Raw genomic sequence first — 92,299 nt, 5'->3', positions numbered from 1 at the left:
AGGATGCCTCCATTGCTGGCTGACTTCTCTCATGCCAGGGCCTGCAAACCATTTTGCGAAAAATACTTGACACTACCCAAATTGGAGGATATGATTCAGGTTTTAAAGACGGTCAGTTGTACTGTTACCTCGCCTTTGCAGGAAAAGCTCAAGGCCATGGAGCTACTTTACGGTCAATTCAGTGTTCACACCCTGTGTGACGCACTGGAGGTCTCACGTGGCACTTTCTACAACCACATTTTCCGAAATAAGAAAGGCGATACACTTGCGGCTAAGCGGCGGTCGGAATTGAAAACGCAGATTCAAAGCATTTATGACGATAGCGGACAAATCTATGGGTCGGGCAAGATCACTGCTATCCTTCAAAACCAAGGGGTAAAAACCAGCCAAAAGTATGTTTCTCAACTTATGAAGGAGTTGGGAATCAGCAGTGTCAGCACTACAGCAAAGAAAGAATACAAAAAATGGGAGAAAGGACAGAACAGAAATTTCCTGCAGCAGCAGTTCCAAACTGAACGGCCAAATCAAGTCTGGGTCAGTGATATCACTGTTTTTAAATTCCGTGACAAGTATTATTATCTCTGCATCATCATAGACCTGTTTTCACGGAAAGTGATTTCCTATCGAATCTCCCACAAAAGCAGCACCCAACTGCTTACAAAGACTTTTAAACAGGCCTACGCAGATAGGCACCCAAAGGCAGAGCTCATGTTCCATAGTGATCGTGGAACGCAGTATATGTCCCATGCGTTCGTTCACCTGTTGGAGGACTGGGGAGTAGAACAATCTTTTTCCCGAACAGCTCGCCCCCACGACAATGCGGTTGCGGAAGCGTTCTTCTCCATTTTCAAGAAGGAAGAGCTATACCGCAGGCACTATACGTCGGAAGCGGATCTGATGAGGGGAATCGCCCATTTTATCGCCTTCTACAATGCTGAACGCCCTCATTCCACCCTGCAGTATAAAACTCCGGAACAGGCAGAGCAGGATTACTGGATGAAAGAAAAGGAATCCTCAAGAACATGAGAATACCGGGTTCGGATTTAATCTTTTTTCATTTTTACATTTCGATTTTTCAATTTTTGCTTTTGTATGTCCCATTTCTACAGAAGAGGGCAACCACGAAAACGTGGCTTGAATCCTCGGTTTTGGGCATAGAAAAAAAGGCCGAAATTTGGATGTCTCATTTTTGAGTTCCAAATTTCGACCTCTGTCCAGATGGTGCCGGTGGCCGGACTCGAACCGGCACGGTGTCGCCACCGGTGGATTTTGAGTCCACTACGTCTGCCAATTCCATCACACCGGCATGTAACGGTAAAGATTATACAACAAAAGCGATGAAAAAGCAACTGTTTTTTTCATAATTTTTTTAAAAAGAAGCCCTATTTTTCCGTTCTCTTTTGTAAAGACACTAAAGATAGCGGAATTTTAGGGCTTCTTCTTTTCACCAATGGGAAAGTGGCATCAAAATTTACTCCAGCATCGCCAGGCAATGACGTGGGCATGCCTCCACACATTTTCCACATCCCACGCACTTTTCTGGATCTACAGTAGCGTGGAAGTTTTCCACTTTGATTGCTCCCACTTCACAGACTTTTTGGCATTTCATACATCCAATGCAGCCTACTTTACAGACCTTGTTGGTCGAAGCACCCTTGTCGCAATTGCTGCAGCGGACAATCGCCTGCCGCTTTAGGGGAACCAATGTGATAAGATGCTTTGGACATGCCTTCACACACATGGAACACCCCTTGCAGCGCGATGGATCGACACGGGCAACCCCATTACATACTTCGATCGCGCCATACGCGCAAGCTTGTACACAATCGCCCATCCCCATACAGCCATAGCGACAGCTGGAAACGCCTCCAGCTAGCTGTGCAGCAGCAGTACAACTCTGGATGCCTTCATACTCCATCTTATCGCTTGTATTGTCATAGCTGCCAAGACATTTGACCACTGCGACTTTTGCTTCAACAGCCACATCCGCCAAACCAAGATATTGGGAAACGGTCTTGGCCACCTCTGCCCCACCGGGGGCACAGAGGCCGGGCTTTGCTTCTCCGTGGGCCAAAGCCTTTGCATAACCGGAACATCCGGAAAACCCGCAGGCACCGCAATTGGCCCCTGGAAGCATTTCCTCAATGGCCTCCGCTTTTTCATCCTTTGGTACAGCCAACAGAATCGAGGCAATTGCCAAGCCCAGGCCAGCAATCAAACCGATCACCACCACAATGACAACAGGAACCCATAATTGACTCATCTCTATTCCTCCCCTCAGCCTAATAAGCCGTCGACAAGGCCCTGGAACCCAAGGAAGGACACCGCCACAAGCGATGCTGCGATCAGGGTGATGGGAAGGCCTTTGAGAAATTTTGGAATGTCGTTCGTCTCCATGCGCTCGCGGACACCAGCAAAGATCACCATAGCGACCATAAAGCCAATACCGGAGCCGAACGCATTGACCAAGGATTCCACATATCCGAAAGTCGGGTCCGCAGCGCCCTTTTCAAGCACCAGCATGGTAATGCCCAAAACCGCGCAGTTCGTGGTAATCAGCGGCAAATAGATGCCTAACGCATTATAAAGCGGCGGCATAAATTTGCGCAGGATGGTCTCAATCAACTGGACCAGCGCCGCAATAATCAAAATAAAGACGATGGTCTGTAGATACTCCAAATGATTGGGGACGAGCACATACATATAGATTGGCCAGGTCACTGCAGTGGAAATCACCATTACAAACGTAACTGCAATGCTCATGCCAACCGCTGTATTCAGCTTCTTCGATACGCCGAGGAACGGGCAGATACCGAGGAATTTATTCAAAATATAGTTTTCTGTCAGGATCGCCGCCAAAAAGATGGCTACAAGATTCTTAATCATTTCTTAGCAGCCTCCTTTTCTTGAAGCTTCGAGCAATTTGCCGCCAGCGGGCATCCCTGACAGCCAAGCTCTGCCGGACGCGAACCCTCGCCCGACAACCGGTTTGCTACCGCAATCAAAATACCAAACACAAAGAACCCTCCAGGCGGCAGAATGAAGATAATGATGGGGTCCACCACTCCGGCCGTAATCGGAATGCCAAACAAGCTACCCGAACCGAGGAACTCACGGATCATCCCCATCACCAACAGCGTAGTCGTAAAACCAATTCCCATCCCAAGGCCATCGACAATGGAGGGGAGAACCTTATTCTTGCTGGCGAACATCTCTGCACGCCCCAAGATAATACAGTTGACCACAATCAGAGGCAGATAGATGCCCAGGGCCTCGTCAAGTGCTGGAGAATATGCCTGAATAAACATCTGCACAACCGATACAAATCCTGCGATCACTGTGATGAACGCCGGAATGCGAACCTTATCCGGGATCACCTTACGCAGCAGGGAGATCGCTGCATTGGAACAGACCAGGACAAAGGTCGTCGCCAAACCCATTCCAATTGCGTTACTAGCAGAGGTGCTGACTGCAAGCGTTGCGCAGCATCCAAGCACCAAACGCAACACAGGATTTTCTTTGATAATACCCTTGGTAAATTCACTCCATAGGGATCTCTTTTTCTCCATCCTCAAGCGCCTCCTTTTACGGTTTCATACAGGGCCAATGCCTCGTTTACCGCGTCGGTTACGCCCTGTGTAGTGATGGTTGCACCGGTCATCGCCATAATCTGGCCGTCCTGTTTTTCCCCGGACTTGATGACTTCAAATGCTCCGGATTCCGGGATTGGCTGTTGGTACTGCGCACGGAATTCCTCTTTTTGCGCATTCATTCCAAGGCCCGGCGTATCGTCGATACTAAGCAATTGCACGCCGGATACTTCCCCATCCGCCCGTATGCCGGTCATCACCTGGACCGGTCCACCATACGAACTGGCGGAAGTGGTAAACACATAGCCAGCCACTTCCCCGCCTTCCTTTCCAACATAATAAACCACGCTCTCCCCATCGGCATCCGTGGCCTCCATCTCTTCAAACTCTTCAACGCCGGGAAGGACTAGTTCGCGCGCCTCGCTGGCAGCTTGCTCCTCCTGCTGTGCAATCTTATCCTTGGTCAAAAGGTTTGTCCCCGCCAAAAGCGCCGCGACTACAAAACAGATCACGGTCAATGTAATGGTGGGACGCAGGACTTCTTTTGCATCTATCTTCATTCGTGTGCAGCCTCCTTTTTGGCCTTCTCCTTTTTGACGCCAAAGGGACGCGGGCGGGTGATCCGCTCAATATGCGGCACCAAAATGTTCATCAGGATAATCGAGAAGGACACGCCCTCCGGCAACGAACCGAACATCCGGATCAGCATTGTCAAAATGCCGCAGCCGATCGCATATACAATCCGGCCATTCCGGTTGATGGGGGATGTTGTATAGTCCGTCGCCATAAAGATTGCACCGAGCAACAGGCCGCCGGAAAGCAATTCGAAAATTACGTCACGGCCGGCGATCAAGGAGATCACCGCTACAGTTCCAAGATAGCACAACGGGATTACTGGGCTGATAACCTTACGGGCCACCAGATAAATGCCTCCCAGGATCAATGCAATGGCACAGGTTTCCCCCAAACAGCCGGCACGCGCGCCAAGCAGCATGTCCAGATGGCTGGGAAGCTGATCCGATGCCCCTTGCTTGAGCAGGCCAAGCGGGGATGCTGTGGTAATCGCGTCGGGGTTCCCGCTGCGGTACCAGAAGGGCACCACCCAATTGCTCATCTTCGCCGGGAAGGACGACATCAGCACGATGCGCGCCGTCAGAGCTGGATTGACAAAGTTCTGCCCAATGCCGCCGAACATCTGCTTTACAACAACAATTGCCACTACGCTCCCAAAGACCGCAATCAGGGGGTTGATCGTCGCTGGTAGGTTGAAGGCCAGCAAAAGGCCAGTGACTACCGCGCTGAGGTCAAAAATGGTGTTGTCGCGTTTCATCACCTTACGGCTGAGATATTCGGCAAGCACACAGGAAATCACACAGGTCAGGATCAAGATTAGCGCCTGAATCCCAAATAAAATACAGGATGCAATTGCCGCCGGGATCAGGGCAATAATAACGTCCAGCATAATTTTTTGCGTAGTTGCTCCGCTCCCCAGATGGGGCGAAGACGATACAATCAATTTCTGCTCCATTTATTTCTTCCCTCCCGCATTTCTAACAAGAGCCTTTCCTAGCCGGATGGCCTGCACCAACGGCCGGTGGGCCGGGCAGCGATAAGCGCAGGTACCGCATTCCATACAGTCCATCACACAATATTCCTGCAATTCTTCCACACGTTTGGCTTCCGCATACTTTTCCAGCTTAGTCGGGACCAGATTCATTGGGCATCCGCTCACACAGCGGCCACAGCGGATACAGGCAGTTGGTTCATGCAGGCGCGCCTCTTCCTCTCCAAAGCAGAGGATACCATTGTTTTGCTTGATGACCGGCAGGCTGTCGTCTGTAAGGGCAATTCCCATCATGGGGCCGCCCATCAGGATCTTTTTCGGCGGAACCGCATACCCTCCGCAGAAGCGGATGATCTCTGCAATCGGCGTACCGATCGGAACAATAACGTTCTGCGGGGATTTTACGGCGGAGCCGTCGATGGTGACGCGCTTCTTCACCAGAGGCATCCCTGTCCTGAGATAATCGGCCAGGAAGGCAACGGACGTTATGTTCATCACAATACAACCCACATCTGCAGGCAGCTTCCCCATGGGGACCTCGCGTCCGGTGCAGGACTTGATGAGCACCTTTTCCGCTCCCTGCGGGTAGGAAGCGGAAAGCGCCAACACACAAACGTTTTTGTCCGGGCTGGCTTGTCCATCATTCTCCATCTTCCGCAGTGCTTCGATTACATCGGGCTTATTGTCTTCCACCGCTATGATCGCCCGCTCAATTCCCAACATCTTCCGGACCGTATTGATTCCGGAAAATACCGCCTTTGTGTTTTCCAGCGCTTCCCGATGGTCGGCCGTTATGTATGGTTCGCACTCCGCAGCGTTGATAATGAGCGTGTCAATGTTCTTATCGGGGGATACATTCAACTTGACATGTGTAGGAAAACCAGCGCCGCCCAATCCAACCAAGCCGGACTCCCGCACAGCACGGAGAAACTCCTCGCGGGTATCCACCTTTGGCGGATGTACCTCTGGAGAAACCTTCATCTCTCCATCGGAGTCGATCACAAGCGCATCCACATATTGGCCCCCAGAGAGCATCACCTGGTTGACCGCATGCACTTTGCCTGAAACGCTGGCATGAATGGGCGCGCTGACAACCGCATCGCTGTCGGCGATCTTTTGCCCTACAAGCACCTCGTCCCCCACTTGGACAAGAGGTTTGCACGGGGCCCCGGCATGCTGCTGCATGGGGATGATGACCTGCGCCGGAGGCGGCATTATTTTGGATTCCATCTGCGCCGTGTTCTTATAATGCGGCACATGCGCCCCGCCATGTGTTTTGAAAGGCTTTTCTGGAAATGCAAATTCCATTCTTTTCCCTCCATTTTCATTTTTTACTTTCTTCCTAAAAAGACCGTTGTTCAAAATATTGTATTGAGTAACGGCACAGCTGCCTGAGGCATTGGCCTCATATGCGTGCCGGCACTACCCCAATCAGAAGCAATCAAGAAATATACCATACAAACGCCTACATTGCAAGTACACTATATGGTATGGTACCATTCTATCCGAAAGGATGCCTTCAACAATCCATTCTATATAGAACCCCATGTGGCCTCTTCATCCCATCTTCAAAACAAGCCAAAACATTCCTACCTAAACGCAAGCAAACACACGGCCGATCATCCCGGCCGTGCCTAATTTCCTATTGAAATATCTAATTTCTTTGGAACACTGGGAGCGGGGAAAGACCTTCCCTTTATTTTTGCTATTTACAAGGATTGTCCCTGGCCCAACAGTTTCAACTTTGCCAGCAAGTGCGCCCACCCAATCCCCTCTTATGATACAAGGGTATACATATCTGAAGTGAGCTGGAAAGCGTCCTTCAAGGAGTCGGATACCAAAACACGGTTATCTTGCGAGATTAACACCCCACCCGCTCCATACTCTTCCAGCAAGGCCATGCCCTGTTCTTCTCCAAGCACGAACACGGCTGTCGCCAAGGCGTCGCTCAAAGCGCCGCTCTTCGCCACAACGGTGACGGATACAAGCCCGCTTTCCGCTGGATAACCAGTCTTTGGGTCTAAAAGATGATGGTAGGTCTTCCCATTTTCTGTGAAGGTTTTTTCATAGGAGCCAGACGTGGATACAAATCCAGACGCCAGATCCAGAAGCCCCATCGCTTCCGCCCTATCGTCGCCGCTATTTGGGTCGCGCACGCCTAGGCGCCACAAGCTGCCATCCGGCTTCTCCCCATATAGGCCAATGCTTCCGCCCACCGCGACAATGCCAGCCTCCGCACCGCTTTCCTGATACATCTGAACCGCAGCGTCACACGCTGCGCCTTTTCCAATTCCTCCGAGATCAATCGCCGCACCATGGATTTTCAAAGAAGCCTCCGAAGCCTGTTCATCTACACGCAAATTTTGATACCCAACATAGGAACGGTATTCTTCAATCTGTTCAGCTTCCGGCAAATGTTGGTTTTCCCCGCCAAAGTCCCAAAGGGAGCTGACCGGCAGGATCGTCGGATCGTACGCCCCATTTGAGCGCTCCGCCACATCCAACGCTTGTGCCAGCAGCTCTGCGGTCTGTGGATCAATAGCAATCCAATCCGTCCCTGCAGCTTCATTCAACCGTGCGATATCCGAACCCTCTATCCGCCACGAAATCTGGTTTTCTAAGCGTTGCACCGCGTTGGCTGCTTCCGATGCCGCTTCTTCCCTTCTATCGCCATAAACAGTTTGTTGGACATAACTTCCCATTGCAAATTCCGTGCTGGTAAACGGTTGTTGCTCTGCCTTCCACCGGTTCCACTGTACTACAACAGCCACTAAAACCAAAACCGCCGCCAGAACCGCCAGAGCCCATCCAACTTTCCGTTTTCTTTGCTCGTTCATTGGTTTCCTCCACCACTGGTTTCGTTGCTCATATGTGGTCTATAGTATAGCATACTCTTCGCAGCACAAGCAAATGGCTACCGCGTTTTTCCTTTGGATGATTTGTTAGAAAATTCATCGAAAAAAGCTAATTTTTTTCTTTCCCTTACACATTTCAAAAAACCGCAGCAAAAAGTCAAAAAAAGCCTATATTTTTTGTTTTATCTCACAAATTCTTTTTTAGACACTTTCCAATGTCTATTCTTATGCTATACTTTGTTAGAATTATGTTACTGAAAAAGCCGCAAAATCGATACAATCTGATAGCAGCATGGAGGGATTTATCATGTCTATTGAGGCAGTAAAAACGTATCTAGAACCCTATGGCGTGGCTGGCCGTGTGCAGGAATTCGATGTCTCCAGCGCAACAGTCGAATTGGCAGCGCAAGCGCTTGGTGTAGAGCCTGCGCGTATTGCCAAAACCATCTCCCTACAGTCGGACGGCGGTTGTATTCTTGTCGTGGCAGCCGGGGATGCCAAAATCGATAACAGCAAATTCAAAGCGGAATTCCACCGGAAAGCCAAAATGCTGAGTGCCGATGAAGTTTTACCGCTTACAGGCTATCCGGTGGGAGGCGTCTGCCCCTTTGCCAATCCGGACACGGCCGCTGTATATTGCGATATTTCTTTGAAGCGCTTTTCGACGGTATTCCCAGCCTGCGGTACTCCCAATTCCGCAATTGAACTGAGCTGCGAGGAACTGTTTCAATATTCCCACAGTCAAAAATGGGTTGACGTGTGCAAAAATTGGGATACGGAGGGAACGCCGCATGCGGATGCGCAATAAGCCTTGGGCAGCTCCAGAGCTGAATGCCTGTCCCTTTTTTGTGCGTGGTCCGGAACGGATGGCCGGAAAATGGCAGGATTGGTTTCCGAAAAAGCAACCCATCCATTTGGAGCTCGGCTGCGGGAAGGGCTGGTATATTGCAGGGCTGGCCCCAAAAAATCCACAGGTCAATTACCTCGGTGTAGATTTGAAGAACGTCGTATTAGCCCCCGCGAAGCGCATTGTGGAAGCGGCCTTCGCTGGGGCCGGGCGTCCAGTGGACAACGTTGGGTTGACCGCTTATAACGTGGAACAAATCTGCAACATGCTCCGGCCGGAGGACGGCGTCGCCCGCATCTGTATCAATTTTTGCAACCCGTGGCCCCGTGCCAAGCACAACAAACGCCGCCTGACACACCCGCGCCGTTTGAACGATTATAAGCAGTTCTTGCAGCCGGGCGGCGAACTCTGGTTTAAGACGGACGACGACGGCCTATTTGCCGATACCTTAGAATATATAAAGGAAAGCGGGTTCATGCTTCTGCGCCAAACCGCCGATCTCCATGCAAATCCAGGCTTTTTTGCGCAGGATGCCCCGACGGAGCACGAAAAGATGTTTACGGAAAAGGGAATCCCCATCAAAGCCCTGGCCGCCCGTTGGGAACCGCCTGTTGAATAAGGTAGAATCTGCGCACAATACTTGACACGCATGTCATTGTGCCGTATAATTCCTATTAAATCAGTAATGTTTTGAACGCTTTGCGGCATAGCGTTCAGCAGAAGAACATGGAAACGGAAAAGAGGGGTGTCATGTGGAAAGAAAACCGATCATTGAAATTCGCTCCCTCAGCAAAACCTTCCGGGGCAAAAACGCGGAGGTCCATGCGCTGCAGGACATCAACCTGAAAATCGAACAGGGGGATATCTTCGGCATTATCGGTATGAGCGGCGCAGGAAAGAGCACGCTTGTACGCTGTATGAATATGCTGGAAATCCCAACGGAGGGGACCGTCCTGTTCGACGGCATGGATCTTTCCAAGCTAAATCGAAAACAGCTTCGTGAAGCGCGGCGCTCCATGGGGATGATTTTCCAGCAATTCAACCTGCTGATGCAGCGGACTGCGGAAGCGAACATCTGCTTCCCCTTGGAAATCGCCGGGGTGGACAAGGCGACCGCCAAAAAGCGCGCAAAGGAGCTTTTGGAACTCGTCGGTTTGTCGGATAAAGCGAAGTCTTATCCCTCCCAGCTCTCCGGCGGGCAAAAGCAGCGTATTGCAATCGCCCGCGCGTTGGCCACCAATCCAAAGGTGCTCCTGTGTGACGAAGCGACGTCCGCCCTGGACCCCAATACGACGTCCTCGATTTTGGCTCTGCTGAAGGACATCAACCGCCGTCTGGGGATTACCATTGTAATCATCACCCACGAGATGCGCGTGATCGAAGAGATCTGCAACCGTGTGGCCATCATCAGTGAAAGCAAAATTGCCGAGTGCGGCGACGTTACCGAAATCTTTTCCCACCCCAAGACGCCGGCTGCGCAGCACCTGGTGTTCCCAGAAGGAAAGCATACCACTGAAACGTTTACTGGCAAACACGCCATCCGCATTGTCTTCAACGGGAGTTCCTCTTTTGAACCCGTAATCGCCAATATGGTGCTCGAATATAAATCGCCTGTAAATATTCTCTTTGCTGATACTAAAAACATGGACGGAAAAGCGTTTGGGCAGATTGTCATCCAACTGCCCGAAGACGAATCCCTCGCGGATAAGATGCAGCGGTATCTGCATATGCGGGGCCTGACCGTAGAGGAGGTGAGCGGAAATGTGGGATGAATCCACGCTGCAAATGTTGCTGCAAGGCGTCGGTGAAACCCTGTATATGACGTTGGGGTCCACCCTCTTCGCGTATATCATCGGATTGCCGTTGGGTGTGCTGCTCGTCATGTGGGCTGCGGACGGGATCCGCCCCCACCCTGTCCTATATAAAATATTGGACGTGATCGTCAACCTGACCCGTTCGTTCCCATTTATCATTTTATTGATCGCGGTCCTGCCGTTCACCCGCTGGCTTCTGGGCACAACCCTTGGCCCTACGGCCGTCATCGTGCCTCTGACCATCTCAGCTGCGCCCTTCGTCGCCCGGCTGGTCGAAGGTTCTCTCAAAGAAGTGGACGTCGGTGTGATCGAAGCATCCCAGTCCATGGGCGCTTCCGCTCTGCAAATCATTTGGAAAGTCCTTTTGCCGGAGGCTCGCCCCTCGTTGATCCTCAACTGCGCCATTGCCATCACGACGATCCTCGGCTATACCGCAATGGCCGGATTTGTCGGCGGCGGCGGTTTGGGCGATATCGCCATTCGCTTCGGCTATTACCGCCGTGAGGAGGACATCATGCTCGTCACCGTTGTCCTGCTCATTGTGGTGGTGCAGGTATTCCAGGGACTGGGCCTCTGGATTGCCCGGCGGTTGGACCGGCGCAAATAATGCTTTGAAAGAGGAGCATTCTCTGTTCTTTCAAAGCCCTTAACAAAAGGAGGAACTATCCTATGAAAAAGATTTTTGCACTCATTCTCGCGGTTGCACTTTCCGCCACCGTATTGGCCGGATGTCAGTCCGGCGGCGATGCGGCGTCCGGTGAAAATGCGGACAATTCCGAATCCAAGGTGATCAAGGTCGGGGCGTCTCCTGCTCCGCACGCAGAAATCCTGGAGGTTGCCAGCGATATCCTCAAGGAGCAGGGGTATGAGCTGGATGTGGTGGAGTTCTCCGACTATGTGCAGCCGAACCTGGCGCTCTCCGAAGGGGAACTGGACGCCAACTATTTCCAGCATCAGACCTATCTGGACAATTTTAACGAGGAGTACGGAACGGAGTTGGTCTCGATCGGCGCAATCCATTACGAGCCGCTCGGCATCTACGCGGGCCGGACGACCTCCCTGGACAGCCTGCCGGACAACGCGACCATCGCCGTTCCAAATGATACCACCAACGAGGCGCGCGCACTTCTACTTCTTCAGGATCAGGGACTGATCGAGGTGGATGAATCCGCGGGATTGAACGCCACCGTAAAGGATATCACCAGCAATCCGAAAAACATCCAGATTACCGAAATCGAAGCGGCACAGTTGTCCCGCATCCTGCCCGACGTCGATCTCGCCGTGATCAACGGTAACTATGCCATCGACGGCGGCTTGAAGATGAGCGATGCACTGGCCGTGGAAGAGAGCGGTTCCGTTGCAACAACGGCCTATCCCAATGTGATCGCTGTCCGCAAGGGCGATGAAAACCGCCCGGAACTGCAGGCGCTTGTGGAGGCACTCAAGAGCGACACAGTCAAGCAATATATCAATGAGACCTATGAGGGTTCCGTGGTCCCGATCGACTGAGGAAAATCCATCAATCAAAAAACGGTTATGCAGCGTATGCCGCATAACCGTTTTTTCATAGCCAAAAGGAACAAAAGGCTCTGTCTTGATAAATTCAAATCGTTCTATCTATGATTCACTCCTGTGTTTCTCGTCAACTCCCATATTTCTGCACCCAGCAGTCCGGGTAAACTGGGGAAGGATTGTATGCCGCCTTGTCCAAATCAACGGTCGCATTCTCGCCTTCCCGCACCCGGCGGGCTACCACGACAGTGCGAAACTCTTCAAATTCATAGGAGCAGGTGGACAACGTGAGCAATTGATCGTCCGCATTCACATCGACCGGCAGATTCAAAATGGACCGGCTGCGCATCTCTTCGATGAAAGCCGTGAACGCCTCATCGTCCTCGAAATCCGGCTGGGCGTAGTCGAAGATTTCCCCCTGTTCCGGGAGTGTATTGATCTTAAACACGGAGAACACTTTCCATTTGCCCTCCACCCCTTCCAGATCGAAGTCGATCACCGGGGCGCTCTTATAAAACTCCAGATCGGTGTATTGCAGGATCGCGGCAAACATCTGCCCATCGTTCATGTTGTGCCCATAGAGTGTCAAATTCTTCATTTCCTGAGCCGGGGTACAGTTGGCATCCAAAAAGATGCAGCCGTATTGGGTGTATTTCTTATCGTATCCATGACGGAGATATAGCTCCGGATTGTCCTTTGAGGACTGCATCACCGGATAGTCCACCACTGTATTGGGAATCTGAATCCAACCGATGGTGTCCGGGTTGCCCGCTTTCAATTGGGCAAAGGCGTCCCGCTTCCGCTGCACAGCCTCCTCGGACGTCTGTGAGGAAGGGGAACTGTCCTTCTCCTCCCCGTCTTCTTCAGCGTGATAAATCTGCTGTACCTGCTTGACCGCATGCCGGTTCTGCATGGGCTCATAGATCCCCTTATATCCGAGCACACTCATAGAACCTATAAAAACACAGAGCGATGCTATAAAAATCCCCTTGCGCAAACGTTTTTTCATAGGTTCTCCTTTCGTCGGATTCGGCTGCGGTTGTCAGTTCTGCGAATCCTCAGCACGCAGGCTAATCATCTGTTCTTTTAGATAAATCTCACCTTTCCGGCGGCATTTCGCCTCAAACGCATTCCGGATGCGGTTGGCTACCAATTGCCCGTTCTCTTCCTCGGCCACCAACAGGCCCAAGATGAACTGGGAAGGGCTATACCGCGCGACAATATCGTTCCGGCGCAGCGTTTCAGAGATTGCTTCTTTTAAGACAGTCATAATATTTTTTAGCTTTTCCAACGGCGGAATTTCCCCGTTCTTGTCTGTCGCTGTGAGCAGGATCAAAATCTCGCTCTGGTTATAACGCTCCCGGGCGCGCATCTGCACCCGGCAGATCTCACGGAACACCGTATACTCACAAAAAAACGGCGTCGAGCCGGATGTCTCCTCCGCAAGAATATCCTCCTTGATCTGATTCATATCAATTTCGACCATATTGAGCCCTTGGATAATCTCGCGGTGCAGATTGCGGATCGAATTCGAAAGCCCCATACCCAGCTCCCGGTTAAAGGATTCGGAAATGTGCTCGTAGTGTACCAACGCCTGGGCATACTGCCCCGTGCGCAGATAGGCCTTCAGTAAGATATGATGGATATCTTCCTGATAAGGGCAAAACCGCACCGCACGCTCGCAAACTGAAATAACATTCCCATATTGCTCCGACTGATTCAAAAGGCGGCATAAGGTCAACACACAGCTGACATAAAGGCTTTCATACTGTGCGCGCTTTGCAAAAATCCACTCGTCCTCCCCCAAATTCGGCAGGAATTCCCCGTTGTACAGCTCTACCGCCTGGGAGTAGCAGGCAATCCGGCTTTCAATTGCCTGGTCTTCATCCGAACCGCGCTTTGCCAGAAGGGTCATCACTTCCGTGTCGATTTCACACGGGATATCTTCGTTCCACATATATGCCCCTTCGGAAAAACGGATAAACTCCATTCCCTCTTCGCACACTTCATCTTCCAGCACCAAATCGTCCAAGAGCATCCGCGCGCGATAGACCAAATTTTTTAGGGAGTTGGCTGGGTCAATGCATTCATCCCCCTCACGCCATAGCAACTGGATCAATTTTTCCTGAGCCAGCCTTTGCCCTCGATTCGTCAAAAGGATGCCAATCAAGTGCCAAATCTTTTTGGAGCGGTTCCCTTTTTTCACCACTTCCCGGTCGCCACGCCGGATGGAAAAATCCCCCAGCATCTGCACATACAGCTTTTCGGTGGCCATCATTCCGATCTCCCCCACAATCCTTTTCAATTTTCCCCGCCCATCCGGGGCGGAAGCCCTTATGTAGCAAAAACAAACTGCACCAATACCATATACAACACGGTTCCCACGCCAATGCTCAACAGGGTGTTCTTCTTCCACACATGCAACGCCACAACAGCCGCCACCGCAATCAGCTCCGGCAAGCCGTATGGCCACGTCAGAAGGCTCGTTCCCTTTAAACAGTATACTACAAGCATGGCAATGATTGCAAAAGGCAAAACTTTCCCCAAATAACGCACATATGGCGGCGTTTCCTTTCCCTCCGGGAACAGGACAAAGGGAAGAAGTCTTGTGAAAAATGTAACAAGCGCAATTAACGCAATCACAAGCAGCGCACGAATTGCCCCAGTCATGTTGTAGCCTCCTCCTCCGGTCGATCCAACCGTTTCCGAACGACGGTCAGCAACACGACCATACTGATGAGCGCCGGCAGAATAAAATTATCCGCTCCAAAAAGGAGAAGGCAAACAACGGAGCATGCCAATCCCGCCAAGGCCGGCGCATGGCTTTTTGTTTCACGCCACTGGTTGACAAAAATCACCACGAAGAGCGCAGTCATCGCAAAATCAATGCCCTGTGTATTGAACGAAAAGGAGGAACCCAGCAGCCCTCCGACGACAGAACCGACAATCCAGTAAAGTTGGTCCAACAAGGCGATAAAAAAGAAAAACCAACTGCGGTCCACATTTTTGGGCGGCTCTGCACTACAGAGCAGAGAAAACGTCTCATCGGACAGGGAAAAAATCATATAGGGCTTTTTCGCGCCAAAATTTTGAAATTTCCCCAACAGGGAGAGGCCATAAAACACATGGCGGATATTGACCATCAAGGTCATCAACGCCACCTGCAAAAAGCCCGCTCCCGTCGCCAACAGATCGACCGCCACAAATTGCATCGAGCCCGCATAGACAATCACGCTCATCAAGGCGGCCCACCCGAAGCCATAGCCTTTGCTCTCCAGCAGAATGCCAAAAGCTGCCCCCAAGAACAGATAACCCACCATCACGGGGATGGTCATCGGGAACGCTGCGCGGAGAGCCAGCTTTACTTTCTGCGCTTTTGCAGACGTTTCCTTCTGCATCGTTTGGCCTCCCTTATGCCTTCTTCTTTCTGCGGATGCGGGAAACAATCAAAACCAAGGCAGCGCCGCCGATCAATACGACCGGGGCCGCAATGCGGATGATCTGGTCCTTCCGCGCCTCGCGCGCCGTATACGCCGGGTCCTGGTCGGGGTCGTTTTCCTCCTGCAAAATCTGCATATAGGCATCCTGGCCGGTCTTATAGGCGTCCGCGGCATCGGGGAACAAATACAGCGGCGCGGTCACGCGGATGTCTACCGCATGGTTGGCCGGGACCTCATTGACCGTCAGGCCCACCAGCTCGCCGCTTTCGATGACCAGCTCATAGTCCTCCTGGTCGTACGTCCAGGCTTTGACCTCATCGCGCTGCGCTCCATAGGGCAGAATCACGTAGCCGGTCAACAGCCCCGCTTCATAGGGGATGTCCTCCCCAATCAGCTCCCAATTGAATTCCATAATATCGTTGTGGAACTGCACGGCGCCCTTTACGGTATAGAGCACCTTGATCGTCGTGGTGGCATTCCAATTCTTCAAATATGCGTTGATCTCATAGCCCGTGTCGGTTTCATCCAGCGTGTACTTCCGCTCCGGGTATTTTTCCCCTTCGCTTTCCGTCGCCGCCTGAATCTCCTCGTAGCTGTTGAAGCGCTCCAGCTCCTCCGAGCCCATCACCACGCGGATATCCGAAATCTCATAGTCTTCGGATTTGGCGAGCGTGCGCTCAAACTTTGTCATCTTCTCAAAGTTCCGGCAGGAATACGTCCAATATTCCGTGACGTTCACCGTGCCGTCCGTGAGCAGTTCGGCTTCCACCTTTTCCGACTGGCAGGTATATCCCTCGACCGCCAGGTCAAACGCCTCGGCCTGGTGGTTCATGATATATTCACCGAGCTCCTTCATCTCCGGCGAAATCTCTTCTTCATCCTCTTCGGCCGCAAACGCCAGAGACGTACACGAGAGCGCCACCAGCAGCGCAAGCAACAGAGAAAGGTATTTTTTCATGGATGCTCTCTCCTTGAATTCACAAATTATTTTTTAAAGATCTGTTTGACAGAGCGGATCTCTTCCCCATTCGGAATCAGAAGGCGATAGAACGGGGTATGTGTAAACAGGCAGAAAATCACCATGGAGGTGAACCCCTGCGCGGTCAGCGAGGCGGAGGTCGCCAGCGCAATGCCGTTGACGCCCATCGGCGGAATCAGAACAAACGACAAGCTCAAATTGACTATAATCCCGATGATGGTCGGCAAAATGTTCAATTCCGGCTTGCCATAGGCGGCGATGGAATTGGCCAACACCTTTGCATAGCAGATAAAAATCGAACCGATAATCAAATACCGCAGAGGCGCAATGGCCTCCACGTACTTCGGGAACACAATCGGCACAAACACCTGCGCCACCAACACCAACAGCACCGCACAAACAATGGTGATATAGGTGACCACTTTACAGGACATCAAGGTCAAACGGACTTTATCGTCCTTTTCATGCATGGCTGCAATCCGGCTCATAATGACCTGGCTCACCGCGTCGGGCAGCAGCCACACCTGCTGCATCATGGTGACAGCCGCATTGTAAATGCCGAAGGTCGAAAGGGAATACACGGCGTTTACAATGTACGATCCCAAATACGAATTGATATAGGTCATCACATTGGAGACATGCGACTTTAAGCTATAGCGGAACATCGCGCCCGTCTGCACCGAGTGGTCGTCTTCCGGCGCGGGGTCCGGTTCCTTTCCATTCCAGCGCTTGATGCCATACAGGGCGAAGAGGATCATCAGCACCTGGATACCGATCATGGAGGTAACCAGCAGCATGGCACTGGGCCATACAAGCATGGAGAACATGAACGCGGTCAACAACACCTTTTGCAAAAGGTTGATCGTATTAAACATTTTAAACTTGTTTTCCCCGCGCAAAATCGCCAGGCAAACATTCATTAAAAAGGAGAACAAACCATACACGACCGCTGCCCAGCAATAGAAGGCCGTACTGCCGGAGAAAAAGATTTTCTTCATAAACAGCACGGCAACGGCGCCCGCCGCCAAAATCAGGGCAGACATCGCCACAGTCAACTTTGCAATCGCTTTTTTGGTGTTCTTGATCTTATAGCGGGAGACAAAATAGATCATCGCGGCATTGATGCTAAATCCAAACAGCGTAAACAGCCCGTTGCCGACCAGCTGTACCTGATTATATTGCCCCTTGACCGCCGGGTCCAACACACCCAGCACAAAAAAGGCCGAGATGATGGACAGCAGGGAACCGATGACGTTGGTGCCAAAGGTGTTAATGCTGTCCCGCACAATGTCGCTATGAAGTCTTTTAGGTTTTTTTTCTGTATCCTTCATCCTAGAAAGCTCCATTCCAGGGGAGATCCCCTTTTTTAAGGTCGAAATTCATAAAGATTATTATAGCATTCTGACAGGCAGTTCCACAAGGGATTTTCCGGATTTTCTGCGTATTCTGAGGATGGAACGCCACAAATGGTGAAAACGATAGAAAAAGCATGCTTCTGTACCTTAACATTTCCAGCAGCTCTACAAGATGTCAAGATTTTTCACACCCAACTTTTTCCATTTTCTTTGACTTACGTTGCTACGAAATTTATAATATGATTATGGTGCTACGAAAAGGAGGTGTATTTCTTCAAGTGCCAGGTAAAAAACTAGGCCGCCCTACGGATAGCCCAAAAACATTTATGCTGCGTGTCAAGATGGACAAAGAAACATTAACTGAATTGGACGAATGTTGTAAAGTAGAGCGTACAAACCGTTCTGAATTTGTCCGCAGGGCTATCCACGAAAAGTATTCCGGCCTCAAAAAATGAAAGGAAACGGCCTCCCCTCTCTAAGTCGAAGCCGCTTCCCCACAAACCAACAACCGCGAAAGCGGATTGCTGCGTAAATAGTATACCATGCGCGGTGATTCCTTTCAAGCGTTGTTGGAATTCACAGAGAAAGGAACCTGTACATGACGGAACAAGAAATCTTTGACGTTTTCCTGGATGAACTCCTGCAACGCGCCGTTGACGACTTCCACGCTACCGCACAATACGCGCTGTTGGCCGAAAAGCTGGAACGGATGCACCGCGACTGCGATTCCATGTTTGCCGCAGACGAAAAAGAGTTCGCCGAAGAATGCTTCTCCCTCCTGCTGGACGTCTCCGGACACCAGGAACGCCACCTCTATCAAAAGGGGCTGCGCGACGGCGTGACCATTTTAAAACGGCTGGGCGTTTTTGCCACATAACGCGCCCAGCCGCCTGAAAGCAACAACAGCCGGTTGTATGCACAAACGCAATACAACCGGCTGTTTGTCTATTCAAGATCGTTCAACATTTTATGCCCGGCGCGGACCGCCAACAGGCAAATGCGCCCGCTCCAAAGCTTTGCGGATGGCAAAGAAGAACGGCACCGCGATCACGTCCGCCACAATGGCATTGGTCAGCGTCGCTGCCAGCTTCGTCACCATGGCGATGGCCGCCGCCTCCGGCGCGGAACCCACCAGGATCAGCTTCAGGAACGAGTATCCCAAATACAGCACGCAGTAGCACAGGGAGCCGCTCACCGCACCCACAATCACGCGGGAGAGCTTTCTTGCGGTCCGGTCGCCGCCCCATGCGATCAAGCCGCACACAAACGCCATCATAAATTTGAAGATCAGGGTCGTCGGCGCGCTGTCCGCCCATCCGCCCATCAGGTCAAAAATGCAGGAACCGATCCCCGCTGCAAGGCCGCCGTAAACCGGGCCCAACAACAGGCCGGACAAAATACAAAATACATTTGCAAAGCCGATCATGGTCTTATCGGTTCCCACTGGGATCTCCACCTTGAAGAACATGGTCGCCACCAGGACCAACGCCGCCATCAGACCGGTGAGCGCCAGATTGACGCTGGTGTTGCGTTCGTTTAAATTGAGTTTCATGGTCTTCCCCTCCAGACATCTTCCGCAAAGCGTCTTGCATCTTTGCTCGTTTGTGGTATAATCATAGCGCAAAAGTGTTCATACTAAAATATACAGTTTATAAAAAATTGACCAGTACAGTTTGAAGAGGAATTTCCATGACATACGATTTTCTTATGCTCAATCCCGCATCCGATACTCCTTTGTACCAGCAACTCTATGAATCGCTGCGCAGATCCATCGAGCGGGGGCATCTCACAACGAACGAAAAGCTCCCCTCCATCCGCAAGCTCTCTGAGGACTTGCGCCTGAGCCGCACCACGGTGGAAATGGCCTATCAGCAGCTCTGCGTCGAAGGGTATGTACGCGCGCGTCCGCAGAGTGGCTTTTTCGTAGAGGCCGGGGCCATCCGGCCGGAGCGCTCCAGCCATTTGGAGCCTCCCCAGACGATCGTGCAAGCGGAACGTCCAGGCCCCAACATCCGCTACAATTTCGGCAGCGATTCGGTGGACAGCGGATGCATCGACATCAAAATCTGGCGCCGCCATATCCGCGACGTCCTCACCCAGCAGGAGGTGCTCACCTCCTACGGCGATCCCCAGGGGGAACCCGCCCTGCGGGAAGCGCTCTCCTCCTATTGCTACGGCGTCCGCGGTGTAAAAGCCAGCCCGGAGCAGATCGTGATCGGCGCGGGCACTCAGCCGCTCCTATACCTGCTGTGCGGCCTTCTTCCCGAAAAGACCGTCGCGATCGACGAGCGCGGATTCCCACAGGCAGAGCGTGTTTTTGCGGACTGCGGTTTTACGGTCTTGCGCCTTCCCACCGACCGGGACGGTATCCGGATGGACGCTCTGGAGGCGAGCGGCGTCCGGGCGGTATTGGTGCGCCCATCCCACAGTGTTTCAAGCGGCACCGCCATGCCGATGAGCCGCCGGTTTGCCCTGTTGGAATGGGCGAAAGCGCATCAATCCCTCGTGATTGAAGACGACTACAACGGGGAACTGCGTTACAATGCCCGGCCCATCCCTGCGATGCAGGGGATTGCGGACGGGGAACTGGTGGCCTACATCGGTTCTTTTTCCAAACTGCTGCTCCCCTCTGTGCGTATCGGCTATATGGCGCTGCCACCGGCACTGCTCGCGGATTACCGTTCCCGCGCCAAAAGCTACAACCAAACGGCTTCAAAAGTGGAACAGCTCGCCCTAAGCAACTATGTCAAAAGCGGCCAGTTGGAGCGCCATCTGCGCCGCTTGCGCAAGCTCTACGCCGCGAAAAGCGCGGAACTGAGCCGTTCCGTCCGAAGCGCCTTTGGACGGCGCTGCCGCCTCTTCTTGCAGGAAACAGCCCTCCGGCTGACCTTGTACCTGCCTTGCGATGCGCCCTCGGAGGAACTCTGCCGCCGGGCAATACAGCGTGGGGTCCGTGTGATTGCAGAAACCGAGCCGGGCAGCGTAACGTTGGGCTTTGCAGGTATCCCCTTGGAGGACATCGCCCCCGCCGTGGAACAGCTTCACGCAGCGTGGAGCGATTTGCTCGGGCCAAGCAAAAGCGCGGAACGCAAAACCGCGCCAGAACAGGGGGATACGCAGAGATGAAGGCCATAGAAATCCTCGCCCTGGACGCCACCGAACCGGATAACCAGCGGTGGAAAGCCCTCGTGGAACAGTATGCCAAAACCGCCGCTTCCTTTGAAATCCACTGCTGGAACGAAGAAACGGAGTGGATCGCCCTTGCGCTGCAATACGGCAATCACAAGCAAACCGATTGGGCGTTTGGCAAGATCGTTTCCGGGCCAGTCACGCCGGAATTTCTTCAAATGCTTCTCGGCCTGCCAAAGCCAACCGACACCGAAATTTACAACAAAATGACGCCCTTTTTCTCCATCTTCTTCGACAATGGTTTTTCCAGCGAGCATTACGGAACCGAGCTGCATGTTTGTGAGGGCGCTTCTTGTGAAAACCACATTGCACTTTAGAGAATTTTGGCGTATGATGAGGAAAAAGGATTTTTCACCGAAAGGGGATCTATAAAATGCGAGCTTACGAGCGATTGCTGCAATATGTACGTTACCATACCACCTCCGACGAAAATGCGCCGGAGGACAAATGCCCTACAACGGACCGTCAAAAAGTCCTGGGCGCTGCGCTTGCGGAGGAGCTGCGCGGCCTGGGGCTGGCCGACGCCCACATGGACGAATGCGGCTATGTCTACGGGACCTTACCGGCCAACTGTGAAACCGACCGCCCGATCCTGGGGCTGATCGCGCATATGGACACCGCTCCCGCTGCCAGCGGCGAGAATGTGCGTGCGCGCATCGTCGAGAACTACGACGGCGGGGATATCGTCCTCAACGCGGAAAAGAATATCGTCATGCGCCCTGCGGAATTTGAAAGCCTTCTGGATTACAAAGGCCAGGATCTGATCGTGACCGACGGCACGACGCTGCTCGGCTCGGACGATAAAGCGGGCATCGCGGAAATTTTTACCACATTGGAACGCCTGGTTGCGGAGAACATTCCTCACGGGACCATCAAAGTCGGCATCACGCCGGACGAGGAGACGGGCCGCGGCGCGGATCGCTTCGATGTCAAGGGCTTTGGGGCGCAGTACGCCTATACGGTGGACGGCGGCAAGCTCGGCGAGATCGAATATGAGAACTTCAACGCGGCGGACGCCAAGATTACCATCAACGGGGTGAGCGTCCATCCGGGCACGGCAAAGGGCAAAATGAAAAATGCCATCTTGATCGCAATGGAATTCCATTCCATGCTTCCGGTTTTTGAAAACCCGGCCTTTACCGAAGGGTATGAAGGGTTCAGCCACCTGGAGGGCATCCAGGGCCATGAAGAGCAGGCAAGCCTGCACTATATCATCCGCGACCACGATATGGAAAAATTTGAAGCCAAAAAAGCGCGCTTCCAAAAGATCGCGGACTATCTCAACGACAAATACGGTGCGGGGACGGTTGTCCTCAACCTGACAGACACCTATTACAACATGAAGCAGCAGATTGCGCCCCACATGTTCCTGATTGAAGACGCGGAGCAGGCGATGCGGGACGCCGGGGTAGAGCCCCTGGTCGTACCGATCCGCGGCGGCACGGACGGTGCGCGCCTCTCATTTATGGGGCTGCCCTGCCCCAACCTATCCACCGGCGGGCACAATTTCCACGGCCGGTTCGAGTATATCCCGGTCCAAAGCATGGACAAAATGGTGGAGGTCCTGCTCAACCTTGTGCGCGTGTAATATCTGCGATTTCATTTATAACGAAGGAAGGGCGGTTGCTAAATAGCCCATACTCCCCAATCATGCACAAAAATCGGCCCCGAACGAAGCCAAAACAGCTTCATTTGAGGGCCGATTCTTCTGAGTGCTGCCGCATTTTTGTGCGGATTGCTGCTGCGCTTTTCTTTTGCAACGGTTTCATTTTGTTTCGTTCTATGCTGTTAAACGGAAAACCGGCTTACCGCAAAAACCAACGCAGGAGCTGTTCCTTTCTCGCAGTGGCCGGAGGATACCGCACAGGCATATCCAGAAAGCTGGAATTCTTCAAAATGCTTTTATAATGGCTGAACGTATCGAAGCTCTTTTTGCCATGGTAGCTCCCCATCCCGCTTTTGCCGACGCCGCCAAATGCCATGTACGGCGTGGCGAGGTGCACCACCGTGTCGTTGACACAGCCGCCGCCAAACGAGACTTCCTGCAACACGCGCTTTTCCGTTGTGCGGTCCGTGGTAAAGAGATAGAGCGCCAGGGGCTTCTCGCGCGCTTTTACAAAGCGGATCGCTTCCTCTAACGTTGCATACGTCAAAATGGGAAGGATCGGGCCGAAGATTTCCTCCTGCATCACCGGCGCATCGGGGGAAACGGCGTCCAGCAGCGTCGGGGCGATCTTATCGGTCCCGTTGTCGTCGCCGCCCACCAGGATATGCTGGTTTTCCATGAGCCCTTTCAGGCGCAGGAAGTGCTTTTCATTGATAATCTTGGGATAATCGGGATTTTCCTGCGGTTTTTTCCCATAGAACAACTGAAGATACCTCCGCATATACGCGACCAGCGTATTTTTCACTTCCCGATGCACCAGCAGGTAATCCGGTGCAACACAGGTCTGGCCGGCATTGAGGAATTTCCCGAATACAATCCGCTTTGCCGCCAGCTTCACATTGGCTGTCCGGTCTACGATGCAGGGGCTTTTCCCGCCCAATTCCAATGTAACCGGCGTCAGATGCGCCGCAGCCCGCTCCATCACAAGCTTTCCCACCGCCACGCTTCCGGTAAAGAAGATATAGTCAAACCGCTGCTCCAAGAGTTCCGTGTTGGCCTCCCGGCCGCCCTGCACCACCGCCACATATTCCGGCGGGAAGCAAGCCCCAAGCAGCTCTTCTAGCTCTTTGGCCATATGGGGCGCATAGGCAGAAGGCTTGAGAACGACCGTATTCCCTGCGGCCAATGCGCCGATGAGCGGCTCCATGCTCAACAAAAACGGGTAATTCCAAGGCGCCATCACCAAAACCACCCCGTAGGGCTCTGCCTGGCAGAAGCTTCTGGACGGAAACTGGCTCAGAGGCGTCGGGACCCACTTTTTGGCCGCCCATCGGTGGATGTGCGCAGCGATATAGCGCAGCTCGCTGCATGTGAGGCCTATCTCGGTCATGTAGGCTTCCATATTGGATTTTCCCAGATCCTGCCGCAAAGCGCGCAATAGCCGATGTTCCCGCGCGCGAATTTGGCGCTCCAATCGCTCCAAGGCCACGGCGCGGAATGCAAGGTTCTTTGTCCTCCCATGGTCGAAAAAGGCGCGCTGCGCCTGAATCAAATCGGCTGTACTCATCACTTTTCCTCCCTGCTTGTCCTTTCTCCCATTCATTATATCCAGATACGGCGGCAATCCGCAAGCAAATTTTGTAAAACAAAATATTCCCTTCTGTATTTCAGAAAAACCTGCAAAGAATAATCGTGCGCTTTGATTCTCTGGGATTCGTCTGTGTAATACGTATGGATGCGAATCCCAGGAAAAAGCGGACAGACAGGAGGTGAATCAAATGCCGGAAGACAAGGCAAACGCCGCTTTGAACAATCCACAGATGAAGAAATTCTTCTCCGCACAGCCCTTCTTTGTGCAGGAGTGCATCATGCAGACCGGCGTGGGGGCAAGCACCGAAACCGAGCTGAAGCAGTGCGCAGAAAATCTCTCCAAAAAGCAGCCGGCTGAATAAACGAAGACATCCCGCGAAACGCCTCTTGGCCTTCCGCGGGATGTTTCCTATTGAATCAACACATCCAAATACGACCGAAAAATCTTTACATGTACCTTTTCATCCTCGACGATGCGCAGCAAAACCGCGGCGAGCGAGGCATCCTGTACCATTGCGGCTTGCCGCCGGTAGCGGTCGATTGTCTCCTGCTCCGCGAGCAGGTTGTTCTGCATCATATGGAAAAAGTTTTTGCATGGGGAAACCATCATTCCATCCCAGACCCGCCTGCGCCGCCGGAACGAAACGGCATAAACCGGATCCCCGCCCAACTGCTGGACGAGCTGCGCAAAAATATTCAGGTGATGCATCTCCACCATGGCGATCCGCTGTAAGTCCTGGGCTGCCTCCGCATGGTTTGCGTTCATCACCCAGCTTTGGTAAAGATATTGCATCAGTGCGGTCAGTTCACTATGTGCGGCACACATATTCATGTGCATCAATCCAGCGTATAACCGGTTTTTTCCAGCCACCACAATGGGCGGGTATGGTTCTGGAGAGACAAATGCCTTCACGGATTCTATGTGCTTGTCACGTTTTTCCACGAGAAATCCTCCATTACGAATGAATTCATCCATATATATGCGTCGCACGCCCCGGCTAGTACCGTGGCCTCTTTGGGCATTTGGGAATTGACATTCTTTCTTGAGGAGCGTATGATTCTTTCCAGAAAGAGGGATTTCACTATGGAACAAACAACCATCAAAATCATCTCGGGCTATTGCCCGTATTTACAAGCAGAGCATTCGATCCGCGCTACATACACGCTGATCCCCCACCGTGGACGGAAATTTTCCAGCAGCAGCTGCAAATATGCGCAGGAATGCGGGCGGCTGGAGCATTGCCCGCTGCGGCGTGAAGCGATGATGGAAGAAGACTGACGCATATTTCTCCCCTTCCGGCAAACGCTATGCGAGGGTGATTGAATTGCTGGAAACACCGCTCGGCTTTGGGATGCCAATGATCCAATGCCCGGAGGCTATGCAATATTTGGAGGTGGACCGGACGGTCGATACCCTCCTGGAAACACAGCCCAATCCAGAGCTGCGGGAAGTGCGCCGGACGCAGGAGCACCGTTTTGCCGCAAAATTTCAAGAAGCGCTCCGTTGGCGCGTCTAAAAATTCGTCTCATTTTACAAAAAGCCGCCGCCAATGTTAGAAGCATTGGCGGCGGCTTTTTTGTCTCTTGTTTATAATGCGGAACTCTCCGCAGACGATTCCTGCAATTGGATGCGCTTCACCATATCCGCCAGTGTGGTGGCATACAAGGTATTCTCCACTTCGCGGTCGATGACGTCCCACACATGCTGTTTGAGAAAGGCGCGAATGGGCGTCCCAACGTCGGCCTCCTCAAAAACGGACAGATCGCCCTCCAAAGCCTCCAAGATGGACTGCAACGAAATCTGATCCGCCGGGCGTGCCAAGGAATATCCACCTTGCGCACCAGCCGTCCCGATGACAAACCCAGCGCGCTTGAGCGCGGAAAAAATGCTCTCCAAATAATTGAGGGACAGGTCCTGCCTGGCGGCGATCCCCGCAAGCGTCACCCGCCCTTCATCTTCATGGAGGGCAAGATCGATCATTGCGCGCAGGCCGTAACGCCCCCGGGTCGATATTTTCATAGGGCTTGCCCCCCTCTCTGTTCCGCGAGCCATTCGTTCCGCAGCTGTTCCAGTGTCAGGCTGTCTGCTACCCGCGCAATCGCATCAGAGAGATCCACCCATACCTGGCGGCTGATGCAGGTTCCCCGCACCTTGCTGGTACATGCGGAGAGGGACTCCACGCATTTGACCGGCACAAGGCTTCCCTCCACCGCCCGGATAATCTGTCCGACGGTGATTTCCGAAAGCGGCTTCTCAAACAGGAAGCCTCCGCGCGCGCCCCGCACCGTCCGGATAATCCCAAACTGTTTCAGTTTAAAAAAGATCTGTTCCAAATAGGCGGGGGAAATCTGCGTTTCCGCTGCGATCTCTTTGATACTCGCCGCCCGGTCTAAGGTTGCAATTGCCATATAAAAAAGGCCCTCAAGCGCATAACGGCTCTTGGTTGAAAGTTTCATTGCGCTTCCCCTTTTTCTACTGCCATTTTATTGTTTACCATTATACTATGGTTTCGATTTCAATGCAATAAAAACCAGATTTTTCCTATTGACTTTGTCATATATATGGAATATAATAAGGAAAAATTAATCCTGACTATTTTAATAGGAATTTAAATTTCTTTGTCAAATCTGAATGGAATGGAGCGACCGCAAATGAAAATCGCAAAAAAATTAACCGATCTGATCGGCCACACCCCTCTGTTGGAACTCTCCAACTATGAAAAGAAGCATGCTTTGGAGGCCACGCTCATCGCGAAGGTGGAATCCTTCAACCCGCTTTCCTCCGTCAAGGACCGCGTCGGTTTTGCCCTGATCCAAGATGCCGAGGAACGCGGCCTTGTCAATCAGGATACGACGATCATCGAGCCCACCAGCGGAAACACGGGCGTTGGGCTTGCGTTTGTAGCCGCTTCACGGGGTTACCGGCTGATCCTGACCATGCCGGAGACCATGAGCCTGGAACGCCGCCGGTTGGTCTCCGCCCTTGGCGCGGAGCTGGTCCTCACCGAAGGCGCGGCAGGCATGAAGGGGGCCATTGCAAAGGCGGAAGAGCTGGCCAAGGAAATCCCGAATTCCTTTATCCCCGGCCAGTTTACCAACCCGGCAAACCCCGCTGCACATCGGGCGACCACCGCCCAGGAAATCTGGGAGGATACCGATGGGAAAATCGACCTCTTTGTTGCGGGCATTGGGACCGGCGGAACAATCACCGGCACAGGCGAAGGATTGAAAGCCCACAATCCCGGCATCCGGATCGTCGGGGTGGAACCCGCTTCTTCCCCGGTCATCAGCCAGGGAAAGGCCGGCCCGCATAAAATCCAGGGCATCGGCGCCGGATTTGTGCCGGATATTCTCAACACCGATATTCTGGATGAGGTTCTCACCGCAACAAATGAAGACGCCTACGCGACCGCCAAGGAACTGGCCCGCACGGAAGGGCTCCTGGTTGGGATTTCCGCAGGCGCGGCAGTCTTTGCTGCAACGCAACTGGCAAAGCGCCCGGAAAACAAGGGCAAACAGATCGTTGTCCTTCTGCCGGATACCGGAGAGCGTTACCTCTCCACCGGTGTGTTTGATGCGGATTAACAGGCATTGGAACTAACAAGCGCTCCGGATTGTTCATCCGGGGCGTATTTTTTCAGAAAAGATCGTTTGACAAACAAATAGAAGAGCAGTAAAATAAAGAAAATTCACAAAAAAACAAATTTTTAGCAAATTTTTAAAGGTCTCTGAAATCTGTTTTTGATTAGGAGGGGTCGAGCATATGCGTATTCACACGATTATTACCATTGCACGGCAGTACGGCAGCGGCGGAAGGGAAATCGGAGAAAGGGTTGCAAAGCATTTTGACATTCCTTTTTACAATAAGGACTTGATTACTCTGGCCGCAAAACAGAGCGGGATGAGTCCGGAAATTCTTGAGAAGGCGGATGAGAAGGCCACCAATAGCCTCCTGTATTCCCTGATGATGGGAAACTATACATTCGGTAGCCAGGTATCCCCCATAGACAACCTTCCCATCAATGATAAAGTATTTCTTGCACAGTCCCAAGTCATCCGGGAAGCGGCGGAAAAAGGGCCTTGCGTTATTGTGGGGCGCTGTGCCGATTATGTCTTACGTGAAAATAAGAATTGCCTGCATGTTTATGTCTATGCAAATCATTTTACACGCATGGACCGTATCATTAAACAGTATGGGGTCGATCCGGCCAAAGCCGCTGACACGCTTGTAAAGCAGGATAAACAGCGCGCCAACTACTATAATTTCTACTCCAACCAAAAGTGGGGAAACCCAGAAAACTATGATTTGTTGGTGGACTCCTCTGCCTTTGGCATTGAGAACTCCATCGACTTGATCTGTCAGGCGGTCGAAATGAAGGAAAAACTTTTATAATTTTCTTCTTCAATACTTGCGCTATTCATTTCGAGCCCTTTTGGAGCGCCGTTGACCGGCATCTCCGAAAGGGCTTTTCTATGCCCAACTTATAAAATAAAAGGAAGGATTGTTTGTGAAAAAGCTTCGTTCTAATGCCACGGATATGACAAGCGGCAGCCCCTACCGTCTGTTGTTCCTGTTTACGGCCCCCTTGCTCCTAGGCAATGTCTTTCAACAGCTCTATAACATGGTCGACAGCATCGTTGTGGGCAACTTCATCGGAGAAAAGGCGCTGGCCGCAGTGGGAACCGGTTTTCCCATCACCTTTATGATGAGTTCTTTATTCATGGGATTGAGCACCGGCGCAACCATCATGATCTCGCAATATTACGGGGCAAGGGACATTGAGCAAGTCCGCGCCACTGTGAACACCATCTATACCTCTATGATGATTGGCATTATCCCCCTCACCATTGTGGGCGTCCTATGCAGCAGGCCGCTTCTTCTCCTGATGAATGTGCCGGACGACGGCACGTTGGATATGGCGGATACCTACATGGTCGTCATTTTTGTCGGCATGATCGGCACGCTCGGATTCAATATCAACGCCGGCATCCTACAGGGGCTTGGGGACAGCCGTACCTCCCTATTGTTCCTCTCAATTGCAGCTGGCATCAACATCGTTTTAGATCTGGTCTTTACACTCTGTGGGATGGGGGTCTTTGGCGTCGCGTTCGCAACTATCATCGCCCAGATCGCCTCATGGCTGTTTGGCGTGTATTTTATCAACCGTCACTATACCTTCCTACATATTCAGCTCTTTAAAATCCAGTTTCAGCGCTCCCTATTTAAGAAAGCGATTCAGCTGGGAATTCCCTCCGGCATTCAGCAGGCGCTGTTTGCAGTCGGTATTATGGCGATGCAGGCGCTCGTGAACAGCTATGGCTCTACCTTTACCGCCGGATTCAACGGTGCCAATAAGATCGACACCTTCGTGTTTCTCCCCATCCAGAGCATGTCCAGCGCTGTCACCACCTACGTCGGGCAAAATGTCGGCGCGGCCCGCATGGAGCGTGTTCGCCGCGGTACCCGCGCCGGTCTGATCCTGTGCGTTGTAGCGAGCGTGGCGATCAGTGTGGTCGTCTACCCATTGAGCGATGTGCTGATGCGCATGTTCAGCCAAAGCCCCGGCGTGATTGAAGCAGGCGTCTACTATTTACATGCCCTGTTGCCCTTCTATTTCCTGTGTGCGATCCTATTCATCTTAAGCGCCGTACTGCGCGGCGCCGGCTCCATGATTGTTCCCATGGCGGCAAGCCTGCTTTCGCTGTGGCTGGCAAGAGTCCCCATCGCCTATTGGATCGCAGGCGCTTGGGGAAAGGAATTCATCTATTACTCCTACCCCATCAGCTGGGCCATCGGGATTCTGATCGTGTTGGTCGCCTATCTTCACGGCGGGTGGAAGAAGAAAGCCATCGTTGCCCCCACCAACCGGGAGGAACAACCGGCGGATCATCTGTCGCCATTTGCCAACTGAGGATAAGGGGGAGTTTTTATGCATGTCCGTGTGGTTCCCTATCGTCCGGAATGGCCGCTCCTGTTTGCTCAGGAGGCAGAAAAAATCGGCAAAGCCTTCGGTGCGGAGCTTCTTGCGGTTCATCACATTGGAAGCACCTCCGTGGAAGGTCTGGCTGCAAAGCCCATCATCGACATCCTGGCTGTGGTGCGGGATGTGAACGCAATCGATACGTTTGCCCCTGCGATGGAAGCACTGGGCTATGAGGCCATGGGGGAATTCGGCATCCCCGGCCGCCGCTATTACCGGAAAGGCGGTGAAAACCGCACCCACCAAATCCACGCCTTTTCGGAAGAGGACCATTGGAACATCGACCGCCACTTGGCGGTCCGGGATTACCTGCGGGTTCATCCAAAGGAGGCACAGCTCTATGGCAATCTAAAGCAGCATCTGGCGCAACAATTTCCGGAGGACATCGAACAGTACTGCGACGGGAAGGACGCCTTCGTAAAAGCGTTGGAAAAGCGCGCTTATGCATGGTACTTTACAAAATAGAGAAAAATCGATCAAAAGGCTTGACTGTTCCCCTGGGGAACGCGGTACACTTAGCGCGTGAGGTGAACCGTTATGCGTATCCACCAAGTTTGTCAGGCAACGGGCCTGACCAAGAAGGCCATCAACTGGTATGAAGAACAGGGGCTCATCGCCATCCCAACGGATGAAAATGGATACCGCGATTTTCAAGACGCGGACATCCAAAAGCTGAAAGAAATCGGCTTGCTGCGCAGTCTGGGTCTCAGTGCCAAGGAAATTGAAACCGTGCTGCGGGCCTCCGATAAGCCTGCCGCTTTAAAAACCATCCAAGCGCAGAAGCAGAGAGCGTTGGAAGCCCAGCAATTCCAGGTGGAATTGCTGGGAAAATTGTCGCAGAATTATACCCCCGATGCCATCGAGCAATTGCGCCAGGAATGGAACAGCGCTCCCATTGGCCAAAAACTGCAAAGCGCTTTTCCGGGGTTCTTTGGACGGGTCTTATTTCAACATTTTCTCCCCTACTTGCAGGAACCCATCCGTACCGAGGAACAGCAAAACGCCTACCAAACAATCCTCGCCTTTTTGGATGGGTTGGAACTTCAGATTCCTCTGGCCATTCGTATCGCCGACCGCCTATGGGGAGAAGCTTACGACCGGTTGGCCTTTGATCCAAACGCCGGGATCAACCGGCTTTTGAATGCCAGCGAAGCGGAACTGGAAGCCTTTAAAAAGACCGTTTTACAGGAGGCACGAAAGCGCAGGAAGTGGACCGCCCGGCTCAATCCATTCCTGCACGCCCATCAAACCCTCCGCAGGCGGCTGACCGAAGCGGGATATTATGATGTCTTTTTGCCAAACCTGCGCATCCTCAGCGCCACCTACGCGGAATACATGGACCGTCTCCAGGCGCTCAACTGCACCGTCTGTGAAGAACAGGGAATCCACATGGACGAACGCGGACGCATCACGATCGAAGAATAAAGGATGCATATAGAAACAGAGGACTTCTTTCCCAATCCAGGAAAGAAGTCCTCTGTTTCTAACGGGATCAGCCCCGCTTGTTCTTATTGTAGACGATCAACAAGCCCTTCAACATCAGGTTATCGTCGCAGATGATCTTCCTGCGGCAGTGCGGCACAATCACGCGGGCAAGGCCGCCGGTCGCAACCACAGTGGGCGCTTCACCCAGTTCCTCTGTCACGCGCTCCACGATGCCGTCCAGCATGGCGGCGTTCCCGTAAATTGCGCCGCTCTTCATGCAGTCGATGGTATTGGTCCCCACCAAACGCTTTGGCGCATCCAGGCCGATATGTGGCAACTGGGACGCGCGGTTGGAAATCGCTTCAACGCCCACAACGACGCCGGGCATAATCATACCGCCCAAATAATTGCCTTTTTTATCCACCACCGAAAGGGTCGTTGCGGTTCCTAGGTCAAAGATCACGATCGGCTTGGGATACTCCGCAATGGCCGCCACGGCGTCAACCACCAGGTCGCTGCCGAGCTGCGCCGGATTGTCAATCAGGATATTCAGGCCCGTCTTCAGGCCGCTGCCAACCACCATGCAGGGTTTCCCTGTGATCTTCTCCAAAGCAAGCCGCAGGGTCGTGGCCAGCGCGGGGACCACCGTGGAAATGATGCTCCCCTCCATATCGGCCGGGTCATATCCGTTTAGTTCAATCAAGTTCTTGATTAAAACCGCATATTCATCGTTCGACTTAAAGCGGTCGGTGGAAAGCCGCACGGTGAAATAGATTTTTTCATTGTCAATGCCACCCAAAACAATGTTGCTGTTTCCCACATCAATGGCAAGAATCATCGGTCGATCATCCTTTCTACCTTGCGTTTATACGCGCCCTTTTCTCTGCAACCCCAACAGGGCTTTGCCAATCGCCACTGTCAACACAATGGCAGCCACTGCCTCCGGCACGCCATTCGCGCCAACGACGGCAAGGATGGCCCCCATGACGGCATCTGCGGGGATGCCTTTGATGGCCGCATACGCATCTTTAAAAATGACAAAGATGCTCCCCATAACCAAAATGGTGTTTGTAAAAGACCCCACCAGTGCACCAAGCGCAAGGGACAAAAACTCGCCCTTTGTGCTTTTTTTCATCAGCTTTTGGCACAGCGCAAAGACATAGTACGCGAATACCCCCACCAAAATGCGCGGCACAAAGCAGATGAACAGGCTCCAAATGCTGCCGTTCGGCGTCCCTGGGAGCGGGATCGCCGGCGAAAATGCAAAGGAGAGCGCCGTGGGCATAAAGGTGTTGCTGATAAAGCTGGTCAGCCCGAACAGAACGCCTAAAATAGCGCCCTTTTTGGGGCCGAGTATAATCGCGCCGAGGATCACCGGCACATGGACGATGGTGGCCTTGATGATTGGAAGCTGGATATATCCAATCGGCGTAAAGGCCAACAACAGGATGATGGCCGCAAACAGGGCCAACAGCACAAAATCACGGTACTTTGCGGTTTGACGATTCACTTTTATTACCTCCTGCTGCTGCTCTTTTCCAAAAGATGCAGCGCAAATTTTCGCCTTTATTATACGCTAAGATCGTTAAAAAATCAACAATATATTTCCAACGTTGCGCGCGGGCAGAACACCTCCCGCTGTACGCTGGTGTAAAATCATGGTATACTATAAAAAAAGCAAGATTTCAAATACAAAGGAGGGAGTATCGTGCTGTATAATGTCTGCGGCTTATCCTGCGGAGGCTGCGCGCATCTTGGGAAGGAATGCGCCGGATGCCATTCCTTGAAAGGAAAGGTCTATTGGGCGCCCTACACAGGCGGGGACATCTGCCCTATCTACCATTGTTGTACGGTTCAAAACGGCTGGAAGCATTGCGGGGAATGCCCCCAGGTCCCATGTGAACGCTGGAAGACGCTGAAAGATCCCGATGAATCGGACGAACAGTTCCAGCAGTCCGTAAACGCGCGTTTTCGTGCGCTGCGTTTTGCCGGGGCCGAAAGCGACCTGCAAACGATCCCGGGCGTTGGAAAGAATATTGCGCAGGATCTCATCGATTTGGGATATCCAACTGTGGAGTCGTTAAGAGGGCAGGACCCCGAAGAGCTCTATCGGAAGGACTGCTTGCGCAAGGGACGCATCGAAGACCGCTGCCAGCTCTATGTGTTCCGGGAAGCGGTATATTTCGCCGGGCAGGAAGAGCACGATCCCGAAAAATTAAAATGGTGGAACTGGAAAGATTGAATTGCAAGAAATGGGGGAACAAAAATGTTACAGGGAAAGACCATTCTATTGGGCGTCACTGGAGGAATCGCCGCCTATAAAGCCGCCTATTTGGCCAGCGCGCTTCATAAGCAGGGCTGTATCGTCCATGTCTTGATGACACAGAACGCCACAAACTTTATCAATCCCATCACTTTTGAAAGCTTGACCGGAAATAAATGCCTGGTGGATACCTTTGACCGCAATTTTGAGTTTCAGGTGGAGCACGTCTCTCTCGCAAAGGCCGCAGATCTCTGCCTGATCGCACCGGCAACCGCCAACGTGATCGCGAAAATGGCGCATGGCCTGGCGGACGATATGCTCACCACAACCGTGTTGGCATGCCAGTGCAAAAAGCTGGTTTCCCCTGCCATGAACACCAGGATGTACGAAAATCCCATCACGCAGGACAACTTGGACATCCTGCGCAAATATGGGTTTACGATTATCGAGCCGAGTTCTGGCTATCTCGCCTGTGGGGACACGGGCGCAGGGAAATTCCCGGACCCGGAAGTCATTCTGGAATATGTCTACCAGGAACTGGCTTGCGAAAAGGATATGGCCGGCCTTCATGTGCTGGTCACGGCAGGCCCCACGCAGGAATCCATCGACCCCGTGCGCTATATTACCAATCATTCCACCGGGAAAATGGGATATGCGCTCGCGCAGAACGCCGCCCGGCGCGGTGCAGCCGTTACATTGGTCACAGGCCCGACCCCGCTCAAGCCGCCTGCCTTTGTAGACGTAGTCCCTGTGACCACGGCGCAGGAAATGTTTGAGGCGGTCACCTCCCGCAGCGATGCACAGGACATCATCGTTAAAGCAGCGGCGGTGGCCGATTACCGTCCCTCGTACGTATACGAGGATAAAATGAAAAAGCAGGATAGCGATAGCAGCCTGCCCCTCGAACGGACTGCGGACATTCTTCAATATCTGGGAGAACACCGCCATCCAGGACAGTTCCTCTGCGGTTTTTCCATGGAGACGCAAAACATGCTGGAAAATTCGCGCAAAAAGCTTGCCAAAAAGCATGTGGACATGATGGTCGCCAACAATTTGAAGGTGGCGGGCGCAGGCTTTGGAACCGATACCAATATTGTAACGCTCATCACCGCAAACTCCGAAGCGGAATTGCCCCAGCTCTCGAAGGAAGAGACGGCTGCCCGCATTTTTGATCAAATTTTGGAAATAAAATCGCAAGCGCATGCATAATTTCTTAGATTCGGCGAACAATAGATTTGCATCCTCTTCTGCCGGGCCGATTGGACAATCGCCCCGGCAGAATTCGGGTGTGATTCTATTGTACTGGAAGTGTGGATATGACGAATTTAAGATGTACCGTCACAAGCTGCGCGAACAATAGCCAGGATTGCTGCTGCCGCCCGGATATCAAGGTTGCAGGCGCCTGCGCTTGCGGATGCGAGCAGACCTGCTGTTCTGATTTTACAGGAAAGAGCGGTTCTGCAAGCAACGTCTCGTCTTGTGGCTGTTCCAACCCCAATCCGTCCCTGCATGTCCGCTGTGAAGCGCGCAATTGCATCTATAATGAAAATAACGAATGCATTGCAGAAAACATCCATGTGGCGGACGGCTCCTGCGGAAAAGCCGATTGCAAGAGCCAGACCGAATGCGCTACCTTTAAAATGAGATAAGCAAAAAATTGGCTGCGTAAAAGCGGAAATGCCGTTTTTACGCAGCTCTTTTCTTGTTTTGCCCTGCTATTATCGAACTTGAATCGCTCCAAGGACTTCCCCGATGCTGCCTTGAATCGCCAAATTCGCATTCTGATCCATCGGGGTTGTGGACTTATTGATGAGGACCAACCGGTCGCCGCGATAATAGTTGACCAGGCTAGCGGCCGGATATACGGCCAGCGACGTCCCGCCGATGATCAACATATCCGCATGTTCAATTGCGTCCAATGCCTTTGTCAGCGTGTGCTGATCCAGGCTTTCTTCATAGAGCACTACGTCCGGCTTCACCTTCCCGCCGCATGTACAGGTGGGAATCCCTGTGCTGTGCAGCATGAATTCGGCGTCGTACATCTTGTGGCAGCGCTGGCAGAAATTGCGGTGGACCGACCCGTGCAGTTCCAACACGTTTTTACTCCCGGCTTTTTGATGCAGGCCGTCGATATTTTGCGTGACCACCGCAGTAAGTTTTCCCGCTGTCTCCAATTCCGCCAGCTTTTTATGGGCCGCATTGGGCTGCGCATCCAGGTAAAGCATCTTTGTCCGGTAGAAATCGAAAAACTCCTCCGTGTGCGCTACATAAAAGCTGTGACTGAGCATGACCTCCGGCGGATATTTATAGCGCTGGTTGTAAAGGCCGTCCACACTGCGGAAGTCCGGAATCCCGCTCTCCGTCGAAACCCCTGCGCCGCCGAAAAAGACAATCCGCCTGCTCCGGTCCACCATTTCCTGCAATTGCTGCAATTGTTTGGGTTCCTGCATATTAACGCCTCCCTCTATTGTTAACCTTATTGTACGCCTCTGCAAGTCATGGAGCAAGCAATTTTGAATGTTTTTTGAACTCTTCTCTCCTTCCATTGCAAAGAGCCACTGGATTTTCTATAATAGACACAGTTAATTTTTATAAAAATTTCTGTAATATCTTTCAATTTGAAAATAGGAGAATGAGGAATGCAAAAAGCTTTAGAGATCATTGAGGAAGTGAAAAAAGCGGTCGTTGGAAAAAACGCTGTCGTTGGCAAGATGCTCATGGTCATTCTTGCCCAAGGGCATATCCTGTTGGAGGACATCCCCGGCGTTGGAAAAACCACCCTGGCCCTGGCCTTTTCCAAGGCGATGGCGTTGGATTACCGCCGCATGCAGTTCACCCCGGACGTCATGCCCACCGACGTGACCGGTTTTTCCGTATATAATAAGGCGACTGGACAGCTGGAATACAAACCCGGCGCAGCGCTGTGCAACCTCTTTTTGGCGGACGAAATCAACCGCACGTCCAGCAAAACGCAGGCCGCTCTGCTGGAAGTGATGGAAGAGGGCCGCATCACCGTGGACGGTGTGACGCGCGAAACGCCCAAACCGTACACTGTCATCGCCACACAGAATCCGGTCGGCTCCGCGGGGACCCAGCTGTTGCCGGAGTCCCAGATGGACCGCTTCATGGTCTGCCTGCGCATGGGATACCCCAAGCTGGAGGATGAGGTGGAGATTTTGCGCCGCAAGCAGGGTGGAGACCCATTGGAGCAGGTACAGAAGGTTGTGGACGCCCAGGGGATTCTTGCCATGCAGCATGAAGTGGAAAATGTCTATTTGGCTGACAGCCTTTATGATTACATTGCGCGCCTGACCTCTGCCACCCGGAAGGACCCGATGATCCGCCTGGGAGCAAGCCCCCGCGGTTCCATCGCCTTGACCCGCATGGCGCAGGCAGCCGCTTACCTGAGCGGGCGCGATTACGTAATCCCGCGCGACGTCCAGATCGTTTTCCACGACGTGATCGGCCACCGGATTGTCCTGAGCCCCCAGGCAAAAATGGGGGATGTCACGGCTGCCGCGCTTCTGGAAAAAATCCTCAACCGCGTCGATGCGCCCTCGGTTAAATGAGGTGGGCCTATGTTGCGATGCCGTATCGTTTACCTGATCGCCCTTGTGGGCGCTGTATTGTTTTTCATTTTTTTTAATGGATATTTATCCTTTTTTGTGCTGGTCTTTGCCCTGCTGCTGCCGCTCCTTTCCCTGCTGTTGAGCCTGCCGGGGATGTGCGGGGTCCGTGCGCATGTGGAGCTTCCCCTGGCCGCTGTCCCGCGGAACAACCCGTTCCCCATCCAGCTGGTCGTGGAGAACCGGACCTTCTTTCCCATGGCGCGCACCCGGCTGCGGCTGCGGTATTCCAATCCGTTCAGCGGGGATGAAACCACGGAAACCGTGTTTCTTCCAGCTCTCCATGGGAAACAGCGGGTAGACCGGGAAGGGATCTCCCAGCATTGCGGCAAACTGATCATTGTTTTAGAGGAAATCCGTTGTTATGATTTCCTCGGGCTGTTTACCTGCCGGCATAAGACGTCCAGCCCAAACGAGCTGTTTATCCTTCCCGATCTCGAACCCCTGGAGCTTCCATTGGAACCGTCCGCAGCGCCAGACCCGGAGAGCGACACCTTTTCTAAGGTGAAACCCGGGGACGATCCATCGGAAATCTTCGATGTCCGGCCCTATCGGGAGGGGGACCGCCTGCGCAGCATCCACTGGAAGCTTTCTTCCCGCACCGGCGAACTCATGGTAAAGGAATTTAGCCTGCCGGTGTGCAGTTCTGCGTTGGTCACAATGGACCTATTCGGGGATATTTATGCGTTGGATCTCGTTTTGGACAAGTTGGTTGCCCTCTGCCAGTTTCTTCTGGAAAACGGTTTAGAACATGATGTAGAGTGGTACGACCCGGACGCCGTCCAGCTCCGCCAGATTCATCTGTCCGGTATGGATGATTTGTATGTAGTTTTAAATCAATTGTTGGCGCACCCAGCCCCAAAGGAGGGCTTACCAATACCGGAATGCCGGGCCCGCTTGGGGGATACAAAGGAATATCCCTATCTCTTTTATATCACGCCGCAGCGCATTGAAGAGCTTGTCAGCGGCACGGTCTGGGAGGAAACGCTATGAAAGATGGAAATCAAGCAGGAATCCTCTTGAGCCAGCCAGCTTGGAAAGAGCCCATGCATGGGAATCTCTCTGCCCTACTTGCGGATACGCTCTTGGTGTTGCTTGGCCTGTTTGGAGTGGCGCAATGTACGGTGTCCGCTTTTTCCATACCGGTGAAACCGATCTTTTTGTCCATCTGTATCGCCCTGTTTGCCTTCCTGTTTCTCGCAATCTTTTCTTTAAAACGGTGGCGGATGCCCATCCTATTGATCTTATCTGCCGCCTACTGCGTAACCGCCTACCTGCTGCGCACATACTTTTTGCAGGGGTTTGTGATCTCCACCAATCAAGTTCTCTCTACAATCAGCGACAACTCCCGCTTTGATCTGCCGCAGTTCCGTGTAAACCTGCCCGTAGGAGAGTATACAAATGCCTGCTCGGTATTCTTGGCATTTGTGCTATTTTTCTTAGCGTGTTACGTATGCTGGGCGGTCCGGCGGCACAGTTTTTGGCTTGCCCTGCTGGGGACAGCGCCTTTTTTACTTGTCCCCCTCGGCTTTACCATTACACCCGCTTGGCCCTCCGTATTGATGCTGCTTGGCTTCTGGGCCACCCTTTTGCTCAGCCGCCTTTGCGCAAACAGCTCATTTGGGCGAACGGCCGCCGCGGGCCGCGTTGCTTTGCTCGTGTTGCCCGCCGTCGCCCTTTGCCTGATTGCTATGAGCATCTTGATGCCACAGGATACCTATACGCGCCCAGCTTCCATCGAGTCGCTCCGTCAAGAACTGGAAGGCGGCATTTACCGCTCTTCCTTGTTTTCCCAACAAAATGGAGCGCTGGGGCGCGTCAGTTTAGATTCTGCGGGCAACCGTCAATATACAGGGCAGACGGTACTGCGCGTACACAACCCAAGCAAAACGCCGCTGTATCTGCACGCTTTTTCCGGAAGCGTTTATACCGGTGTTAGCTGGGAATCCCTTCCCGACTCCACCTACGCCGAGTTGGAGAATTCGCTGTATTTTAATCCACAAAACATGGCGGGACAGCTGCTTTCGTTTTATTCGCTTCCAGAAGAACAGTCGCTGCTGATGGAGATCCAAGTTGAAAATGTCGCTGCTAACCGGAATTGCATCTATGCTCCCTATGGGTTGGCCTCCCGCCCGGAGGAGCTTTCTGGCACAGCCTTTGTACACGACGCCTACATCCGTGTCACCTCACCCTTTGGCATCTCGGACTACACCCTACAGGCATGGGACATTCCCCATTTTCCCCGGGCTGTAAATCTCAATTTGATCTCCGAGCCGTTCTATTCGGCGGAAGCGGCATACCGTTCCTTTGCCAATACCTACTACACGCAGCTTCCACAGAACCTGCGTGAAAAATTGCAATGGTACTGTACACAAGTGGGGATTCCCGATGCAGAAACCGCAGGACAGGAAGCTGTGATCTATGCGATCGCCAACCTGGTGCGCACCAGCGGGGAATATACCCTTTCCCCCGGCACAACGCCGGAGGGCCGCGACTTTGTAGACTATTTTCTTTTTGAAAACCAGAAGGGCTATTGCGTCCACTTCGCAAGCGCCGCCGTTGCGCTCCTGCGGTCGCAGGGGATTCCCGCCCGCTATGCAGAGGGATATGCGGTCACGGCAATGGATTACGACGAGGAGGGATGGGCTGACATCCCGGACCAGCATGCACATGCCTGGGCAGAGGTCTATACCCCTGGCCTAGGCTGGCAACCGCTGGAGGTTACGCCCGGCGTACGCCTCTCGACCGGAGAGTTGAATCAGCAAGCACAGGACGCCCTCTCGGAGGACTCCAGCACTCCAGAAAGCGAGGCGGAATCCAGCAGCGAACCGGAATCCAGTTCGCCCGAATCTTCCAGCGCGCTTGAGGATTCCTCTGCCCTTGGAAGCGATGAAACCACCGGTGCAATCCCGTTCGATTTCCGCACCTTGCAGCACGTGTTGGCTGGGATTGGGGTGGCAGGCGGTGCTGTTCTGCTGGTTGTCCTGCGGCGTATTTTCCTGATCAAACGCCGCAAAAAGCGGTTCCATTCAGCAAATGTCAACCAATCCGCAATCGCTATTTACAAGTATTTGACCGACTTAACGTCATTTGGGGCGTCGATCGATCCCTATTCAGAGGAGCTGGCCCTCAAGGCCAAATTCAGCCAGCATACACTCACAGAGGAGGAAATGAATGCGCTGCTCTCCGATGCAGACCGGGCGGCGCATGAAACATACCGGACTTTACCTGCGGTTCGCAAGCTGTTCTTTAAATATGGGAAATGCTTGCTGTAAACCAATCCCTTTGAAAAAGTGTTCCCCTGAAACTTCCCTTGATAGGGGGATGGATATAGGGACCCCTAGAGAAAAAAGAATCCTATACAAAAGAGGCTATATCGCTTTGGCTGGAAAGCCAAAGCGATATAGCCTCTTCTTTGTAAATGAAAGAAACCGGTTTTATACCATCAGGTTGCAGATCCGGTTCGAGAAGGCTACCGGGTCGTCGATGGAAACGCCTTCGATCAGCAACGCTTGATCGTACAAGAGCTGTGTATACTCTTTGAGCTTGTCTTTGTCCTCTGCATACAGGCTGCACAACTTTTCGAAAATCGGATGGTTGGAATTGATCTCAAGCACACGCTGCGCCTGTACTTTTTGATCGTTCGGCATCGAATTGAGCACCTTCTCCATTTCAATGGAGATCGCGCCTTCCGAAGACAAGCACACCGGATGCGTCTTCAGCTTTTGCGAAAGGATGACCTCTTTGACCTTGCCGTCCAAGGACTCCTTCATAAAGGCTAGCATATCCTTGTTCTCTTCCACCTTTTTCGCGGCTGCCTGCTTCTCTTCTTCGGTCTCCAAATCCAAGTCGTCTGCCGAAATGGAGCGGAATTCCTTATCGTCGTACTTCATCATCATGCGCAGGGCAAACTCATCCACGTTGTCCGTCAAATAGAGGATCTCATAGCCTTTGTCCTTGAGCGCCTCGGTCTGCGGCAGCATGTCAATCTTATCCGTTGTTTCGCCACAGGCGTAATAGATATATTTCTGTCCTTCTTTCATGCGGCCCACATATTCTTTGAGCGTGACTAGTTTCTTTTCGCTCGAAGAGTAGAACAGCAGGAGATCCTGCAAGACATCCTTGTGCATTCCATAGTCTTCGTACACGCCGTATTTAAGTTGCAAACCGAAGTTCTTATAGAAGGATTCGTATTTGTCGCGGTCATTGAGGAGCATGCTCTCCAACCCGGACTTGATCTTTTTCTCCAACCTGGAAGCAATCACCTTCAGCTGGCGGTCATGCTGCAACATTTCTCTGGAAATATTCAGCGATAAATCCTGCGAATCGACAAGGCCCTTCACAAAGCTGAAATAATCGGGCAGCAAGTCCGGGCATTTCTCCATGATCAACACGCCGTTGGAATAGAGCTGAAGCCCCTTTTCATAATCACGGGTGTAAAAATCGAACGGGGCGCGCGCCGGGATGAACAGCAGGGCGTTATAGGTGGCCACACCCTCCGTGCTGCTGTGGATCACCTTGAGCGGCTTCTCATAATCGTTGAATTTCTCCTGATAGAAACGGTTGTATTCGTCCTCGGTGATTTCATTCTTATTTTTGCGCCAGAGTGGTACCATGCTATTCAGGGTTTCATTCTCTGTATAGGTCTCAAATTCGGGGTTCTTTTCGTCGCACCCCTCCTTCATGCGGCTCTTCTCCACATCCATGCGGATGGGATAGCGGATATAATCAGAGTATTTCTTGACAAGGTTCTTGATGGTATAGGTATCCAGGAACTCGTCGTAATTGTTCTCTTCCGTATTTGGCTTGATGTTCAGAACGATTTCTGTGCCATGGCCCTCTTTTTCGCACGGTTCCATGGTGTAACCCTCAGCGCCCCGGCTGGTCCATTTCCAAGCCTCATCGCTGCCATAAGCGCGGCTGACCACGGTGACGCAGGCGCTCACCATAAAGGCCGAATAGAAGCCCACGCCAAATTGGCCGATGATCTCAATATCCTCTTTGGGCTCGTTGTCCTTCTTAAAGTTCAGCGAACCGCTTTTCGCAATCGTACCCAAGTTGTTTTCCAACTCGTCCTTCGTCATGCCGCAGCCATTGTCCGTGATGGTCAACGTCCGCGCTTCCTTATTCGGCTGGATGGAGATGCTGAAATCCTCCCTGGAAAGGCCGGTATCCCCGTCGGATAACGTTTTATAATAGAGCTTATCAATAGCGTCGCTTGCGTTGGAAATCAACTCGCGTAGGAAAATTTCACGATGTGTATAGATGGAATTAATCATCAAATCCAAAAGGCGCTTCGACTCCGCCTGAAACTGCTTCATTTCCATGATCAATCAACCTCTTGTATCTCTTTAAATTTAGCACTCTTTACACCTAAGTGCTAATTGTATTGTAGTACAACTTTTCCCAAAATGCAATGAATAAATTATGAACAAACAAACTCGTTCTGAAACAAAAAATTGGACAACATGGATTCCTCCATATTGCCCAATACAATGGATGCCGAATGTTTATCTGTGATCTTACTCTTTCGTTTTTTCTGCGATGCGAGGTACGTAATCGTGATCTACGGTCAGCACTGCGAAGTAAGTAGCGTTCAAGTTTGCAATTTGTTCCGAAATGCGCTGGATCAGCTCCGTATCCGACCATTGGAATCCAAACGGCACACAAACGTCAAAAATCACATTGGTGTGGGTCGTCCCCCAAACCACACGGAAATCGTGCATACTGATCTGATCCGAGAGTCCGTTTAAAATCTGTTCCACCTGTTGTTTCAGCTTTGTCGTGCGTTCATCGTCCGTCACCACGGGATCCAGATGGATCACCAGGTGGATGTTCATATCCCGAAGGAAATCGCGCTCGATGTTATCAATGATATCATGGCTGACCAAGATATCCTGCTCCGCAGGGACCTCGCAGTGTACCGAAGCAAAGCAGCGGCCCGGCCCATAGTTGTGTACATTCAGGTCGTGCAGGCCCAGAACACCGTCGTAGCTCAAGATCTTTTGGTAAATACCCTGCACCAATTCTTCGGTCGGCGCGACCCCCAACAGCGGATTGCTGGTTTCCATAATCAACTGCACGCCGCCGACCACAATCAGAAGCGCCACAATCAAGCCCATCCAGCCATCCAAATTATAGCTGGTCAACCAGGTGATCCCCATGCCAATCAAAATGGCAACCGTGCTGAATACGTCGTTGCGGCTGTCCGCCGCCGTCGCCTCCAGTGTGGTTGAGGAAATACGCCGGCCAACCGTCCGATAAAACAGGAATTGCCACAACTTGATCAGCACCGAAACGACCAAGATTCCCACCGCCACCAGGCTGGTTTCGCTCTCTTCCGGATGGAGGATCTTTCCCAGAGAGGACTGCGCCAATTGGAATCCCAGCAGAAGGATCACCAGCGATACGATCAGCCCGCTGATGTATTCAATCCGCGCATGGCCATAGGGATGCTCTTTATCCGCCGGTTTCGCCGAAAGCTTGAATCCTACCAAAGTCACCACGGAGGATGCGGAATCCGACAGGTTGTTGACCGCATCCGCCACAATCGCGACGCTGTGAAAGACAATCCCTGCAAAAATCTTGATACAAAACAACAGGATATTGGTGGCAATGCCAACAATCCCGGCGAATTTCCCATAGCGTTCGCGCACGGTGTGATTTTCCACGTCCTGATAATCCTTGACAAAAAGGCGTATCAATAAATTGGTCATAAAATCCCCCTCGCTTCTAATGGGATCAATCTGCGAAGAGACTGCCCCCCGCGCAATCAATGGTCACAAAGAGTGGAAAATCTTCAATTTGAAGTTCCTTGACCGACTCACAACCGAGATCCTCATAAGCGATCACCTTTAAACTGCGCACACATTTGGCCGCCAATGCGCCGGCACCGCCGATGGCGCAGAGGTATACAGCCCCATTACGGCGGATGGCATCCACCACGGCTGGGGCGCGGTTCCCCTTCCCAATCATGCACACCATGCCCAGATCCAGCAAGCGCGGGGCAAAGACGTCCATCCTTGAAGAAGTGGTCGGGCCACAGGCACCGATGGGCAACCCCTCCGGGGCGGGCGTCGGCCCGGCATAATAAACGGTGGACCCCTGTATCGGGAAGGGCGGCTCCTCTCCGCGGTCTAACTGTGCGCAGATGCGCTTGTGCGCTGCGTCGCGGGCGGTGTAAATGGTGCCGCTCAACAGGAGCTGGTCGCCCGCGCGGAGCGTCTTCGCGCGCTCCATCAATTCACTGGTATGAACCCGAATCCGTTCCATGATTTTATCCCTCCACAAAAGAAGGGAGCTGCCTTTGCAGTTCCCTCGTTTGGTTCGTCCCTTTAGAACATATCCTTCTTCCGAAGGATCAAATATGCAATCCCCATGCTTACAATGGCCAAAAGCAACGGGAACCAGAAAAACGGCAGCGGAAGCCCCTCGACATTCATCCCATAGAAACTGGAGATAACCGTCGGAATGGAGATGATCAGGGTGATGGAGGCCAAGACCTTCATCACGATGTTCAAGTTGTTGCTGATGACCGACGCAAAGGCATCCATCGTGCCGGAAAGGATATTCAAATAAATGCTGGACATCTCAATCGCCTGCCGGACCTCGATCAGCACATCTTCCAGCAGGTCCTGGTCTTCCTCATAAAGCTTCACAACGCGTCCGCGTGAAATTTTCTCAATGGTAATTTCACTGCCTTTTAGCGAAGAGGAGAAGTAGACCAAGGACTTCTCAATATCCAAAAGCTGAATCAGCTCAGAATTCTTCATGGATTTGCGCAGCTCACGCTCCACATGGCTGCTGAGTTTATCAATTTGCTTCAAATACTGCAAATATTTTGTTGCAATCCGGAGCATCAGATGAAGGATAAAGCGCGTTTTCAGATTGGTCTGTACCCCTTTGACCGCCCCATCTGTAAACTCATCCAGGACGGGGTTCCCCCTTGTACAGACGGTAATCACATTTTTTTCTGTGATAATGATGCCGAGCGGCGTGGTGGAATAGGTCACATTGTCGCCGGACGTTTCCGCCACCGGCATATCGATGATGACCAACGTGCTGTAATCTTCGGTATCAATATGCGAAGATTCCTCTTCGTCCATTGCGGCACGGAAGAAGTCCGGTTCAATCTGGAAATCTTCAATCAGGCCGCTAATCTCCGCATCGGTCGGGGCAATGCAGTTGATCCAGCAACCCGGTTCGCATGCCTCCAACTGAGTAATATGTCCGTCAATCGTCTTGTAGTAGGACAGCATTGCGTTCATCTCCTTTATTCTCTTTTTCTATGTGACTACATAAAGGGTCCGGTTTCACAATGCCACCTCCCAACGGGCGCAGGAATGCGCAAAAAAATGCGCGCGGATGTACGCGCGAACACTTTTTCTCTCGATAACAAATTCATTATAGCACAAAAAGTGGAGATTTCAAGGGTGCGCAGCACATTTTGCGCATTATTTTCAGAAATTTATCCTGTAATGCCACACAGGGCCCAATTTGGCCTCAAATCATCTTTTTTCTATTCCAGTTTTGAATGGGCACGAAAAAAGCCCGGAATGTTCCGGGCTTTAAGCGTCCTTATGTACGATTACTTGCGATTAAAAATCGACATGATATCTATGAAAGTATCATCGTCGTCGATGGGGGCTGGAGCTGACCGGCGGGACTGGCTATCACGGCTATCGCGTGTATTATTGGAATACGTCCCCGTAGGCGCGCTGCTCTTACGGTCATCCTGGGCGGCTTCGTTGGTGCCGTCGTGCGTTGCAAATCCAGTAGCAATAACCGTAACACTCATTTCGTCTTCCATGCTCTCATCAAAGGCAGCGCCCCAAATGATATTTGCATCTTCGTGTGCCTGGGAAGCAATCATAGAAGAGGCTGTTTCGATTTCGTCCAAACCGATATCCGGGGAAGAAGTAATATTCACAATCACACCCTTTGCGCCATTGATCGCCGTCTCCAACAGCGGGCTGGAAATCGCCATATTTGCCGCTGCCTCCGCCTTATCCTTGCCGGATGCGCGGCCAACGCCCATGTGCGCATAGCCAGCGTCTTTCATGATCGCCGTAACGTCCGCAAAGTCCAAGTTGACCAATCCGGGGAGCTTAATCAGGTCCGAGATGCTCTGCACGCCCTGGCGGAGCACATCGTCCGCGATGGAAAACGCATTCACCAGCGTAATCCGCTGCTCGCTCACCAACTTCAGGCGTTCATTCGGAATGACTACAAGGGAATCCACATGTTCACGCAAGGCGGCGATTCCGCTCTCCGCCTGTTCCATGCGGCGTCTGCCTTCAAATGCAAAGGGTTTTGTGACAATGCCAACGGTCAAAACACCCATATCGCGCGCCACTTCCGCAACGATCGGCGCCGCACCCGTGCCCGTACCGCCGCCCATACCGGCGGTAATGAATACCATGTCGCTCCCACGGATCGCCGCCGCAATTGCCTCACGGCTTTCCTCACCGGCCTTTTGGCCCATCTCCGGCTTCGAGCCGGCGCCCTTTCCGTGGGTCACCTTCTCGCCAATCTGAATCTTTTGGGTTGCTTTTGAACGGTAAAGTGCCTGCTTATCTGTATTGATGGAGATAAACTCCACCCCTTGGACCCCCATGGACACCATGCGGTCGATAGCGTTCCCGCCGCCGCCGCCGACGCCAATCACTTTTATCTGTACAATATTGTCAAAATCATTATCAATCTCAAAAGGCATTGCTGCGTCCCCCTTAAACGTCCTTTTATTCCATAGCGCCAGACTTTGCCTAGGATATTACTAATTTATCACTTTTACAAAACAATTTCAATAACTATTTGCGTAAGCTTAAAAGTTTCCAAACTTTCCCAAGCTATCCAGGCGCCGCTGCACTCGAATTTGAATAATCCGGTTCGAATGGTACTCTATTGTCCATGGCATCCGAAAGCTTCAAAGTTCCTTTTTCGGTATCTTTGATCCCTCCGGCATCTAATATTCCTTTTGCGTAATGGAGTTTATACTCCAAATCGGTGGGCAACCCCAGCTCCATCGTAATGCGGTTATCGTAAAGGATCACGAGGTTATACCGGTCGCTAAGATCGATCTCCGTAATCTTGTCCAATCCGCTTTCCTCAATGGCCGTCCAAAGCTCCTGAAAGATCTCTTTTGACTTGTGGCTGGAATCTTCCCCCCCAGCAAGTGTGGACTCGCTCGGACTGCTCCCCGATGCTTCGGCAGACGACCCATCCGCTTCCGAAGCATCGTCCGCAGGCGAGGAACTCAACTCCACATCATCCGTGTATACAATCGGTTGCCCTACTTCGGCCTTTGCAAGATCCAGCCCTTTCACCAAAGTAACCCCCTGGGGGAGAGTATCCACAAATTCCAATACCTTGTCGCCGCTTCCAATCAGCGCATACTGCCCTTCATAGGCGATCGCACCCTTTGCGGTATCGTCCTCGACATGGATCACAATGGTGGCAGGTAACTGCCGGGAAACGGTTGCTGCTTTGATATAAGGCAACTGGCTTTCAATGGCCGTACGCGCCTCTTTTGTCTTGGCTAAGAACAGGTTTTCCCCCTGCACGATTCCACTAATCGAAACAATCTGCTGCGCTGGATAACGAGAACTACCCGTCACTTGGATGGTATCGATTTTGAACAACACCGTTAAAGAAAGCGTCACCGCTGCAACGACGACAAACAAAAACATTGCTATGTAAAATAGGATTGCCCGCCGGCGCTTCCGGCGGCGGCGTAGAGCCGCCCGCTGCTCAATTCCGTGTGGGACCTGCCGCCCACTGGAATAGTGCGGCGGTTCTCTCGGAGGGTTCTGTGGAGTCCTCCGGCTTTGCGGGCCGTCTCTCGTGCCGTTGGGTGTCCTTACCATGCTGGTTTCACTTCCTTCCATTTGGACTTGCCGCTTGGCTCCCTATCAATCCGGAAGCCGCTTTACCTGCGCGCCGAGAAGGCACAAATTTTCTTCTAAGCATTCATACCCGCGGTCAATGTGCCGCACACCGCTGACGAGGGTTTCCCCCTGGGCCGCCAACCCGGCTACGACCAACGCCGCGCCTCCACGCAGGTCTGCCGCTTCCACAGGCGCGCCGGAAAGGCGTCCAACACCTTCCACCACAGCTACGCGCCCCTCCACCTTGATATTGGCCCCCAGGCGGAGCAACTCCCCCACATGCTTATAACGGCTTTCAAAAATATTTTCAACAAAGATGCTTGTGCCATTCGCTACGGCGGCCATTGCCATCATAGGCGCTTGTGCGTCTGTCGGGAAACCCGGATAAGGCATGGTCCGCACATTCTTTATCCGGCCCAACCGGCTTGGCGCAGACATATAAATCTCCTTTTCATGAATAGCAAAACGGCATCCACTTTCTTCAAACAATGGAAGGACTGGCGCCAGATGTTCCGGGACGACGTGGTTCAATATAATGCTGCCCCCCGTCGCCGCCGTTGCCGCCAGATAAGTTGCAGCGGCAATTCGGTCTGGGATCACCTCATGCTCACAGCCGTGCAGGCTTTTTACACCCTCAATAACAATGGTGCTATCCCCTGCACCGCTGATCTTCGCACCGCAACAGTTTAAGAAATCCGCCAAATCGCAGATTTCCGGTTCACGGGCCGCATTGGTAATCGTGGTCGTCCCACCTGCACAGCAGGCGGCAAGCAGGACATTTTCCGTCGCCCCAACGCTCGGGAAAGAAAAGGCAATCTGGACGCCTTTGAGTCCTTCCGGCGCACTGCACTTCAAACAACCGTGATCCTCTTGAATGGTGACCCCCATCTTCCGCAGAGCGGAGAGGTGCAGATCGATCGGACGCGGACCCAACTCGCAACCTCCTGGAAACGAAAGCTCTGCACGGCCCATCCTGGAAAGGATCGCACCCAAAAAGACAATGGAAGAGCGCATTTCTCGCATCAGGTGCTCTGGAATATCGCTCTGTTCCACGCCGCGCGGGTCAATCAAAACATCCGAGCCGGAGCGCCCCGTGCGGCACCCCAGATGCTGTAAAATCTTTTCCGAAGTCTTTACATCGGAAAGGATCGGACAGTTATGTAGCACACATGTGCTGTCACAGAGCAGCGAAGCCGCCATCAAAGGTAGTGTACTGTTTTTCGCGCCATGTACGCGAATTTCCCCCTTTAACCGGCTGGGCCCTTGAATCAAAAGTTTTGACATAGCCGCACCCCTTTTCCCCTGGGAAACATGCCGGCGCCCGGCGTTTTCCACGTATTACAGGAATTTTTTGAACTGCTGTATACTATGCACAGGGGGTGTATGCTGTGCACATTAGAAAAAAGAGCGCAGGCCCTACTTTATAATCTCTTTTATGATATGATAGATGCGCTCATTTGCATCCAGAATTGCCATTTTTTTGGCGTTTGCCGCAAATGTAGGAATCGTATCGGGATTTTCAAATAATCCCTGGACTTTTTTGCAGAGCGCTTCCCCGCTCAGGTCTTTTTCCTCCAAGATTGCAGCAGCGCCGCGGTTGACCAACGCCATGGCGTTGTGGTATTGGTGGTTCTCCGCCACATTCGGGGAGGGAATCAAAATGGACGCGCGCCCCTGTGCCTGTAGCTCGCTGAGTGTAATGGCTCCGGCACGGCAAATCACGAGATCCGCCGCCGCCAGGCAATCCGGCATGTCGTTGATATACTCCCGGATATCCATCTGGGGATGTTTGGCAAGATCTAACCCTTTTTCCTTTAGAAGGCTGGGGAACCATTTCCCCCATTGGCCATAAGCATGAATATGTTGGAACCTCCCCGAATGGGCACTCCATACCAGCAGGTCGGCCACCGCCTCATTGATCTTACGGGCGCCAAGGCTCCCGCCAAAGGAAAGGATCAGGGGGCGCTCGTCCAACCCCAGCTTCTTGCGCGCATCCTCCCGCCGGGCGCGGATGACCTCCTGCCGCACAGGATTGCCCGTCAGCACGCAGCGTGCTTTGGGGTCAAGATGCCGCTGGGCATCTGCCACCGCCAACATGGTCCGTGTCGCGTGCCGGCTCAGCGCCTTATTGGTAACGCCCGGATACGCATTTTGCTCGTGGATCACGGACGGGATCCCCATCTTGATGGCATCGCGGATCACAGGCCCGCTCACATAACCTCCCGTTCCCACACAGACGTCCGGCTTGAATTCGGCAATAATCTTCCGCGCCTCATGGCTTGAGGTGAACATCCGCACAACGGTCTTTGCGTTCTTTTTCAAGTTCTCCCAGCTCAACTTTCGCTGGAAGCCCGAAATCGTGATGCTTTGGAACGGGTACCCTGCGGCCGGAACCAGACGTTCTTCCATGCCGCCCTTGGCACCGATGTATAAGATTTCCGCATCCGGTTCCCGCTCACGCAGGTATCCCGCAATTGCCAATGCGGGGTTGATGTGCCCGGCGGTCCCGCCGCCAGCAAACAAAACTCTCATAAATACCTTCTCCTATCATAATCCAACTGCCCGGGGCTATGTCTTTTCAATCGTGGAAGTTCGTGAGATCGACAGGACAACCCCCATCTCCGCCAGAAGAATCATCAGGGATGAACCGCCATAACTAAAGAAGGGCAAGCTGATGCCCGTATTGGGAATGGTATTGGTTACCACGGCAATGTTCAAAATCACCTGTAAGCCCACTTGGACAGTCAGCCCGATCCCCAACAGCATGCCAAATTTGTCCTTCGCTTTGAGGGACACAGTGATCCCACGCCACACCAACATGGCAAACAAAATAACAATCAGCAGGGCACCAATAAAACCAAGCTCCTCACAGACCACCGCAAAGATAAAATCGTTCTGCGGTTCCGGAAGATACAGATATTTTTGACGGGACTGCCCCAAGCCAAGGCCCAGCAAACCGCCCGATCCAATCGACATCAGCGATTGGCGCGTCTGCCACGTATCCACGGTTGTCCCGAAGGGATCCAGCCATCCAGAGATGCGGTCGCTCGCATAGCCAAATTTTGCGCTAAACAAGACAATATAAGCCACGGCCGCACCCAACACCCCAAAGGCAATGGCAAACCAACGCAATTGGACGCCTCCGATAAACAGCATCACGCCCGCCAACGCTACCAAAATCAGGGTTGCAGAGACATGCTTTTCAAGCAGGACCAAAACCGCAATCGAACCCAAGATCAATAGGTACGGCAGCACCCCATACCGGAAGGTACTCATACGCTTGAAATTGATGGAGATCAAATGGGCAAAAATGAGGACCAAAGCAAACTTGGCGATCTCAGAAGGCTGGAAATTGACCGGCCCTAGATAGATCCAGCGCCGCACACCGTTTCTTTCGGGCATAAACAGCACTAACACCAGGAGCATGTAAGTGACTAATAGGATTGGGATGGCCAATTTGTGTAGGTGGTGGTAATCAAAATAGGAGATCGCCACCATAATGAAAATACCCGCAACTGCAAAGCCAGCTTGCCGGATGATAAAATAATAGCTGTTTCCATAATTATAATAGGCATAGGCATAGCTGGAAGAGAACAGCATAATCAGGCCGATCACCATGAGCGTGAGCACCAGGAAAAAGAAAGGCAGGTCCATCCCTGCACGCACGGAAAACAAGCGGAATTTTTTCCGGATTCGCCTTCCAAACGACGCCTTCCGAGGGATCTCCCCCGTGTCTGAATTCCGCGCGGTGGGCAAGCGCGTTACGGTTGCTCCGCGTTTGCTGTCCGCCCTTGTCGCCATAAAGACGTCCCCCTTTCGAATCCGGTCAATCCTCGGAAAAGTCTAAAACTTACGGGCTCTTTTTCCATTAAACCACAAATCGATTGCCAAAAATGTCATTTTAACGCTTACAGCCCAAACCAGGCCGCCGCCACGCTAAACGCGCCAAACAACAGCGTCACCAGGCTGAAAACGGCACAAATTTTGACCTCGCTCCAGCCGCACATCTCAAAATGATGGTGAATAGGGCTCATTTTAAACAGCCGCTTTCCACCGGTCGCCTTAAAATAGGTGACCTGCAAGACGACGGAAAGGATCTCTACAATATAAATAATCCCGATGGGAAGAATCAAAACCGGCAGATTCAGGCCGAAGCCCAATGCGCAGACCATCCCGCCCAGGAACAGGGAACCGGTGTCGCCCATAAAGACCTTCGCCGGATTGAAATTCCAGATCAGGAACCCAAGGCATCCGCCTGCTGTCGCAGCGGCGAGGATTCCCATACCGTTCGCCCCCAAAATCCCGGCGATCACCATAAAGATCAAGGAGGCAAAAAATGTCACCGAGGCATTCAGGCCATCGATCCCATCGGTAAAATTGACCGCATTGACCATTCCCACAATCCCCAGCAGGGAAATTACCCAATAAAAAATGCCCAGGTCCACACCGCCCAGGAACGGGATCAAGGTGACCGATGAACCGCCGGAGAGATAGAGGGAAAGAAGGTACGCGCCTGCCACCAGAAATTGCAAAATCAGCTTCTGCTTTTCGTTGAGGCCCAAATTGCGCTTCTTGACTACCTTGATATAGTCGTCGATAAAGCCGACACCGCCAAAACCTACTGCCATGAGGAAGCCGCCCAGCAGCTTTGTCTGCATGTTCATATCCTGGGGGTTTTGCCCAGAAGCCCGGTAGAACAGTATAAGGCAGGCCGCAGCGGCCACAAAAATGCCGATGATGAACATAAAACCGCCCATCGTCGGCGTTCCGTTTTTCTTTTGATGCCACTTGGGGCCCACTTCCCGGATCGTCTGTCCGAAATTGATCTTGTGCAGAAATGGTACCAGCCATTTCCCAAGCAACCCCGTCACTGCAAACGCAATGACCGCCGCCGCCAGTATCCAGATGCCGTCCGCCATATGCAATATCCCCTTTGTCACCATTTCCGCGCACACGCGGTATTATTATAACCCATCTGCGTAGAAAAGCCGCCCAGGATTGCCATTCCGGCGGCTTTTCTACATTCCCAATGGGAATTTTCCATATATGTTCATTATACCATCTTTTCCCCCTAGGTTCATTGGGAAAAAGCACGGATATATCGCCTTTTTTAAACCATTTCTTGGTTCTATTCCACGGAATCCAACTCCACAAAATCAACTGTTACCATAGTCCCTGGAGGAACCTGGCTGCCCTCCGGGATACTTTGCAGGTTGGAAACCGCATTGTTCCCGGTAAGCGCTGCGCCGGAAATACTGATGTTGATCCCTGCATTGGCCGCCACGGAGTTAGCTTGTGATAAAGTAAGCCCTACAAGGTTGGGAACTGTCACTGTCTGCGAAGTGCTCCCTTCGTCGGTGAACAAAACCACGCAACCGCTCTTCGGAATACTTTTGCCCGGTTCTGGTACCTGCGAGAGAACAGTCTCACCTTGGCCGTATACCTTTACATCAAGCTCTGCGCTCTGTAGAGTGTTCTGAGCTTCCTGTACGTTCTTGCCTAACACATCTGGGGTACTGGTATCCAGCTTCGCAAGTTCTTCCTCCGTATATTTGGCCTCCACGCCGAGATAGGGGAGGATTTCGCTCATCGCCTTTGCAAACGGCGGGCCTGCAATCGCGCTGCCGAACACCTGGCCACCCTGCGGAAGCGGTTCATCGAAGAACACTAGCATAGCCACCTGCGGGTCGTCCGCTGGGGCGTAACCGCAATAAGAAGCGATGTATTTCTTTTCTCCCTGTTTTCCCTGTGCAACCCATTCCGCGATCTTTTCGGAAGTACCGGTCTTACCAGCCACGCGGTAGCCTGCAATATAGCCGTTCTTAGCTGTACCTGTGGTTGCGGTCTCCTGGAGCATCGCACTCACTCTGCGGGATGTTTCATTGGAGATCACTTGGCGTTTGACCGTCGTATCCGTTGTTCGGACGATATTCCCTTCATCGTCGATCACCTGGGCTACCACATGCGGCTGCACCAGATAGCCGCCGTTTGCAACGGCCGCTGCCGCAGTAATCATCTGAATGGGCGTAATACTGAAGTTCTGACCAAAGGATTCGGTCGCCAGTTCCACGGGGCCCATTGTCTCGTCGTAGTAAATACTGCGGGACTCGCCCGGCAGGTCGATGCCCGTCTTCTGGGTAAATCCAAACGCTTCAAAATACTTAAAGAATGTTTCCGGGCCTAACTTTTCACCCACCTGAATGAATACTGGGTTGCAAGAATTGCACAATCCCTGGGCAAAGGTCTCCGAACCATGGCCGCCCGACTTCCAGCAGCTGATACGGCGGTCCGCAACCACGTAATAACCCGGGCAGGAGAAGGAGGTGTTCTCGCTGATGATGCCCTCTTCCAATCCCATAGAAGCTGTCACCATTTTGAAGACGGAACCTGGGTAATAGGTGTCGCTGACGCACTTATTCCGCCATTGCTTCTGCCGCGCCTCATTCAGCGCCTTGGTCCGTTCTTCCCCCTGGAGGGCGTCGACCGCTGCCTGTTCCTTGGGATCGCTCAACGTAAACGGATCATTGGGGTCGAAGTCCCCTTTGACCGCCATTCCAAGGATTGCACCTGTATTGACATCCATCACGATCCCGCAGGCACGGTTTCTGGTGCCGCTGTTCGCTACGCCCTCTTCCAGATATTTTTCCAGGAAATGCTGTACCACTTCGTCGATAGTGAGGACCAAGCTGTGGCCGTTTTGTGCATCCACCATCTGTTCATAGTCAAATGGCATATCGGTTCCAACGGCGTTTTTCGCCGTAACAAGGCGCCCAGGGACGCCCGTTAACTCCGAATCATACTGCGCTTCAATGCCCGCCAAGCCCTGATTGTCCGAACCTGTAAATCCCAGCACGGAAGAGGCAAACTTTCCATATGGATAGTAGCGCTTGTAATCCGGGATCAGCCGAATCCCATTGGTGATCTCATTTTCTTCCTTAAAGGCTACAATCTGGTCCTTGACGTCGGTTTCTACCTTGTTCTGAACCACATCATAATAGGTCTTTTTCTTGCTTCTCTCGATCAAGTCCGCTTTGTCCAGACCGAGAATCTGGGACAGCCCGTTGCAGATCAATCCCCGGTTGTCATCGGTGATATAATTGGGCTCCAATACCACTTTCCAGACACCGGCGCTCTTTGCCAACACCTTCATATTACAGTCATAGATCGTACCGCGTTTAGCGCTGATAGACGTATCTTTCAGATATTGGTCTACCGCACGGGTCTGCATCTCTTCCCCCTGCACCAACTGCAAGCGGAATAGGCTCCCTACAACCACAGCGAAGCCAATGATGAGAATGGCCAATAGAAAAGCGGTGCGTCTCCACATTCGGATCGTTGTTCCTTTTGCCATTTGCAACCTCCATATTACAAAGCGGAGAGTCAAGATACCCTCTTAACTCTCCCGCTTCTACAATCATTGATTTCGGGAGGAATCCTGATGTATCCCATGGAACAGGAATCCCCTCTTATGAACGGTCCCTTTCAATCTATATGCGCATTGGTAAACATTATGATAATAACTGTTGAATAAAGTTCCAAGCAGAGGTCAGCCAGTTCTCCGAAGAATCCTCTTCCAGGACTTCGCCCTTGTCCCCTTCGGACAAACTAATATATTCCACCTGGTTTTGCTCCAACTTGCGCATTCCCAACTGCGTCTCTGCGTATTCCTCAACGGTTTCCAACGACAGCTTTGCCTGGGATTTCATTTTCAACTGGGTATATAAGCTCTCCTGCTCAGACAGCTCTGTGGTCGTGCTGTTGATTTCATTCGTCAATTCGGAAAGGCGGACCTGTCCGTACACGAACGTCCCAACAATTCCCAACATCACCACCAGGAATGTACACACAGAAATCACCTTGAAGGCCCTGTGTTTCGGACGGCGGTTCTTTTCCAGTTCTTCCCGCGGAAGCCGTATGACATTGTTTTGGGGTTGCGGTTGCAACTCCTGCTTTCTCTTTGGCTCAAAAAGCTCAAAATCATACGCCTCGCCTCTGGTATGCGTCGCCATGCACAGACCCTTCTTTCCTCATTTCTTTACAAAATCAAAGTTTGATGCAAACCCGCAGCCGCGCGCTGCGGCTTCTGGGATTCTGTTCCAATTCCGCCTCGGTTGGAGCAAGCCCCTTTTTATAGAGCAGCTTCGCCTTCGGCTTTTTTCCACATACACACACCGGAAAATCCGGCGGACATGTGCAACCCTGGCACCAAGATGCCATACGTTGTTTCACCATCCGATCCTCTAAGGAATGAAAGGTGATGACTGCCAGGCGCCCACCCGGCTTCAGGATAGAGAACGCAGCGTCCAACCCATCGGACAGCGCATCCAACTCGCCGTTTACCTCGATGCGCAACGCCTGGAATGTTTTCCTGGCCGGATGCCCTTGTTCCCTGCGCACAGCTGCGGGAACGGACGCTTTAATGATCTCTGCCAGCTGCCCGGTGGTCTCGATCGGCCCATCCTCACGGGCACGGACGATCCCCTTGGCAATGCTTTTTGCATTGCGGTCTTCCCCGTAGCGGCTGATGATTTCCGCCAGCTCCTGCCAGGACAGGGTATTCACCAAATCCTTGGCGCTGGGCCCCTGCTTGCTCATACGCATATCGAGCGGTGCATCGGAATGATAGGAGAATCCACGCTCCGGCGTATCCAGCTGATAGGAGGAGACACCGATATCCAGCAGAACGCCATCCACAGGCACAAGGCCCCTCTCCCGCGCCACGCGGTCCATATCGCTGAAATTCGCGCGTACGACGGTCGAACACGCCATCCCCTTTAACCGTTCCTTGACCACGGCAACCGCGTCCGGATCTTGGTCGATGGAGAGCAGCGTTCCGGTTGTCAGGCGGTCTGCAATCGCCTTGGAGTGCCCCCCACCGCCTGCGGTTCCATCAATATAAACCCCGTCGGGGCGAATCTCCAAAGAGGCGATTGCCTCATCAAACAACACGGGTTTATGCTGAAATTCCATCCTTATGTGCCTCCGGTTTTTGGGTTTGTTTTACGATGGACAGGCATCTGGAAGCGCTCTTTTTGGTTTTCCATTCAAACTTAGAACTGCAACTCTTCCATGACGGCAATCAAGCTGCTATCATCTAGCTCTGCATTAAAGGAAGCCCACCGCTGGGCATCCCAAATCTCTGCCCGGTTAGAAGTCCCGATAAAAGCCACATCCTTTTCCAATCCCGCATACTCCCGCAAGTGCTGTGGGAGCAGGATACGCCCCTGCTTGTCCGGCTCCACTTCTGCGGCTCCGGAGAAGAAAAAGCGCTGGATCCCACGGGCCTTTCCCATGGGCATCGCCATGATTTTTTCCTGCAACTTGGTCCATTCAGTGGGGGGAAGGACAAACAGACAGTGATCTAGGCCTTTTGTGACATAAAAACGCTCGCCCAGATCCTCCCGGAACCGGGCGGGGACAATCACGCGGCCTTTCGCGTCAATATTATGTTGGTATTCGCCGATCAACATAATTGCAACGCCTTTCCAGGGCGAACGATGGGTTTATAAACCACATCTTACTATTTCGCCCCACCTTCCTCCACTTATTGATTACGATTATACTCGATTCGTAACAAAAATGCAACTAATTTATTTTGATTATGTCAACCAATTCGACAAATCCCAATCTTCTTTTGGACGAAATCCGCTTATCTAGTGGTATAAAAAAACGCACCACAAGATCTTGTGGTACGTTTTCAAGAAAAAATTAATTTTTTCTATATTATCCAAATATTACCATACTTTTCTAGTGGAACAATACAATTCATTCGATCAATTTTGACCGGAACGCTGCGTTGCTTTGATGTTTTGGCGGGTTTTGCGCAGCTCTGCAAGGTTGGCGGCAAGCGCCTCATCCGTGCGGCGCATCAAATCATCCACATATTCGTTGGCCGCTTTGCGCATCTCACGCGTTTTTATCTGCGTCTGCGTCAGCAGGTCATTTGCCTTCTGTTGTGCCTGTTTAACAATTTCATCCTGATTGACCATGGCCCGGGCGCGCTCCTCTGCCACGCGGATCTTGGTTTCGGCCTCCATCTTCGCCGTGCTGATGATCTGGTTGCGATCCGCAACAATCGCCTTTGCTTTGAGCAGCTCCTGGGGCAGATTCTCGCGGATCTCATCCAAAATTTGTTTGACCTCTTCCCCATCCAGCACCGCTCGGCCGCGGCTGAGTGGAAGGTTCCACGCCTTCTCTACCATCTCATACAGTTCATCGATCAATTCTTCTACGTTCATCGTCTCGATCATTCCTTTCCGAGAGCCGCAGTGTTATCTATTGGGAAAACGGGTCCCCAACCAAGGCGCTTCACTTCTTTGCGGCATAGATTCTTTCCTTGATGTCGTCCAAAATGCACGCCGGTACAAAATTAGACACATCGCCGCCAAAGCTGGCGATCTGTTTGACAATACTAGAACTCAGGAACATGTTTTCCGCCCTTGTAATCATGAAAACGGTTTCCAGTTCCGGGTTGAGCTTCCGGTTTGTAAGCGCTTGCTGGAATTCATATTCAAAGTCGGACATCGCGCGCAACCCCTTGACAATCGCAGTTGCCCCACGCATCTTGGCATAGTCCGCCAAAAGCCCGTCAAAGCTGACCACTTCTACATCTTCCATGTCCTTTGTACATTTCTGAATCAGCGCGATCCGCTCTTCAGTGGTAAACATGGTATGTTTTTCAGGATTTACCATCACGGCGACAATCACATGGTCAAAGATTTTCCTAGCTCGCCCAATAATATCAAGATGCCCAATTGTGACCGGGTCAAAGCTTCCCGGGCAAATTGCAAGTTTCATAGCGTTCTTCCTTTCCAAACTCGTCCCTCATAGAACTGCCCTATCATAAATCCCTATGCCGGTATACCGTCAATAAAATTTTCCCATAACGGTAATCGCGCTTCCTTTCAAAATCCCCCGCCGTATCCGGGACTTCCTCGTCAACCGGATGCTCACATACAATGACGCCGCCCTTATTCATAATCGCGGCAGTCATCGGGAGCGCCTTTTGCAAAAGGCCTGTCCGGTAGGGTGGATCTAGGAATGCAATATCAAAGGGATCGTTTCGCCGCAAGAGGAACGCCGCATAATCCATATGCAAAACCCTGGCGCGCTCTTCCAAGCCAGTGTTGGCAATATTCTTTTCTATGATAGAGATGGGTTCTTTTCCCGCATCCACAAAGACTGCTTCGCGTGCGCCGCGGCTGAGCGCCTCCAGGCCCAGTTGCCCGGAACCCGCAAATAGATCCAGCACACGCCGCCCCTCTATTTGAAACTGTAGGATGCTAAACAAAGCCTCCTTCACCCGCTCCGTTGTCGGACGGACGTCCTCGCCTTCCAGCGTTAAGAGGCGCCTCCCACGGGCTGATCCAGTAATAATTCGCATATACATACTCCTTCAAAAATCGAAGATGTAAAATTGTCCTTTTATTATCCCATTATCTGTTGCATCTGTCAAGCGCAAGGCAAACCGCTCAGAACAATACCGCTTATGGTGTGTCTGAAGGTTCTTCCCCATGGAAATACTCGTAGACCTTCTTAGCCGCCGGTTTTGTCATCCCTGGAGCGTTTTCCAACTCTGCAAGATCCGCCTGGCGGATTGCCGTCAAGGTGCGGAAATGCCGCAGGAGGGCGCGTGCGCGCGTTTCCCCAATCCCTTCAATTTCGGTCAGGGTGGTGGTCAGGGTGTTCTTTTTCCGCGTCTGGCGGTGATACCCGATCGCAAAGCGGTGGACCTCCTCCTGAATGGAGGAAACCAGCGTAAACGCCTTCCGGTTGGAGTTGATGGCGATTTCCCCGCCGTCCTCTGCAATAGCCCGCGTGCGGTGTTTGTCGTCCTTCACCATGCCAAACAGCGCGATGTCCAGCCCGGACGCCTCCAAAATTGGCTTCACCGCCGCCACATGCCCCTTGCCGCCGTCCAGCAAGATTAGGTCCGGCAGACGGCCAAAGCCTTCGCCGCTGTCCTTGTTTGCGAAGTATTCCTGCAAACGGCGCCCGATCACTTCCCGCATGGAGCCGTAGTCGTCCTGCCCCACAACCGTTTTGATCTTGAACTTACGGTACGCACTTTTAAGCGGGCGGCCATTTTCAAACACCACCATTCCTGCGACATTATCCCCGCCAGCCAGGTTGCTGATGTCATACGCTTCGATATAGGCGGGGGGGTGCGCCATTCCCAACAAGCGGGCCAGCTCGTCCAGCGCGGAGGCTTCCCGCCCCGTCCGGCCGACCGACTGCGCCAACTGCTCCGCCGCATTGTTGCGGCACATCTCCACTAGCTGGGCCTGCTCGCCCTTTTGCGGGACGTATACCAGGACCTTCCGCCCGGCCTTTTGGCTCAGCCATTCCGAGAGCAACTCCATATCCGATGCCGGTCCATCGAGGCTTACGCGCGGCGGCACGCGGTCGCGCATGGAATAATAGCGCTCAATAAACTCGCTTCGTGCAGCTTCCGGCTCGCCAATCTCCCCCATCAAATACGTTTCCCGGTCGCACAGGCGGCCATTCATAAAGCGGAACACTTCAAAGCAATTCCGCTCCGGGCCCTGCGCCAAGGCGATGATATCCTGTTCCGGGACCTTTAAGGCCACCACCTTCTGACGGTCGCCCATGCGCTTGATTGCCGCAAGGCGGTCACGGATGCGCGCGGCGCGTTCAAATTCAAGGTTCTCCGCCGCCTCTTCCATTTTTTTCGTCAGGTTCCGCACGCATTCCGCACTTCCGCCGCGCAGAAAATCGATCGCTTCCTTGACCGCTTCCCGGTAATCCGCCTGCGAAATTTTGCCCTGGCAGGGTGCGCTGCACTGCTTGATATAATAGTTTAAGCACGGCCGCCCCTTTCCAATATCCTGGGGGAATTTGCGGGAACACGAGGGCAGGCGGAAGATTTTCAGCGCTTCGTCCACAGTCTCCTTCGTGGCCCAGGAGCTGACAAACGGACCGATATAGTCCGCATCGTCGTCCAACATCTGCTTCGCCTGCGAGATGCGCGGCCAGGGGCCGCGCGTCACCTTAATGTAATGGTACCCCTTGTCGTCCTTCAAAAGGATGTTGTACTTTGGGGTATGCTGCTTGATGAGGCTGCATTCCAGCACCAGGGCTTCGAATTCGCTGTCGGTGAGGATATATTCAAAGTCCTCCACGTTGCTGACCATCTGGCGGACTTTTTTGTCGTGATTCTTTTCACTGCCAAAATACTGGCTGACGCGGTTTTTCAGCGCCTTGGCCTTTCCAATATAGATGATCTTCCCTGTCTTGTCGTGCATGATATACACACCGGGGTGCAATGGCAAGCGCATGGCCTTCTTTCGTAGTTCCCGGATATGCTCCAAATGTTTCTCCTGCTCTTCCACGGCCGTCCCTCCCTTCTGCAAAATGGTTCATTCCGGTTTTATCGGGCAAGGTCGATCAATACAAGATAATTGAAACAGCCCACCGGTTATATTCCGTCTGAAACAAGACGTCATAAAAAAATAGAACGCCCATCGGGCGTTCTTTTTTCATCTTGTTCCAAGGACTGAACTTGGCACACAGGTGCATCCACATACCTTTAGATCTTCCCGGCTCTCAAAAAATTACTCAGCAAAACCGGATTTTACCAGATCCACCAGGTTTTCTACAGCTTCTTCCTCATCGGGACCGTCCGCAATAATGCGAATCGACGTGCCGCCTACGATACCAAGGGAAAGGACGCCCAGCAAGCTCTTTGCATTGACGCGTCTCTCTTCCTTCTCCACCCAGATCGAAGATTTATACTCATTTGCCTTCTGGATGAAGAACGTCGCCGGACGTGCATGGAGACCCACCTGATTCTGAACCAAAACCTCTTTAACGCACATTCTTACTCACTCCTAAAACAAAATCAAAGTCAAAACCATTCCAACCAAACCAAATATAAATACAGTAAAGACCTGTAAACCAGGCCATGGAGTTATTATATCACAATTCGGAAGGCCGTCAATAAATTTGAAAAAACTTTGGATTGATAACCGAATTGGAGCTTTTTTGTCCCCGCGACCTTTGTGCATCTTGCTATGAATGTTGAAAACTTTTGTGCCGTATTCCATATTTTCAAAAAATCAAATCTTCCAAAATCAGACAAATTGTATAAGTATCTATTCTTTTTCCACATGAGTTTCCAACGATACTAAATATTTTTTGTCCTGTTTTGTCAGCTCCGCCGCGGCGAGCAAGTCTGGCCGTTTGTGCAATGTGCGCAAAAGTGATTGCTCCCGGCGCCATTTTGCGATCGCTGCGTGGTTCCCCGACAAAAGCACCGGAGGGACGCTCCTCCCGCGCCACGTTGCCGGGCGGGTGTACTGCGGATATTCCAGCAGGCCGTTGTAATGGCTCTCCTCTTCAAAACAAACGTCGTTGGACAGGACGCCGTCTTTCATGCGGCACACAGCGTCCGCAACCACCAGGGCAGGAAGTTCGCCTCCCGTCAGCACATAGTCGCCAATCGAGATTTCCTCGTCGACATAAGCTTCCAGCACGCGCTCGTCCACACCCTCATAATGCCCACATAGAATAGCAATATTCTCATACGTTGCCAATTCTTTCACTTTCTCTTGGGATAGAACGCTCCCTTGGGGGGACATGTACAGAACATGGGGCTTTTTCCCCAATTGTTCCACCAGGTCGTCCATGCACAAAGCGATGGGCTCTGCCATCATCAGCATTCCCATCCCACCGCCGAACAGTGTATCGTCTACCCGGTTATGTTTATCATACGCAAAATCGCGGATTTGGTGACAACACACCTGCACCGCCCCGCGCTTGCGGGCACGCCCGATGATGCTTTCCGCCATGACGGTCTCGCACATCTCTGGAAAAAGCGTGAGGATATCAATCCGCATCGTCAAAAATCCCCCTCATGGGCCGAATCTTCATAATCCCCCCGTCGATGTCCACATCGACGATCACATCCGGGATAGCAGGAACCAGATAATTCACCTTGTCGTCCCCGGTGACCTGATAGACGTCGTTCGCGCCCGTTGGCATGACTTCGGTCAATAAGCCGTACCGCCTGCCTGTATCCGCATCCAGGACGGTCAGACCGAGCATATCCTGCACAAAATAGCGATCTTTTGGCAATTTGACATCCGCACGGTTTAAATAGAGGATCCGGCCGCGCAAGGCATCCGCTTCTTCCACCGTGTCCACGCCCTCCAGCTTCAGAAGCAGCAGGCTTTTATGCACGCGCGAGGAAACCACCTGCAATTCTTCACTCCCACGATCCCAATACAACGTGTGTATCTTTGCCAAAAAAGCTGCGGAATCGCACCATGGCTCTACACGCAATTCCCCTTTGACACCATGCGTCCCCACGACGCGGCCTGCCTCTAAAAATTGCTTGCGCATCTTGTTTCCTCCTTTGCAGATAACAAAAAAGAGAGCGGACGCATGTCTGCCCTCCTTTTTATGCTCAGTCGATTTCGACAGAAATCTTGCTGTTGGTGCGGGTTGCTGCGGCACGCATCACTACGCGGATCGCCTTTGCGATGCGCCCCTGCTTGCCAATGACCCGGCCCATGTCCGCCTCTGCAACATGCAGATGGTACACAATGGAACCGTCCTCCGCGGAATCGTCGACATCGACGTTCACAGCGGTGGGGTCTTCCACAAGGCCCTGAGCAATTGCAATCAGCAGTTCCTTCATGTTAACCTCCGTATACAACGCATTGCCTCCTTTACAGGATGCCGTTCTTCTTGAACAGCGTCTTCACGGTGTCGGTCGGCTGTGCGCCGTTGGAAATCCACTTCTTTGCCTTTTCTGCATCAACCTTCACGACGGAAGGCTCCTGCATCGGATCGTACGTACCGATCTCCTCAATGAAACGGCCATCGCGCGGATAACGGGAATCTGCAACAACAATGCGGTAGAACGGAGCTTTCTTCGCGCCCATTCTGCGCAGTCTGATCTTTACTGCCATATTGATGTTCACCTCCAAAATAGAATCATTCTATCTCCACCAAAAGTTTTGGTAAGATCACCTTTTAAAAACCGAAACGGCGTCTTCCGCCTTTTCCACGGAGCTGCTTGATGAGCTTCTGCGTCTGCTCAAACTGCCGCAGAAGGCGATTGACATCCTCGACGCGCATGCCGCTGCCTGCCGCAATCCGGCGTTTGCGGGACGGGTTGATGATCGAGGGCTTTGCGCGCTCCTCCTTGGTCATCGAAAGGATAATCGCCGCCATGCGGTCCATATCGCGGTCGTCGATGTCCACATCCTTGAGCTGCTTTTCCATTCCCGGCATCTTGCTGAGGACGGATTTCAGCGGACCCATCCGTTTGACCTGCTTGAACTGGTCCAAGAGGTCGTTGAGGTCCATTTTATTTTCCAGCATCCGGCGGGAAACCTTCTCTGCCGCCTTCTGGTCCATTTTGACCTGGGCTTCCTCGATCAGGGTCAGGACATCGCCCATGCCGAGAATACGGGACGCCATGCGGTCCGGATGGAACACTTCCAGGTCGTCCAGCTTTTCGCCGGTACCTGCAAACTTGATCGGCTTGCCCGTCACCGCGCGCACGGAGAGCGCCGCGCCGCCGCGGGTATCGCCGTCGAGTTTGGTCAGGATGACGCCGGTGATGTCCAGCTTTTCGTCAAACGTCTTTGCGACGTTGACCGCTTCCTGGCCGGTCATCGCATCGACCACCAGCAGGATGTCCGTCGGATGGACCGCGTCCTTGATGTTGTGCAGTTCCTCCATCAACACCTCGTCGATTTGCAGACGGCCGGCGGTGTCGATGATGACATAATCGTTGCCGTAGTCCTTTGCGCGGCGGATCGCCTCTTTGCAGATCTTCACCGGCTTTTCCGTGCCCATTTCAAACACGGCGACCCCTGCCTGGGAACCCACCACCTGCAACTGCTTGATGGCCGCCGGGCGGTAAATATCGCCGGCCACGAGCAGCGGCCGGTGGCCCCTGCTTTTGAGCATCTTCGCCAATTTGCCGCAGTGGGTGGTTTTACCGGAACCCTGCAGGCCGCACATCATGATGATGGCGGGCGGGCTCGGCGGGGAAACCAGACGCGTCTCGCCGCCGCCCATCAGGGCGGTCAACTCTTCATCGACAATTTTTACAACCATCTGCGCCGGGGTCAAGCTCTCCATGACCTCTGCGCCGACGGCACGTTCCGTCACTTTTTTGGTAAAGTCCTTAGCGACTTTGTAGTTGACGTCGGCCTCCAGAAGTGCAAGGCGCACCTCTCGCATGGCCTCTTTGACATCGTCCTCGCTCAGTTTTCCCTTTGACTTCAGCCGTTTAAAGGCCGCGGAAAGTTTGTCTGCCAGTCCTTCGAATGCCAAATTGTATCTCCCTCCCGCGCGCTGGCTATTCACATAGCTTCTGCGCCAAGTCTATAATCGTCTGTGTATCCTCGGAAAGATCGCGGGAATACACATAGTGCTTGTTGTAATCCTGGATGCGCTGGGCCGCCTCGCGAATCTGTTCCAGCCCGCTGCGCATCTCGCGAAACCGCTTTGCCAAACCGAGGCGCTGTTCCATATCGAGCAGCTGCGCTTCGGCGCGTTTAATGGAATCGCGCACCCCCTGGCGCGTGATGCCCTCATTGTCGGCGATTTCCGAAAGGGACAGGTCCTCGTTGTAGTAGAATTCAATCACCTCACGCTGTTTTTCCGTCAGCATGTCGCCGTAGAAATCCAGCAGAAAGGAAATCTCCAAATCCTTTGCCACGGCTGGCCCTCCCTCCAACTGTAAAGCCATTTCCTTTACAGTTGGAGATTATACAACAAATGCCCGCTTCTGTCAATCCCCTGGCGACAGAAATTGCTCCAAATATTGTCCAATACTGCTCTGAATCCGCTCCAAATTCCCTTGCACCTGTACCAAAAAGCCCTCGGGCGTGGCGCGCAAATCCTGAACGGTCACCCCGACCGCTCCCCCCAGGACCTGTTCGTCAAAAAACGAAGAAGGGATCGACAGCGTATTCCCTTCCACGGAAACCTGGGCGGGCAGCAGGGCCTCCGCAGCGCCCATCACCCATTCGGTTTTGACTGGCAATCTTCCCAGATGAACGGACTGCAACTCCGCCCAAATGGTCTCCGATTCTGCGTTGCACCCCACGGCAAACTGGGCGCTGACCCCCAACCGCAGGCCGGAGAAGGATACCGGGATGTAAAATTCCGCGATGCCATCCTCCACGGATACGCATTGCAGGCCGAGCACCTGAAAGCCTCCCCCCTGCAATCCGTCCACTTGGCCGGCCAACAGGCCGCTGACCTCCTCTTTGGTCAAGACGGCTGGTTCCCCGGTGAGCAGCGACTCCGCCAGCTTTGTGACGACGGTTTCCGGCTGCGCGGCAGCTTGTACCGTACCGGCATAGGGGTCGTTAAGCGCAAGGCCGATGGTGATTCCCACAGCCGCCAGAAGCAGAAGCACCACCGCTATCCCAATCGCCAAACCCTTTTTGCTCTTTTTTGTCTCATCCATTTTGGATTCCTCCTTTTCCAGAAGCTTCGAAAAAGGTCCGGGCAGCACGACCAGCCGTCTGCCTGGACCTCAATTCCTTATATATGATCCACATGCCGGGGGCATACCGTCCATGAGATCTACAAAATCATAACCAGCGTGCCTGCGGTAATCAGGATTCCGCCCAAGACCGTTTTGACGTCCACCTTTTCGTGTAGAAACAGGAAGGCCAACACCATGGTGATCACCACGCTGAACTTGTCGATGGGGACCACCTTCGAAACAGGGCCGATTTGAATGGCATGGTAATAGCAGATCCAAGAGAGCCCCGTCGCCAATCCGGACAAGATCAAAAACAAAAAGCTTTTTGCCGAAATATGGCTAATCCCCGCCTGCGCGCCAGTGGCAAATACGATTCCCCAGGCCAAAACCAGCACCACTACGGTGCGGATGGCCGTCGCCAGGTTGGAGTCCATATCCTCGATGCCGATCTTCGCCAAAATAGAGGTCAACGCCGCGAACACCGCGGAACCAACTGCAAATGCAATCCACATTTTGCTCTTTTCGCTCCCCTTTGTCATTCTTTCGGCCTCACTTTACTTGAGTTCTACGATGGTCACGCCCGCTTCGCCCTCGCCAAAGGTGCCCAGGCGGAAGCTCTTCACGTTGGGGTGGCGCTTGAGATGCTGCTGCACGGCGGCGCGCAGGGCGCCGGTCCCTTTCCCGTGGATGATGGTGAGCATATTGATGCCCGCCAACACCGCGGAATCGATGAACTGGTCGACATTCATCAGCGCTTCATCCGATGTCTGACCGCGCACATCCAGCTCCATCGCCGCGCGGACATTGGCGCGGTTGACGCTGCGGGTGACCGACCCCTGCGGTTTTTTCACCGGCTTTTCGTTGAGCAGCCGCAGATTGGAGACCGGCACACGTGTCTGGATGATGCCCGCCTGGACCAGTGCGGTCTTGCCGTCCTTATCCGGGGGCTGAAGAACCGTCCCCTTCTTGTCAATATCATAGATCAACACCGGGTCGCCCTTCTTGAGGGGGCGCGGAAGGACATACGCTTCCTCGTCCTTTTTCCGAACCGGGTCAGCTTCGTTCTCCAGCGCGCGCAGGCCGGATTTCAGCTTGGCCTTTTGCTCCGCTGTGAGCGCCTTATTCTTCTGCTTTTTGAGTTCCTCCATTTCGTTGAGCATCGCGTCGATCTGGCCGCGCGTGCGGGCGATCAGCTCAGAGGCACGGCGGCGGGCTTCCTCCATTTCGCGGTCCGCCTGCGCGTCGATGGCATCTTTGCGCTCCTTTGCCGCGCGGCTGGCTTCCTCCGCCTCCAAACGCTGGCGCTGTGCCTCCTTGCGCTCCTCTTCCAGGCGCTGGCGGCTGGTCTCCAAGCTCTGCACGACGTCCTCAAACCGGGTATTCTCGCTGGAAACCAGCTCCCTGGCGTGCTCCACAATCTCCGGGTCCATGCCAAGGCGCAGGGAAATCGCAAACGCATTGGAGCGTCCCGGCACGCCGATCAAGAGACGGTATGTCGGCCGCAGCGTCGTCACGTCGAATTCGCAACAGGCGTTCTCCACACCCTCTGTCTGCAACGCATAGGCCTTCAACTCCGCATAATGCGTCGTCGCCGCAATGCGCGTCCCTTTGCGGCGCAACGCCTCCAAAATGGACATCGCGAGCGCGGCGCCTTCGATCGGGTCCGTCCCCGCGCCGAGCTCATCCAGCAAGATCAGGCTGGATGCATCGGCCTGTTCAAAGATTTTGATAATATTCGTCATATGGGCGGAAAACGTCGAGAGGGATTGCTCGATGCTCTGCTCATCGCCGATATCCGCCAACACATGGTTGAAAATCGAAATCTGGCTGTTGTCTGCCACCGGCAGCAGCAGGCCGCACATCGCCATCAGCGTCAACAAACCAACCGTTTTCAACGAAACGGTCTTGCCGCCGGTATTCGGGCCGGTGATCACCAGGGTATCAAAATGCAGGCCGAGTTCAATGTCGGTCGGCACCACCTTTTCCTTATCGATCAGCGGATGGCGCGCCCGTTTGAGTTCGATCTTCCCCTCGTCATTGACCAGAGGCAGGGTCGCCTTCATCTTATAGCCCAAATTGGCCTTGGCAAAGATCAGGTTCAGCTCCACCGCCTCTTTGTATCCGGAAATGATCCCGCTGGCAAAATTGCCCGCCTCTGCGGAGAGCTCCGCCAGGATGCGCTCCATTTCCGCCTGCTCCTGGGAGAGCAGCACGCGAACCTCGTTGTTTGCCTCCACAACGGCCATGGGCTCGACGAACACCGTTGCGCCGGAGGAGGAGGTATCGTGAACCAAGCCGGGCACATCGCCGCGGCACTCCGCCTTGACCGGCACGACGAACCGCCCGTCGCGCATGGTGATGATCGGGTCCTGTAGGTATTTTTGGGTGACCGGCGACCGCACCATTTTTTCCAATTGTTCCCTGGCGCGCGAAGATGCGGAGCGGATCTTCCGCCGGATGGTCGCCAGCTGTGGGGAGGCGTTGTCCGCCATCTCCTCCTCGGAGAGGATTGCATGGTTGATCCGGTCCTCCAAGTACTTGTTCGGCATAATCGCATCGAACCGGTCGTCGAGGATGCTCTTCACGCCCTCGCTTTTGCTGCGCCAATCCACAATCCCGCGCAGCGTGCGCAGGACGGTGGCGATGCGCAGCAGCTCCGTCATATTGAGTGTGCCGCCCGCTTCCGCCCGGCGCAGGGAATTCGATACGTCCTTGAGGCCGCCAAAGGACGGCGCACCAAAGCGCGCCATCATGGTGTGGGCCTCGTCCGTTTCCGTCAGAAGGCGTTTCACCTGGGACAGGGACGTGGAGGGGCGCAAATTTTGCGCCAGTTCCGCCGCCGCGTCACAGGAGGTCTCTTCCGCCAATAAATGTAAAATTTTATCCAGCTCTAAAGCCTTAAAATGTCGTTCCATTGTTTCACTCATGACTGTTCCTCTTGATTCTCCTCGCCCGCCGGTTTTGTCATGGTCACATGCGGGCAGTATTCATCCAAATAGGTTTCTCCCTTGGCATGGTAGCCGATTGCCTCATAGAACCCCTGCGCCCGCACCTGGGCGGAGAGGGTAAACGCCTTGGCCCCATGCTGGGCAGCGACCTGTTCCAACTTCTGCACAACCAGCGCGCCAAGCCCTTTCCCGCGGTACGGTTTCAAAACCGCCACACGGCCGATGGTCCAAATGCCATCCGAGCCTTGCTTTGGGAACACGCGCCCGGTCGCAAGCGCAGCCCTGTCCTCCCAAAGCACCACATGCCAGGCCTCCGGATCGATTTCATCAAACTCGTTGTGAAACCCCTGTTCGTCCACAAATACGGCCTGGCGAATCCGGCACGCTTCCGGATTGTCCTCCAAGCCTTTTGTACATTGCTCGGTAATCATATGCATTCCTATCCTTTATCCAGTTTCTCCGTCTGTGTTCCTTCCGCGGACGCTGCCCTCCCGCCCGGTTCCGCCTGGTGATAGAAATCCAGGGTGGGGAAGCTGCGCCCCAAGGTGTTCAGCACATAGGCTTCGCTGGCCCTGGCCACTTCCCAAAGCCCTGCCTCCGGAAGGCGGAACGCAAACAGCTTGTCAAAATCCGCATATACAGTATGGCGCAGTGCGGTCAGCGCGCCGGGGGAAAGCGGCACCGCCGGCTCCGCCCCCTGGGAATAACACGATTGGCAATAGAGGACGCCGCTGCGCGGCAAAAACAGCATGGTCTCCGCCTCATAGCAGGCACAGCCGGCACAGCAGACTAGGTCCGGCATATAGCCCGCCAAGGACAGCATCCGCATCTCCACCGCCGCTTTGACGAGCAAATGCGGCCGGGTCCCCTTCGATAAATAGTAAAACGCCCGCAGAAGCAGACGCAAAAAATCCCCCGCCTCAGCCTCCTGCGGAGCAAGCGCACCGGCGAGCTCACAGAAATACTGGGCAAGGGATAGGCTCCCGATGTCGCGCCGCAGATCAAAAAACACCTCGACCGGCTGTGCATCGTCGATTATGTATTTATCCCGCCCCTTATAAATGAGAAAGCGGGAATAGCAGAGCAACTGGGTAGCGGAGAGCTTGCTGCTGCGCAGCAGCTTGGCCTTCCGCGCAAAAGCACGCAACACGCCTTCCTCCCGGGTGAGCACCGTAATCAGCCGGTCGCTCTCACCCACCTGCCGCTCCATAATCACCAGGCCGTCTGTCTCGATCTGCATGGGAATCCTCCTGCCGGGCGGCGTTCTGCTGTTTGCATTGGGTGTAGATCAGATAGTCCTGTACGCGGCCCGTCTGCGTAAAGCAGGACCACGCCGCCTGCTCGTCATAGTCGTCCATTCCGTTCGCCCCTTTTCCAAGCAATCTTCGCGCAACTCCTTCGTTCCATAATACCTAGATTTGTGGAACCTGTTCATGTTTACTATGTGCAAAAGGGAAACGGGTATGAACGGTAATATCTGTTATATGTTTATAGAATTATGTGTCGAAACTGCTGCTATCGTAGCCAAGGCTCCGCAGGATCGCGTCGCTGTTGCGCCAACCCTCTTTCACCTTGACCCAAAGCTGCAAATTGATTTTACAGCCAAAAAAGCGCTCCATATCCTCGCGGGCATAGGTACCGACCTTTTTCAGCATGGCACCGCCCTTGCCGATGATGATCCCCTTGTGGGAATCGCGCTCGCAGAAAATGGTCGCGTGGATTTCGGTCACGCCGTTCTCCTGCTCGCGCATCCGCTCCACCGCCACGGCCACGCCGTGGGGGATCTCCTTATCCAGCAGGCGGAGCAATTTTTCGCGGATGATCTCCCCTGCCAGCACGCGCTCGGGCTGGTCGGTCAGGGTATCGTCGTCAAAGAAATGGCCGCCGGGCATGGCGAGCTTTTTGAGCTCGTCCATCAGGATGCGCACGCCGTCGCCGTTTTGCGCCGACACCGGCACCACCGCTTCGAACGCAAACAGCCCGGAAAGCTCTGCGATCTGCGCCATCAGGATACTCTTGTCCTGCAAGAGGTCGATCTTGTTGATGGCCAACACCGCGGGCATGTCAAGCGACCGGAATTTTTCGATCAAATCGAGGTCTGCCGGGGAAATCTTCTGCCCTGCTTCCACCACCAGCAGGCAAGCGTCCACGCCGGAGACGGACTCCGTCACGGAGCGCACCATATAATCCCCCAGCCGGTTGCGCGGGCGCATCAGGCCGGGCGTGTCGATAAAGACCAGCTGATCGGCCCCTTCCGTCAACACGCCCATAATCCTCGTGCGCGTCGTCTGGGGTTTGCTGGACACAATGGCCACCTTTTGCCCAAGCATCCGGTTCAAAAGCGAGCTCTTTCCCACATTGGGGCGGCCTACGATCGCAATAAAAGCGGTCCGGTCCTCCGGCCGCATCGTTTCCAGTTCCATTCGTTTTTTGTTTCCTTTCTGCCGCATTTAGGGCGTCCGCGGAAGCTTTTTCTTTCGGAAAAAGTCCCGAATGCCGAGCGGTCCTGCCAGAATGTATACCAACGCCAAAGCGATGCTCGCCAAGAGCACAGCGATCATGGCGGGGTTGTCCAAAAAATAGCGCCAGATGCGCAGGAACGCAGCGGGCTGCCAAAACAGGCATACCCCGACTCCCACGGCAAACCCGGCGCAAATCAGCACGCCGCCCGCCGCCATATCCTTCACAATCCGCACCACCGGGTGGAAACTGGGCGCCACAAGGTCGCAAAGTTCCTCCGCCACGGTGTTGAACGTCTCAGCCGTCAAAACGAGGGCGAACGTGACCAAAAGGATGGCATACCGCGCGCGTGACATCTCAAAGAAGGGCGAAAAAGCCAATACATACAGCACAGCGACTGTATGTATCCGCATGTTCCGTTCGTTGTTGATACAGTAAACAATGCCTCGCAGGGCATATTTCAGGCTTTTAACAAACCGCAAGTTTACTCCTCATCCTCATCCAAAACATAGCTGCTGGAAGCGGGCAGGCCGAGCTGCGTCATCACCTGCTCCTCCTTCTCACGCATGCGCACGCGGTCGATGCCGCCCTGCTCGTGATCATAGCCCAGCAGATGCAGCATCGAATGCGCCGTGAGATAGCCGACCTCGCGGTCTAGACCGTGGCCATAGCATTCCGCCTGCTCCACCGCCTTTTCCATGGAGATCACAATATCCCCCAGGATCTTCGCGCCGGTGGCGTGGTTTTCATCGTAGACGCCGTTTTCGCCCATCGGGAACGAGAGGACATCCGTAGGCATATCCTTATTGCGATACTGCTTATTCAGCTCTTGAATCTGCTTGTTGTCCACAAACGTCACGCTGATTTCAGCGGGCTCGCTGAAATTTTCCATGCGCAGCACTGCGTTGCAGCAGCGGCGCACCAACATACGCAGGCCCGTGGGGATTTTTACTGCTTTTTGCCGGTTGTCGATGATTACTCTGACTTTTTCCATGATAATTAACGCCTGCCTTCCTGATATTTTTCATACGCTTTGATAATATCCTGCACCAAACGGTGGCGCACCACATCCTTTTCGTTGAATGTGACCTGTGCAATATCGTCCACATTGCGCAGGATTTTGATGGCTTCCTTCAATCCCGAATGACGCCCATCCGGGAGATCGATCTGTGTGACGTCGCCGGTGATGACCATTTTGGAACCAAAACCCAAGCGGGTCAAAAACATTTTCATCTGCTCCGGCGTGGTGTTCTGCGCCTCATCCAGGATGATGAAGCTGTCGTCCAATGTTCTGCCGCGCATATAGGCCAACGGCGCAACCTCAATGTTTCCGCGCTCTACATACCGCTGGTAGGTCTCCGCCCCCAGCATGTCGAACAATGCGTCGTAAAGGGGCCGCAAATAGGGATCCACCTTCTGTTGCAGGTCGCCGGGCAAAAAGCCCAATTTCTCGCCCGCCTCCACCGCTGGGCGGGTGAGGATGATCCGGTTCACCTGCTGGGCGCGGAACGCTGTGACGGCCAGCGCAACGGCCAGGTACGTCTTTCCGGTACCCGCCGGTCCAACGCCGATGGTGATGGTGTTCTCTTTAATCGCGTTGCAATATTTTTTCTGGCCCAGGGTCTTGGGCTTCACCGGCTTGCCCTTCGAGGTAACGCAGATGCAGTCCCCTGCAAGGGTTTCGATCTTTTCCTCCGTCCCCTCGTTGACCAGGGCAATGCAATACCGGATATTCTGTTCGCTCAACACTTCGCCGCGGTTAATCAGGGTCAAGAGGCTCTCGATCACCCGGACGGCCTTTGCCACGTTTTCCGGTTCGCCGCTCACCTTGATCTCCGACCCGCGTCCGACCACATTGACGGTATATTCATTTTCGATCAACTTAATATTTTCATCGAAGCTGCCGAAAAGCGCCACGGCCTGCTCCATTCGGTCAATATTGATTCTTTGCTCAAACATCCTTAATCTCCAACCTGGCGCGGCAAAATTTCGATCACACCGGCACCCGCGCCATTCCTTTTCACACCGATCCGAATAAAATGATTATAACACACATAAATTCGTTCGTCATTAATTTGACCGCAAAATTCATAAAAAAATCAAGATTGCAGAAAAACTTCCGACTCTACACCGATATTTTCTTCGCAGTCCACATCCACGCGATAGTACAGCACCCCATCCCGGACCTCAACGGTCTCCTCCTGGGCTGTAATCTTCGCGTCCCCGATCTGTTCCTTCTGTTGAATTGCGACGTCCTCGCGCGCCTTTTCCAGCGCCTCCTCCTGGGAGAGCGGCACGGTCCGCCGCGTTTCTTCCACCCAATTCTCTGTATAGAACGAGATGGGCAATAGGGAATCCATCACCTTGAGCCGCACCTGCTCCGCTTCCAGACGGTAGACGCCGTCCGGCTTCCCGGTAAAACTCAGCGGGATCCGCAGGCCAAACAGGGTTGCGCTCCGCCGCGTCACCATATGCCCGGTCTCCTGTACGATCTCCTTTTGCATCTCCACCTGGGTGGTAAAGGTATGTTTGGTCGCGGCGATGATCTTTCCCGCCGCGTGCTTCAGTGTGCTCCGTCCATAGGTGTCCTCCACCACGGCGTTTAAGAGCAATTGGCCTTCCACCACAGCGTCGCCCTCCTTCACCTCCGGTGTGCCGGCATAGACCTCCATGTAAAGGATCTGCCCGGTTGCCTTTGCCAGGATATTACAGGCGCGCTTGTTGGTGTCCAGGTCCGGTTTTTCCGAGAGTTCCTCCAGCTCTATTTGGACGAGGCAACCGGACGTGTTTACGGAAAGCCAGCTCGCCTGCGGGAAGGCGTTCATCAGCTGCTGCTGCAAGAGTTTCGCCTGCACGTCCTTTTTCCATACGCCGGGCTTCAGCCCCAGCTCCGCTGCCACGGATTCGATCTGCTCCGTTGGGATTCCCTCGTTTCCTGAAACCTCCACGCTCCAAACGTGGAGCGACAAAACTTGAATGAGCAGGAAAGCGAGGACCGCTCCCGCCACCAGCCCTTTCCTGCGCCGGAGAAACGCAAGCCGGAACGGCATGCCCCGGCGCTCCTGCACTTTCAAGACACACTTCGTTTTGCGGGCGGCCGGCAGCAAATGGCGGTAACCGCCCGCGAAAATGCAAGCGGTGAACGTTTCTTTCTTTTCAATATTCCAAAGGCTGATCCCGTTTCGTGCGCACTGGTTTAAAAATTGTTCCGGCGCGCCGCGTATGGAAAAGCGGACGGTGCCCATCACCCAGCGGAGAGCATGCAATACGATCACGCACAATCCTTCCCTTCCCAGTTTGGATGTGTATTAGGAGAGAAATTCAATCCCGGTAATGAAGCCTTCCACGACTAAGGAATCGGCGGTCAGGCAACGGATCACCAGGCAGCGCCCGGTAAACCGAAGCGTCATCCTCCCGGCACGGACGCGCACCACATCCGTATCGTATTCCAATACTCCCCGGCATCCCTCCAAAACGACCTCATGATTCCCTTTGACCTCCATATATGTGGACATGGGGAGGCTGTTGAATCTCTGTGGTCGCTTGTTTTCGATCTTTTTTTCGGCCAATCCGCCTCACCCCAAACTTTCTCACTTTATATCGTGCTCTCATAAACCTATGCAGCCAAATCCCTAAATAAAACTTTCTATCCAAAAAAGTCCATGCATATGGGTCTGAACGCGGCTCAAAGCATCATATGATTGGGACGAACCTGTTTGAACAAGGGAGGCCCTTTCCATGAAAAAACACTTTGCACGCCTGCTCCTGCCCCTCGGCGTCCTTTGCGCCGCCGCGGCATTGCTCTTTTATCCCACTCAGGCTGCGGCCGGAGCCAAACGAGGGATTGGATACTGTGTGGATATTTTGATCCCCTCCCTTTTCCCTTTTATGGCGCTCTCCGTGTTTGTTGTAAAATCCGGGCTGGCTGCTTCCATGGGTAGGCTTGCCGCCGGCCCATGCCGCATCCTCTTTGGATTGCCGGGGAGCGCAGCGGCGGCGATTGTCATGAGCATGGTGGGCGGCTATCCGGTGGGTGCGCGTGCCGTGGCCGCGCTCTGCCAAGAGGGGGAAATCACCCCGCAGGAAGCAGCGCGCATGCTCTGCTTCTGCGTCAACTCCGGCCCCGCGTTCGTCCTCAGTGTGGTGGGGGCGGGCCTTTTGCGCAACGCCCAGGCTGGCGTAATCCTTTTGGCCTCACAGCTCTCCGCGTCCCTGCTCCTGGGGATTCTGTGCAGCTTGGGCGTCTCCCGCAAACAGCGCGGAAAAGCCGTCTCCCAAAAGGGAATGGGCGCCGCGCAAGCGCTGATCTGCTCCGCTTCCGACGCGGCGCGCTCCATGCTCTCCATGTGCTGCTTTGTCATCTTGTTCGCCGTCTTGCTAGATCTTTTGCGGGTATTTCTTTCCTCCCCCACCGCATCCACTTTTGTTTCCATTCTGCTGGAGGTGACCGGCGGCTGCAACGATGCGGTGCAGCAGGGCCTCCCCCTATGGGTCCTCTCCTTTGCCATCGGCTGGGGCGGCATCTGCGTGCATTTTCAGATTCTTTCCTCGATCTCCGGCATCCCGATCGGCATGCCCCGCTTTATGCTGTTTCGCCTGTTTCACGGCCTGTTGGCGGGCGGGATCACCTTTGGCCTCTGTGTCCTTTTTCCGGAGGCAGCGCCGGCCTTTGGCAACACAACCGCGCCCCTGCACGGCGTCCTGATGGGTTCCGTCCCCGCCGCTGTTGCCATCGTCGGCCTATGCATCCTTCTCCTGCTTCAATGCCGGAAGGACAACCGAATCGAAACTGCAAAGCAATAGTGGAATTTTTGCAGAAATTCTGCTATAATAGTTAGCCTATGGTATGGTTTCAAGGACAACCGGCAAAGGAGATGCAACATGGCCTGGAAAGGGATCAAAAAATTTTTCCGCAGTGATATCGAAGTCCGCTGCGAATACTGTGCACACAGTTCGGATTTTGACGGGGCATGCGTCTGTCAATTGGGGAAGTACCGCACGCCGGAAGGCGAATGCCGCAGCTTTTCCTATGACCCACTCAAGCGCACGCCGCAGAATCTGCCGCCGCTGCGCGAATACGACCCGGAAGATTTCAAACTATAATTTCGATGCCCGGCCACCCCTGGATGTCACGCCGCCGGGGATGCCGGGCATTTGCACAAAGGAAGGAAAGAAACGATGGACAAGCCAACCCCTGCACAAAATTCATTTCATATCCGCTTTGCGCAAGAAGCGGATATTCCCGCTATCTTAGGATTTATTCACGCCCTCGCAGATTACGAGCACATGTCCGACCAGGTAATCGCGGATGACGCCCTGCTGCGGGAATGGATTTTTGAGAAGAAAAAGGCCGAGGTTCTGATCGGCGAAGAACACGGGTTTCCGGTCGGCATGGCCCTCTTTTTCCACAATTTTTCTACCTTTCTGGGGCGCGCGGGTATCTATTTGGAGGACCTGTTTGTCCTGCCGGAAAAGCGTGGAAACGGCTACGGCAAAGCCCTGTTGGAGCGCCTCGCGGCCATCACCGTTGCACGTGGCTGCGGGCGGCTGGAATGGAGCTGCCTCGACTGGAACCAGCCGAGCATCGATTTTTACCGGTCTATGGGAGCGGTGCCCATGAGCGAATGGACAACCTACCGTCTCACAGGGGATACGCTGCGCACGGTCGCGCGCCAAAGTATCGCGCAGCGTTTGGAGCTCCGCCCGCTGGATGAAACACTCCTGGAGGAATATGGCCGCCTGCATGCGTTGTCCTGGCGTTCTGTGTATCGCGGGATATTGCCGGATGATTTTCTCGAGCAGGAATACACGCCGGAAAAGAGGACCGCCGCTCTGCGCAAATCCTGGGAAAATCGTTCCAATGAGCAATTTTACATCGTTTATGTGGACGGCGTCCCCGCTGGCATGTTGGCCTTCTGCCCCACAGAGGATGCCAACGTTGGGGATGTGAAGGGCCTGTATCTTCTCCCTCCATTTCAAGGGCAGGGATTTGGCCGCGCGTTGATGGATTGGGCCTTGGAGAAACTAAAGGCGCTCGGCTGCCGGGAGGCAATCCTCTGGGTACTGGAAGAAAATCAACCGGCGCGCGCTTTCTACGCCCACTACGGTTTCCTTCCGGACGAAGGCCGCCAAGAGTTGACGCTGGGGAAACCGGTCACCATCGTGCGCTACCGCAAACAAATTGCGTAGATGCATTGCCTTTTCTGCATGGCATTGGTATAATAGAGATAAATTGGAGTAAATTTATCTACAATAAAAGGGTACGCCCCTTTCCGGCGGTCCCTTTGGAGGAATTTTTATGCTGGAATTAAAAAATATATCTCTCAACCTTGCCGATAGCAAGGACATTTTAAACGACGTTTCCCTCAATGTGGAGAGTGGAAAATTCGTCGTGATCACTGGGCCAAACGGCGGCGGAAAGTCCACATTGGCAAAGATCGTCGCCGGCATTTTCAAGCCGACGTCCGGCCAGATTCTCTTTGACGGCCAGGATATTACCAACGCCAGCATCACAGATCGTGCGCGTATGGGGATCAGCTATGCATTTCAGCAGCCGGTCCGCTTCAAGGGTATCAAGGTGCGCGACCTCATCACGCTGGCTGCCGGCCGGGAATTGACCACCTCCGGAGTGTGCGAATATCTCTCGGAAGTCGGCCTTTGCGCGCGCGACTATGTGGACCGTGAGGTCAACGCAAGCCTTTCCGGCGGCGAAATCAAGCGCATCGAGATCGCCATGGTCATGGCGCGCGGGACAAAGCTCTCTATTTTTGACGAGCCGGAGGCCGGCATCGACCTGTGGAGCTTCCAAAATTTGATTCAGGTATTCCGTAAGCTGCACGACGGCATCCACGGTTCGTCGATCATCATCATTTCCCATCAGGAGCGCATCATGGAAATTGCCGACGAGATCGTGGTGCTTTCCAACGGAAAAGTCTTGACGCAGGGGACGCGCGAGGAAGTGCTGCCCAAGCTGCTGGGCGGAACAGATACCTGCCACTTCTGCCCGCGAGAGGAGGGTGTATGATGGACAACATTGCAAAAAAGTTATTGGAATTGGTCGCCGATTGGAAGGGCGAACCGACGAAATCGGCTTTTAATATCCGCGAAGATTCGGAATGTGCCGGACGGCAAAATACAGAAAACGTCCGCATCGAATCCAAGACGGACCGCCCTGGCATCGATATCATCGTCAAGAACAACACCAAAGGCGAAAAGATCTACATCCCCGCGCTGGTCACGCACAGCGGTGTCAAGGACTTGGTCTACAATGATTTTTACATCGGAGAAAATGCCGATGTGACAATCGTCGCCGGCTGCGGCGTCAATTCCGACGGCTGCGACGGTGCGGAGCACAACGGCATCCACCGCTTTTTCCTCGAAAAAAATGCACGGGTCGTCTATGTGGAGAAACATATCGGCATGGGCGAGGGTACGGGTGAACGCATCATCAACCCGCAGACATATATCGAAGCGGCGGAAGACAGCTATATGGAGATGGAAACCACCCAAATCAAGGGTGTGGATTCCACCAAGCGCTTCTCGAAGGCCATTTTGCAGGATCGCGCAAAGTTGGTCATTAAGGAAAAAATCATGACGCACGGCAAGCAGTATGCGGAGACAAGCTTTGAGGTTGATCTGAATGGGACGGATTCCAGCGCGCATCTCGTCTCGCGTTCGGTTGCGCGCGACGATTCGAAACAGCTCTTCCTCTCCAAGGTGAACGGCAACGCCAAGTGTGCCGGGCATTCGGAATGCGACGCCATCATCATGGACAACGGTTGTGTGAGCGCGATTCCGGAAATCAGCGCCAATTGCGTGGATGCTGCCCTGATCCATGAAGCGGCAATCGGCAAGATTGCCGGCGAGCAGTTGATCAAACTCATGACGCTCGGTTTGACGGAAAAGGAAGCCGAAACACGCATCGTGGAAGGATTTTTGGAATAAGCATAGATTCGCTCAATGGAAGCACCATCGGATTCGCTGTCTGCACATTCGATGGTGCTTTTGTTATGTCGTGTTAATGACAAAATTTCTCTGCAAGCCTCCTTTTTCAATGTATATTTTACATAGTAATCTATTGAAAATTTTAAAATTTTAGTGTAAAATGTTTCTATCGATCATATCCTTAAACGGCTTTAAGGGAACGAAACCAAGCAAAAGAAATGTGGTGAGGACATGGATGTTTTTAGCCCGCTGGTCAATCAAGGAATCGCACTCGATTATTTAATTTCTGTACATTATTATGAATTTACACAGGACTTCTCTTCCTCAAAAGTTGCACATGACTGCTGGGAGTTTCTTTATGTGGACAATGGGCAAGTTGAAGTGTCTACGGAACATGCCATCTATCTTCTTCGGAAGGGGGATATTATCTTCCATAAACCGGAGGAGGTCCACAGCATATCGGTCCGGGGAGCGCATACACCCAACTTAATTCTGGTTAATTTTTGTTGCCATTCCCCCGCCATGCGTTTCTTCGAGCACAAAATTCTTCGTGTGAGCGATTCGGAAAGCCTGCTCTTGGCGGCCATGATCCGCGAAGCGCGCAATGCATACGCGACTCCTTTGGACGCTCCGCCTTCGCAACCCTTAGAGCGGCGCGAAAACGCTCCCTTTGGGGCGGAACAACTGATTCGAATCAGCCTGGAACAAATGCTGATCGACCTGATTCGAAAAGGGAATATCGTCGATGCAAATTTAAAAATTAGTTCCTCCATCCGCGAAAAGGCCAACCAGGACACCTTCACCAAAATCATCACGTATTTGGAGAACAATGTTCACCGCAGCCTCACATTGGATGATGTATGCCAGAACAATTTGATCGGCCGCTCGAACCTGCAAAAAATGTTTCGCGCCAAAACGGGAGGCGGGGTGATGGAATACTTTTGCCGGCTCAAGATTGAGGCCGCCAAACGGCTGATCCGCCAGGGCGGGCAAAACTTCACAGAGATTGCACACGCGCTTGGGTTCTCCACCATCCATTATTTTTCCCGCCGGTTTAAGGCCATCACAGGAATGACCCCGACGGAATACGCCTCCTCCGTCAAGCTGCGCGCAGAGGAAGACGTCTCTGTCGAGGGGCCTTCCGTCCAGATTGCCACCTGACCCTTCCAATCCACTGTATATTTTTTCCGCCCTTTCAAAGACTAGAAGTATCACTTCTTTATGGAAGGGCGGTTTTTTATGTATCAAACAGATTTCTTTCCTCTCTTTTCCCAAAAGGATGGAAGGGAGGCGTTTCGTTCTTGATGGAGTCGCTTTGGAGTAAAACAACGGATATGCCCGCTTATCCCCCACTGCGCGGAGAGCTCCGTGCAGATGTCGCGGTAATCGGCGGGGGAATGGCGGGCATTTTAATTGCCTACTTTCTCGCAAAAGCAGGGCTTCACCCGGTGGTCCTGGAAGCCGAGCGGATAGGAAGCGGGCAAACCAAAAATACTACCGCCAAAATCACCTCCCAACATGGTTTGCTCTATGCCCGCCTAGTCGAACAATTTGGCGAAGAATTGGCTCAGCAGTACGCACACGCCAATCAAAAGGCATTGGAACACTACCGCACTCTGATCGCGGAACTGGACATTGACTGTGCATTCACCCAATGTCCTGCCTATTTGTATTCCACCCTGGAAGAGGAACCCCTCGTCCGGGAGGCACAAGTGGCCAGAAGGCTGGGCATCGAGGCAAACTTTACTAGGCGTACCGAACTCCCTTTTTCGGTCCGCGCTGCGGTCCGCTTTGACGGACAGGCGCGTTTCCACCCCCTGCACTTTTTGCGGGTAATCGCTTCCCATTTGGAAATTTACGAGCATACGCCCGTCCAATCGGTAGAAGAGCATCGCCTTTTGACGCCGCATGGGGTGGTGATGGCCGAAACGATTGTTTTTGCCTGCCATTACCCCTTTCTTAACATGCCGGGATATTATTTTATGCGCATGCATCAGGAGCGCAGCTATGTGCTGGCATTGGAAAATACCGCTAAGATGGAAGGAATGTATCTTGGTATCGACGAGAACGGGCTTTCCTTCCGGCCGGATGAAAATGTACTCCTTCTCGGCGGGGGAAGCCACCGCACCGGAGAAAATGCCGCAGGCGGGCGATATGCCCGTCTGCGCCGGCTGGCACAGCGCTATTGGCCGGAAAGCCGTGAAATTGCCGCCTGGTCTGCACAGGATTGCATGACCTTGGATGGCGTTCCCTACATCGGCCCGTTCTCCTCCTCAACGCCCCATTGGTATGTCGCCACAGGGTTCCAAAAATGGGGAATGACTTCCTCCATGGTGGCGGCACAGATTTTGACCAGCCAAATCATGGGACGAAACCATCCGGACGCCGAAGTCTTCTCTCCACAGCGGTTCAAGCCCTCTGCATCTGCCAAAATGCTGATCGAGGAAACAGCGCATGCAACCGCCGGGTTGTCGCGTACCTTCTTCAATCCACCGCGCGCGGAGCTGGACGCCCTCTCGCCAGGACACGGCGGAATTGTAGAATACGACGGCAAAAAAGCGGGCGTATATAAAGACGAACACGGGGAGATTTTCGTCGTGTCTGTGCAATGCCCGCATCTGGGTTGCCAATTGGAATGGAATTCGGACGAAAAAAGCTGGGACTGCCCTTGCCATGGCTCCCGGTTCGATTATAAAGGCAATCTTCTGGATAATCCCGCACAGGAGGATCTTCCCCATGCATGAAAATCATCTGATCCATGAAAAATCGCCCTATCTTTTGCAGCATGCCCACAACCCGGTGGATTGGTATCCCTGGGGGCCGGAGGCGTTCCGTGTAGCAAAGCAAAACAACCTGCCCATCTTTTTGAGCATCGGCTATTCCACCTGTCATTGGTGCCATGTGATGGAACATGAATCCTTTGAGGATGAAGAGGTTGCCAATCTGCTGAATCAACAGTTTATCGCTATCAAGGTAGACCGTGAGGAGCGCCCCGACATCGACACGGTCTACATGGAGGTTTGCCAGTCGCTTACCGGTTCCGGTGGTTGGCCCCTCACGATTTTGATGACACCTGCACAAAAGCCCTTTTTCGCTGGAACGTACCTCCCTAAACATGCCCAATATGGAACAGCGGGGCTTATAGAGCTGCTGCAAGAGGTTTCTAAGCTCTGGCGTGAACAACCGGAGATGCTTTTACATTCCAGCGAGCAAATCGCCGCGGAACTCCAAGAACGCTCCGCGCAGTTTCACAGGGCAGCCGAGCCAAGTTTGTCTTTATCCGACCGGGCGGTTCGCCAATTACAGGATCGTTTCGACCCCCACTATGGAGGATTCGGGGCCGCGCCCAAATTTCCGATGTGCCACAATTTGCTCTTTTTGCTTCGGTATGCGGCGCGGACAAAAAATCGCAAAGTGCAAGAAATGGCTCTCCAAACGCTCGGCCACATGTATCGCGGCGGCCTCTTTGACCATATCGGAGGCGGCTGTTCCCGCTATTCCACGGACCGTCGTTGGCTCATTCCGCATTTCGAAAAGATGCTCTATGACAACGCGCTTCTCGCCTATACCACGCTGGAGGCATTTCAAATGACCAGCCGCTCCTTTTTCCGTACGATGGCAGAGCAGACGCTCCAATATCTCTTGCGGGAATTGACCTCCCCGGAGGGAGGGTTCTACTGCGGGCAGGATGCGGACAGTGACGGAAAGGAAGGGGCATATTACGGATTCACGCCGCAGGAAATCGAGCATCTACTTGGCCCCAAGGATAGCGCTGCTTTCTGTGCGTATTTCGGGATCACACCCCGTGGAAACTTTGAAGGACAGAATCTTCCCAATCTCTTGGATCATCCGCTTTACACGGAGCCGCCCGCAGAGATAGAAAGCCTTTGCAAAACCGTCTGCCAGTACCGCCTCTCCCGCCTGGAATTGCATCTGGACGATAAGATTTTGACCTCTTGGAATGCTCTGGCGATTGTAGCCTTCACGAAGGCTTATACTGTTTTGGATGACGTCCGCTATTTAGAAGCTGCGCAACAAGCGCACGCATTTCTGCAAAGGCATCTGCGCACGGCCGACAGCCGCCTTCTGGTGCGCTGGCGGGCAGGAGAAGCGGCCTATCCAGGGCAATTGGATGATTATGCCTATTACGCCTGGGCATTGCTTGAATTGTACCATACAACCTTTGATTTTTCCTATTTTGACGAAGCGGTTACGCTTGCCACAACGATGGTTCATTCCTTTTTCGACAACCAACACGGTGGTTTTTACTTTTATGCATCGGATGCAGAACAACTGCTGACCCGCCCCAAGGAATTCTATGACGGTGCGCTTCCTTCCGGCAACGCGGTGGCAACGCTTGTGCTGGTTCGTCTGGCTGCGCTGACGAATGAACCAGATTGGCGCACGTATGCGGATCTTCAGCTTCGTTTTCTCGCAGGGAATATTGCCGATTTTTCCATGGCGCATTGTTTTGCACTTTTGGCGTTGGAAGAGGCCTTAGATCCGCCAAAGAGCCTCTTATGTTCTACCGTTGGTTCTGTCCCGTCCGAGGCCCAACCGTTTCTTCGAAAGCAACCTATCCATATCTTGGTGAAAAACACAAATAATGCACCGGCCTTGGAAAAAATTGCTCCATATACCGCGAATTATCCTATCCCGGCAAACGGTGTGATGTATTATCTATGCCGAAATGGGGCTTGTCTGGCGCCGGTAGAGCAACTGGAACAACTGAAAGAAATGCTATGAACACTTCATCGTAGCAAGAAATCCTATGGAAAATCGGAAAGTCTTTGTCCGTATTCCTATCGATGAAGCAGATGATTCTGCTCCCTGAGCCAAAATTTTTCTAAAAACAGCAAGGACCCAGCCTCGGAGTTCCGAGGACTGGGTCCTTGCCGTTTTCAGGGAAAGGCAGTGCCCTTTCCCCTTTATTCTAGTATCTTCGATTATCCAATCGGACGCACAGCGGGCACACAGTGCCTTTCGCGCCTACGGCGGACGCACAGCGTCTTTCGCGCCTACGGCGTTCCCTACGAAAGCAAACTGCGAGGAGTTTGTTTTCCGCTCCATATCGGGAAAGCCCTACAGAAGCAAACGAAAAACTTTATAAAGGCAGGAAGCCATCATTCTGCACCAGATGTGGAAAAATTAAAGCATTCGGATATAAAAAGGCCCTAGCCTTGGGAACTCCCAGGGTTAGGGCCTTGCTGTTTATCAGGAAGAATCCTTTGCTTTTATTTTGTCATTTCAACTTAGCCAATCGTCACTGCACAGTGTTTGACTGGGGCATTGCCCGGCAGGGTCGTGTAAACGCCCGTGCTCTGGCCCGGCGTACCGGTGGCATAGACTCTGTAGTAGTAGTCGTTGCCAACCTTCGCCACGAACTGCGTCTTCAGCACATCGCCGTTGCCGGCCGTGAAGCTCGGCGCCATGGCGTTGCCGTTCACGACCGTCATCTTGAAGCAGTACGCGCTGCCTCTCTTCAAGGTGAAGTTCACCGTCGTATCGGAAACCACATACGCATTCGCTGCCACGCTCTGGCTTGCAGATACAACGCCCGCTGCGCCGTATGCATTGCCAACGTTCGCAGAGGTGCTGCCGCTGTTCTTCGAGCTCGTGGAGGTGCTCTTCTCGACCAAGCCGTCGATGCTGTTCTCCAGCACTTCGACTGCATCCGCAACCTCTTCTTCGGTCGCCTGGTCGTCGTTCAAAACTGCCTTTGCCGTGCTCAATGCGGCCTTCATCGTTGCCACGCTCTTCGTCGTGTACTTATTGGTATTGATTGCCTCGGCTTCCCCGATCAATGCTTCCAGCGCATCCTTATTCGGGATCATGCGCAGAGCGGAGATCGCTGCCGTAAGGTCTTTCACTGCGGTATCCACCGCATCCTGCGTTGCGTTTTCATTTGCCAGGACGGTTTTTGCCTCTTCCAGAGAGGTCTCAAAGCTCGTCCATGCGTCGTTCTGGGTGTACTGATCCGCATTTGCAACAATGCCGTCGCCCTTGAGGACCAGCGCTTCCAGCTCGGTGATGTCTGCGCGGTAGACCAAGCCATAAATAGCGTCATACAGCGCATCCACTGCTGCGGTGATGTCCGCTTCCAGAACTTCCTCGTCGTCCATCAGGTCAGCAGCTGCTGCATACGCTTCGTCCAGCGCTGCCAGGCTGTCCGGCGTGAACAGGTCGCGGTTGATGGACTCTGCGATCTCCATCGGGATTTCCAGCTGGCTCTTATCGCCTGCGACAAAGCTCAGATAATGCAGTGCGTCGATCAAGTTGCTCCATGCGGTGTTGATCTCGTCCTGCGTTGCGGTCTTCTTGGCTTCGACGTCCTTCGCCGCCTGCAAGGCCGCTTCGTACTTCTCTTTCACGGACGGTACGGCTTCCGCTGCTTCGTCCGCCCGGCCTTCTGCAATCTCAATGGCAGCGCGCAGGTTCTGCTTGTCTACCACTGTGAAGCCAAGCTCGATCGTGGTGTCCGCGTTCGGCATAGCCGCGCTGTACACATACCCGGCAGCGTCAAAGCTGTCTTCCGCAATGGCTTCGCCGTTCACGGTGACGCCTGCGATCTCGCGGCCTTCTACGCTCGGTGCAAAGGTCAAGTTGAGTTCGGTGTCCGCCATCACGTTGGCCGAATATTTGCCAAGCAGGTTGGCAATCGTCTGGCTCTCGCCGTCGATGCTCAGCTCGACTGACTTCGGGAAGGTGACGGTCAGCGTATGCTCGCCCGGCACTTCCGGCTCATTGGGGAAGTCCGGGGAATTCGGCGTGGTCATGGCTGCATAAAGAATGCTCCTTGCAATGCAGACTGCCATCTGGCTGGCATCCTCTGGGAGTGCTTCCGCATCTGCAATGGCGCGCTCCAAACGGGCCAAGCTGGTTTCAGTAAAGTTGGATGTATCAACCGCCTTTGCCTGTGCCAAAACATCTGCCAATTTCTCGCGGTCTTCCGTGGTGTCCGCGCGGAAATCGGTCGTGATTTCCAATTCTTCCGAGTTTGCAATCACCGTATTGTCCTTGAGCGCAACAAACTTCACATAATAGGTCCCCGCCTCTGGAACGGTGAAAGCGACTTTGTCCTTCGCATGGCTTGGGTGATGCGCAATATTGGTTTCCTCATGTGTGTAAACACCGGGCTCGGTTCCATACAGCACTTTATAACTGTTTGCGCCGGAATTCAGCGGATAGTAAGCCATCAGGGTATTGTACGCGGAAGTGACATCTACGTCCAATACAGTGGGTTTCTGCATTTCCTCCAGCTCTTCCGCACTTAGCGGCCGCACAAGGACGTTATCCACATCAAAGCTGCGCTGATAACTGCGCATACCGATTTTGCCGGTTTGATAGCGGCTGTTTGCATCTGCCCAACGGTATACCAATTCTCCATCGATGTAGAATTGGAAGGTATCATGCCATGCAATGACCTGAAGCGTGTGGGGTTCTCCCACTTTAAAGTCAAATCCTTCTTCTCTGGCCAACTGATACCAATTTCCATCGCCATAGCCCATAATCCAATAATTGTGTCCGATGCCAAAATAATATCCATGGAAATTATTGGCTCCAGCGCCTTCATTGGTACTGCGGAAAATAATACCGGCATTTTGTGTGTTATCCTGTGTCAACGTGATGTCGGCCTTGACAACATAATCGCTCCATGTATCGTCTCCCGCCATTGCTTTGACGTCGCCGTCTGAACCAAAGTGCAACAATCCATCGGAAATCTGAATTTTGTCAGTTGCACCATGCTTCGTCCAAGCGGCATTAGAAGCGTCTACATCGGAAAAATCATCCGAGAAATTCGCTTCGACATAAGGTGGATATTCCGAATCAGGCTGATCATCCTCATTTACAAAACCTTCAAAGACCTTCAAATCCTCTTCTGTCACCGGACGGACTTGGACTCCATTCGCCGTAAAGGCTTCTTTCCAAGAGCGGAAACCAACGGTTCCAACCGCATAACGGCTATCATGGAAGCGGTATACCAGCTCGTCGTCTACATAGACTGCAAAGTACTCATCGCGGGCGACTACCTTAATGGTGTAAGTCTGGCCTGCCTGGAAATCGCGCGGAATCCCAGCAAGCTGGTTCCAGCCTCCGTCAGCATAGCCTATCACAATACCATTTTTGCCGATACCGGCGTAGTATCCATAATATTCATCCGCATTGTTGCCGAACTTTGTTCCGCGGAAAATCAGCCCTACATCCCGGTATTCGTTTTTATCAATGGTAACTTGTGCTTCTGCAACATAGTCCGACCAATCGTAAGCTTCTTCCAGATCCAAAACCGCTTTTACGCGCTCGCCTACTCCGAAATGAATTTGCGAGCGGTTGTCCGGTGTTTCCTGGATTTCTACCAAACCTTCCGGATCATACAGAAGCCAATCGCGTTCTGTATCTTCGACGGTTCCAAATCCGGTATAAGAGGCCTGTGGTACATCGGGATTTGGCTTTAGAATATCCTCCGAACCAGGTTCAACAGCGCATTCGGCTGTAACTTCTTCGCCCTTAATAACGGCTGCAATCCGTACAAAACAGGTCTCTTCTGGATCAATGCCTGAAAGTGTGATCGTCCCTGTTTCAAACCCAGTGACCGTGTTGGTATAGACCCCTTCCTGCGTTCCATATTCCACGCGGAACGGCGTCTCCTGGGGATCAAGGTTTGTAATGACCTTCACCACATCGTCCGAACGCTTTGTGTGGACAATCTTGATGGTATCCACTGTCCGGCGAATCGGAATCACTTCGATCTGATCGGCCCGTGCATCCACCAAACGGATATTGTTGTATTGGCCGGCATCAAAACGGAGGTCTCCGGGGATCAATCCCTTCAGGTTTTCAATGGTCGCCGGTCCGGAAGAAAGATCGATCTCCTGAGAATATTTTCCGTTAATGATGACGCTTCCCGTTCCCTCGCCGCGAATTTCCAGGGTATAGTCGCGCGCTGCGGGTACCACAACATTGTCAAATTCCTGATAAGTAGTTCCATGGACTGTAACTTCCTTCGCATCCACATCCGCTGTCTTTATGATTGTATCGGAAGGTTCTCCGATTTTGGGGAAGTGGGTAACACGCAGGCGGCCGCATCCATAGGGAATCAGCTCGATATCCTCGACCAAGCTTTCATCGTATGGGGTCGGGCCAAAGGGCTGCGGGCCGGCGATATTACCGTCCAACGTCCAAGACGGGATGATCTGGCCTTTCCCTTTTAGGATAACGGGCGCATTGTCCACACTAAAGGGCTGAAGCGCCACATCTTCTGCTTCCACAAGCTCGAAGCTCTCCGCTGGATTTTCCCGGTTGACAATCAATCCATAGTTCCAACGGCTTGCCGGATAAATTTCACGCAGAGGGGACTGCTCCTGATGTGCCTGCTGAATGTCGCGGGCGTCGTTGCTGTCTTCTGTGCGCCAATCTTCTTCAATCTTGAGGCTGAAAATCAGGGGGCCTTTTTCCACAGCAACCGAATCGTTGTACCAGGTGGAGGTCTCCAATTCGCTCGGCAGGCGTACGTCGACTTCATCACCGGCTTGCCAGTCGCGTTTGATGGTATAATATTCGCCGGTAATAACGCCTTCCTGTTCCTCTCCATTGACCGAAACTTCCGGAGCTTCGCACCATTCCGGGATGCGCAGTTTTAGTTCAAATTCCGCGGTTTCCCCGTTGTAAGTCAGGTGGATTGCGTCCTTAAAGGGGTAATCCGTTTCCTGCACAAATTGTGCCGTCTTTCCGTCTGCAACCTTAGCGGTCACACTGTTTGGGCCGTAGGCTACCAGCGCAAGCCCATTGTCCTCTGTTGCCATCCACATATTCTGGACAAATTTTGGCCATCCCATGTGGCAGTTCGGGAAACAGCATTCGTACCCGGCCGGAGCGCCATAAGCGATGTCATCACCGTGGTCACAATCGAACTCATGGTATCCCACTGTGGAGATCACCTGGTTTTGCAGCTGATAATAGCACTGTCCACTGAAGTCCGGCGTAAAGCAAGCGGGCAGCGAATTGTATGCCAAGCGTTCCATGTGATCCGCCGTCCAGACGTCTCCAAAGATACGCTCCGATATTTCCGCTGTCAACAATCCTTCCACCACGCTGCACGTCTCATTGCCGCGTGTCGAACGATTATCCCTAGCCCGTTCATCGGCATTGGGCTGATTGTCAATTCGGCCATGATCCACACTATAATTGAAAATACCATTACGATAGGCGACTTTATCCGCCTCATCGCCGCTAAGCTGATAATAAACCGGCGGCGCTTTGATTCCCTGTGTGGTATTGACTACATGCTCGCGTATTGTCGTATTGTTGCATTTGTCCTGCCAATCCCAGGTTTGCTCATAGAGCAACGTTCCCAGATCGAGCAGCCACTGGCTGGCTTCCGGGTCTGCGGGATCATATACCTGGTTATAAAACCAGAAAACACATTCGAGATTGTCTCCCCCGCGGGCGTCGCCCCAATCGCTGAGGGGCCGGTTGGGAAGTTCTTTTGCCTGATAACGGTAGTATTTTTCAAAGAAAGGCAGTACCCGCTCATCCGGATTCCCTTGGTGAACGGTAGCCTCATAATAATCGCGCATTCCCATCAGGGCAGGCATACGGGACCACCAATTTCCCAGGCTGCTGGTGGGGCCAAAAGCGCCGGACTCCGTCTGGCTGCTTAAAATCGCCTCCACCCATTGCTGTGCCTCTTCTTTTAATGCGGCATCATCCAACGCATACGCCAATGCCACCAATCCGCGGAAGAAGTAGGTGCCTTTTTCCCAGTTGTCCCCGCTTTGATGGTTGAGCCATTCACTGGTCTCATAGTTGTAATTGTTGAATTTTTTCATATTGCCGGTCAAATTGTCCTTTTGCAGCAAAAGCTGGTTTTCCAACCAGTCACGCGCTTTTACTGCTCCTAAAGGCAACTGCACCAACGGGGTTTCCAACAACTCTCCCTGATTGGAAACATAATTAACATTTCCACGTCGGGAGGACTCCGCTTCGGCGGAAGCCGGTACTGCCATACTACAAAGCATGGACACCGCCAGAACGCAGGCCGAGACTCGCCGCCAAAGCTTTCCAGTTCTTTTCATAAAATTCACTCCTCCTATTCAAATTTTGGCATTCTTATGCCAATTTTACGTCTATCAGTATAGCAGTCTAACGCGCACGAGTATTTACAGTTTTCCTGGATTCTTTTACAATTTTTTGTGCATTTTAAAATTTACTATCTAACTAGAAAAGCCTCTCAACACACAATTTCTAACCTTTTGAATAGGCCGCTCCATAAAATACCGTAAACACGCAAAAAGCCCCCACCCCAGAAATTCTCCCGGGGTGAGGGCCTTGCTGTTTATTAGGGGACACACGGCGTCTTTCGCGGACCTCCGGTCGGGACGCGGGCACACAGTGCCTTCCGCGCCTACGGCGTTCCCTACGAAAGCAAACTGCGAGGAGTTTACTTTCCGCTCCACAGGGAAAGTCCTACAAGAACAAGGGGAAAAACGCCTAAAGACACAGGAAGCCATCGTTCTGCATCCGATCTGAAAAAGAAAAGCATGGAATATAGAAAAGGGCCCAGCCTCGGGAAAACTCCCGGACTGGGCCCTCGTTGCTTATAGGGAAGGACCTCCAGTCGGGACACGCCTCTGGCGGCAACCACGAAAGTAAACCGCGATTATGGCGTGTTTCGCTCCACAAGGGAGTGTCCTTTAGAAGCATTTATCCAATCGTCACCGTGCAATGCTTGACGGGACGTTCAACGTCTTACGCGGACGCGCAGCGTCTTTCGCGCCTACGGCGGGCACAAAGTGCCTCTCTCGCCTACGGCGTTCCCTACGAAAGCAAACGGAAAAGAGTTTGCTTTCTGCTCCATATTGGAAGCTCTATGGAAGCAAGCAAAAATCACAATCCCACCACATGCAAAAAATAGACGAATAAAACACAGAAGGACCCAATCCTGAGGATT

General features: G+C 53.0%; 92 protein-coding genes and 1 tRNA gene. 33 read left to right on the top strand and 60 right to left on the bottom strand.

Annotated features, from left to right (window positions below):
- A partial coding sequence (locus I2E77_RS10715) for an IS3 family transposase (protein WP_243252597.1) occupies positions 1-1,026 on the top strand: 1,026 nt, incomplete at its 5' end.
- Positions 1,027-1,219: 193 nt separating this feature from the next.
- On the opposite strand, the gene I2E77_RS10710 is transcribed toward I2E77_RS10715, so the two are convergent.
- The 8 genes from I2E77_RS10710 to I2E77_RS10675 all read right to left on the bottom strand — a co-directional run bounded on the left by I2E77_RS10710 (position 1,220) and on the right by I2E77_RS10675 (position 7,991).
- Positions 1,220-1,306 (bottom strand) — tRNA-Leu (locus I2E77_RS10710).
- 165 nt (positions 1,307-1,471) lie between these two features.
- Positions 1,472-2,263: an RnfABCDGE type electron transport complex subunit B gene (locus I2E77_RS10705; RefSeq protein ID WP_087234760.1), complete on the bottom strand. Its 792-nt coding sequence runs from the start codon at positions 2,261-2,263 to the stop codon at positions 1,472-1,474.
- 14 nt (positions 2,264-2,277) lie between these two features.
- Entirely contained in the window at positions 2,278-2,886 is a 609-nt protein-coding gene (locus I2E77_RS10700) for an electron transport complex protein RnfA (protein ID WP_087234761.1), read from the bottom strand.
- A complete protein-coding gene (rsxE, locus tag I2E77_RS10695) occupies positions 2,883-3,569 on the bottom strand; it encodes an electron transport complex subunit RsxE (protein ID WP_087234762.1) in 687 nt (228 codons plus the stop codon). Before rsxE ends, I2E77_RS10700 begins: the two co-directional genes overlap by 4 nt.
- 2 nt (positions 3,570-3,571) lie before the next feature.
- The gene (locus tag I2E77_RS10690; RefSeq protein ID WP_087234763.1) at positions 3,572-4,150 is read right to left on the bottom strand and encodes an RnfABCDGE type electron transport complex subunit G; all 579 of its coding nucleotides are present in this window, start codon (positions 4,148-4,150) and stop codon (positions 3,572-3,574) included.
- Complete coding sequence (locus I2E77_RS10685) at positions 4,147-5,118, bottom strand: RnfABCDGE type electron transport complex subunit D (RefSeq protein ID WP_087234764.1); 972 nt, start codon at positions 5,116-5,118, stop codon at positions 4,147-4,149. The genes I2E77_RS10690 and I2E77_RS10685 overlap by 4 nt, the downstream gene beginning before the upstream one ends.
- Positions 5,119-6,462 carry an electron transport complex subunit RsxC gene (gene rsxC / locus I2E77_RS10680; RefSeq protein WP_087234765.1) on the bottom strand — a complete coding sequence of 448 codons (1,344 nt, stop codon included), beginning with the start codon at positions 6,460-6,462 and terminating at the stop codon, positions 5,119-5,121.
- 467 nt (positions 6,463-6,929) lie between these two features.
- Positions 6,930-7,991: an FAD:protein FMN transferase gene (locus tag I2E77_RS10675; RefSeq protein ID WP_087234766.1), complete on the bottom strand. Its 1,062-nt coding sequence runs from the start codon at positions 7,989-7,991 to the stop codon at positions 6,930-6,932.
- A 325-nt stretch (positions 7,992-8,316) separates the two neighbouring features.
- Here I2E77_RS10675 and I2E77_RS10670 point away from each other — a divergent pair, with 325 nt between their 5' ends.
- From I2E77_RS10670 to I2E77_RS10650, 5 genes are all read left to right on the top strand, one after another.
- Positions 8,317-8,817 (top strand): YbaK/EbsC family protein, encoded by a 501-nt coding sequence (locus I2E77_RS10670; protein ID WP_191362418.1) that lies wholly within the window; start codon positions 8,317-8,319, stop codon positions 8,815-8,817.
- Complete coding sequence (gene trmB, locus I2E77_RS10665; RefSeq protein ID WP_195451205.1) at positions 8,801-9,475, top strand: tRNA (guanosine(46)-N7)-methyltransferase TrmB; 675 nt, start codon at positions 8,801-8,803, stop codon at positions 9,473-9,475. The genes I2E77_RS10670 and trmB overlap by 17 nt, the downstream gene beginning before the upstream one ends.
- Positions 9,476-9,608: 133 nt before the next feature.
- Complete coding sequence (locus I2E77_RS10660) at positions 9,609-10,628, top strand: methionine ABC transporter ATP-binding protein (RefSeq protein WP_087234769.1); 1,020 nt, start codon at positions 9,609-9,611, stop codon at positions 10,626-10,628.
- Complete coding sequence (locus I2E77_RS10655) at positions 10,618-11,277, top strand: methionine ABC transporter permease (protein ID WP_087234770.1); 660 nt, start codon at positions 10,618-10,620, stop codon at positions 11,275-11,277. Before I2E77_RS10660 ends, I2E77_RS10655 begins: the two co-directional genes overlap by 11 nt.
- A 62-nt stretch (positions 11,278-11,339) precedes the next feature.
- The gene (locus I2E77_RS10650) at positions 11,340-12,179 is read left to right on the top strand and encodes a MetQ/NlpA family ABC transporter substrate-binding protein (RefSeq protein WP_087234771.1); all 840 of its coding nucleotides are present in this window, start codon (positions 11,340-11,342) and stop codon (positions 12,177-12,179) included.
- Between the two features lie 133 nt (positions 12,180-12,312).
- Here the strand turns inward: I2E77_RS10650 and srtB are convergent, their stop codons facing one another.
- Genes srtB through I2E77_RS10620 form a run of 6 tightly spaced genes read right to left on the bottom strand, consistent with a single transcriptional unit; the run spans position 12,313 to position 17,932 of the window.
- Positions 12,313-13,191 (bottom strand): class B sortase, encoded by an 879-nt coding sequence (gene srtB / locus I2E77_RS10645; protein ID WP_195451204.1) that lies wholly within the window; start codon positions 13,189-13,191, stop codon positions 12,313-12,315.
- Positions 13,192-13,224: 33 nt separating this feature from the next.
- Positions 13,225-14,460, bottom strand: a complete 1,236-nt coding sequence (locus tag I2E77_RS10640) for a BTAD domain-containing putative transcriptional regulator (RefSeq protein ID WP_087234773.1) — start codon at positions 14,458-14,460, stop codon at positions 13,225-13,227.
- Between the two features lie 56 nt (positions 14,461-14,516).
- Positions 14,517-14,852 (bottom strand): branched-chain amino acid transporter permease, encoded by a 336-nt coding sequence (locus tag I2E77_RS10635; protein ID WP_087234774.1) that lies wholly within the window; start codon positions 14,850-14,852, stop codon positions 14,517-14,519.
- The gene (locus tag I2E77_RS10630; RefSeq protein ID WP_087234775.1) at positions 14,849-15,580 is read right to left on the bottom strand and encodes an AzlC family ABC transporter permease; all 732 of its coding nucleotides are present in this window, start codon (positions 15,578-15,580) and stop codon (positions 14,849-14,851) included. Before I2E77_RS10630 ends, I2E77_RS10635 begins: the two co-directional genes overlap by 4 nt.
- 13 nt (positions 15,581-15,593) lie before the next feature.
- Positions 15,594-16,580 carry a DUF2207 domain-containing protein gene (locus I2E77_RS10625; protein ID WP_191362422.1) on the bottom strand — a complete coding sequence of 329 codons (987 nt, stop codon included), beginning with the start codon at positions 16,578-16,580 and terminating at the stop codon, positions 15,594-15,596.
- A 26-nt stretch (positions 16,581-16,606) separates the two neighbouring features.
- Positions 16,607-17,932, bottom strand: coding sequence for a lipopolysaccharide biosynthesis protein (locus tag I2E77_RS10620; RefSeq protein ID WP_195451203.1), 1,326 nt, complete (start codon positions 17,930-17,932; stop codon positions 16,607-16,609).
- 158 nt (positions 17,933-18,090) lie between these two features.
- Between I2E77_RS10620 and I2E77_RS14185 the strand changes: the two genes are divergently transcribed.
- On the top strand, positions 18,091-18,411 hold the full coding sequence (locus I2E77_RS14185; RefSeq protein WP_330608928.1) for a ribbon-helix-helix domain-containing protein: 321 nt from the start codon (positions 18,091-18,093) through the stop codon (positions 18,409-18,411).
- Between the two features lie 143 nt (positions 18,412-18,554).
- Positions 18,555-18,833 carry a hypothetical protein gene (locus I2E77_RS10610; protein WP_087234779.1) on the top strand — a complete coding sequence of 93 codons (279 nt, stop codon included), beginning with the start codon at positions 18,555-18,557 and terminating at the stop codon, positions 18,831-18,833.
- Between the two features lie 90 nt (positions 18,834-18,923).
- Here the strand turns inward: I2E77_RS10610 and I2E77_RS10605 are convergent, their stop codons facing one another.
- A complete protein-coding gene (locus I2E77_RS10605; RefSeq protein WP_087234780.1) occupies positions 18,924-19,508 on the bottom strand; it encodes an ECF transporter S component in 585 nt (194 codons plus the stop codon).
- 137 nt (positions 19,509-19,645) lie between these two features.
- On the opposite strand from I2E77_RS10605, the gene pdxR reads away from it, so the two are divergent.
- From pdxR to pepT, 3 genes are read left to right on the top strand one after another with little or no spacing between them, the layout of a single operon-like run.
- Complete coding sequence (gene pdxR, locus I2E77_RS10600) at positions 19,646-21,082, top strand: MocR-like pyridoxine biosynthesis transcription factor PdxR (RefSeq protein ID WP_195451202.1); 1,437 nt, start codon at positions 19,646-19,648, stop codon at positions 21,080-21,082.
- Positions 21,079-21,462 carry a hypothetical protein gene (locus I2E77_RS10595; RefSeq protein WP_191362425.1) on the top strand — a complete coding sequence of 128 codons (384 nt, stop codon included), beginning with the start codon at positions 21,079-21,081 and terminating at the stop codon, positions 21,460-21,462. The genes pdxR and I2E77_RS10595 overlap by 4 nt, the downstream gene beginning before the upstream one ends.
- A gap of 56 nt (positions 21,463-21,518) precedes the next feature.
- Positions 21,519-22,733 carry a peptidase T gene (pepT, locus tag I2E77_RS10590; protein WP_195451201.1) on the top strand — a complete coding sequence of 405 codons (1,215 nt, stop codon included), beginning with the start codon at positions 21,519-21,521 and terminating at the stop codon, positions 22,731-22,733.
- A gap of 217 nt (positions 22,734-22,950) precedes the next feature.
- Here the strand turns inward: pepT and I2E77_RS10585 are convergent, their stop codons facing one another.
- Positions 22,951-24,318 carry an aldehyde dehydrogenase gene (locus I2E77_RS10585; protein WP_195451200.1) on the bottom strand — a complete coding sequence of 456 codons (1,368 nt, stop codon included), beginning with the start codon at positions 24,316-24,318 and terminating at the stop codon, positions 22,951-22,953.
- Between the two features lie 211 nt (positions 24,319-24,529).
- Between I2E77_RS10585 and I2E77_RS10580 the strand changes: the two genes are divergently transcribed.
- The gene (locus tag I2E77_RS10580) at positions 24,530-24,703 is read left to right on the top strand and encodes a hypothetical protein (RefSeq protein WP_172749745.1); all 174 of its coding nucleotides are present in this window, start codon (positions 24,530-24,532) and stop codon (positions 24,701-24,703) included.
- 47 nt (positions 24,704-24,750) lie between these two features.
- Here I2E77_RS10580 and I2E77_RS10575 read toward each other — a convergent pair whose 3' ends face one another.
- The gene (locus I2E77_RS10575) at positions 24,751-25,284 is read right to left on the bottom strand and encodes a ferritin-like domain-containing protein (protein WP_191521401.1); all 534 of its coding nucleotides are present in this window, start codon (positions 25,282-25,284) and stop codon (positions 24,751-24,753) included.
- Between the two features lie 141 nt (positions 25,285-25,425).
- On the opposite strand from I2E77_RS10575, the gene I2E77_RS10570 reads away from it, so the two are divergent.
- Positions 25,426-25,620 carry a hypothetical protein gene (locus tag I2E77_RS10570; protein ID WP_191395615.1) on the top strand — a complete coding sequence of 65 codons (195 nt, stop codon included), beginning with the start codon at positions 25,426-25,428 and terminating at the stop codon, positions 25,618-25,620.
- Positions 25,621-25,666: 46 nt separating this feature from the next.
- Positions 25,667-25,858 (top strand): hypothetical protein, encoded by a 192-nt coding sequence (locus tag I2E77_RS10565; RefSeq protein WP_087234787.1) that lies wholly within the window; start codon positions 25,667-25,669, stop codon positions 25,856-25,858.
- Positions 25,859-25,929: 71 nt separating this feature from the next.
- Here I2E77_RS10565 and I2E77_RS10560 read toward each other — a convergent pair whose 3' ends face one another.
- Positions 25,930-26,361: an RrF2 family transcriptional regulator gene (locus I2E77_RS10560; RefSeq protein WP_191521399.1), complete on the bottom strand. Its 432-nt coding sequence runs from the start codon at positions 26,359-26,361 to the stop codon at positions 25,930-25,932.
- A complete protein-coding gene (locus I2E77_RS10555) occupies positions 26,358-26,798 on the bottom strand; it encodes an RrF2 family transcriptional regulator (RefSeq protein ID WP_087234789.1) in 441 nt (146 codons plus the stop codon). The genes I2E77_RS10560 and I2E77_RS10555 overlap by 4 nt, the downstream gene beginning before the upstream one ends.
- Positions 26,799-26,993: 195 nt before the next feature.
- On the opposite strand from I2E77_RS10555, the gene cysK reads away from it, so the two are divergent.
- The 5 genes from cysK (at position 26,994) to I2E77_RS10530 (ending at position 31,747) form a co-directional block, all read left to right on the top strand.
- Positions 26,994-27,926, top strand: coding sequence for a cysteine synthase A (cysK, locus tag I2E77_RS10550; RefSeq protein ID WP_191441300.1), 933 nt, complete (start codon positions 26,994-26,996; stop codon positions 27,924-27,926).
- Between the two features lie 178 nt (positions 27,927-28,104).
- Positions 28,105-28,734 carry a cytidylate kinase-like family protein gene (locus I2E77_RS10545; RefSeq protein WP_087234791.1) on the top strand — a complete coding sequence of 210 codons (630 nt, stop codon included), beginning with the start codon at positions 28,105-28,107 and terminating at the stop codon, positions 28,732-28,734.
- Positions 28,735-28,849: 115 nt separating this feature from the next.
- Positions 28,850-30,253: an MATE family efflux transporter gene (locus tag I2E77_RS10540; protein ID WP_087234792.1), complete on the top strand. Its 1,404-nt coding sequence runs from the start codon at positions 28,850-28,852 to the stop codon at positions 30,251-30,253.
- 18 nt (positions 30,254-30,271) lie between these two features.
- Positions 30,272-30,787: a GrpB family protein gene (locus I2E77_RS10535; RefSeq protein ID WP_087234793.1), complete on the top strand. Its 516-nt coding sequence runs from the start codon at positions 30,272-30,274 to the stop codon at positions 30,785-30,787.
- Positions 30,788-30,859: 72 nt separating this feature from the next.
- Positions 30,860-31,747 carry a MerR family transcriptional regulator gene (locus I2E77_RS10530; RefSeq protein WP_195451199.1) on the top strand — a complete coding sequence of 296 codons (888 nt, stop codon included), beginning with the start codon at positions 30,860-30,862 and terminating at the stop codon, positions 31,745-31,747.
- A gap of 67 nt (positions 31,748-31,814) precedes the next feature.
- Here I2E77_RS10530 and I2E77_RS10525 read toward each other — a convergent pair whose 3' ends face one another.
- A complete protein-coding gene (locus I2E77_RS10525) occupies positions 31,815-32,585 on the bottom strand; it encodes a type III pantothenate kinase (protein ID WP_087234795.1) in 771 nt (256 codons plus the stop codon).
- A gap of 27 nt (positions 32,586-32,612) precedes the next feature.
- Positions 32,613-33,257 carry an ECF transporter S component gene (locus I2E77_RS10520; protein WP_087234796.1) on the bottom strand — a complete coding sequence of 215 codons (645 nt, stop codon included), beginning with the start codon at positions 33,255-33,257 and terminating at the stop codon, positions 32,613-32,615.
- Positions 33,258-33,455: 198 nt separating this feature from the next.
- Between I2E77_RS10520 and I2E77_RS14180 the strand changes: the two genes are divergently transcribed.
- From I2E77_RS14180 to I2E77_RS10505, 3 genes are all read left to right on the top strand, one after another.
- On the top strand, positions 33,456-33,989 hold the full coding sequence (locus I2E77_RS14180) for a helix-hairpin-helix domain-containing protein (protein ID WP_330608927.1): 534 nt from the start codon (positions 33,456-33,458) through the stop codon (positions 33,987-33,989).
- A gap of 24 nt (positions 33,990-34,013) precedes the next feature.
- Positions 34,014-35,219 (top strand): bifunctional phosphopantothenoylcysteine decarboxylase/phosphopantothenate--cysteine ligase CoaBC, encoded by a 1,206-nt coding sequence (gene coaBC / locus I2E77_RS10510; RefSeq protein WP_195451198.1) that lies wholly within the window; start codon positions 34,014-34,016, stop codon positions 35,217-35,219.
- A 107-nt stretch (positions 35,220-35,326) separates the two neighbouring features.
- Entirely contained in the window at positions 35,327-35,659 is a 333-nt protein-coding gene (locus tag I2E77_RS10505; protein ID WP_087234799.1) for a DUF1540 domain-containing protein, read from the top strand.
- Positions 35,660-35,728: 69 nt separating this feature from the next.
- On the opposite strand, the gene I2E77_RS10500 is transcribed toward I2E77_RS10505, so the two are convergent.
- Complete coding sequence (locus I2E77_RS10500) at positions 35,729-36,460, bottom strand: NAD-dependent protein deacylase (RefSeq protein ID WP_087234800.1); 732 nt, start codon at positions 36,458-36,460, stop codon at positions 35,729-35,731.
- 189 nt (positions 36,461-36,649) lie between these two features.
- On the opposite strand from I2E77_RS10500, the gene I2E77_RS10495 reads away from it, so the two are divergent.
- The 3 genes from I2E77_RS10495 to I2E77_RS10485 are packed head-to-tail and all read left to right on the top strand — an operon-like array spanning position 36,650 to position 40,911.
- Positions 36,650-37,579 carry an AAA family ATPase gene (locus I2E77_RS10495; protein WP_087234801.1) on the top strand — a complete coding sequence of 310 codons (930 nt, stop codon included), beginning with the start codon at positions 36,650-36,652 and terminating at the stop codon, positions 37,577-37,579.
- Positions 37,580-37,588: 9 nt separating this feature from the next.
- Entirely contained in the window at positions 37,589-38,629 is a 1,041-nt protein-coding gene (locus I2E77_RS10490) for a DUF58 domain-containing protein (protein ID WP_195451197.1), read from the top strand.
- A complete protein-coding gene (locus tag I2E77_RS10485; protein WP_087234803.1) occupies positions 38,626-40,911 on the top strand; it encodes a transglutaminase family protein in 2,286 nt (761 codons plus the stop codon). Before I2E77_RS10490 ends, I2E77_RS10485 begins: the two co-directional genes overlap by 4 nt.
- 162 nt (positions 40,912-41,073) lie before the next feature.
- Here I2E77_RS10485 and htpG read toward each other — a convergent pair whose 3' ends face one another.
- From htpG to I2E77_RS10300, 37 genes are all read right to left on the bottom strand, one after another.
- Positions 41,074-42,963, bottom strand: coding sequence for a molecular chaperone HtpG (gene htpG / locus I2E77_RS10480; RefSeq protein ID WP_195451196.1), 1,890 nt, complete (start codon positions 42,961-42,963; stop codon positions 41,074-41,076).
- A 195-nt stretch (positions 42,964-43,158) separates the two neighbouring features.
- On the bottom strand, positions 43,159-44,352 hold the full coding sequence (locus tag I2E77_RS10475; RefSeq protein ID WP_087234805.1) for a cation diffusion facilitator family transporter: 1,194 nt from the start codon (positions 44,350-44,352) through the stop codon (positions 43,159-43,161).
- Between the two features lie 25 nt (positions 44,353-44,377).
- Positions 44,378-44,908, bottom strand: a complete 531-nt coding sequence (locus I2E77_RS10470) for a FumA C-terminus/TtdB family hydratase beta subunit (RefSeq protein WP_087234806.1) — start codon at positions 44,906-44,908, stop codon at positions 44,378-44,380.
- 62 nt (positions 44,909-44,970) lie between these two features.
- On the bottom strand, positions 44,971-45,894 hold the full coding sequence (locus I2E77_RS10465) for a magnesium transporter CorA family protein (protein WP_087234807.1): 924 nt from the start codon (positions 45,892-45,894) through the stop codon (positions 44,971-44,973).
- A gap of 329 nt (positions 45,895-46,223) precedes the next feature.
- Complete coding sequence (gene ftsZ, locus I2E77_RS10460) at positions 46,224-47,351, bottom strand: cell division protein FtsZ (protein ID WP_191395625.1); 1,128 nt, start codon at positions 47,349-47,351, stop codon at positions 46,224-46,226.
- A gap of 133 nt (positions 47,352-47,484) precedes the next feature.
- Positions 47,485-48,501 carry a cell division protein FtsQ/DivIB gene (locus I2E77_RS10455; RefSeq protein WP_195451195.1) on the bottom strand — a complete coding sequence of 339 codons (1,017 nt, stop codon included), beginning with the start codon at positions 48,499-48,501 and terminating at the stop codon, positions 47,485-47,487.
- Between the two features lie 45 nt (positions 48,502-48,546).
- Positions 48,547-49,806, bottom strand: a complete 1,260-nt coding sequence (gene murA, locus I2E77_RS10450) for a UDP-N-acetylglucosamine 1-carboxyvinyltransferase (protein ID WP_195451194.1) — start codon at positions 49,804-49,806, stop codon at positions 48,547-48,549.
- 132 nt (positions 49,807-49,938) lie between these two features.
- Positions 49,939-51,054, bottom strand: coding sequence for an undecaprenyldiphospho-muramoylpentapeptide beta-N-acetylglucosaminyltransferase (gene murG, locus I2E77_RS10445; protein WP_087234811.1), 1,116 nt, complete (start codon positions 51,052-51,054; stop codon positions 49,939-49,941).
- 36 nt (positions 51,055-51,090) lie between these two features.
- Positions 51,091-52,176 (bottom strand): putative lipid II flippase FtsW, encoded by a 1,086-nt coding sequence (gene ftsW / locus I2E77_RS10440; protein WP_172749748.1) that lies wholly within the window; start codon positions 52,174-52,176, stop codon positions 51,091-51,093.
- A gap of 254 nt (positions 52,177-52,430) precedes the next feature.
- Entirely contained in the window at positions 52,431-53,441 is a 1,011-nt protein-coding gene (gene mraY / locus I2E77_RS10435) for a phospho-N-acetylmuramoyl-pentapeptide-transferase (RefSeq protein WP_087234813.1), read from the bottom strand.
- Positions 53,442-53,650: 209 nt separating this feature from the next.
- A complete protein-coding gene (locus tag I2E77_RS10430) occupies positions 53,651-55,873 on the bottom strand; it encodes a penicillin-binding transpeptidase domain-containing protein (RefSeq protein ID WP_191395626.1) in 2,223 nt (740 codons plus the stop codon).
- Positions 55,874-56,030: 157 nt separating this feature from the next.
- Entirely contained in the window at positions 56,031-56,531 is a 501-nt protein-coding gene (locus tag I2E77_RS10425; RefSeq protein WP_087234815.1) for a hypothetical protein, read from the bottom strand.
- A 34-nt stretch (positions 56,532-56,565) separates the two neighbouring features.
- Complete coding sequence (gene rsmH, locus I2E77_RS10420; protein ID WP_087234816.1) at positions 56,566-57,492, bottom strand: 16S rRNA (cytosine(1402)-N(4))-methyltransferase RsmH; 927 nt, start codon at positions 57,490-57,492, stop codon at positions 56,566-56,568.
- Positions 57,493-57,572: 80 nt separating this feature from the next.
- The gene (gene mraZ, locus I2E77_RS10415; protein WP_087234817.1) at positions 57,573-57,992 is read right to left on the bottom strand and encodes a division/cell wall cluster transcriptional repressor MraZ; all 420 of its coding nucleotides are present in this window, start codon (positions 57,990-57,992) and stop codon (positions 57,573-57,575) included.
- A gap of 303 nt (positions 57,993-58,295) precedes the next feature.
- Entirely contained in the window at positions 58,296-58,760 is a 465-nt protein-coding gene (locus I2E77_RS10410; protein WP_054324402.1) for a hypothetical protein, read from the bottom strand.
- Between the two features lie 70 nt (positions 58,761-58,830).
- Positions 58,831-59,319, bottom strand: coding sequence for a pantetheine-phosphate adenylyltransferase (gene coaD, locus I2E77_RS10405; RefSeq protein WP_087234818.1), 489 nt, complete (start codon positions 59,317-59,319; stop codon positions 58,831-58,833).
- A 43-nt stretch (positions 59,320-59,362) separates the two neighbouring features.
- Positions 59,363-59,905 (bottom strand): 16S rRNA (guanine(966)-N(2))-methyltransferase RsmD, encoded by a 543-nt coding sequence (rsmD, locus tag I2E77_RS10400; protein ID WP_191448717.1) that lies wholly within the window; start codon positions 59,903-59,905, stop codon positions 59,363-59,365.
- Between the two features lie 103 nt (positions 59,906-60,008).
- Positions 60,009-61,874 carry an excinuclease ABC subunit UvrC gene (gene uvrC, locus I2E77_RS10395; RefSeq protein ID WP_330608926.1) on the bottom strand — a complete coding sequence of 622 codons (1,866 nt, stop codon included), beginning with the start codon at positions 61,872-61,874 and terminating at the stop codon, positions 60,009-60,011.
- 222 nt (positions 61,875-62,096) lie between these two features.
- The gene (locus I2E77_RS10390) at positions 62,097-62,360 is read right to left on the bottom strand and encodes an HPr family phosphocarrier protein (protein WP_087234820.1); all 264 of its coding nucleotides are present in this window, start codon (positions 62,358-62,360) and stop codon (positions 62,097-62,099) included.
- A gap of 276 nt (positions 62,361-62,636) precedes the next feature.
- The gene (trmD, locus tag I2E77_RS10385; protein WP_191395628.1) at positions 62,637-63,380 is read right to left on the bottom strand and encodes a tRNA (guanosine(37)-N1)-methyltransferase TrmD; all 744 of its coding nucleotides are present in this window, start codon (positions 63,378-63,380) and stop codon (positions 62,637-62,639) included.
- Entirely contained in the window at positions 63,370-63,885 is a 516-nt protein-coding gene (rimM, locus tag I2E77_RS10380; RefSeq protein WP_087234822.1) for a ribosome maturation factor RimM, read from the bottom strand. The genes trmD and rimM overlap by 11 nt, the downstream gene beginning before the upstream one ends.
- Before the next feature lie 64 nt (positions 63,886-63,949).
- Complete coding sequence (locus I2E77_RS10375; protein WP_054324403.1) at positions 63,950-64,183, bottom strand: KH domain-containing protein; 234 nt, start codon at positions 64,181-64,183, stop codon at positions 63,950-63,952.
- A 31-nt stretch (positions 64,184-64,214) separates the two neighbouring features.
- Positions 64,215-64,457 (bottom strand): 30S ribosomal protein S16, encoded by a 243-nt coding sequence (gene rpsP, locus I2E77_RS10370; protein ID WP_054324378.1) that lies wholly within the window; start codon positions 64,455-64,457, stop codon positions 64,215-64,217.
- Between the two features lie 64 nt (positions 64,458-64,521).
- Positions 64,522-65,835, bottom strand: a complete 1,314-nt coding sequence (gene ffh, locus I2E77_RS10365; RefSeq protein WP_087234823.1) for a signal recognition particle protein — start codon at positions 65,833-65,835, stop codon at positions 64,522-64,524.
- 25 nt (positions 65,836-65,860) lie between these two features.
- Entirely contained in the window at positions 65,861-66,223 is a 363-nt protein-coding gene (ylxM, locus tag I2E77_RS10360) for a YlxM family DNA-binding protein (RefSeq protein ID WP_087234824.1), read from the bottom strand.
- Between the two features lie 72 nt (positions 66,224-66,295).
- Positions 66,296-66,979: a hypothetical protein gene (locus I2E77_RS10355; protein ID WP_195451193.1), complete on the bottom strand. Its 684-nt coding sequence runs from the start codon at positions 66,977-66,979 to the stop codon at positions 66,296-66,298.
- 119 nt (positions 66,980-67,098) lie between these two features.
- The gene (locus I2E77_RS10350) at positions 67,099-67,512 is read right to left on the bottom strand and encodes an EamA family transporter (protein WP_087234833.1); all 414 of its coding nucleotides are present in this window, start codon (positions 67,510-67,512) and stop codon (positions 67,099-67,101) included.
- A gap of 42 nt (positions 67,513-67,554) precedes the next feature.
- Positions 67,555-69,915 (bottom strand): endonuclease MutS2, encoded by a 2,361-nt coding sequence (locus tag I2E77_RS10345; RefSeq protein WP_087234834.1) that lies wholly within the window; start codon positions 69,913-69,915, stop codon positions 67,555-67,557.
- 8 nt (positions 69,916-69,923) lie between these two features.
- A complete protein-coding gene (locus I2E77_RS10340) occupies positions 69,924-70,379 on the bottom strand; it encodes a GNAT family N-acetyltransferase (protein WP_237966679.1) in 456 nt (151 codons plus the stop codon).
- Positions 70,380-70,387: 8 nt separating this feature from the next.
- Complete coding sequence (gene recO, locus I2E77_RS10335) at positions 70,388-71,188, bottom strand: DNA repair protein RecO (RefSeq protein WP_191362440.1); 801 nt, start codon at positions 71,186-71,188, stop codon at positions 70,388-70,390.
- On the bottom strand, positions 71,139-71,330 hold the full coding sequence (locus I2E77_RS10330; RefSeq protein WP_140400391.1) for a hypothetical protein: 192 nt from the start codon (positions 71,328-71,330) through the stop codon (positions 71,139-71,141). The genes recO and I2E77_RS10330 overlap by 50 nt, the downstream gene beginning before the upstream one ends.
- 114 nt (positions 71,331-71,444) lie before the next feature.
- Complete coding sequence (gene era / locus I2E77_RS10325) at positions 71,445-72,371, bottom strand: GTPase Era (protein ID WP_087234835.1); 927 nt, start codon at positions 72,369-72,371, stop codon at positions 71,445-71,447.
- Between the two features lie 27 nt (positions 72,372-72,398).
- Entirely contained in the window at positions 72,399-72,890 is a 492-nt protein-coding gene (locus tag I2E77_RS10320) for a diacylglycerol kinase family protein (protein WP_087234828.1), read from the bottom strand.
- A 2-nt stretch (positions 72,891-72,892) separates the two neighbouring features.
- Positions 72,893-73,402 carry an rRNA maturation RNase YbeY gene (gene ybeY, locus I2E77_RS10315; protein ID WP_087234829.1) on the bottom strand — a complete coding sequence of 170 codons (510 nt, stop codon included), beginning with the start codon at positions 73,400-73,402 and terminating at the stop codon, positions 72,893-72,895.
- A gap of 5 nt (positions 73,403-73,407) precedes the next feature.
- Entirely contained in the window at positions 73,408-74,367 is a 960-nt protein-coding gene (locus I2E77_RS10310) for a PhoH family protein (RefSeq protein WP_087234830.1), read from the bottom strand.
- A 140-nt stretch (positions 74,368-74,507) separates the two neighbouring features.
- Positions 74,508-75,683, bottom strand: coding sequence for a sporulation protein YqfD (locus I2E77_RS10305; RefSeq protein WP_195451192.1), 1,176 nt, complete (start codon positions 75,681-75,683; stop codon positions 74,508-74,510).
- Between the two features lie 33 nt (positions 75,684-75,716).
- The gene (locus I2E77_RS10300; RefSeq protein ID WP_243252596.1) at positions 75,717-75,977 is read right to left on the bottom strand and encodes a YabP/YqfC family sporulation protein; all 261 of its coding nucleotides are present in this window, start codon (positions 75,975-75,977) and stop codon (positions 75,717-75,719) included.
- A gap of 169 nt (positions 75,978-76,146) precedes the next feature.
- On the opposite strand from I2E77_RS10300, the gene I2E77_RS10295 reads away from it, so the two are divergent.
- The 8 genes from I2E77_RS10295 to I2E77_RS10260 all read left to right on the top strand — a co-directional run bounded on the left by I2E77_RS10295 (position 76,147) and on the right by I2E77_RS10260 (position 85,098).
- Positions 76,147-77,211, top strand: coding sequence for a sporulation protein (locus tag I2E77_RS10295; RefSeq protein WP_195451191.1), 1,065 nt, complete (start codon positions 76,147-76,149; stop codon positions 77,209-77,211).
- 78 nt (positions 77,212-77,289) lie between these two features.
- Positions 77,290-77,511, top strand: coding sequence for a hypothetical protein (locus I2E77_RS10290; RefSeq protein ID WP_195451190.1), 222 nt, complete (start codon positions 77,290-77,292; stop codon positions 77,509-77,511).
- Positions 77,512-77,586: 75 nt separating this feature from the next.
- Complete coding sequence (locus I2E77_RS14280; protein ID WP_195451189.1) at positions 77,587-78,597, top strand: GNAT family N-acetyltransferase; 1,011 nt, start codon at positions 77,587-77,589, stop codon at positions 78,595-78,597.
- Positions 78,598-78,706: 109 nt separating this feature from the next.
- Positions 78,707-79,432 (top strand): ABC transporter ATP-binding protein, encoded by a 726-nt coding sequence (locus I2E77_RS10280; protein ID WP_087235278.1) that lies wholly within the window; start codon positions 78,707-78,709, stop codon positions 79,430-79,432.
- Positions 79,429-80,352: a SufB/SufD family protein gene (locus I2E77_RS10275; protein ID WP_243254901.1), complete on the top strand. Its 924-nt coding sequence runs from the start codon at positions 79,429-79,431 to the stop codon at positions 80,350-80,352. Before I2E77_RS10280 ends, I2E77_RS10275 begins: the two co-directional genes overlap by 4 nt.
- A gap of 231 nt (positions 80,353-80,583) precedes the next feature.
- Positions 80,584-81,513, top strand: a complete 930-nt coding sequence (locus tag I2E77_RS10270; RefSeq protein ID WP_191395635.1) for an AraC family transcriptional regulator — start codon at positions 80,584-80,586, stop codon at positions 81,511-81,513.
- A gap of 143 nt (positions 81,514-81,656) precedes the next feature.
- Complete coding sequence (locus I2E77_RS10265) at positions 81,657-83,096, top strand: FAD-dependent oxidoreductase (RefSeq protein ID WP_191448736.1); 1,440 nt, start codon at positions 81,657-81,659, stop codon at positions 83,094-83,096.
- The gene (locus I2E77_RS10260; RefSeq protein ID WP_195451188.1) at positions 83,089-85,098 is read left to right on the top strand and encodes a thioredoxin domain-containing protein; all 2,010 of its coding nucleotides are present in this window, start codon (positions 83,089-83,091) and stop codon (positions 85,096-85,098) included. The genes I2E77_RS10265 and I2E77_RS10260 overlap by 8 nt, the downstream gene beginning before the upstream one ends.
- 506 nt (positions 85,099-85,604) lie before the next feature.
- Here the strand turns inward: I2E77_RS10260 and I2E77_RS10255 are convergent.
- Positions 85,605-91,424 carry a family 16 glycoside hydrolase gene (locus tag I2E77_RS10255; protein ID WP_195451187.1) on the bottom strand — a complete coding sequence of 1,940 codons (5,820 nt, stop codon included), beginning with the start codon at positions 91,422-91,424 and terminating at the stop codon, positions 85,605-85,607.
- Positions 91,425-92,299 lie beyond the last annotated feature (875 nt).

This window comes from Anaeromassilibacillus sp. 1001302B_160321_C8 (genome assembly GCF_015554745.1).
Classification (GTDB): domain Bacteria; phylum Bacillota; class Clostridia; order Oscillospirales; family Acutalibacteraceae; genus Anaeromassilibacillus; species Anaeromassilibacillus stercoravium.
The sequence above is the reverse complement of the archived record's forward strand: the minus strand, read 5'-3'. Positions and strand labels throughout refer to the sequence as shown.

Excerpts from the sequence above, each read along its gene's own strand:
- I2E77_RS10705 (WP_087234760.1), bottom strand. The coding sequence starts at position 2,263 with ATGAGTCAATTATGGGTTCCTGTTGTCATTGTGGTGGTGATCGGTTTG.
- I2E77_RS10700 (WP_087234761.1), bottom strand. The coding sequence starts at position 2,886 with ATGATTAAGAATCTTGTAGCCATCTTTTTGGCGGCGATCCTGACAGAA.
- rsxE (WP_087234762.1), bottom strand. The coding sequence starts at position 3,569 with ATGGAGAAAAAGAGATCCCTATGGAGTGAATTTACCAAGGGTATTATC.
- I2E77_RS10690 (WP_087234763.1), bottom strand. The coding sequence starts at position 4,150 with ATGAAGATAGATGCAAAAGAAGTCCTGCGTCCCACCATTACATTGACC.
- I2E77_RS10685 (WP_087234764.1), bottom strand. The coding sequence starts at position 5,118 with ATGGAGCAGAAATTGATTGTATCGTCTTCGCCCCATCTGGGGAGCGGA.
- rsxC (WP_087234765.1), bottom strand. The coding sequence starts at position 6,462 with ATGGAATTTGCATTTCCAGAAAAGCCTTTCAAAACACATGGCGGGGCG.
- I2E77_RS10675 (WP_087234766.1), bottom strand. The coding sequence starts at position 7,991 with ATGAACGAGCAAAGAAAACGGAAAGTTGGATGGGCTCTGGCGGTTCTG.
- I2E77_RS10670 (WP_191362418.1), top strand. The coding sequence starts at position 8,317 with ATGTCTATTGAGGCAGTAAAAACGTATCTAGAACCCTATGGCGTGGCT.
- trmB (WP_195451205.1), top strand. The coding sequence starts at position 8,801 with ATGCGGATGCGCAATAAGCCTTGGGCAGCTCCAGAGCTGAATGCCTGT.
- I2E77_RS10655 (WP_087234770.1), top strand. The coding sequence starts at position 10,618 with ATGTGGGATGAATCCACGCTGCAAATGTTGCTGCAAGGCGTCGGTGAA.
- I2E77_RS10650 (WP_087234771.1), top strand. The coding sequence starts at position 11,340 with ATGAAAAAGATTTTTGCACTCATTCTCGCGGTTGCACTTTCCGCCACC.
- srtB (WP_195451204.1), bottom strand. The coding sequence starts at position 13,191 with ATGAAAAAACGTTTGCGCAAGGGGATTTTTATAGCATCGCTCTGTGTT.
- I2E77_RS10640 (WP_087234773.1), bottom strand. The coding sequence starts at position 14,460 with ATGATGGCCACCGAAAAGCTGTATGTGCAGATGCTGGGGGATTTTTCC.
- I2E77_RS10635 (WP_087234774.1), bottom strand. The coding sequence starts at position 14,852 with ATGACTGGGGCAATTCGTGCGCTGCTTGTGATTGCGTTAATTGCGCTT.
- I2E77_RS10630 (WP_087234775.1), bottom strand. The coding sequence starts at position 15,580 with ATGCAGAAGGAAACGTCTGCAAAAGCGCAGAAAGTAAAGCTGGCTCTC.
- I2E77_RS10625 (WP_191362422.1), bottom strand. The coding sequence starts at position 16,580 with ATGAAAAAATACCTTTCTCTGTTGCTTGCGCTGCTGGTGGCGCTCTCG.
- I2E77_RS10620 (WP_195451203.1), bottom strand. The coding sequence starts at position 17,932 with ATGAAGGATACAGAAAAAAAACCTAAAAGACTTCATAGCGACATTGTG.
- I2E77_RS14185 (WP_330608928.1), top strand. The coding sequence starts at position 18,091 with ATGCTTCTGTACCTTAACATTTCCAGCAGCTCTACAAGATGTCAAGAT.
- I2E77_RS10610 (WP_087234779.1), top strand. The coding sequence starts at position 18,555 with ATGACGGAACAAGAAATCTTTGACGTTTTCCTGGATGAACTCCTGCAA.
- I2E77_RS10605 (WP_087234780.1), bottom strand. The coding sequence starts at position 19,508 with ATGAAACTCAATTTAAACGAACGCAACACCAGCGTCAATCTGGCGCTC.
- pdxR (WP_195451202.1), top strand. The coding sequence starts at position 19,646 with ATGACATACGATTTTCTTATGCTCAATCCCGCATCCGATACTCCTTTG.
- I2E77_RS10595 (WP_191362425.1), top strand. The coding sequence starts at position 21,079 with ATGAAGGCCATAGAAATCCTCGCCCTGGACGCCACCGAACCGGATAAC.
- pepT (WP_195451201.1), top strand. The coding sequence starts at position 21,519 with ATGCGAGCTTACGAGCGATTGCTGCAATATGTACGTTACCATACCACC.
- I2E77_RS10585 (WP_195451200.1), bottom strand. The coding sequence starts at position 24,318 with ATGAGTACAGCCGATTTGATTCAGGCGCAGCGCGCCTTTTTCGACCAT.
- I2E77_RS10580 (WP_172749745.1), top strand. The coding sequence starts at position 24,530 with ATGCCGGAAGACAAGGCAAACGCCGCTTTGAACAATCCACAGATGAAG.
- I2E77_RS10570 (WP_191395615.1), top strand. The coding sequence starts at position 25,426 with ATGGAACAAACAACCATCAAAATCATCTCGGGCTATTGCCCGTATTTA.
- I2E77_RS10560 (WP_191521399.1), bottom strand. The coding sequence starts at position 26,361 with ATGAAAATATCGACCCGGGGGCGTTACGGCCTGCGCGCAATGATCGAT.
- I2E77_RS10555 (WP_087234789.1), bottom strand. The coding sequence starts at position 26,798 with ATGAAACTTTCAACCAAGAGCCGTTATGCGCTTGAGGGCCTTTTTTAT.
- cysK (WP_191441300.1), top strand. The coding sequence starts at position 26,994 with ATGAAAATCGCAAAAAAATTAACCGATCTGATCGGCCACACCCCTCTG.
- I2E77_RS10545 (WP_087234791.1), top strand. The coding sequence starts at position 28,105 with ATGCGTATTCACACGATTATTACCATTGCACGGCAGTACGGCAGCGGC.
- I2E77_RS10535 (WP_087234793.1), top strand. The coding sequence starts at position 30,272 with ATGCATGTCCGTGTGGTTCCCTATCGTCCGGAATGGCCGCTCCTGTTT.
- I2E77_RS10530 (WP_195451199.1), top strand. The coding sequence starts at position 30,860 with ATGCGTATCCACCAAGTTTGTCAGGCAACGGGCCTGACCAAGAAGGCC.
- I2E77_RS10525 (WP_087234795.1), bottom strand. The coding sequence starts at position 32,585 with ATGATTCTTGCCATTGATGTGGGAAACAGCAACATTGTTTTGGGTGGC.
- coaBC (WP_195451198.1), top strand. The coding sequence starts at position 34,014 with ATGTTACAGGGAAAGACCATTCTATTGGGCGTCACTGGAGGAATCGCC.
- I2E77_RS10505 (WP_087234799.1), top strand. The coding sequence starts at position 35,327 with ATGACGAATTTAAGATGTACCGTCACAAGCTGCGCGAACAATAGCCAG.
- I2E77_RS10500 (WP_087234800.1), bottom strand. The coding sequence starts at position 36,460 with ATGCAGGAACCCAAACAATTGCAGCAATTGCAGGAAATGGTGGACCGG.
- I2E77_RS10495 (WP_087234801.1), top strand. The coding sequence starts at position 36,650 with ATGCAAAAAGCTTTAGAGATCATTGAGGAAGTGAAAAAAGCGGTCGTT.
- I2E77_RS10490 (WP_195451197.1), top strand. The coding sequence starts at position 37,589 with ATGTTGCGATGCCGTATCGTTTACCTGATCGCCCTTGTGGGCGCTGTA.
- I2E77_RS10485 (WP_087234803.1), top strand. The coding sequence starts at position 38,626 with ATGAAAGATGGAAATCAAGCAGGAATCCTCTTGAGCCAGCCAGCTTGG.
- htpG (WP_195451196.1), bottom strand. The coding sequence starts at position 42,963 with ATGGAAATGAAGCAGTTTCAGGCGGAGTCGAAGCGCCTTTTGGATTTG.
- I2E77_RS10475 (WP_087234805.1), bottom strand. The coding sequence starts at position 44,352 with ATGACCAATTTATTGATACGCCTTTTTGTCAAGGATTATCAGGACGTG.
- I2E77_RS10470 (WP_087234806.1), bottom strand. The coding sequence starts at position 44,908 with ATGGAACGGATTCGGGTTCATACCAGTGAATTGATGGAGCGCGCGAAG.
- I2E77_RS10465 (WP_087234807.1), bottom strand. The coding sequence starts at position 45,894 with ATGCTGTCCTACTACAAGACGATTGACGGACATATTACTCAGTTGGAG.
- ftsZ (WP_191395625.1), bottom strand. The coding sequence starts at position 47,351 with ATGCCTTTTGAGATTGATAATGATTTTGACAATATTGTACAGATAAAA.
- I2E77_RS10455 (WP_195451195.1), bottom strand. The coding sequence starts at position 48,501 with ATGGTAAGGACACCCAACGGCACGAGAGACGGCCCGCAAAGCCGGAGG.
- murA (WP_195451194.1), bottom strand. The coding sequence starts at position 49,806 with ATGTCAAAACTTTTGATTCAAGGGCCCAGCCGGTTAAAGGGGGAAATT.
- murG (WP_087234811.1), bottom strand. The coding sequence starts at position 51,054 with ATGAGAGTTTTGTTTGCTGGCGGCGGGACCGCCGGGCACATCAACCCC.
- ftsW (WP_172749748.1), bottom strand. The coding sequence starts at position 52,176 with ATGGACCTGCCTTTCTTTTTCCTGGTGCTCACGCTCATGGTGATCGGC.
- mraY (WP_087234813.1), bottom strand. The coding sequence starts at position 53,441 with ATGGCGGACGGCATCTGGATACTGGCGGCGGCGGTCATTGCGTTTGCA.
- I2E77_RS10430 (WP_191395626.1), bottom strand. The coding sequence starts at position 55,873 with ATGGCAAAAGGAACAACGATCCGAATGTGGAGACGCACCGCTTTTCTA.
- I2E77_RS10425 (WP_087234815.1), bottom strand. The coding sequence starts at position 56,531 with ATGGCGACGCATACCAGAGGCGAGGCGTATGATTTTGAGCTTTTTGAG.
- rsmH (WP_087234816.1), bottom strand. The coding sequence starts at position 57,492 with ATGGAATTTCAGCATAAACCCGTGTTGTTTGATGAGGCAATCGCCTCT.
- mraZ (WP_087234817.1), bottom strand. The coding sequence starts at position 57,992 with ATGTTGATCGGCGAATACCAACATAATATTGACGCGAAAGGCCGCGTG.
- I2E77_RS10410 (WP_054324402.1), bottom strand. The coding sequence starts at position 58,760 with ATGAACGTAGAAGAATTGATCGATGAACTGTATGAGATGGTAGAGAAG.
- coaD (WP_087234818.1), bottom strand. The coding sequence starts at position 59,319 with ATGAAACTTGCAATTTGCCCGGGAAGCTTTGACCCGGTCACAATTGGG.
- rsmD (WP_191448717.1), bottom strand. The coding sequence starts at position 59,905 with ATGCGAATTATTACTGGATCAGCCCGTGGGAGGCGCCTCTTAACGCTG.
- I2E77_RS10390 (WP_087234820.1), bottom strand. The coding sequence starts at position 62,360 with ATGTGCGTTAAAGAGGTTTTGGTTCAGAATCAGGTGGGTCTCCATGCA.
- trmD (WP_191395628.1), bottom strand. The coding sequence starts at position 63,380 with ATGCGGATTGATATCCTCACGCTTTTTCCAGAGATGTGCGAGACCGTC.
- rimM (WP_087234822.1), bottom strand. The coding sequence starts at position 63,885 with ATGCGCAAGCAATTTTTAGAGGCAGGCCGCGTCGTGGGGACGCATGGT.
- I2E77_RS10375 (WP_054324403.1), bottom strand. The coding sequence starts at position 64,183 with ATGAAGGAACTGCTGATTGCAATTGCTCAGGGCCTTGTGGAAGACCCC.
- rpsP (WP_054324378.1), bottom strand. The coding sequence starts at position 64,457 with ATGGCAGTAAAGATCAGACTGCGCAGAATGGGCGCGAAGAAAGCTCCG.
- I2E77_RS10355 (WP_195451193.1), bottom strand. The coding sequence starts at position 66,979 with ATGGATGAGACAAAAAAGAGCAAAAAGGGTTTGGCGATTGGGATAGCG.
- I2E77_RS10350 (WP_087234833.1), bottom strand. The coding sequence starts at position 67,512 with ATGTGGATTGCATTTGCAGTTGGTTCCGCGGTGTTCGCGGCGTTGACC.
- I2E77_RS10345 (WP_087234834.1), bottom strand. The coding sequence starts at position 69,915 with ATGGAACGACATTTTAAGGCTTTAGAGCTGGATAAAATTTTACATTTA.
- I2E77_RS10340 (WP_237966679.1), bottom strand. The coding sequence starts at position 70,379 with ATGATTACCGAGCAATGTACAAAAGGCTTGGAGGACAATCCGGAAGCG.
- recO (WP_191362440.1), bottom strand. The coding sequence starts at position 71,188 with ATGCAGATCGAGACAGACGGCCTGGTGATTATGGAGCGGCAGGTGGGT.
- era (WP_087234835.1), bottom strand. The coding sequence starts at position 72,371 with ATGGAACTGGAAACGATGCGGCCGGAGGACCGGACCGCTTTTATTGCG.
- ybeY (WP_087234829.1), bottom strand. The coding sequence starts at position 73,402 with ATGGAAAAAGTCAGAGTAATCATCGACAACCGGCAAAAAGCAGTAAAA.
- I2E77_RS10310 (WP_087234830.1), bottom strand. The coding sequence starts at position 74,367 with ATGTTTGAGCAAAGAATCAATATTGACCGAATGGAGCAGGCCGTGGCG.
- I2E77_RS10295 (WP_195451191.1), top strand. The coding sequence starts at position 76,147 with ATGAAAAAACACTTTGCACGCCTGCTCCTGCCCCTCGGCGTCCTTTGC.
- I2E77_RS10290 (WP_195451190.1), top strand. The coding sequence starts at position 77,290 with ATGGCCTGGAAAGGGATCAAAAAATTTTTCCGCAGTGATATCGAAGTC.
- I2E77_RS14280 (WP_195451189.1), top strand. The coding sequence starts at position 77,587 with ATGGACAAGCCAACCCCTGCACAAAATTCATTTCATATCCGCTTTGCG.
- I2E77_RS10280 (WP_087235278.1), top strand. The coding sequence starts at position 78,707 with ATGCTGGAATTAAAAAATATATCTCTCAACCTTGCCGATAGCAAGGAC.
- I2E77_RS10275 (WP_243254901.1), top strand. The coding sequence starts at position 79,429 with ATGATGGACAACATTGCAAAAAAGTTATTGGAATTGGTCGCCGATTGG.
- I2E77_RS10270 (WP_191395635.1), top strand. The coding sequence starts at position 80,584 with ATGGATGTTTTTAGCCCGCTGGTCAATCAAGGAATCGCACTCGATTAT.
- I2E77_RS10265 (WP_191448736.1), top strand. The coding sequence starts at position 81,657 with ATGGAGTCGCTTTGGAGTAAAACAACGGATATGCCCGCTTATCCCCCA.
- I2E77_RS10260 (WP_195451188.1), top strand. The coding sequence starts at position 83,089 with ATGCATGAAAATCATCTGATCCATGAAAAATCGCCCTATCTTTTGCAG.
- I2E77_RS10255 (WP_195451187.1), bottom strand. The coding sequence starts at position 91,424 with ATGAAAAGAACTGGAAAGCTTTGGCGGCGAGTCTCGGCCTGCGTTCTG.